The organism is Cellvibrio chitinivorans (assembly GCF_035117775.1).
In the GTDB taxonomy this organism is placed as follows: domain Bacteria; phylum Pseudomonadota; class Gammaproteobacteria; order Pseudomonadales; family Cellvibrionaceae; genus Cellvibrio; species Cellvibrio chitinivorans.
On record NZ_JAYKKN010000004.1, the window covers coordinates 173,015 to 288,357 of the forward strand.

At 47.6% G+C, this 115,343-nt stretch carries 105 protein-coding genes (2 of these 105 running past the window's edge); 30 read left to right on the forward strand and 75 right to left on the reverse strand.

Annotated elements, in window-relative coordinates; translation table 11 throughout:
• Nucleotides 1-821, forward strand: partial view of a carboxypeptidase regulatory-like domain-containing protein gene (locus SPL68_RS12690; RefSeq protein ID WP_323815534.1) — the 3' end only. Its footprint begins 871 nt before the window's first position; 821 of the gene's 1,692 nt are visible here — the last part of the coding sequence; the start codon falls outside the window, past its left edge; it ends in the stop codon at nucleotides 819-821.
• A gap of 16 nt (nucleotides 822-837) precedes the next feature.
• On the opposite strand, the gene SPL68_RS12695 is transcribed toward SPL68_RS12690, so the two are convergent.
• Together SPL68_RS12695 and SPL68_RS12700 are read right to left on the reverse strand one after the other, a co-directional pair.
• Complete coding sequence (locus SPL68_RS12695; protein WP_323815535.1) at nucleotides 838-1,656, reverse strand: SDR family oxidoreductase; 819 nt, start codon at nucleotides 1,654-1,656, stop codon at nucleotides 838-840.
• A gap of 27 nt (nucleotides 1,657-1,683) precedes the next feature.
• Nucleotides 1,684-2,463, reverse strand: a complete 780-nt coding sequence (locus tag SPL68_RS12700) for an enoyl-CoA hydratase (RefSeq protein ID WP_323815536.1) — start codon at nucleotides 2,461-2,463, stop codon at nucleotides 1,684-1,686.
• A 145-nt stretch (nucleotides 2,464-2,608) separates the two neighbouring features.
• Between SPL68_RS12700 and argS the strand changes: the two genes are divergently transcribed.
• The 3 genes from argS (at nucleotide 2,609) to SPL68_RS12715 (ending at nucleotide 7,313) form a co-directional block, all read left to right on the forward strand.
• Nucleotides 2,609-4,354, forward strand: coding sequence for an arginine--tRNA ligase (gene argS / locus SPL68_RS12705; protein WP_323815537.1), 1,746 nt, complete (start codon nucleotides 2,609-2,611; stop codon nucleotides 4,352-4,354).
• 283 nt (nucleotides 4,355-4,637) lie between these two features.
• Nucleotides 4,638-5,534: a hypothetical protein gene (locus tag SPL68_RS12710; protein WP_323815538.1), complete on the forward strand. Its 897-nt coding sequence runs from the start codon at nucleotides 4,638-4,640 to the stop codon at nucleotides 5,532-5,534.
• 144 nt (nucleotides 5,535-5,678) lie between these two features.
• Nucleotides 5,679-7,313 (forward strand): GDSL-type esterase/lipase family protein, encoded by a 1,635-nt coding sequence (locus SPL68_RS12715; protein ID WP_323815539.1) that lies wholly within the window; start codon nucleotides 5,679-5,681, stop codon nucleotides 7,311-7,313.
• Nucleotides 7,314-7,324: 11 nt separating this feature from the next.
• On the opposite strand, the gene SPL68_RS12720 is transcribed toward SPL68_RS12715, so the two are convergent.
• Genes SPL68_RS12720 through SPL68_RS12730 form a run of 3 tightly spaced genes read right to left on the reverse strand, consistent with a single transcriptional unit; the run spans nucleotide 7,325 to nucleotide 10,928 of the window.
• A complete protein-coding gene (locus SPL68_RS12720; protein ID WP_323815540.1) occupies nucleotides 7,325-7,648 on the reverse strand; it encodes a YqcC family protein in 324 nt (107 codons plus the stop codon).
• Nucleotides 7,645-9,783 carry an ATP-dependent DNA helicase DinG gene (gene dinG, locus SPL68_RS12725; RefSeq protein ID WP_323815541.1) on the reverse strand — a complete coding sequence of 713 codons (2,139 nt, stop codon included), beginning with the start codon at nucleotides 9,781-9,783 and terminating at the stop codon, nucleotides 7,645-7,647. Before dinG ends, SPL68_RS12720 begins: the two co-directional genes overlap by 4 nt.
• Entirely contained in the window at nucleotides 9,777-10,928 is a 1,152-nt protein-coding gene (locus SPL68_RS12730) for a 1-acyl-sn-glycerol-3-phosphate acyltransferase (RefSeq protein ID WP_323815542.1), read from the reverse strand. The genes dinG and SPL68_RS12730 overlap by 7 nt, the downstream gene beginning before the upstream one ends.
• Nucleotides 10,929-11,071: 143 nt before the next feature.
• Between SPL68_RS12730 and SPL68_RS12735 the strand changes: the two genes are divergently transcribed.
• Both SPL68_RS12735 and SPL68_RS12740 read left to right on the forward strand, forming a co-directional pair.
• Nucleotides 11,072-11,491 (forward strand): YchJ family protein, encoded by a 420-nt coding sequence (locus tag SPL68_RS12735; protein WP_323815543.1) that lies wholly within the window; start codon nucleotides 11,072-11,074, stop codon nucleotides 11,489-11,491.
• A gap of 225 nt (nucleotides 11,492-11,716) precedes the next feature.
• Nucleotides 11,717-13,000, forward strand: a complete 1,284-nt coding sequence (locus SPL68_RS12740; RefSeq protein ID WP_323815544.1) for a diguanylate cyclase — start codon at nucleotides 11,717-11,719, stop codon at nucleotides 12,998-13,000.
• A gap of 108 nt (nucleotides 13,001-13,108) precedes the next feature.
• Here the strand turns inward: SPL68_RS12740 and SPL68_RS12745 are convergent, their stop codons facing one another.
• The 10 genes from SPL68_RS12745 to SPL68_RS12790 form a co-directional block, all read right to left on the reverse strand.
• A complete protein-coding gene (locus tag SPL68_RS12745; protein ID WP_323815545.1) occupies nucleotides 13,109-14,125 on the reverse strand; it encodes an aspartate carbamoyltransferase in 1,017 nt (338 codons plus the stop codon).
• Between the two features lie 147 nt (nucleotides 14,126-14,272).
• On the reverse strand, nucleotides 14,273-15,442 hold the full coding sequence (locus SPL68_RS12750) for a glycerol-3-phosphate dehydrogenase/oxidase (protein WP_323815546.1): 1,170 nt from the start codon (nucleotides 15,440-15,442) through the stop codon (nucleotides 14,273-14,275).
• Nucleotides 15,443-15,562: 120 nt separating this feature from the next.
• Nucleotides 15,563-18,451, reverse strand: coding sequence for a hypothetical protein (locus SPL68_RS12755; protein ID WP_323815547.1), 2,889 nt, complete (start codon nucleotides 18,449-18,451; stop codon nucleotides 15,563-15,565).
• A gap of 298 nt (nucleotides 18,452-18,749) precedes the next feature.
• Nucleotides 18,750-19,124, reverse strand: coding sequence for a hypothetical protein (locus SPL68_RS12760; RefSeq protein WP_323815548.1), 375 nt, complete (start codon nucleotides 19,122-19,124; stop codon nucleotides 18,750-18,752).
• Nucleotides 19,125-19,323: 199 nt separating this feature from the next.
• The gene (locus SPL68_RS12765; RefSeq protein ID WP_323815549.1) at nucleotides 19,324-19,815 is read right to left on the reverse strand and encodes a GNAT family N-acetyltransferase; all 492 of its coding nucleotides are present in this window, start codon (nucleotides 19,813-19,815) and stop codon (nucleotides 19,324-19,326) included.
• 19 nt (nucleotides 19,816-19,834) lie between these two features.
• The gene (locus SPL68_RS12770) at nucleotides 19,835-21,400 is read right to left on the reverse strand and encodes an FGGY family carbohydrate kinase (RefSeq protein WP_323815550.1); all 1,566 of its coding nucleotides are present in this window, start codon (nucleotides 21,398-21,400) and stop codon (nucleotides 19,835-19,837) included.
• Between the two features lie 71 nt (nucleotides 21,401-21,471).
• Entirely contained in the window at nucleotides 21,472-21,813 is a 342-nt protein-coding gene (locus tag SPL68_RS12775) for a DUF1820 family protein (RefSeq protein ID WP_323815551.1), read from the reverse strand.
• A 164-nt stretch (nucleotides 21,814-21,977) separates the two neighbouring features.
• The gene (locus SPL68_RS12780) at nucleotides 21,978-23,540 is read right to left on the reverse strand and encodes a DHA2 family efflux MFS transporter permease subunit (RefSeq protein ID WP_323815552.1); all 1,563 of its coding nucleotides are present in this window, start codon (nucleotides 23,538-23,540) and stop codon (nucleotides 21,978-21,980) included.
• Nucleotides 23,541-23,567: 27 nt separating this feature from the next.
• Nucleotides 23,568-24,617 (reverse strand): HlyD family secretion protein, encoded by a 1,050-nt coding sequence (locus SPL68_RS12785; protein ID WP_323815553.1) that lies wholly within the window; start codon nucleotides 24,615-24,617, stop codon nucleotides 23,568-23,570.
• Nucleotides 24,610-25,137: a MarR family winged helix-turn-helix transcriptional regulator gene (locus tag SPL68_RS12790; RefSeq protein ID WP_323815554.1), complete on the reverse strand. Its 528-nt coding sequence runs from the start codon at nucleotides 25,135-25,137 to the stop codon at nucleotides 24,610-24,612. The genes SPL68_RS12785 and SPL68_RS12790 overlap by 8 nt, the downstream gene beginning before the upstream one ends.
• Before the next feature lie 215 nt (nucleotides 25,138-25,352).
• Here SPL68_RS12790 and SPL68_RS12795 point away from each other — a divergent pair, with 215 nt between their 5' ends.
• The gene (locus tag SPL68_RS12795) at nucleotides 25,353-26,696 is read left to right on the forward strand and encodes a DEAD/DEAH box helicase (protein WP_323815555.1); all 1,344 of its coding nucleotides are present in this window, start codon (nucleotides 25,353-25,355) and stop codon (nucleotides 26,694-26,696) included.
• 117 nt (nucleotides 26,697-26,813) lie between these two features.
• Here SPL68_RS12795 and SPL68_RS12800 read toward each other — a convergent pair whose 3' ends face one another.
• On the reverse strand, nucleotides 26,814-27,143 hold the full coding sequence (locus SPL68_RS12800; RefSeq protein ID WP_323815556.1) for a DUF6172 family protein: 330 nt from the start codon (nucleotides 27,141-27,143) through the stop codon (nucleotides 26,814-26,816).
• Between the two features lie 224 nt (nucleotides 27,144-27,367).
• On the opposite strand from SPL68_RS12800, the gene miaB reads away from it, so the two are divergent.
• The gene (gene miaB / locus SPL68_RS12805; protein WP_323815557.1) at nucleotides 27,368-28,738 is read left to right on the forward strand and encodes a tRNA (N6-isopentenyl adenosine(37)-C2)-methylthiotransferase MiaB; all 1,371 of its coding nucleotides are present in this window, start codon (nucleotides 27,368-27,370) and stop codon (nucleotides 28,736-28,738) included.
• A 120-nt stretch (nucleotides 28,739-28,858) separates the two neighbouring features.
• Here miaB and SPL68_RS12810 read toward each other — a convergent pair whose 3' ends face one another.
• The 10 genes from SPL68_RS12810 to SPL68_RS12855 all read right to left on the reverse strand — a co-directional run bounded on the left by SPL68_RS12810 (nucleotide 28,859) and on the right by SPL68_RS12855 (nucleotide 36,166).
• Nucleotides 28,859-29,065 (reverse strand): hypothetical protein, encoded by a 207-nt coding sequence (locus SPL68_RS12810; RefSeq protein WP_323815558.1) that lies wholly within the window; start codon nucleotides 29,063-29,065, stop codon nucleotides 28,859-28,861.
• A gap of 175 nt (nucleotides 29,066-29,240) precedes the next feature.
• Nucleotides 29,241-31,169: a response regulator gene (locus SPL68_RS12815; protein ID WP_323815559.1), complete on the reverse strand. Its 1,929-nt coding sequence runs from the start codon at nucleotides 31,167-31,169 to the stop codon at nucleotides 29,241-29,243.
• A gap of 21 nt (nucleotides 31,170-31,190) precedes the next feature.
• Nucleotides 31,191-31,634, reverse strand: a complete 444-nt coding sequence (locus tag SPL68_RS12820; RefSeq protein WP_323815560.1) for a response regulator — start codon at nucleotides 31,632-31,634, stop codon at nucleotides 31,191-31,193.
• A 41-nt stretch (nucleotides 31,635-31,675) separates the two neighbouring features.
• Nucleotides 31,676-33,205 (reverse strand): sensor histidine kinase, encoded by a 1,530-nt coding sequence (locus tag SPL68_RS12825; protein ID WP_323815561.1) that lies wholly within the window; start codon nucleotides 33,203-33,205, stop codon nucleotides 31,676-31,678.
• Nucleotides 33,202-33,438, reverse strand: coding sequence for a histidine kinase dimerization/phospho-acceptor domain-containing protein (locus SPL68_RS12830; protein ID WP_323815562.1), 237 nt, complete (start codon nucleotides 33,436-33,438; stop codon nucleotides 33,202-33,204). Before SPL68_RS12830 ends, SPL68_RS12825 begins: the two co-directional genes overlap by 4 nt.
• A gap of 9 nt (nucleotides 33,439-33,447) precedes the next feature.
• Nucleotides 33,448-34,773, reverse strand: coding sequence for a sigma-54-dependent transcriptional regulator (locus tag SPL68_RS12835; RefSeq protein ID WP_323815563.1), 1,326 nt, complete (start codon nucleotides 34,771-34,773; stop codon nucleotides 33,448-33,450).
• 82 nt (nucleotides 34,774-34,855) lie between these two features.
• The gene (locus SPL68_RS12840) at nucleotides 34,856-35,131 is read right to left on the reverse strand and encodes a hypothetical protein (protein ID WP_323815564.1); all 276 of its coding nucleotides are present in this window, start codon (nucleotides 35,129-35,131) and stop codon (nucleotides 34,856-34,858) included.
• Nucleotides 35,097-35,645: a hypothetical protein gene (locus tag SPL68_RS12845; protein ID WP_323815565.1), complete on the reverse strand. Its 549-nt coding sequence runs from the start codon at nucleotides 35,643-35,645 to the stop codon at nucleotides 35,097-35,099. The genes SPL68_RS12840 and SPL68_RS12845 overlap by 35 nt, the downstream gene beginning before the upstream one ends.
• 10 nt (nucleotides 35,646-35,655) lie before the next feature.
• A complete protein-coding gene (locus tag SPL68_RS12850; RefSeq protein ID WP_323815566.1) occupies nucleotides 35,656-35,949 on the reverse strand; it encodes a DUF883 C-terminal domain-containing protein in 294 nt (97 codons plus the stop codon).
• A gap of 55 nt (nucleotides 35,950-36,004) precedes the next feature.
• Nucleotides 36,005-36,166 carry a DUF1328 domain-containing protein gene (locus tag SPL68_RS12855; RefSeq protein WP_323815567.1) on the reverse strand — a complete coding sequence of 54 codons (162 nt, stop codon included), beginning with the start codon at nucleotides 36,164-36,166 and terminating at the stop codon, nucleotides 36,005-36,007.
• A gap of 541 nt (nucleotides 36,167-36,707) precedes the next feature.
• Here SPL68_RS12855 and SPL68_RS12860 point away from each other — a divergent pair.
• The 4 genes from SPL68_RS12860 (at nucleotide 36,708) to lnt (ending at nucleotide 40,735) form a co-directional block, all read left to right on the forward strand.
• Entirely contained in the window at nucleotides 36,708-37,772 is a 1,065-nt protein-coding gene (locus tag SPL68_RS12860; RefSeq protein WP_323815568.1) for a PhoH family protein, read from the forward strand.
• 2 nt (nucleotides 37,773-37,774) lie between these two features.
• Nucleotides 37,775-38,242 (forward strand): rRNA maturation RNase YbeY, encoded by a 468-nt coding sequence (gene ybeY / locus SPL68_RS12865; protein WP_323815569.1) that lies wholly within the window; start codon nucleotides 37,775-37,777, stop codon nucleotides 38,240-38,242.
• Nucleotides 38,243-38,262: 20 nt separating this feature from the next.
• Complete coding sequence (locus tag SPL68_RS12870; RefSeq protein ID WP_323815570.1) at nucleotides 38,263-39,120, forward strand: HlyC/CorC family transporter; 858 nt, start codon at nucleotides 38,263-38,265, stop codon at nucleotides 39,118-39,120.
• A 76-nt stretch (nucleotides 39,121-39,196) separates the two neighbouring features.
• A complete protein-coding gene (gene lnt / locus SPL68_RS12875) occupies nucleotides 39,197-40,735 on the forward strand; it encodes an apolipoprotein N-acyltransferase (RefSeq protein WP_323815571.1) in 1,539 nt (512 codons plus the stop codon).
• Between the two features lie 82 nt (nucleotides 40,736-40,817).
• On the opposite strand, the gene rpoS is transcribed toward lnt, so the two are convergent.
• From rpoS to SPL68_RS12950, 15 genes are all read right to left on the reverse strand, one after another.
• Nucleotides 40,818-41,819 (reverse strand): RNA polymerase sigma factor RpoS, encoded by a 1,002-nt coding sequence (gene rpoS / locus SPL68_RS12880; protein WP_323815572.1) that lies wholly within the window; start codon nucleotides 41,817-41,819, stop codon nucleotides 40,818-40,820.
• A gap of 155 nt (nucleotides 41,820-41,974) precedes the next feature.
• Nucleotides 41,975-42,802: a peptidoglycan DD-metalloendopeptidase family protein gene (locus SPL68_RS12885; protein WP_323815573.1), complete on the reverse strand. Its 828-nt coding sequence runs from the start codon at nucleotides 42,800-42,802 to the stop codon at nucleotides 41,975-41,977.
• A gap of 245 nt (nucleotides 42,803-43,047) precedes the next feature.
• Nucleotides 43,048-43,722 carry a protein-L-isoaspartate(D-aspartate) O-methyltransferase gene (locus SPL68_RS12890; protein ID WP_323815574.1) on the reverse strand — a complete coding sequence of 225 codons (675 nt, stop codon included), beginning with the start codon at nucleotides 43,720-43,722 and terminating at the stop codon, nucleotides 43,048-43,050.
• A gap of 103 nt (nucleotides 43,723-43,825) precedes the next feature.
• Nucleotides 43,826-44,806 carry a tRNA pseudouridine(13) synthase TruD gene (gene truD, locus SPL68_RS12895; RefSeq protein ID WP_323815575.1) on the reverse strand — a complete coding sequence of 327 codons (981 nt, stop codon included), beginning with the start codon at nucleotides 44,804-44,806 and terminating at the stop codon, nucleotides 43,826-43,828.
• 82 nt (nucleotides 44,807-44,888) lie between these two features.
• Nucleotides 44,889-45,362 (reverse strand): 2-C-methyl-D-erythritol 2,4-cyclodiphosphate synthase, encoded by a 474-nt coding sequence (ispF, locus tag SPL68_RS12900; protein WP_323815751.1) that lies wholly within the window; start codon nucleotides 45,360-45,362, stop codon nucleotides 44,889-44,891.
• Between the two features lie 41 nt (nucleotides 45,363-45,403).
• Nucleotides 45,404-46,117 carry a 2-C-methyl-D-erythritol 4-phosphate cytidylyltransferase gene (gene ispD, locus SPL68_RS12905; protein ID WP_323815576.1) on the reverse strand — a complete coding sequence of 238 codons (714 nt, stop codon included), beginning with the start codon at nucleotides 46,115-46,117 and terminating at the stop codon, nucleotides 45,404-45,406.
• A gap of 48 nt (nucleotides 46,118-46,165) precedes the next feature.
• Nucleotides 46,166-46,444 carry a septum formation initiator family protein gene (locus SPL68_RS12910; protein ID WP_323815577.1) on the reverse strand — a complete coding sequence of 93 codons (279 nt, stop codon included), beginning with the start codon at nucleotides 46,442-46,444 and terminating at the stop codon, nucleotides 46,166-46,168.
• A gap of 88 nt (nucleotides 46,445-46,532) precedes the next feature.
• Nucleotides 46,533-47,822: a phosphopyruvate hydratase gene (gene eno / locus SPL68_RS12915; RefSeq protein WP_323815578.1), complete on the reverse strand. Its 1,290-nt coding sequence runs from the start codon at nucleotides 47,820-47,822 to the stop codon at nucleotides 46,533-46,535.
• A gap of 52 nt (nucleotides 47,823-47,874) precedes the next feature.
• A complete protein-coding gene (gene kdsA / locus SPL68_RS12920; RefSeq protein WP_323815579.1) occupies nucleotides 47,875-48,726 on the reverse strand; it encodes a 3-deoxy-8-phosphooctulonate synthase in 852 nt (283 codons plus the stop codon).
• Between the two features lie 74 nt (nucleotides 48,727-48,800).
• Nucleotides 48,801-50,420, reverse strand: a complete 1,620-nt coding sequence (locus SPL68_RS12925) for a CTP synthase (RefSeq protein ID WP_323815580.1) — start codon at nucleotides 50,418-50,420, stop codon at nucleotides 48,801-48,803.
• Nucleotides 50,421-50,648: 228 nt separating this feature from the next.
• Nucleotides 50,649-51,185 (reverse strand): regulatory protein RecX, encoded by a 537-nt coding sequence (locus tag SPL68_RS12930; protein ID WP_323815581.1) that lies wholly within the window; start codon nucleotides 51,183-51,185, stop codon nucleotides 50,649-50,651.
• 20 nt (nucleotides 51,186-51,205) lie between these two features.
• Nucleotides 51,206-51,781: a DUF4136 domain-containing protein gene (locus SPL68_RS12935; protein WP_323815582.1), complete on the reverse strand. Its 576-nt coding sequence runs from the start codon at nucleotides 51,779-51,781 to the stop codon at nucleotides 51,206-51,208.
• 203 nt (nucleotides 51,782-51,984) lie between these two features.
• The gene (recA, locus tag SPL68_RS12940; protein WP_323815583.1) at nucleotides 51,985-53,028 is read right to left on the reverse strand and encodes a recombinase RecA; all 1,044 of its coding nucleotides are present in this window, start codon (nucleotides 53,026-53,028) and stop codon (nucleotides 51,985-51,987) included.
• 190 nt (nucleotides 53,029-53,218) lie between these two features.
• Entirely contained in the window at nucleotides 53,219-53,572 is a 354-nt protein-coding gene (locus SPL68_RS12945) for a DUF6488 family protein (RefSeq protein ID WP_323815584.1), read from the reverse strand.
• A 124-nt stretch (nucleotides 53,573-53,696) separates the two neighbouring features.
• The gene (locus SPL68_RS12950) at nucleotides 53,697-54,191 is read right to left on the reverse strand and encodes a CinA family protein (RefSeq protein WP_323815585.1); all 495 of its coding nucleotides are present in this window, start codon (nucleotides 54,189-54,191) and stop codon (nucleotides 53,697-53,699) included.
• A 226-nt stretch (nucleotides 54,192-54,417) separates the two neighbouring features.
• Between SPL68_RS12950 and SPL68_RS12955 the strand changes: the two genes are divergently transcribed.
• From SPL68_RS12955 to SPL68_RS12965, 3 genes are all read left to right on the forward strand, one after another.
• Nucleotides 54,418-57,150, forward strand: a complete 2,733-nt coding sequence (locus SPL68_RS12955; RefSeq protein WP_323815586.1) for a TonB-dependent receptor — start codon at nucleotides 54,418-54,420, stop codon at nucleotides 57,148-57,150.
• Nucleotides 57,151-57,239: 89 nt separating this feature from the next.
• Nucleotides 57,240-58,367: a glycoside hydrolase family 53 protein gene (locus tag SPL68_RS12960; RefSeq protein WP_323815587.1), complete on the forward strand. Its 1,128-nt coding sequence runs from the start codon at nucleotides 57,240-57,242 to the stop codon at nucleotides 58,365-58,367.
• A 106-nt stretch (nucleotides 58,368-58,473) separates the two neighbouring features.
• The gene (locus SPL68_RS12965; RefSeq protein ID WP_323815588.1) at nucleotides 58,474-60,822 is read left to right on the forward strand and encodes a glycoside hydrolase family 2 protein; all 2,349 of its coding nucleotides are present in this window, start codon (nucleotides 58,474-58,476) and stop codon (nucleotides 60,820-60,822) included.
• Between the two features lie 84 nt (nucleotides 60,823-60,906).
• Here SPL68_RS12965 and SPL68_RS12970 read toward each other — a convergent pair whose 3' ends face one another.
• Both SPL68_RS12970 and SPL68_RS12975 read right to left on the reverse strand, forming a co-directional pair.
• Nucleotides 60,907-61,914: a glycoside hydrolase family 53 protein gene (locus tag SPL68_RS12970; protein ID WP_323815589.1), complete on the reverse strand. Its 1,008-nt coding sequence runs from the start codon at nucleotides 61,912-61,914 to the stop codon at nucleotides 60,907-60,909.
• Nucleotides 61,915-62,137: 223 nt separating this feature from the next.
• Entirely contained in the window at nucleotides 62,138-62,893 is a 756-nt protein-coding gene (locus tag SPL68_RS12975) for a phytanoyl-CoA dioxygenase family protein (protein ID WP_323815590.1), read from the reverse strand.
• A 340-nt stretch (nucleotides 62,894-63,233) separates the two neighbouring features.
• Here SPL68_RS12975 and rnk point away from each other — a divergent pair, with 340 nt between their 5' ends.
• Nucleotides 63,234-63,620: a nucleoside diphosphate kinase regulator gene (rnk, locus tag SPL68_RS12980; RefSeq protein ID WP_323815591.1), complete on the forward strand. Its 387-nt coding sequence runs from the start codon at nucleotides 63,234-63,236 to the stop codon at nucleotides 63,618-63,620.
• 92 nt (nucleotides 63,621-63,712) lie between these two features.
• Here rnk and SPL68_RS12985 read toward each other — a convergent pair whose 3' ends face one another.
• Genes SPL68_RS12985 through SPL68_RS12995 form a run of 3 tightly spaced genes read right to left on the reverse strand, consistent with a single transcriptional unit; the run spans nucleotide 63,713 to nucleotide 64,705 of the window.
• Complete coding sequence (locus SPL68_RS12985; protein WP_323815592.1) at nucleotides 63,713-63,973, reverse strand: TonB-dependent receptor domain-containing protein; 261 nt, start codon at nucleotides 63,971-63,973, stop codon at nucleotides 63,713-63,715.
• Between the two features lie 22 nt (nucleotides 63,974-63,995).
• On the reverse strand, nucleotides 63,996-64,454 hold the full coding sequence (locus SPL68_RS12990) for a hypothetical protein (RefSeq protein WP_323815593.1): 459 nt from the start codon (nucleotides 64,452-64,454) through the stop codon (nucleotides 63,996-63,998).
• Complete coding sequence (locus SPL68_RS12995; RefSeq protein WP_323815594.1) at nucleotides 64,451-64,705, reverse strand: hypothetical protein; 255 nt, start codon at nucleotides 64,703-64,705, stop codon at nucleotides 64,451-64,453. The genes SPL68_RS12990 and SPL68_RS12995 overlap by 4 nt, the downstream gene beginning before the upstream one ends.
• A gap of 283 nt (nucleotides 64,706-64,988) precedes the next feature.
• Between SPL68_RS12995 and SPL68_RS13000 the strand changes: the two genes are divergently transcribed.
• Together SPL68_RS13000 and SPL68_RS13005 are read left to right on the forward strand one after the other, a co-directional pair.
• The gene (locus SPL68_RS13000) at nucleotides 64,989-67,193 is read left to right on the forward strand and encodes a TonB-dependent siderophore receptor (RefSeq protein ID WP_323815595.1); all 2,205 of its coding nucleotides are present in this window, start codon (nucleotides 64,989-64,991) and stop codon (nucleotides 67,191-67,193) included.
• A 207-nt stretch (nucleotides 67,194-67,400) separates the two neighbouring features.
• Nucleotides 67,401-67,991, forward strand: coding sequence for an outer membrane beta-barrel protein (locus tag SPL68_RS13005; protein ID WP_323815596.1), 591 nt, complete (start codon nucleotides 67,401-67,403; stop codon nucleotides 67,989-67,991).
• 68 nt (nucleotides 67,992-68,059) lie between these two features.
• On the opposite strand, the gene SPL68_RS13010 is transcribed toward SPL68_RS13005, so the two are convergent.
• Entirely contained in the window at nucleotides 68,060-70,159 is a 2,100-nt protein-coding gene (locus tag SPL68_RS13010) for a TonB-dependent siderophore receptor (protein WP_323815597.1), read from the reverse strand.
• Between the two features lie 219 nt (nucleotides 70,160-70,378).
• Between SPL68_RS13010 and SPL68_RS13015 the strand changes: the two genes are divergently transcribed.
• Nucleotides 70,379-70,600: an AbrB/MazE/SpoVT family DNA-binding domain-containing protein gene (locus tag SPL68_RS13015; RefSeq protein ID WP_323815598.1), complete on the forward strand. Its 222-nt coding sequence runs from the start codon at nucleotides 70,379-70,381 to the stop codon at nucleotides 70,598-70,600.
• 9 nt (nucleotides 70,601-70,609) lie between these two features.
• Nucleotides 70,610-71,035, forward strand: a complete 426-nt coding sequence (locus SPL68_RS13020) for a type II toxin-antitoxin system death-on-curing family toxin (RefSeq protein ID WP_323815599.1) — start codon at nucleotides 70,610-70,612, stop codon at nucleotides 71,033-71,035.
• A gap of 127 nt (nucleotides 71,036-71,162) precedes the next feature.
• Here the strand turns inward: SPL68_RS13020 and SPL68_RS13025 are convergent, their stop codons facing one another.
• The 18 genes from SPL68_RS13025 to flgB all read right to left on the reverse strand — a co-directional run bounded on the left by SPL68_RS13025 (nucleotide 71,163) and on the right by flgB (nucleotide 90,497).
• Nucleotides 71,163-71,372: a hypothetical protein gene (locus SPL68_RS13025; protein ID WP_323815600.1), complete on the reverse strand. Its 210-nt coding sequence runs from the start codon at nucleotides 71,370-71,372 to the stop codon at nucleotides 71,163-71,165.
• A 94-nt stretch (nucleotides 71,373-71,466) separates the two neighbouring features.
• The gene (locus SPL68_RS13030) at nucleotides 71,467-74,649 is read right to left on the reverse strand and encodes an efflux RND transporter permease subunit (protein ID WP_323815601.1); all 3,183 of its coding nucleotides are present in this window, start codon (nucleotides 74,647-74,649) and stop codon (nucleotides 71,467-71,469) included.
• Nucleotides 74,650-74,667: 18 nt separating this feature from the next.
• Nucleotides 74,668-75,765 (reverse strand): efflux RND transporter periplasmic adaptor subunit, encoded by a 1,098-nt coding sequence (locus SPL68_RS13035; protein ID WP_323815602.1) that lies wholly within the window; start codon nucleotides 75,763-75,765, stop codon nucleotides 74,668-74,670.
• A gap of 193 nt (nucleotides 75,766-75,958) precedes the next feature.
• Nucleotides 75,959-77,410: a conjugal transfer protein TraF gene (gene traF, locus SPL68_RS13040; protein WP_323815603.1), complete on the reverse strand. Its 1,452-nt coding sequence runs from the start codon at nucleotides 77,408-77,410 to the stop codon at nucleotides 75,959-75,961.
• 52 nt (nucleotides 77,411-77,462) lie between these two features.
• Nucleotides 77,463-78,647: a hypothetical protein gene (locus SPL68_RS13045; RefSeq protein ID WP_323815604.1), complete on the reverse strand. Its 1,185-nt coding sequence runs from the start codon at nucleotides 78,645-78,647 to the stop codon at nucleotides 77,463-77,465.
• Between the two features lie 153 nt (nucleotides 78,648-78,800).
• Nucleotides 78,801-79,307, reverse strand: coding sequence for a hypothetical protein (locus SPL68_RS13050; protein WP_323815605.1), 507 nt, complete (start codon nucleotides 79,305-79,307; stop codon nucleotides 78,801-78,803).
• A gap of 95 nt (nucleotides 79,308-79,402) precedes the next feature.
• A complete protein-coding gene (locus SPL68_RS13055; protein WP_323815606.1) occupies nucleotides 79,403-80,440 on the reverse strand; it encodes a hypothetical protein in 1,038 nt (345 codons plus the stop codon).
• Between the two features lie 45 nt (nucleotides 80,441-80,485).
• Nucleotides 80,486-81,400: a flagellar hook-associated protein FlgL gene (flgL, locus tag SPL68_RS13060; RefSeq protein WP_323815607.1), complete on the reverse strand. Its 915-nt coding sequence runs from the start codon at nucleotides 81,398-81,400 to the stop codon at nucleotides 80,486-80,488.
• A 37-nt stretch (nucleotides 81,401-81,437) separates the two neighbouring features.
• Nucleotides 81,438-82,805 carry a flagellar hook-associated protein FlgK gene (flgK, locus tag SPL68_RS13065; protein WP_323815608.1) on the reverse strand — a complete coding sequence of 456 codons (1,368 nt, stop codon included), beginning with the start codon at nucleotides 82,803-82,805 and terminating at the stop codon, nucleotides 81,438-81,440.
• Nucleotides 82,806-82,875: 70 nt separating this feature from the next.
• Complete coding sequence (locus SPL68_RS13070; protein ID WP_323815609.1) at nucleotides 82,876-83,970, reverse strand: transglycosylase SLT domain-containing protein; 1,095 nt, start codon at nucleotides 83,968-83,970, stop codon at nucleotides 82,876-82,878.
• Between the two features lie 242 nt (nucleotides 83,971-84,212).
• Nucleotides 84,213-85,295, reverse strand: coding sequence for a flagellar basal body P-ring protein FlgI (locus tag SPL68_RS13075; RefSeq protein ID WP_323815610.1), 1,083 nt, complete (start codon nucleotides 85,293-85,295; stop codon nucleotides 84,213-84,215).
• A gap of 57 nt (nucleotides 85,296-85,352) precedes the next feature.
• Nucleotides 85,353-86,030: a flagellar basal body L-ring protein FlgH gene (gene flgH / locus SPL68_RS13080; RefSeq protein ID WP_323815611.1), complete on the reverse strand. Its 678-nt coding sequence runs from the start codon at nucleotides 86,028-86,030 to the stop codon at nucleotides 85,353-85,355.
• A 26-nt stretch (nucleotides 86,031-86,056) separates the two neighbouring features.
• Nucleotides 86,057-86,842, reverse strand: coding sequence for a flagellar basal-body rod protein FlgG (gene flgG, locus SPL68_RS13085; RefSeq protein WP_323815612.1), 786 nt, complete (start codon nucleotides 86,840-86,842; stop codon nucleotides 86,057-86,059).
• A gap of 124 nt (nucleotides 86,843-86,966) precedes the next feature.
• Nucleotides 86,967-87,695 carry a flagellar basal body rod protein FlgF gene (locus SPL68_RS13090; protein ID WP_323815613.1) on the reverse strand — a complete coding sequence of 243 codons (729 nt, stop codon included), beginning with the start codon at nucleotides 87,693-87,695 and terminating at the stop codon, nucleotides 86,967-86,969.
• Nucleotides 87,696-87,713: 18 nt separating this feature from the next.
• Complete coding sequence (flgE, locus tag SPL68_RS13095; protein ID WP_323815614.1) at nucleotides 87,714-88,985, reverse strand: flagellar hook protein FlgE; 1,272 nt, start codon at nucleotides 88,983-88,985, stop codon at nucleotides 87,714-87,716.
• Nucleotides 88,986-89,014: 29 nt separating this feature from the next.
• Nucleotides 89,015-89,689, reverse strand: a complete 675-nt coding sequence (flgD, locus tag SPL68_RS13100) for a flagellar hook assembly protein FlgD (protein ID WP_323815615.1) — start codon at nucleotides 89,687-89,689, stop codon at nucleotides 89,015-89,017.
• Entirely contained in the window at nucleotides 89,689-90,117 is a 429-nt protein-coding gene (flgC, locus tag SPL68_RS13105; RefSeq protein ID WP_323815616.1) for a flagellar basal body rod protein FlgC, read from the reverse strand. The genes flgD and flgC overlap by 1 nt, the downstream gene beginning before the upstream one ends.
• A 2-nt stretch (nucleotides 90,118-90,119) precedes the next feature.
• Nucleotides 90,120-90,497 carry a flagellar basal body rod protein FlgB gene (flgB, locus tag SPL68_RS13110; RefSeq protein ID WP_323815617.1) on the reverse strand — a complete coding sequence of 126 codons (378 nt, stop codon included), beginning with the start codon at nucleotides 90,495-90,497 and terminating at the stop codon, nucleotides 90,120-90,122.
• Between the two features lie 247 nt (nucleotides 90,498-90,744).
• On the opposite strand from flgB, the gene flgA reads away from it, so the two are divergent.
• The 6 genes from flgA (at nucleotide 90,745) to SPL68_RS13140 (ending at nucleotide 96,743) form a co-directional block, all read left to right on the forward strand.
• A complete protein-coding gene (gene flgA / locus SPL68_RS13115; protein WP_323815618.1) occupies nucleotides 90,745-91,404 on the forward strand; it encodes a flagellar basal body P-ring formation chaperone FlgA in 660 nt (219 codons plus the stop codon).
• A gap of 66 nt (nucleotides 91,405-91,470) precedes the next feature.
• Entirely contained in the window at nucleotides 91,471-91,707 is a 237-nt protein-coding gene (locus tag SPL68_RS13120; protein WP_323815619.1) for a helix-hairpin-helix domain-containing protein, read from the forward strand.
• Between the two features lie 255 nt (nucleotides 91,708-91,962).
• Entirely contained in the window at nucleotides 91,963-92,349 is a 387-nt protein-coding gene (locus SPL68_RS13125; protein ID WP_323815620.1) for a GreA/GreB family elongation factor, read from the forward strand.
• Nucleotides 92,350-92,825: 476 nt separating this feature from the next.
• Nucleotides 92,826-94,400, forward strand: coding sequence for an alkaline phosphatase (locus tag SPL68_RS13130; RefSeq protein ID WP_323815621.1), 1,575 nt, complete (start codon nucleotides 92,826-92,828; stop codon nucleotides 94,398-94,400).
• Between the two features lie 26 nt (nucleotides 94,401-94,426).
• Entirely contained in the window at nucleotides 94,427-95,851 is a 1,425-nt protein-coding gene (locus SPL68_RS13135; protein ID WP_323815622.1) for an alkaline phosphatase, read from the forward strand.
• A gap of 199 nt (nucleotides 95,852-96,050) precedes the next feature.
• On the forward strand, nucleotides 96,051-96,743 hold the full coding sequence (locus tag SPL68_RS13140; protein WP_323815623.1) for a hypothetical protein: 693 nt from the start codon (nucleotides 96,051-96,053) through the stop codon (nucleotides 96,741-96,743).
• Between the two features lie 105 nt (nucleotides 96,744-96,848).
• On the opposite strand, the gene SPL68_RS13145 is transcribed toward SPL68_RS13140, so the two are convergent.
• The 5 genes from SPL68_RS13145 to SPL68_RS13165 form a co-directional block, all read right to left on the reverse strand.
• On the reverse strand, nucleotides 96,849-97,460 hold the full coding sequence (locus SPL68_RS13145; RefSeq protein WP_323815624.1) for a rhomboid family intramembrane serine protease: 612 nt from the start codon (nucleotides 97,458-97,460) through the stop codon (nucleotides 96,849-96,851).
• Between the two features lie 176 nt (nucleotides 97,461-97,636).
• Entirely contained in the window at nucleotides 97,637-100,642 is a 3,006-nt protein-coding gene (locus SPL68_RS13150) for a hypothetical protein (protein ID WP_323815625.1), read from the reverse strand.
• A 56-nt stretch (nucleotides 100,643-100,698) separates the two neighbouring features.
• A complete protein-coding gene (locus SPL68_RS13155) occupies nucleotides 100,699-103,686 on the reverse strand; it encodes a hypothetical protein (RefSeq protein ID WP_323815626.1) in 2,988 nt (995 codons plus the stop codon).
• Between the two features lie 57 nt (nucleotides 103,687-103,743).
• Nucleotides 103,744-105,081, reverse strand: coding sequence for a vWA domain-containing protein (locus SPL68_RS13160; protein ID WP_323815627.1), 1,338 nt, complete (start codon nucleotides 105,079-105,081; stop codon nucleotides 103,744-103,746).
• Nucleotides 105,078-106,073: an ATP-binding protein gene (locus SPL68_RS13165; protein WP_323815628.1), complete on the reverse strand. Its 996-nt coding sequence runs from the start codon at nucleotides 106,071-106,073 to the stop codon at nucleotides 105,078-105,080. Before SPL68_RS13165 ends, SPL68_RS13160 begins: the two co-directional genes overlap by 4 nt.
• Nucleotides 106,074-106,677: 604 nt before the next feature.
• On the opposite strand from SPL68_RS13165, the gene lafA (SPL68_RS13170) reads away from it, so the two are divergent.
• From lafA (SPL68_RS13170) to SPL68_RS13185, 4 genes are all read left to right on the forward strand, one after another.
• Nucleotides 106,678-107,517 carry a lateral flagellin LafA gene (lafA, locus tag SPL68_RS13170; RefSeq protein WP_323815629.1) on the forward strand — a complete coding sequence of 280 codons (840 nt, stop codon included), beginning with the start codon at nucleotides 106,678-106,680 and terminating at the stop codon, nucleotides 107,515-107,517.
• Between the two features lie 168 nt (nucleotides 107,518-107,685).
• The gene (gene lafA, locus SPL68_RS13175; RefSeq protein ID WP_323815630.1) at nucleotides 107,686-108,567 is read left to right on the forward strand and encodes a lateral flagellin LafA; all 882 of its coding nucleotides are present in this window, start codon (nucleotides 107,686-107,688) and stop codon (nucleotides 108,565-108,567) included.
• Nucleotides 108,568-108,746: 179 nt separating this feature from the next.
• Nucleotides 108,747-109,658, forward strand: coding sequence for a lateral flagellin LafA (gene lafA, locus SPL68_RS13180; protein WP_323815631.1), 912 nt, complete (start codon nucleotides 108,747-108,749; stop codon nucleotides 109,656-109,658).
• A gap of 315 nt (nucleotides 109,659-109,973) precedes the next feature.
• Nucleotides 109,974-110,873, forward strand: coding sequence for a transcriptional regulator (locus SPL68_RS13185; protein ID WP_323815632.1), 900 nt, complete (start codon nucleotides 109,974-109,976; stop codon nucleotides 110,871-110,873).
• Nucleotides 110,874-110,921: 48 nt separating this feature from the next.
• Here the strand turns inward: SPL68_RS13185 and SPL68_RS13190 are convergent, their stop codons facing one another.
• The 5 genes in view from SPL68_RS13190 to SPL68_RS13210 are tightly spaced (at most 59 nt apart) and all read right to left on the reverse strand, a layout consistent with a single transcriptional unit that may run on beyond the window.
• On the reverse strand, nucleotides 110,922-111,833 hold the full coding sequence (locus tag SPL68_RS13190) for an OmpA family protein (protein WP_323815633.1): 912 nt from the start codon (nucleotides 111,831-111,833) through the stop codon (nucleotides 110,922-110,924).
• Nucleotides 111,834-111,854: 21 nt separating this feature from the next.
• Entirely contained in the window at nucleotides 111,855-112,727 is an 873-nt protein-coding gene (gene motA, locus SPL68_RS13195; protein ID WP_323815634.1) for a flagellar motor stator protein MotA, read from the reverse strand.
• Nucleotides 112,728-112,757: 30 nt separating this feature from the next.
• Entirely contained in the window at nucleotides 112,758-113,510 is a 753-nt protein-coding gene (locus SPL68_RS13200) for a FliA/WhiG family RNA polymerase sigma factor (RefSeq protein ID WP_323815635.1), read from the reverse strand.
• A 12-nt stretch (nucleotides 113,511-113,522) separates the two neighbouring features.
• Nucleotides 113,523-113,999, reverse strand: a complete 477-nt coding sequence (locus SPL68_RS13205) for a flagellar basal body-associated FliL family protein (protein ID WP_323815636.1) — start codon at nucleotides 113,997-113,999, stop codon at nucleotides 113,523-113,525.
• 59 nt (nucleotides 114,000-114,058) lie between these two features.
• A protein-coding gene (locus SPL68_RS13210; protein WP_323815637.1) for a flagellar hook-length control protein FliK crosses the window boundary here: on the reverse strand, nucleotides 114,059-115,343 show its 3' portion. It continues 77 nt past the right edge of the window; the window shows 1,285 of its 1,362 coding nt (coding positions 78-1,362); its start codon lies beyond the right edge, outside the window; its stop codon occupies nucleotides 114,059-114,061.

The following is a 115,343-nucleotide window of genomic DNA, read 5'->3' on the forward strand; positions in this document are numbered from 1 at the left end:
TTACTCACTTCAGCACCTGGAATGCCGACCTTGCCTATGAAACTATTAATGTTACGGGCTGCATTCGTAACGCCAGTAATAACCCCTTATCAAACGTACGCATCATTGCCAGTGGGCGCGACTTTATTGGTCAAAGCACTGCCTACAGTAATTCCAGCGGTAGTTTTGAGATTCCGGTGCGCATCAACTCTTCTATTTTGCTCAACGCTATTGCCACCACCCAAAGCGATACCATTACCACTGATACCGAAACTAGCGATCTAACTGTCTCTACCTGTTTAGAGCTGGCAGAAGGTTCGGCAGCCATCACCCTAACCTGGGGCGAAAACCCGGATGATCTGGACTCCCATTGGTTTATACCTAACGCTGCCGGAACACTAGAGTATGAAGTGGATTACACCAATAAGAGTGAAGAAGTTAATGGTGTTGTCTTTGATCTGGATGTGGACGACACCACCGGTTTTGGTCCGGAAGTTGTCACCATCCCTGACTTCCCGCACGCAGGTACTTACCGTTATGTTATACACCTCTTTAGTGGCGATGGAACTATTGCTGACTCACCAACCCGTGTAGAACTAAACCTGCGCGGAAACATTTATATCTTTTCAGCATCGGATGCCATTGGTGATCAGACTGCCGAATATTGGCATGTTTTCAATATTCAAGTAGATGGCGGTGGCAACACCACAGTAGTCAACGTACAACAATTTAGTGATGGTGACTCTCTGGCAAGAGCCTCTGCGATGGGTGTACGCAGCCTTAAATCAGGAGACTCAGAAACAGCACCAAAGTTAAACAAAGTTAAACATTACGCAGAATAAACTACCTATCCCCGGCTCAGGCCGGGGATTTTTTTAGCATCTCAGCCAAGCCCGCACCAACCAATGCCGCACCACCTTGCGCCCAGCCGCCATCCACTGGAATCACTGCACCACTGATAAAACTTGCAAAATCTGATGCTAAAAATAAACAGGCATTGGCAACATCATCTGTTGTTCCCATGCGCTGCAAAGGAACCGATTTTCTCACTGCTGTGCGCAGCGCATCCGAGGGAGCCAAGCGCTTCATACCTTCAGTATTATCAATCGGGCCGGGAATAATAGAATTGATACGCACGCCTTCTGCGCCCCACTCTAAACAGAGTGAACGGGTAATCATATCCACACCCGCTTTAGCGGCGCACACATGGCTTTGCCCTGCCATTGGAATTTCAGCTTGAGGGGCAGAAATATTGATAATCGACGCACTAGGTTTTTGTAGATGCGGATAAATCGCTTGCATCACGTGAAAGGTGCCGAGCAGATCTATATCGATAACCGAGCGAAAACCATTGGGCGACATTCCCATCGCCAACGCTGGAAAATTCCCCGCCGCGCCCGATACCACCACATCCAACTTTCCCCATACATTAGCGATATCAGCAATACCGTTTTTAATCGACTCAGCTTCACGCACATCAGCGGCAAACCCGCGTGCATCTGCCGCACCAGCAGCTTTTAACGCGGCCACCGTATCATCTACTTTTTCCTGTGAGCGACTGACAACCGCAACGCGCGCACCCGCTTTTGCAAAAGTTTCAGCAACGCCGCGATTAATGCCGCTAGTTCCACCAACAACCAACACATTTTTGTTTTTAAAATCGAATGAGAAATTCATAAGCATTCCAAATAAGTAAATGGATAATTAAAAACGGGAAAAATCCGGTGCGCGTTTTTCAAAAAACGCGGTGATAGATTCTTTGCATTCATCCGATGCCAAGCCCGCCGCAAAACCCGCGTACTCCGTACTTAATGAAGCATCGACCGCCACGCGCGTTGCCGCTCGCAGCAGCGCCTTACTGCGGCGCACAGCACCCGGCGGCTGTAACGCCAAGCGCGCAATTTTGGCTGCGGCATAACTTGTTAGCTCAGACGCAGGCAGCGCTTTAGTTGCCATCCCCATAGCCGCCGCTTCAGCTCCTGAAAAAGGCTCGCCCAATAAAAATAATTCTGCCGCTTTTTGCTGACCAACCAAACGAGGAACTAAATAGCTGCTCGCATATTCCGGGCACAAACCCAAATTCACAAACGGCAATTGCAAACGTGCATCCTCTGCTATGTAAACCAAATCGCAATGGAGCAGCATTGTTGTTCCTATTCCGACAGCATGGCCACGCACCACAGCCACCACAGGTGTGGCGCAATGGCGCAGAGCATCAATAAAACGCACCACTGGATGTTGCTCATGAATTTCTGGCTCATTCATAAAATCCATCAGGTCATTGCCACTGGTGAAAAACTCATCGGTTCCGGTGAGCACAATCACACGTACTTCGGCATCCTGATCAGCAGTATTCAGCAGATCAGCTAATGCGCTGTACATCGCCAAGGTCAGGGCGTTTTTGCGTTCGGGGCGATTAAGGCTCAGGGTTAGCACTCGCGCCTCAAGTCGAGTGACAATCTCGGAAATTGGGCTGGTTATCATGGTCGAATCCTTGTAGCTTCTGCGATTTAAAGGTCGATTGAGTATAGCCAAGACACTCAATTGCGGCATAAAAGATGGCACCACTTCCCCTCGGCTAGTACAATTCGCCTCCTCCAAATACTGCGAAAACGACCGAATTTACTCTATGAATATCCGCGAACTGCTAAACCAAAAAGTCCTCACTGCCATGGCCGCCGTAGGTGTGCCCGATCACCTACCCGCCCTCATTGCCCCCGGCAAGAAAGTCGGTTTTGGCGACTACCAAGCCAACTGCGCCATGGGTGCCGCTAAAGCCATGGGCACCAACCCGCGTGAACTGGCGGGCAAGATTGTCGCGGCACTGGAAACTGAATTAGCAGGCATCGCAGAAAAACTGGAAGTCGCAGGCCCGGGCTTTATCAATATCGACCTCATGCCCGAGTGGTTAGGCGAGCAAATCGCCAAGGCGCAATCCGATGCGCGCCTGCAAGTTGAAGAAGTCAGCAATCCGCAAACCGTAGTAATCGACTACTCAGGCCCCAATCTCGCCAAAGAAATGCACGTCGGCCATTTGCGCTCCACTATCATCGGCGACTCACTTGCGCGCCTGCTGGAATTTCAAGGCCACAAGGTTATCCGCCAAAACCACGTGGGCGACTGGGGTACACAATTCGGTATGTTGATTGCTGAACTGGAGGAGCAGTTGGGTAGCAATGGTGATGGCACCATGGCACTTAAAGACCTGGAAGTGTTTTACCAACAAGCTAAAAAACATTTTGATGATGACGAAGCCTTCGCCAATAAAGCGCGCGACTACGTTGTGCGTTTGCAATCTGGCGATGCACAAATGCTGAAACTTTGGGAGCAATTTAAAACTATCTCCCTGCATCACAGCACTGAAATTTATCAGCAACTTAACGTCACCCTGAATGATGGCGATGTACGCGGCGAAAGCTTTTACAACAATGACCTCGCCCCGGTCGTAAAAGAATTACAGGATCAAGGCCTTGCAGTTGAAAGTGACGGCGCGCAGGTTGTGTTCCTGCAAGAACTCGCCGACAAAGAAGGCAATCCATCGCCGATGATTATTCAAAAACAAGGCGGCGGTTTTTTGTATGCCACTACCGACTTGGCAGCACTGCGCTACCGTGTAAATACCTTGCACGCCAACCGCATTATGTATTTCATTGATGCGCGTCAATCGCTGCACATGCAACAAGTATTTACCCTTTCACGCAAAGCAAAATTTGTCGATGAATCGATAAGCCTTGAGCATTTGGCCTTCGGAACCATGATGGGCAGCGATGGCAAACCCTTCAAAACCCGCACCGGCGGCACAGTAAAATTGGCGGAGTTATTAACCGAAGCCGTTGAACGCGCAACCGCATTGGTAAGCGAAAAAAATTCCGAACTTAATGCCGATGAAGTAAAAGAAATTGGCCGCAAAGTCGGCATTGGCTCTGTTAAATACGCAGATCTGTGTAAAACACGCACCAATGATTATGTTTTTAACTGGGATTCTATGCTCAGTTTTGAAGGCAATACAGCCCCCTACTTGCAATACGCTTACACCCGCGTGCAAAGTATTTTTCGTAAAGCAGGCGTAACCCCCGAGTCGATCACCAGCCCGCTGCTAATTGGTACAGAGCAGGAAAAAACACTGGCAATTAAATTGCTGCAATTTAGCGAAGTGCTGGATCAAGTCGCACGCGAAGCTATGCCGCATTTGCTGTGCACTTACTTGTATGAAATCGCAAGCTTGTACATGAGTTTCTATGAAGCCTGCCCAATATTGAAAGAAGGCGTAGCACCAGAATTGCGCGACAGCCGTTTGCGCTTATGTCATCTAGTCGCAAAAACCATCGCTCAAGGTCTGGATTTGTTAGGCATTGAAGTGATGGAAAAAATGTAAGCCCGGTTTGATGTAAAACTTGAGCCCGATTTAGTCGGGCTCAATCAATATCCCTTCACTACTACCAGCGCAACAAACCCTCCCCAGTTCACACCGCTGCGTACATAACAACAATCACAATCGCAAGAAAATCTCTCAGGGCTTGATGACCTGCGCAAAATGTAATCTAATCCACTCAGCCTATTTTGCACTCTAATAACTATCTGGCACATAAACTCGAACATTGGCAATTCCGGTCAAATTTACCTCAGACAATAATGAATCCGTACTTACGAAGGTAAAGATGAAATTTCTCTGCATACTACTCAGCATCGCCCTGTTGGTTTTAGGTGGGCATTACACAGTGCTGTATTTGAATAACCAAACCCTGAACCAACAAATTATTCAGCAAAAAAACGATTTTGATGCTCGCTTACAACAAGAGAAAGCCAGCTACCAAAAAAAAATTGATAGCCTGCAAGACTTCATTGCGTTTGGCCAAAACACCGCAACGCCTGTGATTACTAACACTCAAGCGCCAATAATTAACACTGCCACAACAGACGATTTCAGTAGGATCCAACAGGAAAATTTAAAGCGTACACTGGAGAAAAAATACAGTTTACTCATGTCGCGCTTAGCCCTATCAGGATTAGCCAAAAGCGAACTACAGGGATTGCTGGAGCAGCGGGAGCAAATTCTCAACATGAGCAGCATTGGCTATTACTCATCGCAAAAAGAAATCGAAGAGGCTATAGACCGACAACAACAAAGCCTTGCAAAAATAGATCGACAAATTGCACAGCTACTCGATTCACCTGAAGATCAAAAAACCTATGATCTACTAAAAGATTCTGCTTACGAGCAGTATCAAATGAATAACTTTTTTGATGAAACCCAAGGCTTATCGCCGATATCTGCAGAAAAACGCGAAGCTTTATTGCTCAGCAAACTGGAGCAAAAACAAGAATTCACCCGTTATATGGAAGCTACAGGCGCAAGCATTCAAAACGCATCGGCTGACGAGAAACCCTATTTAATTGAAAAAGCGCATGAAGCCTTACATGACTACAAAGATAATTTTCTCAACAGCGCACGCGCCAACCTAACACCCGATCAATACGATGCCTTACGTGAGCAAGAACAAAAACAATTCAATGAGATATGGGAAAGTTTAAAAGCGGGATGGGGCGTGGAGTAACCAGCTATGCATCTCTCTAACACCAAAGAAGTATTGCTAGTTTTTTTGCGAGAGATAAAGGAATGTTAAATCAGAAAACCTTTGCTGGAAAAAATGACAACATTCAAATTTAGTAAAATATTACCTATCCCCTGCAGGACATTTATGAAAAAGAATATACTCAAGCTGACACTAGGCTCGGCCGCGCTCACACTAAGCTTGAGCGCTTGCCAATCTTCTAACACCCCATCAACCACCACACAGGCAAGCATCGCGCAATCGACAATCAGTTCCATCACTATTACTGGTCTTGCCTATGAGCAAGCACCACTTGCAAATGCACAAATCAGTTTGCTCGATGCAGCAGGAAAGGAATATAAAACCGCCACCAATGCGCAAGGTGTTTACAGCCTTCAAATAAACGACCTGCTTTTTCCGCTATTAGTATCTGCTGTCGCTCAAGGAAAAGCAGAGGATTGCATAAGCAATTCGCAATTGCGCCCTATTTGCTTGGCCAGCTTGATTAGCAAACCATCAACAGATAAAAATCTGACTGCCAATATCAATCCACTAACTGATCGCATTGTGTCTGACGTTGCAGTTGCAAAAGGTTTTATCGGGCCACAGCAATGGGTGAATAGCAAAAAAATTGGTGCAATAGATTCATCGCAACTGCAAAAAGCCTTGAGTGAGCAGCGTAAAGGTTTTAAGCAGGCACTTTCGCTGGCGAAGATTAAAAGTGTGAACAGCTTTGACCCTGCGACCTACCCTATGCAGGCAAATGATTCATTGGCAGAGCTGTTATCGCTCATTCACCACAATCGCAATTATGATAACAACACGGGTGAAACAGGCCACACCACATTGAGTGATATTAGCTTTCGTCCAATTGTAGGATTAAAAGCAAATGGAGAATATGAAAATTTTGATCTAGCCCGTGCACAACGCGAATGGCAACAAACTCAAAACGCCAAGCGCCGTATTTTTATTGTGGGTGACTCCACCTCAGCTGTATATGAACAATTGCGTTATCCACGCATGGGCTGGGGTCAGGCATTTGCAGAGCAATTTAAACCGGAAAGCAATGTAAACGCTATTGTTGGATCACGCGCGGGGCGCAGTTCGCGCGATTTTTATAACGGCCGCTGGTTTGCGCAAATGGAGCCTATGATTCAAGCAGGTGACTATGTATTTATCAACCACGGTCACAACGACCAAAACTGCGACTCAAGTAAGCCTGTGCGTGGCCTAGCAGATGTTAAAAATCTCTGTACTTACCCGAACAACAGCGAAGGCCAACCACAATTTCCCGATGACAATAAAACTCTTTCGTTTCAACATTCGCTTGAACGTTACATAGAAATTGCCCGCGAACGCGGCGCGATTCCCGTTTTATTTACACCGACAACACGTATTAAAAATGCGCAGGGGCAGCAATCAACACCAGTCGTACACAGCCACCTGACCAAGCAAAATACCAACAAAGGCTTTTTATTTACCGGCGATTACACGCAAACAATTAAAGACACCGCCACCGCTAATGCAGTACCGCTGATTGATCTTGAGGCGGCAAGTATTGAATTTGCAAATCAACTACCTACTAATGGATGGAAAAATTATTGGCTGGTTATTGATCCATCGGTGAATAGTTTTTATGCCAATGGCGTAGCAGGCAGCCCTCAAGCACCCGATGGAACACACTTTCAAAAGAATGGTGCTGAAGTAATGGCGGGATTAGTCGCGCAGGAAATCAAAGCAAATAAAGAATTAGTCGAGCTTCAATCTTTTTTGCGGGAATAACAATTCAGTTATTATTTAGTAAGTAGCACATCTATTTTTTGCAAATGCAAAATAAGTGGCAGCGATGGCAGATTGAGTACTGAGAAGTATTCCTCTGCCATTGGAGATATGCCGCAATTACCGGGCAATGGCATTTTCTGCTCGATCAAAAAATACATACGCGGCAAAAAAACAAATTGCAGCCATTGCGGAAAAGTCATGGTATCCACTGCGAATGGCTGCTCACTGGCTAAGGCTTCAGCAGAAATCATGTCTGCATCCCACAAGCGCAACTCACGCAATTCCTTTTCAATATCCATCAAAATTTCAGCTACGGCGATATGAATATCGGTCATTTGTGAATCACCTGAGTAAACGGCGGCAAGGAATTTAGAATCGCTTTGCCGTAGCGCTTGGTAATAATACGGCGATCCAACAAGCTGATTTTTCCGGTATCGGTTTCAGTACGCAGCAAGCGGCCGCAGGCTTGAATTAATTTGAGTGATGCATCGGGCACAGTAATTTCCATAAATGAATTGCCGCCGCGCGCTTCAATCCACTCCGACAAGGCCGCTTCAATCGGGTCATCCGGTACAGCAAAAGGTAATTTAGCGATAATCACATGGGTGCAATATTTACCGGGTAAATCGACACCTTCTGCAAAACTGGCCAAACCAAACAGTACGCTACCGTCGTCTTCATCAATGCGCTTTTTATGCTGAACCAACATTTCCTGTTTGGAACTATCGCCCTGAATCAGAATTATTTCACGCAAATCTTCCGGCATATCTTCGTATACATCGAGCATTTGTTTACGCGATGAAAACAACACTAAAGTGCCTTCAGTGGGATCAATTAAATTCGGTAAGTCATCGATAATAGCCCGCGTGTGCGCATCGGCATTGGTTGCCTCTACGGTTGCGGCAGGAATTTCCAGCGTTGCCTGCTGGAAATTAAACGGGCTGGGCACTACTTGGTAGTGCGCATCATTCGGCGTGCCTGCGCGCATTTGAAAGCGATGAAAATTACCCAAGGCGGTTAACGTGGCCGAGGTAATCACAGCACCGCAGGCTTTCTCCCACAAACTGAACTCAAGGGTTTTGGCAGCAACGATTGGGCTGGAGCAAACTTCCAAGTCCATATTGCCGCTGCCATCAATCGGCGTTAACCAGCGCGCTTTGGGAACGGACGAATCTTTATCAGGCGTAGCAAAACTCGCCCACAAATCGCGATTAGCATCAGCGCGCGCCTGCCAAGTGCCCAGAATCGGATAATGATTTTCCAAATCAATTTTTGGCACCGGGCAATGGGCATCTTCCATTGCCTGATTGATTTCATCGCACATTTTTCTGAGCAATTCACTCAGGCGATCAAAACCTTTGTATAGCTCAACACAGGGAATTAATAAGTCCTGCGGGACTACACCATTTTCAAAACGGTAGTGAGATTGGCGATCATCAAACGCAATAGATTGTGCAAGTGATTCAAATACGGGATACAACTGATCGAGCCGTTGTTTGCAGTCAATTAACGCTGCAGGAAGTTGCTCTCCATAGCGATCAACATTTCCTGCACCACTGATGACACCGAGCATTGCGCCCAAAGACTTATTGCATTGATCCAACCATTTGCTGGTTGAGAGCATACGACTGTGATGTGCAAAATGATTGAGTGCTTTTTGCGGCAAGTGATGGCCTTCATCGAAGACATAAATCGTATCTTCCGGCGCAGGCAAAATTGCTCCGCCGCCAAGCGCTAAATCGGCCAACACCAAATCGTGATTAGTGACAATGCAATCGACCGAGTGCATGGAATCGCGCGCTTTAAAAAAGCTACAGGCCGATACGTTAGAGCAACGGCGCCCGGTGCATTGGCGATGATCAGTGGTAATGATTTGCCATTCATTTTGCTCTAAAGCTTGCGGCCAGGTATCGCGCTCGCCCGTCCATCTATTTCCAGCCAATGCATCCATCATGGATTGATAAAGCTTTATCCCTTGAGCAGACACACTGGGCATTTCGTCTTCATACAATGCACGAGTGGGATTAGTACCGCTTTCGTATTCTGCAATTACATTGTCGAGTTTGCTCAAACACAAATAGCGGCCGCGACCTTTCGCGAGCGTAAAGGTAAATGACAAACCACTATTGCGATGCAACTCAGGCAAATCTTTATTGACGATCTGCTCTTGCAGTGCGACGGTTGCGGTAGAGACGACGAGTTTTTTGCCCAGCGCTTTGGCCATCACAATCGCGGGCAGTAAATAGGCGATGGTTTTTCCGGTACCTGTGCCCGCTTCTACCACGCAAATATGTTTGCCGGCGATTTCATCTGGGATGCGATGATTTTCATCATCAAGGGAAATTTTGCCGAGGGTTTTTGCAATCTCGGCAATCATCAATTTTTGACCGTAGCGGGACTTAAGCCCCTTACTTTCCAGAAATTGGCTATAAGCGCCTTGAATTTGCTTTTTCAGCGCATCCGTTAGCATTCGGCCAATTTACTCACAACAGGGTTTGCATAAATTCCCAGAGCAATTTCGCGCTGCCCTGCCGGGATTGCGTTCATGCGCACTTCAAACTCGGTGCGTTCAGCAATCAGTTTTTTCGGATCATAAGGTATGTTTTTTGCACCGTAATTTACATTCGGCACTGTGCCGTGCAGCATTTCATAAGCGAAGCAGTTGGTCGCATGCAGCACATAATTACCGAGAATTTGATGATCCAGCGCGGCGACCAATTCATCAGTATCTTGATAATTACCCTCCAACACATCGCCAAACGCCAAATGGATATTGCCTTTATTGCCAGCAATACCCAGCGCAATGCTGCGCACATCTTCGTGCTCTTCTTTTTGATAACTGCCTTCGGTGCGATGCATGTACAACTCGCGCGCCTTAGCGGCATCGCAAGGATCAAGTTCATAGGAAATGGACACCGGCACTATGCGCAGTTTTTTCGCGTAGTCAGCCAGCTCTTCTGTTTTGGGTTTATTGAGCATCAACATACCCAATACCGCTGAATTGGTTTTGTCTTTGCCATCTTTCGCGCGGCCTTCGCGCTGCGCAATCCAGATATTGGCATTTTCATTCACGATGGAATGATGAATGTAAGCCGACAAATGTTTTGCTGCTTTTAATTTTTCACGCGGTGCTTTTGCGGAACGATTAACAATAAAACTTTTGTTCAAACGCATAAGGTCAGATGCAAAAGGCTTGGTCAGCAAGTTATCGCCAATGGCAATTCGCAAGGTGTTGCAACCATTGTGGTAGAGCACCCAGTTAACAAAGGCTGGGTCCATTGCGATATCGCGATGATTACTAATGAACAAATATGCGCTGTGTTTATCCAACTTTTCCAAGCCAGATACGGTTAACTCTTTAACGCAGGTTTCCATCATGCCGGACATGTATTTTTCCACGACCGACTGGAAACCCTGCACATCCTGAATGCCGGAAAATTCTTGCGTCAGCTTGCTGCGCACCAAGGGTTTGATCAACCAGCCCAACCATCCATGCAATTTAGGAAACTTCAGGCGAGTAACCGCATCGGTAAACTCCTGATCGGCCAACAGACGGTTCAGGGTTGGGCGAACTTCATCGTCACGGTAGGGGCGAATATCGTCAAATTCAGTCATATCAGGAGGTCATTGCTCAAAAGTGGAAAAACACGGGTAAGCTTGCCTGCGACAACGCGATAAATAATGCGGTAAAAACAGGCTTGGCATACTGGCATCTGCCAGAGAAAATAGGCGCACAAAATACCGAAAAGAGCCTCAAAATGCCACCAAAAACACCAAGCATCGCCCCTTCATCACCCTGCCTGTGCGGTTCGACTCGTCCACTTGAAAGTTGTTGCCAGCCGTTTATTCAAGGCCATTCCAAGCCGGCAACAGCCGAGCAACTCATGCGCTCGCGTTATGTTGCCCATGCACTTCTGGCGATTGATTACCTGTGGGACACCTGGAGCCCGGAGCAGCGTTTGCGCTCCAGTAAAGACGATATTCGCGCTTGGGCTGAAAGCTGCGATTGGTTAGGGCTACAAATCCTCTCTACCCAGCAGGGGCGCGCGGATGACAACGAAGGTATTGTGGAATTTATCGCCCTGTTCCGCCAACAAGGCCAGCTACAACAGCATCACGAGGTATCACAATTTAAAAAAGTGCTGGGCAAATGGCTTTATGTTGACCATCTGCAATAGAACTTTTTGGTATTAAATCCACGGAAAATGCACAAGGAAATGTGACTTAACTAGCGATCCGAATAAAAACACGCCATCCTGTTCAATAAACATTCGACCCCATTCTCATCTCTGCTTACACTAGCGTCGCCAAAAACAACAAAAGTTATAAAAGCGTCTACACTCATTTCGTTGCCCAATAAGTGTTTTAGATCGAACCTCATTAGATATAGCGCTATTTCTACGATGAAAATTCTCCTGGTTGAAGACAGTGCAACCCTCCGTTTTGCCATGCGCAATTACATTATTGATGCAGGCCATGAACCGCTGATCGCCCGCAGTGGTGAAGAGGCATTGCAGCTGCTGGAAAATACCCCGGTGGATATGATTATCATGGATGTTGAAATGCCGGGTTTAAACGGCTTTGAAACTACCCGCTTGATTCGCGAATGGCTGGCCGGCCACTGGATTCCGATTATTTTTGTTACTGGTTTGAATGAAGATGAAAATTTGCGCGAAGGTATCGAAGCCGGCGGCGATGATTATCTGATCAAACCCGTGAGTTTTATGATCATCAAAGCCAAGATTCGCGCGATGGAACGCATCGCCGAAATGCGCGATCAACTGCATCAATTAAACGCCGAACTGGAAGCGCTAAGCCAGCTAGATAGCCTCACGCAAATTTATAATCGCCGCACGTTTAATGAATTGGCACAGCAGCAATGGTCGCAAGCAAAGCGTCACCAACAGCCGATCAGTGCGCTGATGATTGATGTCGATCACTTCAAATTATTTAACGATCACTATGGCCATCCGGCGGGCGATGCCTGCTTGAAAAAAGTGTCGCAGGCGATCAAAAGTTGCATTCATCGCAGCTCGGATATTTTTGGCCGCTACGGCGGTGAAGAGTTTGTTGTATTGCTGCCGGAAACCGATGCAAAAGGTGCGCAGCGTGTGGCGCAAGCCATTAGTGAAGCACTGGAGCAACTGGCGCTACGGCACGATGTATCGCCGACCGCAAACCATGTCACTGCCAGTATTGGTGGTGCGACCTGTTTGCGCACCACCGGGCATGATCTGGAAGAGCTAATTAAAAATGCTGACCGCGCGCTCTACAAAGCTAAACGCGCGGGGCGCAATCGCCACTGGGTGGAAGAAGTTGCGACACATAAAACAGTATTACTGGCCGAAAGTGACCAACACTTAGCCAGCCATTTCAGCAACTTATTGCAAGCGCACTTCAATTTATTAGTTGCCGATTCCCAGCGCGAGTGTTTGGAACTCGCGGTAGATTTGCACCCGGATTTAATTTTGCTGGGCGCCAGCATTGCAGGCACTCAAGCAGGCAATGAGCTGTGCAAAATTTTGGCACGCACACCAAAAACCGCGAGCATTTCACTCGCATTAACCTGTGAAACCGTGGGCGATGCAGAAATTGAATTAGGCAAAACACTCAATATTCAACAAGTGTTTGATAAAACCATTAGCGGCCCGGCACTACTCAATAAAATCAGCCAAATAATTCACTGATTATTACTCAGCAAACATCTTCAATTTTAAAATCCCGCACATAAAAAATCCGCTGATGCACTGCAACAGCGGATTTTTTTGTAGCCGAATTTTATTGAAAATACAGTATTAATAGGAACGCAGTGAGTTATACCAATTGACTTCGCGTGCGTGTTTTTCCACCTGATCAACCACATCCAATACCAGCGCAAACAATGCCATACGCACTAACACACCATTATCGGTTTGGCGGAAAATCGCCAAGTTCGGGTTCGCATTCAAATCGTTATCCAACTCATTAGCATCGGCGCGCGAATCGCGCGGCAGCGGATGCATAATGACGGTATTAGGCTCGCAGTACTGAGTGTAAATCGATTGATTTAAACGGAAGCGGCCGCGATACAAATCTGCCTCGTCTTTACTTGCAAAACGCTCTTCCTGAATACGCGTGGAGTAAGCGATATCAATATTGCCGATGCTCTTGTGCAAATCATCGGTCACCACCACTGAGTGCCCCGCTTTGCGTAAATCTTCAACAATATATTCCGGCATCGCCAATTCTTTGGGCGATACCAAGGTCAGACTGACGTTGTTAAATACACACAACAATTTACACAGCGAGTGAACAGTGCGGCCGTGTTTTAAATCGCCAATCATGGCGATACGCAAGCCGTCGATAGTGCGATTTTTGGAGCGCAATTCTTTGCGGATGGTGTACAAATCCAGCAGCGCTTGGGTCGGGTGTTCATTGGCACCATCGCCACCGTTGATAACCGGTACGCGGCTGCCTTCAGCAAATTCAGCGACCGATCCCGATTGCGGGTGGCGCATACAAATCACATCGCTATAACCCGACAGTACGCGCGCAGTGTCAAACAGGGATTCACCTTTGGTCAGCGACGAGCTTTCAAAGCCGGTGGTCTCACGCACATTACCGCCGAGCAGATTAAACGCCGAACCGAAGCTCACGCGCGTACGAGTGCTGGGCTCAAAAAACATATTGCCCAAAATCGCGCCTTCCAATACGCGCGTCACTTTGCGGCGCAAGGCATAGGGTTCCATGGCATCGGCCACGTCGAAAATACGCTGAATATCAGCGCGTTCAAATTGGGTGATAGAAAGAATGTGTGCGCCGGTAAAATTCACAAGAATTCCTTAGCGGAAACCGCTGGCCAGGAAAGGCAAAAGCCCGAGGGTAGACGATGGAGATGTAAAACGGCCGCCATTTTAGCGGCAGTCAGGCGCGATACCAACGGCATAGGCAAAAAAATCATCACCTATTTATAACAAGCATTAATCAACCGGAATCAACCTGACCAATTCAGTATCCGCACGTCGCTCTTTAGTCGGGAGCGATGGAGCCAAGCGCGCCAATGCCGCTTCTGCCGTCGCGCGGTAGGTAGTCAACTTGCCGCCCATGATCGATAACGCCCGCGGGTGGGCTTCGTTATCTACCGCAAACATCACTTCGCGCGGGCGTGCAAACGCAGTTTTATCGCTCTTTGGCAGCACGCGCAGGCCGGCAAAGGTCTCAATCCCCTGCTCGGGTATCGCCAGCTGCGGGAAATAATGGCGTAGAGTTGTCAGCAAATATGCCTGCTCCTCCGGCGAGCACCCCGCTTGCTCGGGTACACCATCGTGGATTTTTTCCGTGGTGCCCACCATCAACTTGCCATTCCACGGCAACACAAAAACCGCGCGCTTATCTTTGGGCGCCTCGACGTAAAAATATTGATTCAACAGCGGCGGCAATAACAGATGACTGCCCTGTACCAGCTCCACTGGCTGCGGAGCCATCGCCGGTGTGATACGCGCCAAGACCTCATTTGCCCAAGGCCCGGCGCAATTCACCAGCACTCTACAGCTGATCGAATGGGTTCCGCTGCCTTCCATCACTTCCACTTTACAGCACTGGCCGTTGCGCTCAGCACCGACAAACCGCGCCGGCATCATCACATCTGCCCCCAGTACAATTGCCGATTGCAAAACAGCGCGCGTTAAGGCGGCATCGTCGGTCTGCGCTTCTTGATAGCGAAACACGGCCTTAAGCCCATCCTGACGCAAGCCCCTCAGGCTCGCCCAATCCGCTTTTGGTATCTGCTTAAACAGGGATGCCTTATTCAAACCTGCCAGCATTGAATAGAGGCTTAGCCCGGCGCGAATAGTCAGCGCCGAGCGGGAGGAATCCTCATAGATAGGGATATGTAAGGGGCGCAGCTTCACCAACTCAGGCGCCAACTTCAGCAAGAGCGCACGCTCATGCAGACTCTCACGCACCAAGCCAAACTGGCCAGACTCCAAATAGCGCAGCCCGCCGTGAATCAATTTAGATGACTTGCTCGACGTACCCGCCGCAGGTGCTGTCTGCTCCACCACCAAGACCGAATAACCAGCAGCGGCAGCCGCTTGCGCAACTCCCGCCCCCTGAATGCCTGCCCCAATGACGACTATGTCGTATTTCATTCTTGTTATTCCGTGAAAAACACAGGGGAAGTATAGAACAGGGTTGTAAAGATGTTCGACGGTGGCAGCCTGCAACCGCTAAATACATGTGAACAATAAGCGTTTTTTTAATAACTGGAATCAATCTTCCTCAACACTTATTTCGGATTTCCAATAGGTTAAAACAGAGGAGTTATCGCTACCGGTTGAACTGCTGTAGTAGATACCCACACCGCCCAGATCGGTCATGGCGACATCAGCCTCCAGATGCACTTGGCGTAAATAGTTAAACGCATCGCCTGCGCGTGCATCTTTGGTAGATGAAATGTCAGCAGAGAGTTTTCCATCTATCAGACCCAACTCGACGCTCATCTCGGATGCGAAAGCACTGATCATTGCACCCTGTTTATATTGTTTGGCTGGCGCTTCCGGGTTCCAGATGGTTTGCGCTAGCGTCGAACCAAATGGGCGGCCGCTTGCGTCATAACTCACAGCTGAAGCTTTACCGTTTTTGATTTCCATTAAATAAACTGCAAGCCCCACTACCGCGCCGCCGCTATCAAAACCCAACTGTTGAATTTCAGGAGCAGCCAATCGCTGAAAGCGAAGTGCATAGGCATTGATTGCGCCCGGCTCGCCACGCTGGATTGAATCGCCGCGCACACCGTCGGACTTAATATAAATATCCAAAAAATCCGGCGCAGAGCCAAAGCCTTGCCCTGCGGATTTATTTGGTGCCAGCTTTAATTTAAGTTTTACATCACCAAATTTTTTACCCGCTGGCTGATAGTGCAAACGCGATTGGCGATCAGGTCTGCTGGTTTGCAAACCAGGAAAACCTGCTGCGCCTTGAGTGGTAGAGCCATCAACCCAAATCCAACCGCTGCCGCCTTCACCATCGGTGAGCGTCCAAGTGCCGGGAATAATTTTTGGTTGCGGATCAACGGGCATATTGTTGAAGTTTGTTTCAATGCTGGATATTTTTTTGCCGCTTGCATCTGCTGGTATTTTTACATCGTTATTAGTAATCGCACGCGCAGATTTAACATTGATCGTTTTTTCAGATTGCTCACTCACATTGTATTTAGGTGTAATCCCTGCTTCCAAATACGCACCAAGATCACCTGCACTTATCTTGTATTCCTGCTCAGGCATATCTGAACGGCTAACAATTAACGGGATGCGATTTCCGTTTGCATCTACTCGATACCAGCTAATAACGGAAGTATCGCGCAAACCGGACTTTTCCACGGCGAATTTATATTCAAGCTTCGCTGTGCCATCATCCCCAAGAATAATTTTTGGCTCATCGCCTGTTTTGAAAACGGGAGGGTCGATATATTTTGGTTGGATGTTCACTAATGTCGCCGCTTCGATCCCAAGGGTGTTTTTTGCTACCAGCAAAATGGTCTTTTCTTCATAGCCGGTGAGGATTGATTCAACCTTTACTGAGGCACCATCCACCATCAATTTAACGTAGCTCGCGAGGCGATATTGTTTTGTGCTCGGGTCAATCGCATCTTTATGATTAACTTTGTAATCAAAAGCAGCGAATGTCCACTCGCCCAAGCCCGCACTTTTATTTTCTTCTGTTTGAACGGTAAATGTCGCAACTCCATCTCCAGCACCTGCGCGAACAGGAGTATCGCCACCAACTCTACTCAAATTTGCAGTGCGCGGGATGCTCCGGTAATAACCATCAACCAAGCCCTGCGCAGATTCCGCAGCTGAAATCACAGGCACATTTGCGTAAGGAAGGTATACCGCGTTATTACCGCTAAAATCGTTGAGATCCAAAATATTTTGCAGGTTGTAAACAACTTTGCCTTCATGTTCTATTCGATACGCCTTGAGTAAATCACTGCTCTCAGGAATAACAACCGACGCACCCGGCGTGAAATGGTCTTGAATAATGTAGGGGTTGCCATCCAGCGTGACATTGTATTGATAACTGCGCACAGTAGGATCTTTGGGCGTGCGGGTAGACCATGAAATACCCGCAGGCATATTGGGTTTGAGCGGATGATTGATCAGTGAAGCACCGCGATGTATGCGCGCATCAAACGCGCGACCGGAAGTATTGGCATTATCGCCAAAGCCCTGCTCATAAACATCTACCGCACTGGTGCTAACCGGAAGCGGCTCAAGGTAAATATCCGAATTATAAAATTGCGTACCGCCGCTAAAATTCAAGCCGTACAAATAAATTTTACTATTGATATAAGTGCTGCCGCCGCCTGAATGACCAGTGGTTTCCATATAGCAATTAATATAGAGCGCCTTAAAAGGAGCCAAATTTAACCGGCTGATAAACGCGGTATTAATCGCAATCGCATTGGTAACATTACTCCCACCAAATAACTGCGCCTGCGAAATTGCATCAAACCGTTTTGCACGGCTCAACTTTTTATTTTCTGGGAGCTGTGCATCCAGCGGGAAATTCAAATCCACATTGGTGTAATTACCAAAGGTCACATTCTCTGTCATCAACCCAACTGAGTTAATGCGCAGCAAATTAAAATTCCCATCCGAACCCTGCTGCTGGCCGCGCGCTGCTGCAAACACCACATTAAATTTATTGCTGTTTAACCCAATAATATGCAGCCAATCCGCGCTGATGGTCATGCCATACAAATCTTCTTCCGGGTTATCCACCGGGCGTTCAGGGCGAATAAAGCCATCATCAGGGTCATCAACCCAATACACCCCCGGTGCTACTAACACCTTCATCCGTTCATCAATCGTCCCACCAACAATCGCCCCCGCCGCTTTTGCAGCCTGTAGTGATTTGAATACATAAGGGCTTTGCGCTAACTGTGAATCGCTAAGGCGATAATCGATAAAAATCGTATGCGAACCCAACACCCACTCATGGCCACCCCACTGCACCTTGGTGCCATCAAAACTGATCAGATTGTTTCCATCATCCAGTGATTGATAAGCAGCAGAATCCGATTGTTTGTGTGAGGAGCCATCACAAGCAAGCAACAACAAGCCAAGGATTAAAATCAGGAATATTTTAAATTTCATTGTTATTTTTCTCTTTTGTAGCAGCAGATAAATCATTCACCACCAACCAGCACAAAAAACGTAGGTTGGCGGTGAGCTTGCGAACCCAACATGGGGATTGAATATTTAGAGCAAAATTTCGCTTTGTAGGTACGATTAGCGCAGCGTAATCGTACAAATGTCATTCACAGATAGAATCTGGTACTTGCAACACACAGCAACTAGGGGCTTCCTTACCTCCTGAAATTTACCATTCAATTTCGTGCGTACGATTACGCTGCGCTAATCGTACCTACGGGTTACGCCCAGACCGAGCCGTCTATTTATTTTTTATACATGAAGCCTTAAAGGATTTTAAATTTCCGCCCGGTATAATTTTAGCTAGGTATTGTCTATGAGTTCTCATAAGTTCTATTGTTTGTCGATCTTCTTCCGATAGCGAAAATGAATGACTCTTGATGTATTGAATTTGCTTTTCAATGTCAAAAGTATTCAACACCTCATTGCATAATAGTTTTCTCTCAAAAGTACTATCGCTATTAGGCATGAATGCATATTCCTCATGCAATTCCGAACTGCGGGCCTCGACATTAAAAAGCGAATCTATCAAAGTATCCCCCTTAAAAAAGTCCCTCCATCCGCCCACAGCAACCCCCAAAGAAAATACAACGATAAATATAAAAAAACGCAACATATTGCTTCCTTATTGATTAACTGGATAGTAGGTATCACTTATAGCGTTCATCTTCTGTTTTATATGACTACAACTGGGATTCATGTGCCACTGCAGTTGCTACACCTAAAAACAGCCATCTCGGCATAAAGTGAAAGCATCCTTAACACCATTATTTTCCTTACTTTTCTGAGGTCTAAAATACAGAATATTCGAACCGTCAATCTAAATCTGTTATGAGCTCGTATTTCACTACAGGGAACTCGTTTACAATGGTATTAGCTACAAAAGTAAAACCATAATTCTGATAAAACGAAGTTAATTCGACCCTAGGATCGCAATCCAACCTCACGTACTTCACTCTGTTAGCGCGAGCAAGCTCAAGCGCAGCGTCAAGAATTCTGTGACCGTAACCTTTTCCCATAAACTGGGGTAATACAGCTAGCTTATGAATAAAGTACGATTCATACGGGAAAACTTCTGGCCAAAATAATGGGTCGTCCTTTTGAATAAAAAGCATTCCAATAACTCCATTCTCCGAGCTAAAAAAATGCAATTCATCTAGTTTGTATTGCTTCTGCAAGTGTGCAGGATCAACTTGATCACTACTCCAAAGGGATTTCCCATGATTATCTAATCGCTCAATCACTTTTTTAAGAATTTCGCTCGCAGTCGCCCAATCTTCTTTCGATTTAGCTTGAATTAATTTCATAAAATACAAAACGTTGCAGTTAACCTAGCCACTCTACCATCGCTTGTTGCCACTTTGCGAACCGATGCTCTAGTTCTCGATTTTGCTGAGGAATAAATATCTCTTCGTTTATTAAGGGACTCCACGACTGCGGCAAACCCGCCGCCATACAAGCAGCGCCCTGCACTGTGGCATCAGTATTATCGCTGCGGTGAACTCTGGCTTGAGTAAGGTCAGCGATTTTTTGGCAGACGCTGTCGGATTTACTAAAGCCGCCGCTGATGATGATTTTTTCTGCTGCACCTAATTGATTCATCAATTGCACATTAACCACGATTTGGAAAATAACCGATTCAATCCATGCAAGGATTTTTTCGTTGGGCGATAGGTTGTTGCTAAATTGTGATTCAAGATCAGTTCGCCAGTAAGGTGCGCTTAGGCCGCCGACGGAATTTAGAAAATAGCAATCGCCAGTTGGATTCAAACCCAACGTGCTATCTATTTCTTGCGGGGTTATTTGCAAACCGGTTTGTTGCTGCATAAAACTGATAGCCGATGCAGCACCGTTTACGGTTGCCTCCCATGCGTAAAGTGATTTATGAACTTTTGTGCATTCAAATTCTTCTGCGTAGCAAGTTGGTGATGCGACTTCTATTTGTTCATTTATTGCAGCTGTATTTTCCGGCAGCCACAAAGGGCTAACTAATAAACCATCCGGCGCGTGCAAACTTTCGCTCAAGCGTTGGATAAAAGCACCGGTGCCGATATTGATGTAGACACTGCCCGCTTCTGGCATACCACGCGCAAACAGTGATGCGCCTTGGTCGCGTGCGCTCGTAGTGAATGGAATATTGTGATCGCCCAGAGAAAAACTGCCGAAGTCGCTGTTGTGATATCGGCAGTGCGGCAAAATTTCGCGCGGGATTTGAAATGCATCCAACAGCGATTGATCCCAATCATTGCGCTGCAAATTCCATAAGAGTGTGCGCTGGGCGTGACCGGGATCGACTAACGGCTGTCTATTGTTTGCAGAAAGGTTATCGCACAGATGCCAAAAAATATAACTGACGATTGGGCCAATGCTGAGGCAATTATTTTGCTGTGCTTGCGCGACTTTTTCACTGTATTCCAAACACCAGCGCATTTTGCTTGCGCCATAGTGTGGCGATAGGCGTAAGCCGGTTAGCTTTTGCACCTGCTCATTGGTGAGTGATGTTTGATATAGATAGGGTTCGCCGCGAATATCTTGCCAACTCAAGACCGGTGTTAAGGCTTCACCCGTTTGATTATTCCAGCACAGCAGTGATGAGCCCTGCCCTGCAAAACTTGCGGCTTTTATGCGGTTAATATCATCGCCATGCTGGTGCTGAATTTTTTGCAAACAGGTGCGAATGCCCGCAAGAATTTCTTCGCCATTTTGTTCGATATACGGATAAGGAGAATTTTCAACTTGGTGATGTTGCGTAGCGCAAGCCGCAGAGTAGCTACAGATGTGCTCACCAGAGCCGGTGTAAATTGCAATGCGTGTGCTTTGCCCGCCTTGATCTATGGCGAGAAATAAATCGGGGTTGTGCGTGGAGGATGTAGAGAGAAGATCGTTTGACATAGCACTTGCTCAATAAGGTTATTGAGCAAGTGTAGCGGGAATTTAATTCGCCTGTTTATTCCCTGAACTCTTTATTCACCAGATTGCGGATTAGGAATAAATCCACCGTAGGGGAATTGCGCGATTTTATCGCTGCCGCCTTTCACTTCGGTAATTTTTGCGGCGCCTTCTTTTTCTACTTCGTCGATGCGCACAATTGCGTGCATCGGAATATAGGAACGTTTTACGCCAGCAAATTCGGTTTTCAGTTTTTCTTCGGCGGGGTCGATCAACAAACCGCTGCGCTCGCCAAAGACAAACTCTTCAATTTCGATAAAACCGTACATTTCACTTTGGTAAATCGCCGAGCAAAAGACTTCGTAAACCTGACCCTGGTTGAGAAATATCACTTTATAAACGGGTTTAACTGCCATAAGACTCTCTTGGGGCTATCAATTACTAACAATCGTAGAACTCGTTCTGCGAGCAGGCTGCGCGCCTTCGCAAAGGGCGCGCAGGATACCACAGGTTACTTTCATTCTCGCCCCATCTGGCCAGTTTTCATACAGCCCAGTTAGTCGATTGTGTTATGACAAGGTTAATCGGCTGCGATATTCACTGGTGCCGCATGCTTGGCTGGCGCTTTCAAAAGCAGCAGCAAAGGCAGCGCAGCGATGGTCACCCACATCATCAATTGGAAATCCTGCAAGTAGGCCAGTGTTGCCGCCTGCCGCTGAACTTCGCTGTTGATTGCCATCAGACCTTGGGTGGTGGAGATATCCCAATGACCTGTCTCCCCCACTTTAGCCAACGCATGATTGTAGGGGTTGATGTAATCGGCAAAGGCGGCGTGGTTTTTCTGGATGTTTTGTTGCAACTCCGCCATCACCACCGAGATACCAATACTGCTACCGATATTGCGCGTAAGACTAAACAGCGCCGTACCCTCGTTGCGGTAGCGCCCTTCCAAACTGGCAAAGGCGATAGCGGACAGCGGCACGAAAATAAAGCCAAGACCAACACCCTGTACGACACTGGTACGGACAATATCCCACGCGGTAATGTCGGTATTGAACAGGGTCATCTCCCAGAGCGAGATAATTGTCAGCATCAAGCCAAAAAACACCTGATGACGGGGATCGACCTTACCTGCAAGTTTACCGACGAGCATCATCGAGAACATTACGCCCATACCACGCGGCGCCATCACCAAGCCGACATCTACCACCGGATAGCCCATGAGGTTCTGCAAAAACGGCGGCAAGAGCGCCATAGTCGCAAGCAGAATAATGCCCACCACAAACATAAAAATCAGTCCGATGGAAAAGTTGCGATCTTTAAAAATCGCCGGTTCGATAAACGGCTGCTTGTAGGTGAAGATGTGAGTGACAAACCAGTAAAAGCCCAAGCCCATCAAAATACATTCGGCGATGATTTCCGGGCTGTGAAACCAGTTCTGACTCTCGCCGCGGTCGAGCATCATTTGCAGCGCACCTATGCCCAAACTCAAAAACGCAAAACCGAGCAAATCGAAATGGCGGCTTTTGTTAATCGTCGTTTCTTTTACGCTGGCCATCACACCCAACCACGCCAGCAAACCTAGCGGCACATTGATGTAAAACACCCAGCGCCAGCTGTAATGCTCGGTTAACAAGCCGCCTAAGGTCGGCCCGAGAATCGGGCCAAGTACTACGCCCATCCCCCATACCGCCATTGCCTGACTGTGTTTTTCGCGGGGATAGGTATCCAGCAAAATCGATTGGGAAAGCGGCACCAAGGCCGCGCCGAACACACCTTGCAGCAAACGGAAAATCACTACCTGCGGCAGGTTTTGCGCAGCACCGCAGAGCATAGAGGTGATGGTAAAACCGGCGATTGACCAGAGCATCAAGCGCTTGCGCCCGAAGCGATCCGACAGAAAACCAGTCAGCGGCAAGAAAATCGCCGCCGCCACAATATAAGAGGTCAGTACCCAAGAGATCTGATCTTGCGTCGCCGACATGCTGCCCTGCATATGGGGCAAGGCAACGTTGGCGATGGTGGTATCCAGCGCCTGAATAATGGTCGCCAGCATCACCGAGGCGGTAATCAGAATCCGCTTATCGGCTGAAACGGGCGCCGTATCAATTACCGCTGCTGTATCTGTTGCTGACTGAGCCACTGGCTATCACCTTTATATAGCTACTCGTTAAATAGATAAACCAAGCAAGGAACGTTTGTAGCCGGTGTCGATTTCGATATCGGTACTCAAGCCTGCCTGCAACGCGGGCGCATTAATATTGGGCTTGATGCTGATACGTACTGGCACGCGCTGAGCAATTTTCACCCAGTTGCCTGTCGCATTTTGCGCAGGGATTACTGAAAACTCGGCGCCAGTAGCCGGACTAATACTTTGCACTTCACCCTCCCAAGCCACATCGGGATAGGTATCCACTTTCACTTTTACGGTTTGGCCGACACGCACGTGGGTTAAATCTGTCTCGATAAAATTCGCTTCAACCCACAGATTGGCATTGGCTACCAGTGACATAACCGCACTACCCTGAGCAATCACCTCACCCTCTTCTGGCGGCTTGGTCACTATGCCGTCTTTGGGCGCGGTGATGCTGGTGTAGTCCAGATTAAGCTGCGCTTGCTCAACTTCGGCCTGCGCCGCCTTATAACTGGGGTGCTGCTCCAGCGGCATTTCGGCATCGCCACCCAAGGTTTCGGCGATGCGTTTTAAATCGCGCTCAAGGGTGATCACCTGCTGATCATTGATGCGACGGGTATGGCTAACTTCGTCATAATCCGCCTTGGCCACCAGCTTGCGCGCGGCAAGATTTGCCTGACGCCTCTCTTCATTCGTAGCGTATTCACGGTTGGCGATGGCCAATTGCAGCTCGGATTGTTTCTCGACGTAGCTAGCGTGTAGCGCCGCAAGGTTGGTGCGCACCTCGGCCAGCTTGGCTTCAGCCTTGGCAAGCGCTACTTCATAGGGTTTGCGATCCAACACCAACAGCAATTGCCCGGCTTTGACCTGCTCGTTTTCAGCCACCAAACGCTCGGCTACCGCGCCGCCAACACGCGGGCGAATGCTGATCACATCAGCTTTGGTGTAGGCATTATCGGTAGTCGCGTAACGCCCGCCGGATAGATAAATAAACACGCCGACTAGCGCCACTATTGCCGGAACAACCACTAATAGAACAAAACGGCGTGGCTTAGGCGCAGTAACAGGTGCAGTAACTTCACTCATCTTCTTTTACCTCTGGCTGTGCGTCGCTATTGGAGTAAACGCCGCTCAAATCTTCTTTACTCAAGGATGTCAGGTTGTTGCGCAGGCGATTCAGCCCGGTAAACAGCGCCGTTTTTTCCTCCTCGCTAAAACCGGCCAAGGCGCGCGCCTCAAACGCGTGTGATGCTTCTTTAATCATGCGTACGATGGGCGTGGCCGCTGGGGTGAGATACAACTGAAAAGCGCGCCTGTCTTGTGGGTCAGGGCGACGCTCAACCCAGCCGGATTCCGCCAACTGATCCAATAAACGCGCAAGACTGATCGGCTGAATCTCCAGATAATCAGCCAAATCTACCTGCCGAATTCCCTGCCAGCGATAAACACCCAAGAGTGCACGCGCTTGCGCCAAGGTCAGGTTGTATCGCTCGAAATAACCCGCCGCGATACGGCGCGTCAGGCGCAGGTTATCGGTCAGTAAAAACCCCAAACTTTCCTGCTCGGGAATCGGTGGAGGTAACTCGTCGGTCACAACATGACTCATACATCATCCTCATTAACAGTTAAATATATAATATACACAGCTTACTAATTTACCAAAGACGACCTTGTTCTTTAAATGGCGCAAAAAGTGTTTTTTGGTTATGAAAGCATCAGTCTGGGTTGCGAGGATTAGCCGAGGATCAGCCCTGCATTAGCCGGAACCGGCCATAAACCGCTATACTGCGCGCCTTTTCCGTATTTCCAGTCGATATCCTTATGAACTTTGCCTCCCTCGGCCTAGCGCCAGAATTACTCCGCGCCGTCAAAACCATTGGCTACAAAACTCTGACTCCGGTTCAGGAACAGGCCATTCCCACCGCGCGCCGCGGTATAGATTTGCTCACTACCGCCCAAACCGGCACCGGCAAAACAGCGGCTTACAGCTTGCCGGTTTTGCAACAAATGCTGGAAAAGCCCAGAGGCACAGAGGCAGGTTTTGTGCGCACGCTTATCCTCGCGCCAACGCGCGAACTGGTAGAGCAGATCGCCAAGGCATTGCAGGAATTCGCGCAATTCACACCGTTTAAAATCGCCAGCATTTATGGCGGAGTGAAAGTCACCAGCCAAGGTGCCAAGTTGCGCGCGGGCGTAGACATACTTGTCGCCACTCCCGGCCGCTTGAAAGAACATGTCGAGCTGGAAAATGTGAGCCTAGCCAAAGTCGATTTTGTGGTACTGGATGAAGCCGACCGCATGTTGGATATGGGCTTTGTGGTTGATATACATGCCATCCTCACCAGCATTCCGCGCAAACATCAAACTCTGTTTTTCTCGGCCACTGGCTCACCGCTGGTGACCAACCTGTCCAAACAGGCGATGAATCGCCCTACCCTGATTACCGTCACCAAGCGCAATTCGGTTGCCGAGACTGTTGATCACGTACTTCACCCAGTCGATAGCGACCGCAAGTACGAGCTGTTTATCCATTTATTGCGCGAGCAAAACTGGTATCAAGTAATGGTCTTCAGCAGCACCCGCGAAGAAGCCGAGAATCTGGTCAAAGCATTGAAGTTCGACAAGGTGGATGCAGCGGTAATCCATAGCGAGAAAACCCAAGGTGCTCGCCGTCGTGCTTTGCAGGAATTTAAAGAAGGCAAACTGCAAGTACTGGTCGCAACCGAAGTAGCCGCGCGCGGCTTGGACATCCAAGGGTTGGATTACGTGGTCAATCTCGACCTACCTTTCTATACCGAAGACTATGTGCACCGCGTTGGCCGCACTGGTCGCGCCGGTAAAAAAGGTGTGGCGATTTCACTGGTTACACCAGCAGAGGAACACAAAATATCACTGATTGAGGATGTGATCGGCACCAAGATCAAACGCGAGAAAGTCAAAGGCTTTGAAGTGACCGAGCAGGTCGTCAAGGTAGTCAGCAAGCCCAAAAGCGGCCTATTAAAACTGGCAGAAAAGAAACCGGCGAAAAAATCCAAAGCGGGCGATCCAAAAAAATCGGCCTTTGCCAAGCCCGCAGGCAAAGCAAGCAAACCCAAACGCGCTGACTCTAAAGATGCTCGTCCCGCCAGTACACTTGGCAGATCGACTCGGCCGAAAAAGAAATAGTCCAGTCAACATACCCTCACCCCAGCCCTCTCCTGTTACAGGAGAAGGAGGCAAGAGGGCATAAAAAAGCCGCCCCTGGTTTCCCAAGGGCGGCTTTTTTATAACTAGAACAATGAATTAATCGTTTAGATCTTCATCATCATCCAGGCTGGCATCATCTTCTGCACGCGGCTTGCGAACGCCATGTGCAGCCAGAATCTCAACATAAAAACTATCGCCACCAGCGCTGGCAACTTCATCCATCTTTTTGGTGAGTTCGGCCAAGCGAACCACCTCAGCAGTTGCTTCAGTAGCGCCAAACTTGCAGTCAAATGCCCAGAAATCCACACCTTTTGGCAAGGTTTTGCCGCGCTCACGCTTTACGTATTTGCGCACCTCGTGCTTGATGGCTTCCAGTAAGCGGTCGGGATTCTTACCTTCAATATGCAGTTTGAACGTCTTTTTCATGGTTTACCTATCGAGTAATAAAGTCGGCAGCAGCATTCAGAGGCTGGTGCGCGGGCGCGCATCTTACCACGAGCATCTTGCCGCCGCTGCTGGCAGCCGCCTTTTCTATAGGCTTTACCCCGTAAGATGGCTATAATGCGCGCCTATTTTTCTGCGCGTTTTTTAATCAACTGATTAGCAAGCCGCATATATCCTCAGCGAAAGTTCAAGCAGGTAGTAGTTCGATGTCCACCACTGAAGCGCCGATCAAAAAGCTCTATATCAAAACCCATGGCTGCCAGATGAATGAATACGATTCATCGCGCATGAAGGATTTGCTGGGCGAATCGCACAATATGGTGCCAACCGAAGACCCGGAAGACGCCGATGTCATCCTGATCAACACCTGTTCTATCCGCGAAAAAGCGCAGGAAAAGCTGTTCCATGAATTGGGACGCTGGAAAAACCTGAAAAAGAAAAACCCTGATCTGGTGATCGGCGTAGGTGGCTGCGTAGCCAGTCAGGAAGGCGCGGCTATTGCCGAACGCGCACCCTATGTCGATTTGATTTTTGGCCCGCAGACTCTGCATCGCCTGCCGGAAATGATGGAAACCAAGAAGAACAACGGCGTTGTCGTTGTCGATGTGAGCTTTCCCGAGATCGAAAAATTCGACAATTTGCCGCAGCCAGACGCCGATGGTGTAAGTGCGTTTGTATCCATCATGGAAGGCTGCTCCAAATACTGTACTTTCTGTGTGGTGCCCTACACTCGCGGTGAAGAAGTCAGCCGCCCGGTTGCCGATGTGATGGCCGAAATTCTGCACTTGGCGCAACAAGGTGTGCGCGAAGTAAACCTGCTGGGCCAAAACGTTAACGCCTATCGCGGTGAAGCGACCGACGGCACTGTGGTTGATCTCGCAGAATTGATTACTTACGTCGCCGCAGTAGACGGTATCGACCGCATTCGCTTCACCACATCGCATCCAGTCGAATTTACTGATTCGCTGATCGAGGTTTACAACCAGGTACCTGAATTGGTGAGCCACTTGCATCTGCCAGTACAAAGCGGTTCCGACCGTATTTTGATGGCAATGAAGCGCGGCCATACAGCGCTTGAATACAAATCAAAACTGCGCCGCATTAAAAAGAATCGTCCGAATATTAGTTTCTCATCTGACTTTATCATCGGCTTCCCCGGTGAAACCGATGCGGATTTTGAAGCGACTATGAAACTGATTCACGATATGGATTTTGATACATCCTACAGTTTCATTTACAGCGCTCGCCCAGGAACACCTGCGGCAGACTTCCCCGATGACACACCAGAGGAAGTGAAAAAACAGCGCCTCGCTATTTTGCAAGATCGTATCACCCAGCAAGCTATGGCGATTAGCCGCCGCATGGTCGGCAATACCGAGCGTATTTTGGTGAACGGATATTCCAAAAAAGACCCAGGGCAATTGTGTGGCCGCACCGAAAATAACCGCGTAGTGAATTTCCGCTGCGACAATGCTGACCTGATCGGAAAGTTTGCTGACATTCTTATCGAAGAAGCACTCACCAATTCCTTGCGCGGCACATTGATAAGCTCTGAATTGGACGCAGACTGGATTTAATAATTTTCTAGAAATTGCACTGAAATAAAAAATCCCGGTAGTGGCGCATTTTTAAAACGCATCCACTACCGGGATTTTTTATGGGCAGAACTTTAGTCAAAAAACTCCTTTAGTTAAAAACTAACAGTTCTCATCAGATACTTTTTCACAAGCATCCTCAATTCCATCCTTGATTTCATCGCCCGCATCATCCAATTTGTCGCGAGTTTTATCAAGCGCCTCATCAACATTTTCACCCATCTTTTCCGCAGATCCATCGTTGGAGTCGCAGGCAGCCAAGGGCACAGCTAACAAAGCGATGATAAACATACGTTGTAGTAAATTCATAAAAACTCCTTATCTGTTTTATAACAACATAAGTTATATAGCGTATTCCGTGCCAAAATTGCAAAACGCCGTATTAGCGCGGATGCAGACTTCTAACATTAATATTTAGGAAAAATAACTCACTCTATTTTGTATTTTTTACAAAGTCATACACCAGAAGCTATCATTTGCCAGATTAAGCTAATATCTCCTCAAGTTGTGCGAGTGAAACAGGCTTTAACAAACTTGCAGTCACACCACACTCCGCAGCCCGCAGCGGGTTGACTGCCTCACCGCTTGCAATAATGATTCGTAATTCCGGCTTCATTTTATGGATAAGCTCAGCGCAGTCATAACCGTTCATATCCGGTAAATGTAAATCGATCAATACAGTGTCCGGATTATGTTGCTCGATTGCACTTAAAGCCGCAGTTGCATATTGCGTGCTAAATACTTGCCACCCAATCAAAGTCAACAATCCTTCCATTGCAGCTAAGGCATCAGGGTCATCCTCTACTACTAATATGGATTTGGTTTGCTGGATCACTGGCTGCTCATTTTTAGCGGGTGATAAAAAGCGTGATAGGCAGTTGTAGAGTCTGGTCTGATCTAAAGGTTTGCTCAGATAGGCCGTAAACCCCGCCTCAAAACAACGATCCATATCGCCTTTCATATGCGCTGCAGTCAATGCGATCAGGGGGCGAGTAAACCCCTGATAACGCAATTGCTGTGCTGCTTGATATCCATCCATTACCGGCATATGGATATCCATCAAAATTAAATCGAATACTTTGCCTGAATGATGCTCAGCATTCACGATTCGAATTGCGTCGGCACCGTCGGAGGCATATACAACCTCTACTCCAGTAAGCTGTACAAACTGACCGATCAGCGTGCGTATATCGCGTAGGTCATCGACCACTAAAACACGGCCGGCAAAGCGCGGCACAGTTATATTCAGCTCAGCTGGATTATCAAAATTTAATGCGAGAATTTCTGCTTCCGAACATTCGAGATAATCCAACGGCAAGGTAAAACTGAATTGACTTCCGACACCGACCTCACTGCTGACCTCAATATCACCACCAAGTCGCTCAACCAATTCCTTACTGATCGTTAAGCCCAATCCAGTACCCGCACGTGGATGAATCTGCGCATTTTTTGATTGCACAAACGGCTCAAAAATAACTTTCAACGTTTCAGCGCAAATGCCTATTCCAGAATCTTGAACACAGAACCAAATATGTTTTTTATCCTGCCGTTCTGTTAACTCTATTTTTAGCACCACCACACCTTCGCGCGTGAATTTGATCGCGTTGCCCATCAAATTTAATAAAATTTGTCGCAATCGCATCTGATCACTGTAAATCACAACGGGTAAAGCATATGGAGCCTCAATACGCAGCTGCAAATTTTTATCAGCCGCTGCGCCCTGCATCAGAAAATAAATATCGGTAATAAATGCAGACAGGGAGATAGGTTGCCTTTCAAGTTCCAGCTTGCCTGCTTCTATCTTGGACAAATCCAAAATGTCATTGAGCAAACCGAGAAGATGACGGCCATTGCGATGCACAACGCGCAAGTGTGATGCGTTTTCTGCATCATTGCTTTTATTTAGCAGTAGCTCGGTGAACCCCAAAATAGCAGATAGAGGCGTACGTAACTCATGACTGAGGTGAGCAAGAAATTCACTCTTGGAGCGGTTTTCTGCCTCAGCTTTAAGGCGCTCAACACGCTCACGTTCGACTTCACGCCGAGCCAACGCATAACGAATAGAGCGTGCCAACTGCTCAGCACTTAAATTTGATTTAACCAAATAATCAACAGCACCCGCTCGCAGCGCTTGCCGATCAATTTCTATCTGGTGCATCCCTGTTAGCAGAATAACCGGCCCAGAAAAACCAAGCTGACTGGTAAGTTTCAATAACTCAATACCATCGCGTGCACCCAGCTTATAATCCATCAAACACAGATCGTGTCTGTTTTCAGCCAATAGAATCTGGCCTTGCTCGTAAGTTGAAGCCCAATCCAAAACACAACTGTTACTGATTTCATCCAGCAAATCTTTTACCAGAAAAAAATCATCCTCATCATCCTCAATGATTAATAATTTTACGTTCTGCATATCAGTTTCTGCTGTTTGGTTTTATGGCAACTCTACAAATTCAACCCAGTATTTTCCCAAGGTACGCATCAATTCAACCAACGCATCAAATGTCACTGGCTTGGAGATATAGGAAGCTGCACCCAAATCATATCCCTTAACCATATCTGCCTCAGCTTTTGAGGTTGTTAGAATAACAACAGGGATACGGCGCAAATTCGGATCAGATTTCATTTCTGCCAGTGCTTCACGCCCATCCATTTTTGGCATATTTAAATCCAATAAAACCAAACCTGGCATCGGATATAAATCACGGTTTTCAAAATCACCAATACCGCGCAAATAATTCAGCAACTGCACTCCATCTTCAACAAAGTGCAGCTCATTCAGGACGCGGCTTTCATGCATTGCCTCTTTTGCCAACAAACGATCATCGGCGTCATCATCGGCCATCAATATAGTTAATGTTTTTGTGGAAACATTCATACAGTACTTCCTTAAATTGCTGAAATAGCGACTTCAACCTGCTATGAAGCATCTGCAAGAAGGTCAGCCAAAGGTTCTAATACCACTTGTTCCATAGGCATATAAATTGTGAATACTGCCCCTTCACCCGGTTCACTTTGAGCACTAATAGTACCACCGTGTCGCTCAACAATTTTGCGGCACAGCGCCAACCCAATACCGGTACCAGAATATTCGTCACGTCCATGCAAACGCTGAAATAAGCTGAAGACTCGCTCAGCATATTGCGCCTCGAACCCAATCCCCTGATCAGCAAAACGCAAACAGCACCAAGGTCGATTATCATCCACAATAGGTGAAACAACATTTTTTTCACAGGTAATGGTTACAATAGGTCGCACGCCGGGCCGGTGAAACTTTAAACTATTGGAGACCAAATTCATAAAGACCTGTGCAATTTGGGACTCATCTGCATCGATCACAGGAAGCGGATCAATATGCACTTGGGCACCGGCCTCCTCGATAGCATAATCAAGATCCCCCATGACCCCCTGAATAACTTTATCCAGATCAACACGCACAAAAGGTCGTTGTTTTGTAGTCACGCGAGAAAAACTTAACAAGTCATCAATTAATGCCGACATACGTTGCGATGCAGCTTGCATACGCGTCACATAATCAGCGCCCGTTTCGCCAAGTTCTAAAGCAAATTTTTTCTGTAATCTATCACCAAAGGCACGAATTTTTCGCAAAGGCTCCTGCAAATCATGTGATGCTACAAAAGCAAACTCCTCAAGCTCTCTATTACTTCTCTGCAACTCCTCAGAAAATTGCAATAACGCCTGAGTGCGAACGTCGACCTTTTCTTCCAACTCGGCATTAGCAATAGCCAATGCTGAGTTTAATTCCGCCACCTTTGTCGCATTACGATAAAATGCATAAAAAACACCAAGAGACAAAAGCAAACCAATACCATTTGCGAGCATCAACGCAACCAAAATAAACTGCCTATTTTCAGCGGCTATAGCTTTATTTTTCTCCAGCAATGAAAACTCTTCACTCTCCATTTCCAATAACAATTGTGAAATGGCTCGCATTATTTCGATGCCTTCATCCGTTTTAACCTGACGTATGGCTGCGCGAACCTCGTCTCTATCGGTTAACAAGACAATCCGTTGCATCTCATCAATTTTTTTACGGACATAAAGATACAAAAGGGAAAACCTTTCTTTTTGCTGTGTCAATGAAGCAGTTGAATCACCCAGCTGCATTAACAACTCATCAACCACAACAAGTGTTTGATGATACGGCTGTAAATAATTAGTATCCTCTGTCAGCAAATAACCACGCTGACTTGACTCGGCAGCAGCTAACTCTTTATTCAAATTTTTAATTAAATTGATTGTTTGCAATGTGTTATTAATATCGACATTGTTTTTCGTAATAACATCAATTGAACGATATGTTAATACAGCACTCACTGTAAAAAATGTAATTGCAGCTGAAAGCGCCATTATCCAAACGGAGCTAGGAAGACGATTAATCAGATAGCGATCAAATAAATTGTTACCCTCTCCTACATGACCGCTCACCGATCACCACCCTCAACCTCGTCCTTCTTGACACATGACGCATTAGCGCCTTGTAAAGCCTCAAGTAATTGACTACATTTTTTACATTCAGCCAAAATAATATCGAAAACATTAATTGCTTTACGAATATCCCCTGTCCGTTCAAGCGTTAACTTTCCAAGCTCCGCATTAATTGAAATAGTGTTTAACGGATTTCGCAAATCATGTACCAATTGGTTTTTTTCTAATTCCACTTTTATCTCCTAAAGCTCAACATTTCCGTAACTATTTAGTCGGTTATAAAGTGTTTTTAAGCTGATCCCAAGAATGTCTGCCGCCTGCTTTTTATCCCCCTCAAAATGCTCAAGAGTTGACTCTATTAACTCTCGCTCAACCTCTTCCACTGTTTTGCCAACACGAATTCCAGCTTGCGAGTTCTGCGCAATTTTTGAGAAAGGCGATGAAAGATTTTCCGGCAAAACCAGAATTTTTTTCTGCTGATCCGCCATGATGTAAGATCTGTGTATTGCATGACGTAATTCGCGAACATTGCCCGGCCAGTCATAATCCATGAGACGCTTCATAGTTGCATCATCTACCGCAATATCAGCACCGTACTCTTCGTTAAACGTCTCCAGGAAATAATGAACTAGAAGCGGAATATCAGACTTTCTTGCACGCAAAGGTGGCACATGAATTGGAAATACCGCCAACCTAAAATATAAATCTTCCCGCAAGCAATTTTGGGTTGCTATTTCTTGCTCAGTACGATTAGTTGCTGAGACAACTCTTCCTTCAATATCAACACCTGTTGTTGACCCCAAACGAACAACTTTTTGGGTTTCAAGCACGCGGAGCAAATTCGGCTGAAGATCAATCGGCATTTCGGTGATTTCATCCAAGAATAATGTTCCCTTATTTGCCTGCTCAAAAACTCCGATTTTTCGATGTGTCGCACCAGTGAAGGCTCCTTTTTCGTGACCAAACAATTCACTATTAATTAGCTCGCGTGAAAAAGCACCGCAGTTAGCAGCGACATAATCACCCTCCACATTGCTAGCATAGTGAATCGCCGAAGCGACCATCTCCTTTCCTACGCCACTTTCACCCAACAGCATTACATTGGCTTTAGTTGTAGCAACGCGATCAATCATTTCATACAAATGTTGCATAGGAGCAGACTCACCAACCAAGCAATTGAAATGAACACTAATCGCAGAAGAGGATTTAACGGCAGTTAGTTTTTTCTCGGTAAAAATTGCTTCCAATTGCTGCAAATCAATAGGCTTAATCAAATAGCTAATATTTGAACCATACAAATTTTTAACAATGGTTTTAACCGACGGATGACCGGTGATGAGGGTAATTTTGGTAGTTTCTTTAGCAGGAATAGCTTCTAATAAATGCAGACCACTACCATCAGGAAGAATTAAATCGAGTATTACATGCGTGTAGGTATTATTAGCAATTAATTCACGTGCATGAGAAACTGATTCTGCAGCAGCTACCTTATGTCCTAGTAAACTCAGTAACTGCACTGTTGCATCTAAAAACCGCTTGTCATCATCAACCAGTAGTACATTAGCCACGTTCAATTCCTCATGTTAGCTAGCGAATATCGAACGGATTCTAGCACCAATCAGACGAAAGAAAGCAGCCACAATCAACAACTTAGCGCTGGGATTCTTGTTTTAAGAAAAAGTTTAATAGCGGCATCCAAGTTAAACCCGGAATAATTGAGCGAATCAACTGACGAGAAATTCCAGATCGTCTTTTCCCCACCAAAAGCCTACTTGCTGCACCTAAGATAAAAGGAGCAACAGCAAACGTAATAAAAAAGGATTGTGATTCAGGTGCATTTAGCTGTTCGCATAAAGCGGCTCGCATAGCAACGTTTTTTATTGCAACCTCTTCATTTTTTTGTTTTATCGACAGCATTAAATTCATCTTTAATACTCCGTGTAAATTGCTCCACCTGAGCACGCGTGTAAGGAAAATTCATGCGCGCCTTGAAGCGATAAAAACCCCATATACAGATAAGCAACAATAGTATTTGCAACAGCAAAAATGTTAGAAACCCTAATCCAGCCTGACTGCTGGCTGAGAATACCATCCATGAGAGAAATACAGAGAATGCACACCAAGCAAGCAACATCACTGGCATGATTAACAGACACAACATGATCAACTTAGGCAAAGTGCGCATCGCCAGTAGTGCTTCCATGCGCGCCAAATCAATCACTCCACCCAACACGCCAACAATATGCGCTCCTAGCTGCATTGTTTTTTCTACATCTGCCTCCACGCCCGAAGGCTGTTTCCTTGCCGGCTCTTCTGCTGAAGATGTGTTCGATGCAGACGCACTTTTTTGAGCGGTCGATTCTGCAGCTTCCTGCATATAAATACGCTCCTGAGCATTTATAGACTCGGGAGCGCTATCTTTTGATTTATGATCAATCACAAACTATCTCTTAACTACGACGCTGTAACAGATAAGACACCAACCAACCAGCGGCAAAGGCAACGCCCACAGTCACCAACGGTTTGGCTCGCACAACCTCTTCTGCTTTTGCTTCCAGCTCCATTGCACGCGCACGCCCTTCATTCAGACGAACCTTTGCATTTTCTGCTGTGGCAGAACCAATAGAACCAACTGCATCATAGATACTAGAAGTCGCCTCTTTGAATTGAGCGATGGCATCAGCCATCGAAGCATCATTCATTTTTCCATTTTCCTTTGCTTGTCCGGAAGTTTGAATAGCCATAATTATCACCTCTCAATGAGTAAATTAAATATTTTCAGTCACGAAAGCTTGAAAGTTAAAGTCGACGGCGACCAAAAATAAGCGACAGAACAAACAACACTAAAAAAACAAAAAATAATATTTGCGCTATTCCCGATGCCGCACCAGCTATACCACCAAAACCTAAAAGACCAGCAATAATGGCGACAACAAAAAACACTAATGAATAATAAAGCATGATGTTTCTCCTTTTTTAGCATTCACGATATTCCCTTCAATGAACGTGCCAATTTCTACAGCACTCCTCTCAAATAGCATTCTGCAATTTGAAGCAAAACTTTGAGATACAAACAAGATAACAACTGCGCAAATACTATCCAATCCATGATAGGCCGAGACTTTACTTCTCGAACTATTTACATAAGTGAAGATTAATTTGAAAAAATAGCTAACAAATCACCATGCAACATTGAAAAGATTACAAATACACGAAAACATTACATTTTCATTATTATCTACAGCATGTATTAGCACCACTGGAAACCTTTAAAGTTTTTGCCCGCCCCTAACAACATCTAAATAAGCTTTTAGCCAAATACAAAATCGCAAAGACAACCCCCAGCAATTCCATAAAAAACAATAAGTTATATAAACAACCTAAAAAAAACATAAAGTTGATCTTAAATTCAGCAAATATTCAGCTGTAATTTAGGCTTTATCCCTCGCACTGAATGGTTTAGTCTTGTTTTTCATCGAGTCACAAGAGCTTAACAACCACTTTGAACACCCAAGTTATAACCCCTCCGGAAATCACCAGCCAGCCACTCACGCTGGAACCCAGTAACAGTCGTCGCCTCGCCAATCTCTGCGGTCTTTTGGGCCAACACTTGCGCCAGATCGAAGAACGCCTTGAGATAGAAATCCGCAATCGCGGTAGCGAATTTGAACTCATCGGTTCACCCGCCAAAATTCGTGCAGGCGCCGAACTATTGCGCAATCTTTATTCCGCGACTGAACACAACGAACTTACCCCCGATGAAGTGCATCTTGCACTGCAAACCTCTGGTATCGAACAACTTATGGAACAACTGGATAAGGCTGAAACTGAGGCCCTGACTGGCGATACGCCAACACCATCATCAACAGAAGCATCTGATGAACAGGGCGGCATCACGCTGATTCGCACTAAAAAGTGCACCATCAAACCGCGCGGTCTAAACCAGCAGCGCTACGTGCGTGCCGTGCAGAAGCATGACATCAATTTTGGCATTGGGCCGGCAGGTACGGGTAAAACCTATCTTGCAGTAGCCTGTGCGGTTGAGGCCCTGCTGAAAAACGAAATTGAGCGCATCCTGCTGGTTCGCCCTGCAGTAGAGGCGGGAGAAAAGCTTGGTTTCCTTCCGGGAGACCTCGCCCAGAAAGTTGACCCTTACTTGCGCCCACTCTATGACGCTCTATTTGAAATGCTCGGTTTTGATACCGTCGGGAAGCTCATGGAGCGCGGCGTGATCGAGGTTGCGCCCCTCGCGTTTATGCGTGGCCGCACCCTGAACAACTCTTTTGTGATTCTCGATGAAAGCCAGAACACCACTCGCGAGCAGATGAAAATGTTCCTGACCCGTATTGGTTTTGGCACCACAGCGGTTATCACTGGCGACCCAACGCAAATCGACTTGCCGCGCGGCATGGCCTCTGGTCTGCGCCATGCAATAGACGTATTAGAAAACGTCAATGGCATCAGCTTCACCCATTTCACGTCTAAAGATGTTGTGCGCCACCCAATTGTGCAGCGCATAGTAGAAGCCTATGACGCTTTTGAGCAGCAGCAACCAAAGCAAGAGTGATCATGAGCTACCAAATCGATATCGAAAGCAACAGCCAGAGCGCTCAGATTCCCACATTGGCTGAGCTGGAGCGCTGGATCAGCGCAGCACTGAACAGCCAACAATTTGAGACAGCTGAAGTCAGCGTCTATATCGTCGATGAAGATGAAGGCCAAGAGCTAAACGCACAATACCGCGGCAAAAACTATCCAACCAATGTGCTCTCCTTCCCGGCCGATATTGCTGAGGAAGTGGGAATACCCTTATTGGGCGATTTAGTAGTTTGTGCGCCTGTGGTGGAGCATGAAGCCAAAGAGCAAGGTAAAACCTTGCAAGCACATTGGGCGCACATGCTGATTCACGGTACTTTGCATTTAGTGGGTTTTGACCACATCGAAGATGATGACGCTGAAATCATGGAAGCGCTGGAAACCCAAATCGTAACGGGGTTAGGCTACCCTGCCCCTTATCAAGATATTTCTGAAGAATAAAGACACCAGGAAATTACATCATGTCGGACGAGCACCCGAGTAGCACAACCACTGAAAAACACGAACGATCTTGGCTGGATAAACTCCTGCACGCCTTCAGCGCTGAACCAAAATCCCGTGATGAACTCATGGAGATCATCAAAGACGCTGCAGATAACCAATTATTAGACCAGGAAGCACTAAGCATTATTGAGGGAGCACTAGACGTATCCTCCCTGCAAGCGCGTGAAATTATGGTGCCGCGCTCACATATAGTTGCCATTCGCCTTGAAGACTCACCGCAAGAATATCTACCACAACTGATTGAATCCGGTCACTCGCGCTTTCCTGTCATCGGCGAAAATATCGACGATGTAAAAGGCATACTACTCGCCAAAGATTTGTTACCGCTCGCCTTAAAAGGCACCGACAACTTTAACCTTGAAACCATTCTGCGCCCCGCCAACATCATTCCCGAAAGTAAGCGAGTTAACGTTTTGCTGCGCGAATTCCGCGAAGATCGCTACCACATGGCGCTAGTAATGGATGAATACGGCGGCATCACTGGCCTGCTCACCATTGAAGATATCCTTGAAGAAATTGTCGGCGAAATCGAAGATGAAACCGACGAGCAGGAAGAAGCCACCGATTTCATTAAACGCGTCAGCGAAAATGATTACATCATTAAAGCGCTAACGCCGATTGAAGACTTTAATGAGTTCTTTAAAAAAGAACTGAGCGATGAAGATTTCGATACCATCGGCGGAATACTTATGCAGGAGTTTGGCCACCTGCCCAAGCGTAATGAAGTCGTACAGCTGGATAATATGCAATTCCGCGTTTTGTACGCCGACAACCGCCAAATTCACCTGTTGCGCCTGACCCTATTAAACGATTAAATCTCTAGCTTTCCATCGATACAAATCCCGCCACTCGGCGGGTTTTTTTTAATTGCTCACATAGCAGAAATTACTCATGCAAGACAAAATCCTAAATCTATCTCAACCAGTCGCTTTACTAATTGCACTGATCAGTGGAGCACTCATAACCCTAAGCTTTGCGCCCTTTAACATCTGGCCAATTACAGTTATCAGCCTGACTGCTTTTGCGCTTTTATTAAAAGAACAATCACTTAAAACCACGCTATGGCGCTGTTTTGCATTTGGTGTAGGGCTTTATTGCGCGGGAGTACATTGGCTTTATGTCAGCATCCACAACTTTGGTGGCGCATCGCCGTTGTTTGCCGGATTTTTAGTATTCATTTTCGCCTGTTTTATGGCGATTCTATTTATGCTGCCCTTCGGGATTTTTGCTCGCTGGTTCAGGTATCACTCGTTAGGATTAATCATCGCCTTGCCCGCCTGCTGGATTTTAAGTGAGTGGGTACGCACTTGGCTGCTAACTGGTTTCCCTTGGTTGTTTTTAGGCTATGCACATTTAAATACGCCGCTTGCAGGCTGGGCGCCAATCGCTGGGGTTACCGGGATAAGTTTTATCCTTGCGCTGACCGCTGGTGTTATCGCTGAATGGATTTGGAAACCTAGTGGAGCCGCACTCAAGAAAAAAACACTCATTATTTTTAGCTGCGTCAGTGGTATTTTCTGGATAGCAGGCGCAGGCCTGAAAAATGTCACTTGGGCAGAACCAGATACAACACCGATCAATATCGGCATGGTGCAGCCCAATGTCGATCAAAGCATCAAACTCAGCTTTAACCATGAAAGTACCATTGCAACACTGAATCAGCTACGCGATCTCAGCACCGATTTGTGGACGAATGACTGGGTTATTTGGCCGGAAGCCGCCATCCCTACATCGCTTACCTATCATGACGCCCTGCCTTTTCTGGAAGAAATGAACACCAAAGCAAGTGAGAATGACACGGCTTTATTTACTGGAGTGATTTATGAGGATCGGGATAAACGGAAGTTTTACAACTCCATTGCAGGTCTAGGCCAAGGCTATGGCTTTTATCACAAGCGCCGTTTGGTGCCCTTCGGTGAATACGTCCCACTCGAAGAACAATTGCGTGGCCTTATCGAGTTTTTTGATCTACCGACCTCGTTTATCCACTTGGGGCCACAGGAGCAACATGGGCTCATCGCCAAAGGTGTACGCATCACTCCGGCGATTTGTTATGAAATCGTGTATCCCGATTTAATCGCCCAAGCAGCTAAAGAGACTCAAGTTTTATTGAGCGTTAACAATCTCGGCTGGTTTTTGGATTCCATTCAATCAAAACAATTTATGCAGATGGCACAAATGCGCGCACTCGAAACTGGTCGCTATCTGGTTTACAGCACCAACAATGGCCCCAGCGCAATTATCGATAATCACGGCCAAATCCTCAGCCATAGCGATGCATTCAAAGCACAAACCTTTACCGGACAGATTTATACAGTAAAAGATTGGACTCCCTTCATGATCTACGGCAACGGCCCTTTGGTAATCATCGCAACATTGCTACTGCTAAGCTTGAGTTTACCCTTGCTACTTAAGCGCTCACCTGAATAATCTTTTTGCCATAAAAATAAAACCCCCGAGCAATTCTACTCGGGGGTTTTAGTCATTCAATACGGCTTCAAATAGCTATCTATCAAGCACTGAACAAAGCTGCACTATCTAATCCTTGCTTTTCCATGATGTCACGCAAGCGTTTCAAGGCTTCCACTTGAATTTGACGCACACGTTCGCGAGTCAAGCCAATCTCAAGGCCAACCTCTTCAAGCGTACTCACTTCGTAGCCACGCAAACCAAAACGACGCGCAAGTACTTCTCGTTGCTTCTCGGTCAGCTCATCCAACCAATGATCAAGACTGGTAGTCAAATCAGCATCTTGTAACAAAGCGGCTGGATCAGACACATGAGTATCAGCAATAGTATCTACAATAGCGCGGTCAGAAGAATTCCCTATAGGTGCATCGATCGAAGTAACGCGCTCATTCAAACTCAACATATGCTCAACGTCGGCAACAGGCTTATCAAGCAGGTTAGCAATTTCTTCCGGCGTCGGCTCATGATCCAACTTTTGCGACAACTCACGGGCTGCACGCAAGTAAATGTTGAGCTCTTTAACAACATGAATAGGCAAACGAATTGTGCGCGTCTGGTTCATGATTGCACGCTCAATGGTTTGACGAATCCACCATGTAGCGTAGGTTGAAAAACGGAAGCCGCGCTCAGGGTCAAACTTTTCAACTGCGCGAATCAAGCCCAAGTTGCCTTCTTCGATCAAATCAAGAAGAGCCAAACCACGGTTCACATAACGGCGCGAAATTTTTACAACTAAGCGAAGGTTACTTTCGATCATGCGCTTACGAGAGGCTTCATCACCTTTTAGCGCTTTGCGTGCGAAAAAAACTTCTTCTTCTGCACTTAATAGGGGGGAAAATCCAATTTCGTTGAGATAGATTTGAGTTGCATCGAGTGTTTTGTTGTATTTGTCTTCAACAATCCGCTCATTTGCATTTGATGATGGGGACTTAGCGACTTCCTCATCATCAGCCAGCATTAAATCTGTATCATCCAATTCTACATCTGGACCAATAAATACATCATCGCGATCAAAAGTGGTTGTGTCGCTATTCTGTAAAGTCATTTTTCAGCCCCTTAATATCAATTTTATTTAACCGGCTGGCTTTTTGTACTCACCCAGCTCGCTCAATCTCTGTCCCTATAAATAGATGCCATTACGACTGGAGATATTTTTCACAGGCTTTTGCTTAACCATCATAGACCTATGAATGTGACACTTTAACGTCGCGGTAAAAACTTTAAAGGATCTACCGGAGTGCCATCGCGACGAATCTCAAAATGAAGCTTTACTCTATCGGTGCCACTCGAACCCATATCGGCAATTCGCTGACCAGCTTTAACAAAATCGCCTTCTTTCACTAGCAATCTGTCATTGTGGGCATAGGCACTAAGAAACGTTTCGTTGTGTTTTACGATCAATAATTTACCGTAACCACGCAATCCGCTTCCCGAATAAACGACCTGTCCATCAGCAGCTGCAAGCACAGGCTCCCCCAATTTTCCGCCAAGATCAATACCTTTATTCAGTGCATTACTACCCTGGAAAGATGACAACAGCGAACCACTCACTGGCCAGCGCCAGAGCGGAGCTTTCCATGATTGCGTTTTATTCTTAGTTGCAGGGAGTTTTTTTGTTTTATTTTCTTGACGGGCAACATTTGGTTTCACTGTAGGGGCTGGCCTTGGAGTAACAACCACCTTGGGCGATGATGTACCTGTTACTTTTTTGATTGCTTGTGATTGCTGGGCAGCAGTTCCACCAGCCACATCCAGACGGATAACTTGTGAGGGGCGAATAATATAGGGCGGAAAAATACCATTATGTTTAGCTAAGGCTTCATACTTTAAACCGTATCGCCAAGCAATGGAAAAAAGTGTATCGCCAGGAATCACAATATGGGTTTTAGGACGAGAACCAAGAGCGCTGGATTTATCCAGTACTGGTGCGGATGAGCTGGAGACACAAGAAACTAGCATCATCACAATGATCAATATTCCGAACAACCTTGCCTGCTTGATCCAGCTATTAGATGGGGCTTCCAGCATGAAATCACTCACCGACTATGGTTTGTTTTTAATCACTCTTATGCAATTTAGTGCTTAATAACCAAAATTTATTTTAAAATTATCTAATATTTTTATAAAAACATGTGTGGTTGGGTATTTACGATACTAAAAATGTCAGCTGAGTGAGTAAATCTGCGCACATTGAACTCATTACTTAACTCATAGCTCGCTATCGGCACACCTGACCTAAGTGTGATTAGGCAAAATAGAACCAAGATTAAGTATTAACGCGAAGTCCCTGAAAGAAAAGGAACAAATTTTACTGGTTCTAGTATCTGAGTGATGTAGTTTTCCGTTTCACCGTCACGCAAGATCAGGTGTAACTGTTGCTCACGCCCACCAATAGGGATTACCAACACGCCCCCGGGGGCAAGCTGCTTCAATAACTCATCCGGTACCGCTTGAGGTGCCGCAGTACTCAAGATGGCGTCATATGGACCAGCTTCTGGCCAGCCAAAACCTCCATCTGCATGACGCAATTGAACATTGCGCAACCCCAATTGACGCAAGCGCTCACGGGCCTTATCTTGCAGCGGCTTGATCCGCTCCACGCTGTAAACATTAGGCACTAGCTGCGCGAGCACACTCGTTTGATAGCCCGAGCCAGTTCCCACCTCGAGAACCTTATTGAGTTTATTGCCGGCAGCGCCCAAAAGTATTTCTGTCATGCGGGCAACTATGTAAGGCTGAGAAATTGTCTGCCCGTGGCCGATAGGCAATGCCGTATCTTCATAAGCGCGATGGGAAAGAGCTTCATCGAGGAAAATATGTCGTGGTGTATTTAACAAAACATCTAACACACGCATATTGGTTACACCTTGATCACGCAAGCGCTGAATCAGGCGCTCACGGGTGCGCAATGAGGTCATGCCTACCCCTTGCATTAGTAAGTTTGTCATCCCCGGATTCACTCCTATCTATACGGTAGCTGTGCGCGATTAAAAGCGATTGGCACCGAAACAACCAAAACGGCAACTATATCATGGCTTGTGATAATTCCAGCTAGATAGGATTAGCAGCATCTGTAGATTGATTTTGAAGCACTGCAATTTCGTGCAAAATTGCGGTAGCAAACTCACCAGCATCGAGTGAAAAATGTAAAACAAGATCATCTTCCACCCAACTAAAACTCGAATTTTCAGGAATTAACTGTAACGCGCGACGCTCTTGTGAAAGACCAGCATGCTCAAGGCCATCACACCATTGCGCCCATTCCTTTAAAGCGGCCTGCTCAAGTTCGAGCAAATCCCCCGACACCAATGGCCGCCCCCTACCCCACAAAGGACCTGTAGGAACACCACCTACTTCACCATCTAGCAGTTCAAACCAATTATTTGCCAACACACGCGCAGCTAAGACTTGATTAAAGAGATAGGAGCGCGCGGCTGACAGCATCAAACCGCGCTTTTGTTTATCGCGATAACGTTTTCCGCCAACAAGAATAGCTTCCGCTTCTTGCAAATTATTGCCGTCGCGACCAAAACGCTGCTCACCAAAATAGTTGGGCACGCCCTGCGTAAAAATTGTATTCATTTTTTGTTGCAGGAGATTGCGATCTTCAGTTTCCAGATTTCGCAAGCGAATTACAAAATGGTTTTGTTGATGCTCACCGCGACGCAATTTATGTTGGTGCCTGGATACCGATAACAAATGAATCGATTGCGTATTCAATAAAGACCAATCAGGCTCAGGGACCTTAGGGAGATAAACACTAAACCATTGCGCAGTTACGGCATGACGATCTTTGCGCCCGCAGTAGCCAACATCCATAACATTGACATTCGCCAGCTCTGCAATTTTTTCCGCAACCCAAGCAGTATTTTCTCCTCGCTTACAAATGTGCAAAAAAACGTGCTCGCCACTGCCAGACGGTAAATATCCTAAATCCTCATCGACCTGAAAATCTTCAGGCTGCGCACGAAAAATAGCTGTTGCCGTTAATGCGCCATGAGCGCGAGGGAAATCTAATGAAAACTCTGTCAAAACCTTACCTATCAATACAATAATTTAATGCGGCATAATAATTTCCATAGAGACAAAATCTATCTCTAAGCTGAAACATAAATTATGCTTTTTCGAGCAAAACAACGGCATAACAAGCAACCCCCTCTTCGCGCCCCGTAAAACCAAGACGTTCAGATGTTGTTGCTTTTACATTCACTTGATTCAATTCACACTGCAGGTCAGCTGCAATCGTTTCAACCATTCGCGCAATATAATTTGCCATGCGCGGTGCCTGTGCAACGATAGTCATATCCGCATTAGATATTTTCCATCCTAGCTGCGTAACTTTTGCATAGACCATACGCAACAGCGCGCGACTGTCGGCATTGCGATATTGCATATCCGTATCAGGAAAATGTTTGCCTATATCGCCCAATGCTGTTGCGCCTAACAATGCATCACAAAGTGCATGCAAGAGAACATCGCCGTCCGAATGAGCAATCAATCCATGATGATGCGGAATAACAACACCACCAATAACTATTTTATCGCCGGGACCAAATGCATGAACGTCATAACCATGACCAATGCGCATAGACATATTTCAATTCCATCAATATAAAAGGTTGTGATTAGCTATGATTGCTGCTGCAGAATAAATTCAGCAATTACCAAGTCTTCCGGGCGAGTGATTTTTATATTATCGCTACGCCCTTGCACCATCAGCGGCTGATAGCCATAGAGCTCAACTGCTGATGACTCGTCAGTAATTAATTGCTCTTCCGCTAGCGCACGCTGCAAACACTCACGCAACAACCCCAGACGAAACATCTGCGGGGTTTGCGCTTGCCACAAAAAACGGCGATCTACAGTTGTGCAAATAGTTAAATCTTCAGCTCGCTTTAAAGTATCACTTACAGGGACACCTAAAATTCCCCCGACAGAATGATCACCTACTTGATCAATCAACTGCTGAATAGTTTCAGGAAGAATGCACGGACGAGCAGCATCGTGAACCAATACCCAGTCATCAGGTGATGCGCAATTGTGCAGAGAATCAAGCGCATTCAATACTGAGTGACAACGCTCTGCGCCCCCCGCAACGCAACGAATACGTGTATTTTTTGCAAGAGGCAGTTCACCCCAATACCCATCATTCTCACCCAAAACAAGATAGATTCCAGCAACATCGGGAAACGCTAACAAACGCTCCAAGGTAATCTCAATTACTGTTTTTTCTGCAAGCGCTAAATATTGCTTGGGACAATTAGCTCCCATACGAGCACCAATTCCTGCAGCGGGTACGACAATCCAATATGCGGGATTTTGAGAAGAAACTGATTGATTCATTAGAAAATGGGGAGGGATAGTTAATAAATTAAGTAGCAGGCGATGAGATTATTGATCTTCATCCAGAATCATAAAAAACGTTTCATCTTTTTTAATCAGGCCAATGTCATTGCGCGCCCGTTCTTCGATGGTATCCAAGCCTGTTTTTAATTCTTCTACTTCAACATCCAAAATACGGTTTCGCTCGCGCATGCGATCATTTTCTGCTTGCTGCAATTTGATCTCGGACTCCAAGCGATGTGCCTGAGCCAAACTGCCATCACCGACCCACAAACGATATTGCAGGCCGAAGAGCAATACTATCAATACACCGAGCAACCATTTCATAGCATTGAATGATCTTTTGAAACATTAGTACTCATTAGACACATTAAAAAAACAAAGGCCGAATATTCGGCCTTTGTTTTTAGTTCACTTAAGATTTGAATTCTGCGCGACCTTTGTAAGGGGCGGCAGCGCCCAATTCTGCCTCAATACGCAACAGACGGTTGTACTTGGATACGCGGTCAGAACGACACAGGGAACCAGTTTTAATTTGGCCAGCAGCAGTAGCTACCGCCAAATCAGCGATGGTGGTATCTTCAGTTTCGCCTGAACGGTGAGAAATTACCGCAGTGTAACCAGCGTCTTGCGCCATCTTGATGGCATCAAGAGTTTCGGACAGAGAGCCGATTTGGTTGAACTTGATCAGGATAGAGTTAGCGATTTTCTTCTCGATACCTTCTTTCAAAATCTTGGTGTTCGTTACGAACAAGTCATCACCCACCAATTGGATTTTGTGACCAATTTTTTGCGTCAAATCAGCCCAACCAGCCCAATCGCTTTCGTCTTTGCCGTCTTCGATAGAGATGATTGGGTATTTAGCAGCCAAGTCAGCCAGATAATCAGAGAATTCGTTGGTGGTGAATACGCGGCCTTCGCCAGCCAGATCGTATTTACCATCTTTGTAGAATTCAGTCGAAGCGCAGTCCAGAGCTAGAGTTACGTTCTCGCCCAGTTTGTAACCTGCTCTCTCAACCGCTTCAGCGATAACTTTCAGCGCATCTTCGTTAGATGGCAGATTTGGAGCAAAGCCACCTTCGTCACCTACTGCAGTGTTCAGACCTTTATCGTGCAGGATTTTTTTCAAGCTGTGGAAAATCTCAGCACCAACACGCAGAGCTTCAGCAAAGGTTTTTGCGCCCACTGGCTGAACCATAAACTCTTGAATGTCTACGTTGTTGTCAGCGTGCTCACCACCATTGATAATGTTCATCATTGGTACCGGCATAGAGTATTTGCCTGGAGTGCCGTTGATGTCAGCAATGTGGGCATACAGAGGAACTTTTTTGGAGATAGCAGCGGCTTTAGCATTAGCCAAAGAAACCGCGAGAATGGCGTTAGCGCCCAGTACAGTTTTGAAGTCTGTACCGTCAGCCTTGATCATAACGTTATCAACGGCGCGTTGATCCAAAGCATCCAAACCTACGACCAAGTTTTTGATCGTGGTATTGATGTTGTTAACTGCCTTCAATACACCTTTACCTAAGTAACGTGACTTGTCGCCATCGCGCAATTCCAGAGCTTCGCGAGAACCGGTAGATGCACCAGAAGGAGCAGCTGCGGAGCCTACTGAGCCGTCCTCCAGAATAACTTCAGCCAAAACAGTTGGATTGCCACGGCTATCCAAAATTTCAAAAGCTTTGATGTCAACAATCTTACTCATTCGTTTTTTCTCCAGAGTGTGTTTCTACAAAAATTAATTGGCGCCGATGAATTTATTGGATATCCAAGGGCGGGAAATTTTTCACTAATTCATCAATCGATTTCATTTGATGTAAAAAAGGCTCAAGCTTATCCAATGGCAAAGCGCTGGGTCCATCACATTTGGCGTTGCTTGGATCTGGATGCGCTTCCAAAAATAATCCCGCAAGACCAACTGCCATACCTGCTCGTGCCAGTTCAGCGACTTGATGGCGGCGACCACTCGACGCAGCCCCCATTGGGTCACGACACTGCAGCGAATGAGTCACATCAAAAATCACCGGAGCATCGCCACTTACTTCACGCATGGTGCGAAAGCCAAGCATATCGACCACCAAGTTGTCATAACCGAAATTAGTGCCACGGTCGCATAGAATAATTTTTTCGTTACCGCACTCAGCAAATTTCTCGACAATATTTTTCATTTGCCCAGGGCTGAGGAATTGCGGTTTTTTAATATTGATTACGGCATTGGTTTTAGCCATGGCGACAACAAGATCGGTTTGTCTGGCGAGGAATGCAGGCAGCTGGATAACATCACACACATCAGCAACTGGCTGACATTGATCTATTTCATGCACATCTGTTATCACTGGAATGCCAAAAGTTTGTTTGATTTCCTGAAATATCTTTAACCCTTCCTCCATACCCGGGCCGCGATAAGAATGTATAGAGGAGCGATTGGCCTTATCGAAAGAGGCTTTAAAAACGTAGGGGATATTCAATTTTTGAGTGGCCATGACGTAGGCTTCCGCTACCTGCATTGCCATATCGCGAGATTCAAGCACATTCATGCCGCCAAACAATACAAATGGCAATGAATTACCAACACTCAAATTGCCAATATTTACAATTTTTTGAGACACATTTATTCCCTACACAGAAGTATCAAATTGGGACGCAAAACTCGAAGCAGGCCGCAGCTTGTGCGGCCACTATTTTACTTTTTGTTGTCCAGTGCCGCTTTAACAAATGAAGTAAACAATGGATGTCCATCGCGCGGAGTAGAAGTAAACTCAGGGTGGAATTGGCATGCAACAAACCAAGGGTGGTCAGGAATCTCAACCATTTCAACCAATGTATCATCGGCGGACCAACCACCAATTTTCAAACCGGCCTTTTGTAGCTGATCAACATAATTATTGTTTACTTCATAACGATGACGATGACGCTCAACAATAACATCAGCACCGTACACTTGACGCGCTTTTGAACCTGCAACCAAACGGCACTCCTGAGCACCTAAACGCATGGTGCCGCCAAGATCAGAAGATTCGTCGCGTTTTTCCACTTCGCCATCGGAAGTAATCCATTCTGTAATCAAACCAATAACAGGATGAGAAGAATTGCGATCAAACTCAGTTGAGTTGGCACCTTTCAAACCAAGAACATTGCGTGCGAACTCAATCACAACCGATTGCATACCCAAGCAAATCCCTAGATAAGGAACTTTATTTTCACGTGCGTATTGAACTGCCATTAATTTGCCTTCAACACCGCGCTCACCGAATCCACCTGGAACCAAAATGGCATCGGCATCACTCAATATACCTACACCTTCCTGCTCAACACGCTCAGCATCGATATAGTTGATATTGACCTTGGTACTGGTATGAATACCCGCGTGAGTTAAGGCCTCAATCAGAGATTTATATGCATCCAACAACTCCATGTACTTGCCGACCATGGAAATAGTGATTGAATTTACTGGATTGAGTTTGCCATCTACGACTTTATCCCACTCAGTCAAATCAGCTTCACGGCATTGCAATCCCAACAGCTCAACAACGATTTGATCAAGACCAAAGCTTTGCAGCAGACGAGGAATAGAATAAATAGTATCTGCATCGGGTAGAGGAACAACTGCACGCTCGGCCACGTTGGTAAAGAGTGCGATTTTGCGACGAGAATCTTCATCGACCATTTTTTCTGAGCGGCACAACAAAATATCGGGTTGCAGGCCAATTGAACGCAATTCTTTAACCGAGTGCTGGGTTGGTTTGGTTTTGGTTTCGCCCGCTGTCGCAATATAAGGAACCAGTGTTAAATGCATTAGCAATGCACGAGAACCCATCTCTACTTTTAATTGACGCACAGCCTCAAGGAAGGGTTGTGATTCAATATCACCGACTGTACCGCCGATTTCAACCAGTGCCACATCAACATCGCGCCCGCCTTCAAGAATACGACGCTTGATTTCATCGGTGATGTGCGGAATAACTTGTACCGTACCGCCCAAGTAATCACCACGGCGCTCTTTACGTAGCACCGTCTCATATACGCGACCAGTAGTGAAGTTATTGCGACGTGTCATTTTGGTACGAATGAAACGCTCGTAATGCCCTAAATCCAGGTCAGTTTCAGCACCATCTTCGGTGACAAATACCTCTCCGTGCTGGAAAGGACTCATAGTACCTGGATCTACGTTGATGTAGGGGTCAAGCTTCATGATGGTCACTTTCAGACCACGAGCCTCAAGGATTGCAGCCAATGAAGCTGAGGCAATACCTTTACCCAATGAAGAAACAACACCACCAGTTACAAATATATAGCGAGTCATGTAAAACCTGATTAACTGTGAAAAATGCGGAGCGGATGGAGATAAATACCTATAAATGCACTCTTTGCGAGGCAAGGAGATTTATCGTTCAGGACGGGGCGCCAGAGTAACAGAAAGGCCTTTTCTGCTCAACGAAAAGCTAGTCCGCACTCAAAAGGAGGGCGAGAACGGGGCCATTTTGATCAATTGAACACCAATTCTTATAACTTATTATGCCGATTAAAATGCCTATTGGTCGTCGACCTCAGCCTCAAACACAGATTTGATTTGCTTGGAAGTAAAGCCACGCGAGTGTAAAAAGCGCACCTGCTTGGCTCGCTCACGAGCATCGTTTGGAAACACACCACGATACTTTTTATACCAAACCTCCCGCACCAACTCAGACCAAACAACATCGTCATCATCAATACAGTTTGAAATCAGCTCAGCCGCCACCCCTTTTTCACGCAACTCCAACCTTATAATCATTACCCCTTTTCCTTGTCGCTGACGCATAGCAACAAAAGCTTGAGCAAACCGCTCGTCCGACTGCAATCCTTGCTCAACCAATGAATTAATGGCCGCATCAATCGATTCACTGCATGTAAATTTGCGCTCAAGTTTTACTCTCAACTCCTTAGCGGAGTGCTCTCGCATAGCAAGCAAATTCATCGCATTAAAACGAATAGCACTAATAGCATTAAGAACCTGCTCCATAATATAAGTCCTGACACCTGCTAAAGACGCAAATTTAACCCCAACAAAAATGGCCGCAAAAGCGGCCATTTGAACAACAATTTATTCAATCAGTTAACGGGTGGAAATTGAGCCACTACTTCTGCAACCGCACCTGTTAATACTTCTCTTTGCTGCTGAGGAGCCATACTACGACTCAAACGCTTCTCTGACACACCGCGCCAAATCGGTTTGTCTGTTTTAGCATCCACCACATCAATAATTAGACTGCCTTGATTGTAAACACGTACCCCAGATCCTGGCCCATAAAAATAAGGATAGGCGTAGGGGTAGCGATAACCACGGCCATAGTAGCCAAACCCATAGAGGTCGTTATAGCTACGAGGATCAATTTTTTCTTCGATTACGACATGGTAACTAACAATGAAATCTGGTTTTGCTCCAGCTGCAGCACTTTGATAGCGCTTACCAAGCTCAGCCTCAAGTGCAGAGTGAATATGGCTCAAGGTAAACGGAGATACCAAAATACTCTCTTTACTGTCTTGTTTTGTCTCTGCCACATCAAACGTTTTTAATGATGAAAAATCGTAATCTGCTTGATGATCCGTTTCCACCTGCGATTGCGTTGTACAGCCAGCAACAACCAACCCTACTAAGACTATTAACAGCACACCTAATTGCTTCATAACCAACCTCACATTAAACCCTCTTATGGGATCGACTTTCATATGAAGATGCGGCTAGTTTTCCATTACAGGCACAATTAGCAGCAACTTTCTTTCCCAACAGCATAAAGAGCGACAAGAGCGGAAGCAAGCAGATCTCTTCAGGGCAAAATCTTCGCAAACCACCCAATAGATAGTACGCGAAGATTTTTTAATGCAAGTTTTTAAGCTTCTGCATCATCCGTCATTTCACTATCATTTGGACTAAGTGAGAGTGCTGGCGTGGCCAAAAGTTCTGATCTAACTTTTTGCTCCAATTCTTTGGATATTTCAGGATTCTCTTGTAAAAACTTCATTACGTTGTTTTTACCTTGACCAATTTTGTTACCTTGATAACTGTACCAAGCACCCGCTTTATCGATTAGCCCTAACTTAACACCGTAATCGACAATTTCACCCATACGATTAATGCCAGAGCCGTACAGAATCTGAAATTCGGCCTGTTTAAAAGGTGGGGCAACCTTGTTTTTTACTACTTTTACACGAGTTTCTGAACCTATAACCTCTTCACCTTCTTTCACCGCACCAGTGCGACGAATATCCAAGCGCACAGAAGCATAGAATTTAAGCGCATTACCACCTGTGGTTGTTTCAGGATTACCAAACATCACGCCAATTTTCATACGGATTTGGTTAATAAAAATCACCAAACAATTAGCATTCTTAATATTTCCCGTGATTTTACGCAGCGCTTGCGACATTAAGCGTGCCTGCAAGCCTACGTGGTGATCACCCATTTCACCTTCGATTTCCGCTCTCGGCGTCAAGGCGGCTACAGAGTCGACAACCAGTACATCGACCGCACCGGAACGCACCAACATATCGGTTACTTCGAGTGCCTGCTCACCTGTATCAGGTTGTGAAACGATCAGGTCTTCAACATTAACGCCCAACTTGGTGGCATAAATAGGATCGAGGGCATGTTCCGCATCGATAAACGCACAGGTGCCGCCTGCACGTTGAGCCTCAGCAATGACTTGCAGTGTCAGAGTGGTTTTACCAGAAGATTCAGGGCCATAAATTTCAATAATCCGACCTTTAGGTAGACCACCAATCCCTAATGCCACATCCAACCCTAAAGACCCGGTAGAAATAGCCGGAATAGCGACCTGTTCTTTGTCGCCCATCCGCATAACAGTACCTTTACCAAATTGACGCTCAATTTGACTCAGCGCAGCCTGTAACGCCTTCTCTTTGTTTGCATCCATCTGACACCTCAACATAAAAAATTAGAAAACACATTGTTATAAATTGCTATGCGATCAAGAACGCTTTTATTCAATATCCAGCAATCTGGACACCAGCAGCAACAGATCAATATCGCATCAGTATTGATAGCATACACCAAATAACTGTATACGCAAACAGTACTAGCAATTTATACAGTATCACTTGAAGTTATCGCTTTAGAATGGCGAATTCGCCTGTAAAATTTGCACCATAGACATCACCATTAGATGTCATCAGCACGTAGAGTGTTTTTTGTTCTTTTGCGTTTTCCACAGCAACTATGTAATAGCCATCACCATTTTCATGCAGCTTGGCATTCTTGGTTGACACCTCGCGCCAACTTTCAGGAAGGCTATCGACCTCAAATTCACCCTTTGTACTAGTCAATTGAATTGAGTAATTCTTGGCAACATCAACGGCAGAAGTTTCGGTGATATAGCTGTGATCGTGCCCCTCATGGGCAATCACCGATGTAACACCAGACAAAAGACCGAACAGCAAAGCGAAAATTGGATTTTTCATTATTTTTCCTGGAGAGAGCAAGCTTAAAGGAGATATTTTTAGCGGGCACACTATACCAACAAGCCATAAGTTGCAGGCGAGAATTAGGCTCAATTTTTGGCTACTGAATTCCACATTCAGTCGATTAATTTTTTGCCGCAACCATATTCAAACAACCCTCCAGCGCCCAGAGCACTGCTTGCAGCTGCACACTTTGCCTATCCCCAGGAAAGTGCTTTAACTCAGTTTTTATATCTCCTCCTGCCCTGCCCCACGCAAACCAGACACTACCTACCGGTTTTTCAGGCGAACCACCGCTTGGCCCAGCGATACCACTGACGGCAATCGCGATATCTGCCCCCGAAAGCAAAAGCGCACCACTTACCATTTCGATCACTACTCGCTCGCTCACCGCTCCTTCGTTCGCAAGTGATTCACCCGAAACACCTAATAGCTTTTGCTTGGCTGCATTTGCATAGCTCACCACGCCATACTCGAACCAAGCTGAACTGCCAGCAATTGCAGTGATAGCCGCTGCAACCCCACCACCAGTACAGGATTCTGCTGTGGCGATACGCCAATTACACGCCAGCAGCCGTTCCCCTAATTGCCGGCTTAGTTGATACAAATGATCATCCATATACTCATCCTCGCTTTTTCACATCAGCCACCCAATCCTGCGAGTGTAAAGGAGCCCTGTCGCCACACATAGAATTGATGGATACATCGCTATAAATCGATCTATGTAATCAATAATCATATAGTTAGACATTATGACTTGCTGCTTGACACTTTTTTACGGATGCGCAAAAATTAAACCTATAAATATGATTTATATAACAATCAATAAAGAGAGAGGAACGCACATGAGATACCACGCATCAGCAAAATTTGCTCACACCACCCTGTTTCTGGCCGTCAGCTTATTTACTTCTTTAGCTAACGCCCAAGATGCAGCTTCAGACGATACTGTCGAAGAAGTTGTAGTAACTGGCAAATTCTTGAAAAGTCTACAATCTGCCGCCGAGATCAAACGTAATGCAGCGAGCGTAGTAGAAGCTATTTCGGCGGAAGACATCGGCCAATTGCCCGATGTATCTATCAGCGATTCATTAAAACGCTTACCCGGCTTGGCGCAAGACCGCGACCGCGGTAACGGCAGCCAGATTTCCATCCGCGGCATGGGCGGCATGTTGGGTTTCACTACCTTGAATGGCCGTGAAGTGGCGATTCTGGAAGAGACTCGCAATATCCGTTACGACCAGTTCCCATCGGAATTGATTAACGCTGCACAAGTATACAAAACACCGCAAGCGTGGATCCCCGAAGGCGGCGTATCCGGCACCATCAACTTGGATACCATCAAACCGCTCGACTACGACTCAACCCAAGTCGTTGTTGACCTGCGCGCAACCGCGTCTGAGTTGGGTCAGGATATAGATGATGCATCCAACAGCGGCATCGGCCAACGCATCAGCATTTCTTATATCGACCAATTTCTCGATGACACGCTAGGCGTAGCCATTGGTTATTCAGGCCGTTCAGAAGCTATCGCAACACAGCGCGCCGAACTCTGGAACTATGGCGACACTTGGCACAACTCCCAATGGAACGATGAACTCGGCGCTAACGTAATCGCCCCTTGGGGTGGTTCTGCCTTGGTTCGCGGCGGTGAAGATGAGCGTCACGGTGTGATGGGCGCTATCCAATGGCAAGTCAATGACAATCTGGAAATCAGCTATGACGGTTTCTGGTCTTCCTTTGATATCTCCGAACAACAACGCGGCTTCGATTTCGGCATTTCCAATGCTTATGCAGACCAATGGGACTTGGGTGAAACCATCCCAACTGGCTATACCAACGATGACCTCGGTGCAGGTGCGGTAGATTTACTCTCAGGCACAGTTAATCTCAGCTCACTGCGCAACCTGAACGAAGAGTACGTACAAGATGACGAGCTCATGAGCCACGGCATCAACGTAAAATGGACGCAGGATTTGTGGACTATCGCCGCAGATGCGGCCATCTCTGAAACCAGCCGCGACAAACGTTGGGCATCAATACGTACCGAAAGCACCGCGCCCGGTCGCGCTACTTTTGGCGCGACCAAAGATGGCCGCATGACATTTGAATTGCTGGATGCATCCTTGACCGACACCAGCACCAACATCGTCAACCAAATCCAGGTACAACCTCAGGCTGAAGGCGGCGATGAGGTTAACTCCTTCAGATTAGACTTCACTCGCGATTTCGATAACGGCTTCGTCCAAGCAGTGAAATTCGGCGCTGCATTTTCCAGCCGCGACAAATACGAACATGGTCAAATCTGGACTCAAAGTGTTACGCAAAACGCAGGCACTGCAATTCCTGCAGACATGATTCTCGATGCAAAAAGCGATAGCTATTGGAGCGACTTGCCCGATTACATGAGCCTCGACCGCAATGCGATTATCAATAGCTATTTCGGTGGATTGGAAAATCCTACTCCGGGCGATGCGGATGATTTGGTATCCAGCTGGGATGTAAGCGAAGACATCAGCGCGCAATACATTCAACTGGATATGGGAACCGAAGTATTTGGTTTGCCATTGACTGGTAATTTGGGTGTACGCAACGTTAGAACGGAAACAACATCCAGCGGTTATCAGCAAGGTGTTACCCAAGAAGTTTGGGAAGAAATTCCCGCTGGCTCGGGTAACTGGGTGATGACAGGCTCAGTTGACGTTGTTGAACCAGTTTCTATTGATCACAACTACAACGATGTTCTGCCAAGCACCAACTGGACTCTTGGTTTAACCGAGGATCAGTTGCTGCGTTTTGCCGCTGCGAAAACCATGGCACGCGCACCAGTAAATATGATGAGCCCAAGCCTCAATTTGAATCAGGATTTGTGGGGTTCAAACCCAGGCGAATCTACATCCGGCAACCCGAAACTTGATCCATTCCGCGCCGATCAATTTGACGTGTCTTACGAGTGGTACTACTCGGAAGGCTCACAGATTTCTGCTGCTGTGTTCTACAAAGACTTGGAAAGCTTTATCGCTCGCGCTGCCGATGCAGAAACGGTTGTTAGTAACGGTGTTGAGTATCAAGTGTCACGTCCAATCAACGGTACTGGCGGCTACATTCGCGGCTACGAATTATTATGGCAGCAATCATTTGATTTCTTGCCTGCGCCGTTTAATGGTTTAGGTATTTACACCAACTACTCGCACAACGAATCCAACGTTGAGCAGTTTGTACCGCTGTACAGCAACTACAAAGCAGGCTTGACTGGTTTGTCGGAAGACGTTGCCAACTTCACCCTCTGGTATGCGCTGAACGGTTTTGAAGCGCGCACTTCTTACAGCTATCGCAGCGAATTCCAACGCGATATCAACTTGGTGATGGGCGAAGAAGGTATGAACGATTCTGAAGGTTACTGGGATCTGAGCCTTTCCTATAACTTTGACGATCATTACAAAGTGTACTTCCAGGTGCAAAACCTGACCAACGAGCCTTACAAGACTTACGGTTTGGAATCCAACAATCCAAATCACATCAACAAGTATGAAGAGTTCGGCACTCGTTACTCTGTTGGTTTGAACTGGAAACTGTAATTTTTTACATGATTAGCCCGCTGTTTTGTTCATGAAGTAATCCCCTTGGACGGCTGCCTCGGCAGCCGTGTTTTTTTGGAAAAAATATAATGAAAAAAATACTGCTATTGATTCTTTGTTGTGGTAGCTGGAACACTTGGGCTACCGCAGCAACAGCAGAAAAACCTTTTTACGTCGGCGCCGATTTATCTTATGTCAATGAAATGGAGGATTGCGGAGCAACCTATTACGACCAAGGTAAAAAACAAGATCCTTTTACACTCTTCGCCGACAAAGGCTCCGATTTAGTACGCGTGCGTTTATGGCATGACGCCGACTGGACAAAATACTCCGACTTTGATGACGTTAGCAAAACCCTGCAACGCGCCAAAGACAACAACATGAAAACCTTACTGGATTTTCATTATTCCGATACATGGACAGACCCGGAAAAACAATTTATACCAAAAGCTTGGGCACACATTACCGATACCGATGAACTCGCTCAGGCACTCTACGATTACACCACCGACACACTTGCCAAGCTCGATGCCAAAAACTTGCTGCCCGACATGGTACAAGTTGGCAATGAAACCAATATTGAAATCTTGCAGCAAGAAAAAACGATTGTTCACGGCATTCCCAACTGGAAGCGCAATGCACAATTGTTAAATAGCGGAATTAAAGCGGTACGCGATTACAGTAAAAAAACCAATAAACCGATTCAAATTGTGCTGCACATTGCACAGCCGGAAAACGCACTGATCTGGTTTAAACAAGCGAAAGAAAATGGCGTAACCGATTTTGATATTATCGGGCTTTCCTATTATCCCCAGTGGTCAACCTATCAATTAGCTTATGTTCCTGACGCAATTAAAGAATTGAAAAGCTCGTATCAAAAAGACGTAATGATTGTAGAAACCGCTTATCCTTGGACGCTCAAAAATTTTGATAAAGCAGGTAATGTGCTAGGCAAAAAAGCCGTGCAACCCGACTATCCTGCAACAGCGAAAGGGCAATTACTTTATTTACTAACCTTGACGCAACTAGTTAAAGCCGCTGGTGGCTTGGGCGTTATCTACTGGGAACCCGCATGGGTAAGCACCCGCTGCAAAACTCTTTGGGGGCGTGGATCACACTGGGAAAACGCCAGCTTTTTTGATGCTACACGCCGCAACAATGCCCTGCCCGCGTTTTTATTTTTTTCAGCGGACTATACAGGACAAGCTACGGAATAATTCACGGAGCAATTTACGGAATAATTTACGGAACAGCCCACCCAATAAACGAATGCAAACCATCCAATAAGATCGACGAGTGATAAAATATATAGTGAGAAAAATTATGAAGAACAAAAAATTCCAACTCTGCACCTTAGCACTGTGCGGCTTTATCGCCGCTTGCTCGCCCAAACAGCAAGAGAGCATCACCCTAATTAATGATTCGCTGTACGATAAAGACTGGCAGTTTTTCCGCAGTGCGGACGTACTGGACATCACCAGCGCGCAACAGCACAGCGAGTGGGAAGCTATTCAGATTCCCCACACTCCCAAAATCGAACCACTGGTTGTGAATGATCAGTTCCAAGGCGATGCTTGGTACAAAAAAACCATCACTACCGATGCAAGCTGGAAAGGCAAACAGATCGCACTGAAATTTGAAGCGGCAATGAATGTGGCCGAGGTTTGGCTCAATGGTGAAAAGCTCACTACCCATGTCGGCGGCTATTTACCCTTCACAGTCAACCTGACCGAGAAATTACACTGGGATAAAGCCAATGAATTGATGGTGCGTTTGGATAACCGCGACAACCCCATCACCGGCCCAAAACCATTAAAAGATTTGGACTTTAATACCTACGGCGGCATTTATCGCCATGTGCATTTGCAAATTAATAATGATCTGCACATCACCGACGCTGTTGCCGCAGGAAAAACTGCGAGCGGCGGCATTTTTGTTACCTACCCTGCGGTAAGCAAAGAGCAAGCAAACATTAAAATTAATACTCATGTGTTTAATGCAAGCGCTGATTCCAAAAATTTCCGCGTTGAACAAAAACTTATCGATGGCGATAAGGTTATTGCTGAAAAAACCAGTGATGCGCAAGCTATCGCCGGAAAATCTGATGCAGAAAACAGCATCGAATTAGCGGTAAACCAACCACGCTTATGGTCACCCAAAGCACCTAATTTGTATCAACTAAGCACTCGTGTTTATGACGGCGAAGCATTAGTCGATGAGCAAACGACGCGCATCGGCATTCGCGAATTCAAATGGGTAGACAATCAATTGTTTATCAATGGTGAAAAAACCTTTTTGCGCGGTGTAAATCGCCATCAGGAATATCCTTATGTTGGCTACGCAACATCTGATGCAGCAGATTATCGCGATGCAGTGAAAATCAAATCCGCTGGTTTTGATTATGTGCGCCTCTCGCACTACCCACACTCACCTGCGTTTATGGCTGCTGCCGATGAATTAGGCTTGGTGTTGTTGGATTCTATTTTAGGCTGGCAATATTTTTCTGAAGATCCTGCATTCCAAGCGCAAATCCAACAAACCTGTCGCGATTTAATTCGTCGCGACCGCAACCACGCATCGGTTATGGCATGGGAATGTTCGCTGAATGAATCCTGGATGAGCGAGCCGTTTATCGACTCACTCACCAAAATTATCGATGAAGAATATCCGGGTGCAATGTCTGCTGGCTGGCAGGAATATGGTTACGATATTTACTTGCAAGCGCGTCAGCATCGCTTGGAGCATTACAATGAACCGAGCAAACCCTACAACGTGAGTGAGTACGGCGATTGGGAATACTATGCAATGAACGCCGGTTTAAACCAAACCGCGTGGGCTGATTTAATGCAAGCGGATCGCTCCAGCCGCCAATTATTAAGCGATGGCGAAACTCGCTTATTGCAACAAGCCGCCAACCTGCAAGAAGCACATAACGATAACCTCAATACACCTGCATTTGCCGATGGTTATTGGGTAATGTTTGATTACAACCGCGGCTACGCACCAGATTTGGAAAGCTCGGGCATTATGAGTATCGAGCGTTTGCCTAAATACAGCTATTACTTCTACCAAAGTCAGCGTGACGCCAGTGAAGTTTCCGACAAGTTTGCATCTGGCCCTATGGTATTTATCGCCAGTGAATGGAATGAAAAATCCGCATTAAACGTACGCGTATTCAGCAACGCCGATGAAGTTGAGTTAATGCTTAATGGAAAAGTTATCGCCAAACAAACTCCCGATACAGATGCCAATAGCAAAAACCTGAAGCATCCTCCATTTACTTTTACAGTGGAAAAGTTTGAAGTTGGCGAATTAAAAGCTGTTGCTTATATAGATGGCAAAACAGTTGCTGAACACAAAGTTGTAACCGCTGGTGCAGCAGCCAGCCTGCAATTGTCATTAGATACCAGCGGCAAAGCACCACAAGCGGGTGTTAAAGATGCCGTTTTTGTCTATGCCCAATTGCTCGATGCAAACGGCAATAAAGTGAACGCAAATAATGTTTCAGTTACTTTTAGCCTTAACGGCTCAGCAAAACTCATCAGCCCTGCCGAGGTTAATACCAGTGGCGGAATTGCAACTGCACTGATTGAAGTTGGCGATTCACTGGAAAATCTCAGCATCAGCGCTGCCAGCAGTGAATTGCAAGGTACAAGCTTGAACATCAAATAATCATCAAATTAACTGCACAAATAAAAATGGCGCTGCTTCTCGGGCAGCGCCATTTTTTCATCACTAACAACATCAAAAAATTATTTATTTAAACGCATCCCACACAGCAGTGGCCTTGCCGTTATTATCCATCGCCCCCAAGGTATAACCTTTCCAACCCGGGCGCGCCTCCGGCTCCCAATAAAAAATTGCAAGTCCTTTGCTACCACTTACTTGTCCGAGTTTGGTAATCATATCTTTCACAATGGTTTGCGCTTGTGAATGATCCCAAGGTACACCGATTTCAGAAATCATTACCGGCACAGCGTAACGCGACACCATATCGTTCAAATTATTTAAACAGGCGGTGTTGGCATTTTGCCAAGTGTAACCTGTCGCGTTGGTTGGATAAGACGATGCGGCAATCACATCAAATTTTCCGCCATTCGCACGCAGGCCATCAAAAATCCAACGGAAGCTGGCGTTGTCATGGCAGTTAGCCAAATGCACAACGACTTTACTGTTCGGGTAAATAGATTTAGCCGCGTTATAGCCGGTGTTGGTAAGCCATGCGTAATTTTTCATATTGGTAGATGCTTGGCCATCGCCCCACAACATACCGTTATTGGTTTCGTTACCGACTTGAACCCAATCCACAGTAACGCCAGCGTCTTTCACTGCTTGCAAGGTATAAATCGTTGAGTTCCACACCGCATCCATCAATTGCTGAAAGCTATAGTTTTTCCAAGCGGCAGGTTTGGTTTGTTGACCAGGGTCTGCCCAGCTATCGCTGTAGTGGAAGTCGATCATCACTTTCATTCCAGCGGCTTTAGCGCGCTTGGCTTTGGCGACCACATCTTGCGTGCTGTTGTACCAACCATCTGCAGGATTCACCCACACACGCAAACGCACGGCAGTCATGCCCTGCTCTTTCATAATCGCCAAAATGTCTTTCTTTATGCCGCTTCGGTTGTAAAAGCTAATACCGTTGGCTTCGATTTCCGACATCCAACTGACGTCTGCACCTTTAAGCGGAGCAGCAAAACTGGATACGGCAGGGAAAGTTAGAGCTGTAGCCATACAGGCGGATAACGCCAGTTTCGTTAGTTTCATGATATTCACCATTATTGTTATTTAGGGGATCTCTCACTATTTCTGTGGCGATAGAGGAATCGCACGGACGAGAAATAGCAGTTTTGTGAGTAAACTGCACATCACGTATTATTTATACGATAAATAATAATTTATAACAAGAAGGCAACAGTGAACCGGATGCCAATTTTGTTGGCGTCCTAGCGGTTAATAAGGAGTAGAGGATTTACGAGAAACAGAGGATTTATGCGAGCAAAAGTTCTGGTATTGATGCAGAGCGAGAGCCTGCTTTGGGAAGGTTATCGGCAGATCTATAGGTAAACACCATTGAAAACTTGGTCTTTTCAGTGGTGTTGCGGCCAGCAGCATGGAACAGGTTACTGTGAAATAACAGCAAATCGCCTTGCATTAGGGGCACGGCCTTGGTCTGCGCAAGCAAGGGCTGATTTTTATCCAGATCAGTACGCAAAAATAGACGCTCATCTAACTGATCGGCTGCTATCGTCCAGCGATGGGAACCGGGCAATACCAGCAAGCAGCCGTTTTCGATTTGTTCATCCCCCAATGCCAGCCAGGCAGAAACCAAATCCGCCCGCGCAAAATGCCAGTAGCGGCTGTCGCGGTGCCAGCCAGTCACACTCGAATAAGCAGGCTGTTTGGTCATGATGCAGTTGTGATGCGCTTGCGATAGCAAAACCTCAGCGCCCAATAACTGATGCAAAACTCGGTTGAGTTCGCCGGTAGTCGCCCAATCCAGCAACATAGGATGACGGGCAGATGCCATCAGCAACCGGCGTGCAGTCGCGCCGCCTTCTGCTGTGCGTGATCTAGGCGCGCCGGGGTATTGGGTATCCGCCTCAAATTCAATCGGCATCACCTGCTGCGCAAGCTCCTGTTTCGCGAATGCGACAACATCATCGCAGAATTGCGTAGACGAAAAGCCCGGCAAGACGATATATCCAAAAGTTTGGAAGTCGGCGATTTGTTCAGGAGTCAGCATTTGTGGAAACCAGTAGATGGGAGACCAGATAAGCAACGAGTGCAAAGGCAGGCAGCGGCGCATTATAAAGCGGCTTGCAAGTTAATCAATCGGAGTGCTATGGTTTGGCCATGATTACCTTCTCAAACATCAGCCACCCGACTGCTTCGCAAACCTTTGCGAATATGTCTCCGCGCGCGCAGGAAAGTGTTTCCATTCGCGCCTTCGGCATTTTTGGCGATTAAGTTTTTATCGCTTAATCGCCCACCCCCAGCTCTTTTTCTACTAAACACAATTCAATTTAATTCATTTGGAATAAGCATTTTTGTTTATTCCTTCACGTCATTTTTTGGAGAAAACCATGCGCGCAAAAAAAGCTAACTCATTACTGATTTCAACTGCCGACTATCAACAACTGATCAAACTGATTGAACGTTATGATACGCCTGCCGCTGATGCGCTAGATGAAGAATTGGGTCGTCCTGATTTGGTAAAAACACAAGAGACTCCAATAGATGCAGTCTCTATGGGTTCAACAGTGACGTTTATTGATTTAGATTCAAACGAAGAAAATACCGTGAGCCTGGTGTACCCGGAAGAAGCCAATGTGGCGGAGATGAAAATCTCTGTGTTATCGCCAGTAGGTAGCGCATTAATTGGTTTGCGCGTGGGCGGCGAGATTGATTGGCCGGTACCGCAAGGAAAAGTTCGTCGACTAAAAGTGACAGGCGTACAACCGCCGCAATAATTTCTGCACGCAAATATTTTTACAAACAAATAAAAAAACCGATCAGCGCAAAACTGATCGGTTTTTTGCATTCAAAAAATAAAAATCAATTGTTAGAACTTGTATTTCACACCTACTGTCGCGCTGCGCGGCTCGCCGAAATCCGAGTATCCCCACATGGAGCGGTTGTAGAACTCGTCGAACAGGTTATCGACGTTCAGGGTTACGGCAAGCGCATCGCTGAATTCGTAACGCGCCATTACATCCACCAACCAATACGCTGGTTGTTTTTGTTGCACCTTAATAGTGTCGCCCGTAGAGCTAATTGAGGCATTGATGCTTACATCGTAGTAGGTATCATTTTGCCAACGCACACTGCCGCCTAACGTCAAACCATCAAATGCTTGAGTAAGGTATCGCCCAAGGATCAACAAAGTTACCCGTCGCTTTATCAACATAAGAACCCAAACTTGGGTTGCTGACATCCTGAGTCGCCTCGGAGTAGCGATACGCACTGCGGAGCGTCCAACCACTATCGAAAGTGTGTTTTATCTCTGGCATAACACTCCATTGTTTGATGTCGCGGTACGACCAGTCCTGACCGGTTGAGTAGGAAATATCGTGATCGATCAGCGAACCATCGGTATAAAACGCAGGGTTGGAGTTCCAGTTGTATACGCCGTTGGAGTGAATCTCGGCGTTATCCACCGCCAAGGTAAATAGCGTGCGTTCAGTCAGATCGACATCAACAATGCCGTACACCAAAGACTTTTCGCGTGAGTAGCGGTCGATGTAGGAATCGCCATTGAGATAGGTGCCAATAAAGCGGCCACGCACACTGCCTTCTTCATTCAATGCGCCGTCATGATGGTCACGGTTTGCGGCGTTTCGCGCAGGCTCATATCGATACCGGTCGCACCGTTCATGGAGCGCGTGGTGTAGGTGCCTTTTACGATGACTTCTTCAACCGATGAGCTATTGACCTTGGTGGTTTTCTTACTGGTTTTAGCAGCGGTTTGGGTTGAGTCCGCAGCAACAGCAGCCACAGAAAAAGCAAAGCCGCAAAGCGCGCCGATCACCAACGCAAGAGGTTTTGGAGTAAACATAGGTGTGTGTCCTAACTGATTTATAAGAGATGTGCGATAGCGGTAAAAATCCCTGCCTTGGAGCTCCTTTCATGAGGGAATAGACGTCACGGACGAATGGCGCGCACCCTACTACTAATAAGAATCAACATCAATTAAAACAATAATAACTATTATTAACAAACGCAAATATATCTCCTTGACGCCAAAACCCTCTTATCCATACAATTCACATGAGAATAATTATCATTTAATGGTGGCAATTATTTTTGATAGGAAAATACACTCAAGAGAAAAACCCATTATGAAATCCAGTCTGTTTCTTACCCCCACCTCCGCTTACTCATACCTACAGCAATTACGTCGCAATAAACTCGCTATAGCAGTGCTCTCCTTGAGCCTTGGTATTCCCGCAAGTGCATTGGCTGAAGAGGCCAAAAAGCCGAATACAAAACGCACTAAAACCAATAGCACCCTTGAGGAAGTTCAGGTTAATGGTCGCGCCCTCGAACAAGCCGACACCACGCGTCTTCCATTCACAGTGCGCGAGCTGCCGCAGTCAGTTAGCGAAATATCGCAAGAGATGATCGAGTTGACCTCGATGACTGACATGAATGATTTGATGATGAATGTGACCGGTATAAACGTCACTCTCTATGATTCCCAGCGCCCGCTGTACTTCTCGCGCGGTTTTCAGATCACTGACTTCCAAGTCGATGGCATTCCTACCTACAGCGGCTCAACCAATCAGGAATACGACACTGCACTTTACGAGCGCATTGAAGTCATCCGCGGCGCCAATGGTTTGCTTTCCGGTGTTGGTACACCGTCGGCCACAGTGAATTTGATTCGCAAACGACCAACAGAAACGCTGGATGCGTCTGTCTCAGCAAGTCTCGGCTCTTGGGATCGCCAGCGCGCAGTGGCAGATGTATCTGTGCCTTTGGCCGCTGAAGGGAAAATCCGCAGCCGCTTTGTGGTCGTCAAGCAGGATTCCGACAGTTTCCGCGATCGCTACACAGAGGATAAAACTGCGGTGTTGGGTATCATCGAAGGTGACATTGGCGAAGACACTACCCTCGCCGTGGGTTATCAAAATCAAGACAACGACCCCAAAGGCACGATTTGGGGAACCATCCCACTGTTTGCAGCTGATGGCACTAAAGCGAATATGCCGGTATCCACCAGCTTTGCGCCTGAGTGGACGCAATGGCAGCGCGAATCCAGCACACTCTTTACTGACCTTGAACACAACTTTAATGAGAATTGGAAACTGCGCCTTGCCGCCAGCCGCACTGAAGGCGATGTATTCAGCCTGCGCGTATATGCAAACGGATTTCCGGACCGCGAGACTGGCGCCGGCGTTAGACTCTTGGCCGGTGTAGGCGCTGGTGAAGATACCCGCGACAGCATCGATTTCACCCTCACTGGCGATTACCAATGGCTAGGGCGCGAACATACGCTAATCGTTGGCGCCAATAGTTATGAATTGGAAACCTTTACCCCCGGCTACACCTCGGTCGCGTCTTGGTCGTATCAAGTACCTGACGCGTGGAACTACGATGGCAAAGCGCCCATGCCCACCTATTCCCGCACTGGCGCTTATCGCATCGCCACTACCGAACAACTGGGTGTTTATGTCGCCAACCGTTTTAGTCTGACCGACTCACTCTCTACGATTGTCGGTGCGCGCGTAACGTCGTGGGAAACAGGCACAGACAACTACAACACCTCTGGTGCCTATGTGAACAATACTGGCGCGTTTGAAGCGAATGATGAACTGACGCCCTACGTTGGTCTGGTCTATGACATCAACCAAAACTACTCGCTCTATGCTAGCTACACGGATATTTTTAATCCGCAAAACTACAAAGACAAAGACGAAAACCTGCTGGAACCGGTGCTGGGGAGCAACGCTGAAATCGGTGTGAAAAGTGAGTTTTTTGAAGGGCGCCTCACTGCATCGGCAGCTGTTTTCAAAACCAAACAAGACCACTACGCCGTGCGCGATATGACCCAACCGGATAACTCCTTATCCGATGGCAGCTCGGCCTATATCGGCGTGAACGGTACAGAAAGCGAAGGGATTGAGATAAGCGCCAGCGGCAATATCACCGACCAATGGATCATCAACGCGGGTTACACCTACGTCGATACCACCCGTCACACCAACGACCGCATCTGGACGAACCTGCCAGAGCATTCGGTGCAGTTGTCCACTCACTATAACTTCTCCGGTGCGCTTGACCCGTTGATATTAGGCGGCGGCTTTAACTGGCAGAGTGAAACCATCGGCTACGGCGTAACCCACCCTACCCTGACCGATGCCACCTTCACGCAGGATGCTTATTTCCTCGCGAATCTCTACGCGACCTGGAATTTCAGCGATAACTGGAGCGCCTCATTCAGCGCCACGAACCTGTTCGATGAAACCTATTGGGCCAATATCGATTACGCCAACTACGGCGAACCAAGAAGCGTTTCTTTGACGCTGAAATGGAAACTGTAAAAGTGAGACACTGTAAAAATCGATAAGGTTTGTAGCAAAAGAAAAAGGCCCATTGCGAGCCTTTTTCTTTGCAAAACTATCCGTCAATAGATGCTATTTAAATACGCGAACTCGTTGATTTCACCCATTGGTTTCACAATTTCAGTTTGATAGAGTGCCGCACCGCTTCTTGGGAGGTGGCCTAATAATTTTATTCATGGAGATTGTATGAAAAAGCAAGTTATTGCTGCAGCGGTGTTTATGGGTGCTTCGATTCCCTCATTCGCATCAAACTTCTATGTGTTGGCAGATGCCGGCCAAAGCAAGATGGAGGCTGATGTCGAGGGCTTTACGTTTAACAAAACAGACAATGCAATAAGCATCGGTGGAGGATACAAATTTAACGATAACTTTGCTCTTGAACTGGCCTATCGTGATTTAGGTGAGATTAAAGGGGAAGAGTCCGGCTATGTTGGAGGCGGAGATTATATCGAGGCGAAAATTTCTAATGGCATAACAGCCTTTCAAATCTCTCTTGTAGGCTCAATCGCGCTTGGTGAAGCAGCAAGCCTTTATGGCCGTGTTGGTATGGCCAATTTGGAGGCGGATTTGAAGTCTAGTTATGAGGCATCGATTAACGGCAGCGATTTTTCTGGATCTGAATCTGAATCTGTCTCCAAAAACAAAGCCGTATTTGGCGCAGGCTTAAGCTATTCCTTTACACCTACTTTTGCGTTGCGCGCTGAATATAGCCAATACGCGGAGTGGGAAAATTTAACCGTAAGCAGTACCACTATTGGTTTAACTTACCAGTTTTAATATGCGTTAATTTTTACCTTAGCCCTACCATCTGGTAGGGCTTTTTGGTTTTTAGCAGCTACCAACAATCAATAACGCCAAGTCACCGATCCCATCACATTAAATGGTGCGCCGTAGTTGGCTTGTCCCCATTGTGGACTTAACAAATACTTTTCATCGCCGATGTTATTCAGGTTCAACGCCAAGGTCAGATTTTGTGTAAGAGCGTACTGGGCAAACAGATCAACCAGTGCGAGGTCACCCTGTACTTTGGCATCGCCGTAATAGAGTTCGCTTTGCCAATTTACACCGGCACCAACACGCAAACCCGGAACTGCTGAAACAGTATAGGCAGTCGCCAGTTTGAACTGATCTTTGGGGATAAAACGGCGCGTGTCATTGCCATTGTCATCTTCAACACTCACGTGGGTATAACCGGCACTGATGTTTAAGCCAGTCGCAACTTCACCGGCCAGTTCGACCTCAAAACCTTCGCTTTCAAAGCCAACGCCGCGATACATATTCAAACCAGTCGCTTCATTACGGCCAATCCATTCGCCGAAGTTTTCTTGAGCCGATTCAAACATCGCCACCGTCAGCACCGCGCTGCCAAACAACTCCTGCTTAACTCCGAATTCAGTGCTTTCACCGCGCACTGCACCCAGCGGCAATAAGTTGGTGTCTACCCAAGCTTGCGGGTTAAATACTTCGCTGTAACTGCCATAGAGCACTGTGCCTTGGATAACTTCATAAGTAACGCCAACATAAGGAACAGTTTCATCGTCCGATGTAGCTTGCGGTGCGCCGTAAGCCAGACCTTCTTGTTCGATATCCACCGTGCGCGCCCCCAAGAGAACCGCTAACTCGTCGGTGAGTTTCAAACGCGTGGAGATGTAATAAGAGTCCTGCTGTTGACTAACATCGGTGGATTGGTTGGCGGGATCGTAAACATCGAAATCCGGTCTTGGGGTATTGCCCTCTGCCCAGTCACCGCCAACAGGGGCATAAACCCACTCATCGGTATAAACGGAGCGACCTTTCAAAGTGACATCCGCCAAATTCACACCCGCGACTAATTCATGCTCTTGGCCCCATAGCGTGAAAGTACCACTTACAAACAAATCGACAATCTCTGCCGTGTCGTCCGTTTCGTAGAAACTGGCGTGCCCTAACAGCCCCACCTCAGTAATAGGATCTGGTGCGCCAGCTAGATAAAACGATTCCCACTCCTCCTTCTGATTGTTGCGCGTGAATACCGCTTTGGCCATCCAGCGCTCACCCAAATCCTGCTCCAGTTCGGCAAAGCTGCGGGTTTGTTTTACATCCTGATACGACCAATCGGGCGCGGTATTGGTAGAAACATCGTAATCCGTTTGAGTGCCATCGCTATAAAACAACGGCAAAGCGCCAGAGGTATTACCGTCGGTTTTGCTGTCGTTGATGCTGTGACCAAGAGTGAAACGCGTGCTGTCGGTGATGTCGCCACTCAAAACGCCGTAGAAAATACTCAGGTCTTTGCCATAGCGATCCAGATAGGAATCGCCTTCTTGCTTGGCCACGACCAAACGGCCTTTTAGTGCATCACCCGCGATAGGACCGGAAATGTCGCCATCTATACGGTATAGATCCCAGCTCCCCGCCGAACCAGATACCGAAGCTTGAAGTTCGTCTGTCGGGCGTTTGCGTAAATAGTTGATGGTGGCCGATGGGTTGGCGAGGCCAGTGATCAAACCCGTCGCGCCTTTTACCACTTCGACCTGCTCGTAGAGCGCGGTGTCATCGTGGCCGCTGGTGAGACCATAGGCAAAGGGAACACCCATGCCATCGACTTGGAAATTCACTATGTCGAACCCGCGCGCAGTGTAATAGGTACGACCAGTTTCTACTTGCTCAACAGTGACACCGGGGGCATAGGCCAACAGGGAATTGATCTCGCGTAGAGAGAAATCTTCGATCTGGTCGCGGGAAATTACCGATACCATCTGCGGTGTTTCCAATACTGTCAGGTTCAGCTTGGTTGCCGTTTTGGTTTTTTCCGGCTCGCCGTAAACGTAAGTGGTTTCCACCTCGCCTTTGCTGGCGTCATTCGCTTGTTGATTGGCTTGAGAATTGGTTTGTGCGTAGGCACCAGAACCCCAAATAACGCCCGCGACAGACAGCGCCAAAACGCTGCGCGATAGATTACGCATAAGAATTTCCTGAAGGTGTGTGTGGTCGAATTGGCTTTAACATCAGCCTGATTATGAGAAGCAGCGTATTTTAAATGCCACGCAAATGCGAATCAATATCAAATAATAATTAACTTCCAAACCGCCTTCCATTCTCTTAAGCAAGGGCTTTTTCATTGGCTTATCTGCTGTTATTATTTAACCGTTATACCATTTGTTATAACAACATCAGGAGCTGCTATGAAACTTAAAATCACCGCTATCGGAAATTCTGCTGGCGTTATCCTGCCGAAAGAAATCCTTGCCCGCCTGCGCTTGGGCAAGGGCGATGATATCTACCTGCTGGAAACGCCGGACGGCATCAAACTCACCACCTTCGACCCTACCCTTGCGGAGCAGATGGAGGTTGCTGAACAAATCATGCGTGAAGATCGCCAAGTCCTGCATAAATTGGCGCAATAAGGAGGAATTATGATTGTCTGGATGACAAAAACATTGGCGCTGGCAATTCATGATCGCCAGCTTGCAGAGCATGGCGGCGGTAGCGGCGTGCGCGATGAAGGTTTGCTGGATTCGGCCTTAGCACGCCCACAGCAACTTTACACCTATGGTGAGCCACCACCGGATTTAGCCGATTTGGTAGCCAGCTTGGCTTATGGCCTTGCGCGCAATCATCCATTTGTTGATGGCAATAAACGCACTGCGCATGTTTGTTATCGTGTGTTTTTACGCCTCAATCACGCCGATTTAATCGCAAGCGATGAAGAGAAATATGCCGCTATGATCGGCCTTGCCGAAGGTTCATTATCAGAAAAAGACTTTGCCGATTGGCTGCGTGCGCGTATCGAAATTGATCCGCCGGGACAGGTGCAGGAACCCAAAGGGCATTACGGTTAAGCGGGTGCAAAACCCGCTCGCCCTGCCCTTTGATTTTTTATCAGGATACTTTTTTATCGGGATATTTTTCTTCGCCAGCAGCGGATACGCAAATATCAGTGTCCAGCCACTCAAACCCAACCAGCCCTTAGCGTTTAACGCCAAAGAAGCACAACGGAATTACCGCTAACAACAACATCGCTACGGTTAACGCCGCAAAAAATCCGGCTTTGCTGTCCAACTGATACATCCACAAAGCTTGCGCAATTACCAACAAACCCCAAGCCGCCGGTCGGGCAACCTTTGGGTACAAAGGCGATGCTAAAAACACTTGATTCGGTGAGCTTAAATAAAACAAAACGCAACCTAGAATTGAGATCAAAAAACACAGCAACATAATCAATCCCTCTTCAAAAAAATGTTGATACATGAATTTCTGCAAGATTAAAAAATCAGGTATTTCCATTCAGATTTTTTCTACGGCTAAACACAGATTTCCAACGCTCAACGCGACCCCGCCAGCGTGCAGCTGGGTCAAACACTTCCACTAATAAACAGGGTAAAAAACTCAGGGTCAGTAGCATGGATGCCAGCAGACCAAATAACACCACTATGCCCACGCCGCGATACAGTTCTGTACCTGCTCCGGGGATCAACACCAGCGGCGCGAGGCCGAAAATTGTAGTCGCGGTGGACATCAAAATCGGGCGCAAACGCGAGGCAACTGCTTCCTGCACCGCTTGTAGGATAGGCAGGTGCAGCTCCTGCAGATTGCGGCGCGTTTGCTCCACAATCAGGATCGGGTTGTTGACGACTGTGCCCAGCAAAATGATAAAACCGAGCATGGTGATCATATCCAGCGCCTGATGCCCGCCGCCCAAGCCCAGTGAAGCCAGAAGCGCACTAATGGAGTTGCCCCCAATCAGCCCGACCAATCCACCCGCCAAGCCCAGTGGCACGGTAGCCAGAATCAGCAATGGATAACCCCAGTGGGAGAAGATCGCCACCAGCAGTAAGTAAATCAGCACCAGTGCGACGGCAAAATTTTTGAGCAAGGCTGCACGTGTGGAGGCCAAATCATCCGCTGCGCCGCTGATGCTGGATGAAACCCGACTGGGCATTTCGCCTGCGACTTTCATTGCCGGAATCAGCTCGTTGCGCACTTTATCTACTGCGGTTTCCAGCGCGACATCGTCCGCGGGGATGATGTACACAGATACGGTGCGTTGGCCGTTAACGCGGCGCAGCTCTTCGCTATCCACGGTTTCACGCAGTTCCGCCAGCGCCGAGAGCGGCAGCACTTGTCCAGTCGGTGTATAAATAGGTACTTGCGCCAAGTCGCTCAATTGCTGGCGATTGCCGGCGGTGCTGAACAAGAACATGTCGATCTTGTCATCGCCGTCGATAAATTCCCCCACAAAGGCGCCATCGCTGTAAGCCGCAACGATAAAGCCAAACTCATCGGGGCTAAAACCCAGCTCGGCCAAGCGCTCCCAGCGCGGACGAATCTCAATCAGCGGTTGATCGAGCGACAGCGAAGATGGCGATGAATCGATTCGCGGCTCTTTAAATAGCTCCTCTGCGCGGCGCATCACATGGCGTGCAGCGCTGTAGAGTTCAGCCAAATCCGGGCCGGTGAGATTGAGTTCTACCGCGCGCGTACCGCCCTGGTTGCTGGAGATAATCGAACCGCGTGCGGAAAAAGCGCGCATCCCCGGGTAGCTTTCAAAACGGTTGACCAGCGCATTCATCATGTCATCAATTCTGGCCGCATCGCGTGGCTCACTCATCAGCCAAATCTGGCCGGCGCTGATACGCAGAAAATAGTATTTGAGCGGCGGTATTTCGCTGCTGCGAGCAGCATCGCTATCGGGATCAACCTGTGTAGCCTCATCCAACAGTGTCTGGATTTCAGCGCCGATAGTTTTCATTTGCTCGATGTTATAACCCGGTGGCGCGAACATCATGCTGAAGGCTTTTGGCTCCTCTCCTTCCGGCAGGTATTCCGCAGGCGGCATAAATATTATCGCCAAGCCCAAGCTGGCAAATACGCTGATCGCCATCGTCAGATAGCGACGTTTATTGCTGCCGCACAGCCAGTAGGTGATGCCCAAAATACGCTGTTCGCGCGCAGATCCCTCGCCCGTATCCATACGCCCGCCAATCGCCGCACTGGCAGCAGGCACGATAAACAACGCGAACAACATGGAGGCGATAATGGAGGCCGAAATAGCCAGCGCGATATCGGAGTAAAGCTGCCCCGCTTCCTGCTCGATAAACAGCACAGGCGCAAACACCAACACCGTAGTAGCGCTGGAGGCGATAACCGCGCTCCAGACTTCGCGCACGCCAGTAACCGCAGCTTCGATACGATCCAGCCCGCGCTTTCGCGCTTGCTCAATGCTTTCCAGCACCACAATGCTGTTATCGACCGTCATACCAATGGCGAAGGCGATACCGGCAAGGGAAATCACGTTGATAGTGCGATCAAAACTCGCCAGCCCAATAAAGGAAGCGATGGTACAAACCGGAATTCCCAGCAGGCAGATAAGCGTGGCGCGGCCGGAGCGCAAAAACAGATACATCACCAAGGTTGCCAAAAACGCACCCAAACACAGGTTGGTAAACACGTTGCTGACGGAGCTTTCTACGTAGCGCACGTCGTCGCCAATCATCAAAATACGCAGACCGTTTGGCTCCAGCAGATCCTTCTTGGCTTGTTCTATCTCAGCCAACATGGCGCGTTTAATGTCGATAACGTTGGAACCCTGCTGGCGTTTTACTGACAGGGTTTGGGCTTCCTCGCCATTGACCACGGCATAACCGCGCTTTTCGTAGTGATCGAGTTTGATGTCCGCCACATCGCCCAAACGGATATTGCTGCCGTTGTTGTGACTCAGAATCAGATTTTGCAGATCGCCCACTTCATCAAAACGGCCAGTGGTGCGCAGCAAATAGCGGCGTTTGCCTTCGTTGATATCGCCCGCCGAGGTATCGCGGTTGCGCGCACGAATGGCGCTGCTGACATCTTCCAAACTCAGATTACGCTGGGCCAAACGCGCCGGATCAACCTGAATTTGAATCTGGCGCAGAGTGTTGTTCATCTCCACTTGGGAGACACCGGGAATCCGCTCCATGCGCGGGCGCAGGTTGTCGTCGATAAAATCGCTGATCATGTCCATATCCAACCCGTGTGGATTGCCCTCTTGCGGCAACACGGCGAAATACATGAACGCATTTTCTGAAAAGGATTCGCTGAACAGGCGCGGCTGATCAACGTTTTCCGGATAGTTAGGCACTTGGCTCAAAGCGTTGGAGACGCGGATCAGCAGCTCATTGACTTCAACACCAGCGGTGAACTCCAGCTGGATTACCGCCCCACCCATTTCCGCGAAGGATTCCATGCGGCTAAGATTCGGCAGCGAACGCAGATAGCGCTCTTGCTCCAGCAAAATTTCTTTTTCAATATCCTGCGGTGTTGCGCCCGGCCAGCCGGTTTCAACGGTGATGATGTTGGTATCGAGGTTGGGGATCATCTGCACCGGCATACGCAGCGCAGCAGCCAATCCCATTACACAGACAATCAAAACGATAACGGTGAGCAAGCGCCCTTGGGTAACAACTTTTTCAATCATCCTAGTTGCTCCTTCGCGCTATTGGTTGCTTGACTGGTTAACTGCCGGAAGAGAACTCAACTCTTTCACTATCGTTACCGCTTGGCCGTCATCCAGAATTTCATTGCCGCGAATAACAACTTGCTCCCCAGCCGTCAGACCATCCTCAATCAAATAACCATCCTGGCCCAAAGTCCCTAAACGAATCTGGCGACGCAGCGCTTTGCCATCGGCCACCACAAACACGCTGTAGTTGCCGTCGGCATTGCGCAGCAGTGCATCGCGCGGCAATAACACCGCTTGCTGCGCGTGTTCAAAGCGCAAATGCGCACGGGCAGAGGCGCCGGGAATTAACGCCGGTGAAGTTTCATCGGCCGCGAGGCGCAGCAAGAAACTGCGCGAGGCATCGCCCACTGGCACCAGAGTATCGACGTGCGCAGGAAGCATCAACTGCGGTTGGGCGTCGGGGCGAATTTGTACACTTTTGATTTGTTCGATATTGGCCAAATGCTCCTGCGGCAATTTCACATCCAAACGCAACAAATCCAGCGATACCAGCGTAAACACCTGATCGCCACGACTTAACCATTGCCCAAGGTCAGTCCAGCGGGCGCTGATCACACCATCAAAAGGTGCATAGAGACGATGTTTAGCCAACTGTTCTGCCGCGATGCTCGCCTCGGCGCGCGCTTGCGCAAGGCTGGCTTTGGCCAAACCCAATTCATTTTCACGAGCGCTAACTTCGGTTTGGGCGATATGACTTTGGTCTTTCAAGCGCAGCGCCTGATCGACCAAGCGTTGCGCCTCTTTTACGCTCAGCTCCGCCGATGACACCAGCGCCAACGCGCGTGCATGTTCCTGCTTGGCGACGCTCGCATCCAATTCCAATAACAAATCGCCGCGTTTAACTCGCTTGCCTACATCGGCGTGTAACTTGGTCACCAACGCATCGGCCGCGACCGACAGTTCTGCATCGCGCAGCGGCTGCAAAGTTCCGCTCAATTCCAATTCCGTGGTGAGCGCAGTGTTATTCAATTGATGAATGACCACTCGCGTTTCCGGCGGCTGGGCGTTCACCAGAGGCGAGAGAACAAGAGACGATAAAAACAAACCGGTAAGTAACTGCAAACGCTGCATAAATCCTCAATGACACGACTGATTCAATTTAGGGCGCTATAGTTATTGAAACACAATTAAGAATCAATCTCATTATGGATTTTTAATCGATTTTGTTCTGACTTTACAAATATTTATAACAGGAGTGGCATCTCATGCCGCTCCTGTTATTGAGGATAGTTGGAGGTATTGAGGGGAGTTGGAAGGACGCTGATCAGAATGCGAAGTTCAGCCCCAGCGACAAACTCACTCCGCGCGGTAATTCATCGCCTTCAATTTCAGTGGAATCCAATGTACTGGCGATATCCAAACTGAGCACTTTCAAAAAATCTGCGCCCAGCGATACATAAGTCAACTCCGAACCCGCCAGATTGCTGTGTACAGCAAGGTTGAGATTGGAAAACGCCCAGCTATTCCAAAACGCATCCGCCCGCAGCGATGCCCATTGAAACTCTTGCCGAAATGGATCTTGTGTTGCGCGTGTATCTACCGCAGCGCTCAACGCCCAGCGGCCGCCCTCGCTAAATACGCTTCCCTCCAATGTCAGTTGGGTTTCGGTTTCGTAATCGCTGTGGCGTTCAAGCTCAGCGCGAATTTCAGGGTTTAACGCGCTGTTATTGTCGAGCACAGGAAAGTAATAGGTGGTGGGTAGCAGATCATAAAAACTGGCGCCCAAGCTGTAGTGTTTGCTCAGCCAAAATAATCCGGCATCCAATGCAAAAGCATCGTCTTTGGCAAATTCGGCATCATCAATTTTTTCAAAAAGCTCTTCGGAATCGACCAAATCACCAAAGCGGATTCCTATATTACTCAACCCAATTTGGCGATAAATCGGCGTGATTCCCCAGTAGAGCGCGCCTGCGTCATTTTCAAACCACAGCGAGCTGTAACTGATGGCGACATCGGTTTTTTTCGCCGCCTTGGTTAATAGCAGACTGTCATTGGCGAATTCAAAATTGATTGCATCACGGGTCGGGTCAACGGTGAGTGACAACCCGCCGGACAAATCAAAGGTCGTCACCGGATCTGTTGGCAGCAAGTTATAGGCCGCTTGCAGCTCCTGCCGTGCGGTGTCGGCGTCAAACTGAAACTCATCGCCAATACCTATAGCCGAGGTCAAACGGTCACGGGACACGCTAAGTTTTAACGTGCCATTTAACACATCCTTATTGATAAGCAGCGAAACTTCCTCACGCAATTCCGCGCGCGCATAACCTTCCACGGCAACCAGCGCGGTAAACGCAGCCAAGCGCGATGCCTGATCGGAAATCTCATCGATAATTGCATCCAGATCGGGGTTGGCGCTGTTGAAATCGATGTTGAGCGATTCGCCGCCGGACGAGCCGCCCTGCCCGCCTCCGCCACCATCGTCAGAGGTACTATAAGCGGCTGAAAGTTCATCAAGCCGGTCAAACAAGTTATCGACATTGCCGTATTCGATTGCAGCAGAGACAGGAATGCGCAGTTGCACTGTGTCGTCGCTGTCCAAACTGCCGCGCGCAAACGCGCCATTGGCGGGGTTATCCAAATTGCCAACCCCCGTAATGGCCGCCTGACTTTTGCCTTTGGTTAAATCCAGCTTTACTGGATAGACGCTGGTAGCCCATGCCGAAGCAGCCATACAGCCACTAGCGACCAACAGAATTTTGCTCAACCGTGAATTCATCGCATTACTCCTTTTCAGTTTTTTTGCAACTCGTGTTGCAGTCGAGATGAAACTAAACCAGCGCCGACAATAACTTTTTCAAAATATCTGAGAGCGACATCAGCTTCGTTGCCGCAATTAATAAAGGCAGTGCACTGGCTAATAAAATTTGAATGACAGTGGCCTTATCGATTGGAAAAGCTTTCATTTGATTGAGGGTATCAACCGCACTGTTCAAATTGGCGAGAACGACCGAATCGCTTGAATCAAGCAAGTCGGCATTATTAGCATCCCCTTGTTGCATCCATTTGAAATGAAACGCCTGATGATGACGGCTGCATAACCGCCCAAAATCCAACATCGCCTGCTCACGTCGCATCGACAATATGCGCACGAACACCAACATCGGCCCGACAAACAAAATCAAAATCAAACTCACCCAACAACCCATCCAGACCCACACCAAGTCGCCACTCACTTTTGACAGGGTTAGCTCCTTGGCAATACTGGCTGCCACAACGGAGCTGAGCGCAAAAATAAAGCCCGTAAACACCGTTGGATAAATGGATAAAAAACCCAAACCCGCGCAGCGGTCAGGGTGCAAAGGCGATAGATTGAGCGGCATTTTGCTGATGCGATAGAGCATCACCGTCCAGACTAAAAATCGCCATATCCACCGAAACATCAAAAACTGAAACAGCGGAGTACTGAAATAACAGGCCGCCATGCCCGCCCAAGACAGCACCTCCTCACCATCGTTGGTATGCCCCTCCCAAGAGGAGCCGGCTAACCCAAGGGTATAACTCACCACCAGACTGGGTAGGATGAACGCCAATAACAGCAGCAGATATTCAGGGATTGACGCCCCCGACCAGCGATCTGAATCCTCAATGATGCGGGAGAACTTTTTCTCACCTTCAACTGAAACAAGCTGACTGTGTTTGAATTGATCCAATAGCACCGTAAAACGCTTATCCGCGTAGCGCTCTGTTAACAGCATGACGGAAATAGCGATAAGAAAACGGGTGTGAACAGTCCAATCAGAGAGAATTGCTGCGCCGTTATAGGAAGGGTTTAACTCAGTTTGCACCAGCGCCAGAGTAATCGGCAGCAACCAAGCAAATACCGCTAGGGTGATGATAAACCTTCGGGTGGGCAAACCATCAGCGGCCATCAGACCACACCAATCCAACAACTGATGCAATGGCCCGCCTCTGACTATAGATGGAGGGAGTAGATCTTCACGACTTGCTGGCATATCAAACGCTTCCTTGGAAAAATTTACTTCCCAAAGCGTAGTTTTTTTCCGCCAAAGCGCCAGCATCCGCCCCAACCAAAATCAGATCCGCAAAAAACAAAGGCGCAGCTTGCTGAACAAGCTGCGCCTTTGTTTTTTAACCATTAACTGAAATCAGCGCAGGTTGTGTTTGTCTTCGCGCAAAATAGTTTGTAAACCTTCCAAATCGGCGCGGGCGACGGCGCGTTGATCGAGTTTTTCGCGTGCGGCTTCAGGCAAGTCGGTGTATTGGATGATGTTGCGCTCAACCAGCACGATAATTACATCTTCCAGAACGCGCACCAATTCCAAATCTGATGAGTTGAGACGGTCGAGGCGCGCTTTAACTTCCTCTTTCATCTTTAGCCAACTGTGCAGCTCTTCGCTTTCTACGGCCATGTGTTCGGCGCCGTCAAACGGTTGCTGTTCTACCCGCAGCAAACGCCCTTGTGCATCGCGCTCTACATATACCATCGACTTTCTCCATCGCTTTGTTATTAACTTCGGAAGCGATGTTACAAGGTTTACCCATGCCTGAATACTGGCAACATTGGCGTCATTATCAACACAATGCACATTTTCCGTCTCCGGATGGCAGTTAATAGTCAGCGTTTTTGCGGAGCGCGATTCCAGGCCGCTCATGCTTACAACCTCTTTTTCAGGGTGATATTGACCGCATCCGGCCTTGGCCGAATGTTCACATTAGCTTTTGCTACAGGTAAAACAGATACGAAAAATCAGGACAGCAGACTAACCACCGCAAAGCGGGATAATTGCGCTTGTGCGATCACGGTTTGTGTCACCGTTGAGTAGCTGGATGCCTTGCGCCCGTTGATGTTAAACACCGCACTGGCGAAATTGAGTGCCCACTGTTTTTCATCCTGGCTTTCCTGGCGGGCGAGAAATTCCCTTACGTCCTGTTGGCGCTGGCTGAGTTGCTGGCGCAGATTGCCGATACGATCCAAGGCGGCGACTACCGAATCCAATAACAGGCGCAATTCGCGCGCTGTTTCTTGTGTCAAAGCCGGGTCTAATGCCAATAAACCCTCTTCGGTTGGCTTGATTTGGCTGCCATCGGCGGCGAACAACTTGCCTTCACCTTTGATGCGCAGCTGGTTTTTAATCGCCTGCCAATCGTTCTCTGGCATAGAGAATTTGAGCGCGCCCTGCCCATCCAATTCAGCGCGAATACCCGCGCTCCCCAAACCGGCATTGAGGTTGCGCAGCACTTGTTCATCACTCATACCTTCATCGAGCACCACCGCCAGCGGTTCCGCTAGCGCGCGGCCTGCGGTAAAAACCAGTGTCTCTTTACCCGAGCGCTGAATCTCGGTGAGCGATTCCAACCCTGGCAGACTAAAACGGCTGCGCAAGGGTTCATTCAAACGCAGATTAAAACCCGCATCCAAGCTTTGGCCAGTGCGTTTACCGCGCTCTTCCAAGAGGGTATTGACCTGCTGCACACCTTTGTTAATAGTTTCGCGCTCATTGCTGATGGGCGATGTTAACTGGCGGCTAATACTAAGTTTTAGGGTCGATAACTGCTCTGCCAGATCAGCCAAATAGCGGTCAGCCGACTGCATGGATGACAACTGCTGGTTGAGCTGCAGACTAAACCCGCTGTTAGCGCTGCTGGTGCGTACCGTCGATTTAGCTTCGGCACTGCTATTAGATGTGGCAGATTCCGAGCGTTTTCCGCTCATACCGGGCTGCAAGCGAGAGCGAGTTTGAGTATCCAGCGTGCTGGAAATACCTGTTTGTTTATCGATTTTCATCCATTACGCCCTCAGGCTCATACAAGTCTTTTCACGCCAGCCAGCTTAAAGCAGGTTAAAGAGCGACAGCTCATTGATTTTCAAATAGGTCTTTTGCGTCGCCTGCAAGGCCAACTGATAGTTGTTCAGGTCGATAGTGGCGCCAGCGTAATCCAGCTGCGACAACTCACCTTCGATCTTTTGGTTTACCAGCGATACCTCATCGTTACTGTTACTCAGCAGCGTCAAGGTATTTTGGCGGCCACCCAACTCGGTGATGTTGCCCAAGAGCTTATTGTGAGTCGCATCCAACTGATTCATGGTAGTCGTGATTTGCGCACCCACCGCTGGATTAGAAGCATCGAGCGCGGGGTCTTGCAGCATGGTAACCAGCGAATGCAGCTCATTGAGCATATCCATATTGGCACCGAACACATCCATCGCGGTGACGTTTTCTTCTACCAATACACCGTTGGCTACCGCCGCTTGGCGATACTTGTCATTGCCGGTGACTGAATAGGTTTGGGTTGCCGCATCAAAACTCACCGCGGCGGTATCGCTCAGGGTGCCAGAAAACAAATAGCGCCCTTCTTCATCGCGCACATTGGCACCAGAAAATAGCGTCTTTTCCAGATTCTCCAACTCGCCGGCAATCGCCGCCAAGTCTTCGCTGGTATTGGAGCCGTTCGCCGCCCACACCAAGCGGTCGCGCACATTGAGTAAGGCGTCGGAAATAGATTTAAGGTTCGCTTCCTGCGTCGATAAGCTGCTGGAAACGTTATCGATATTCTTGCGATATTGCTCAAGGCTCGCCTCTTCGCGCTCTACGCGCATCACGCGCATGCTGGCGATAGGATCATCCGATGGCAGCAAAATACGTTTATTGCTCGACATTTGCTGCATCAGCTTGCCCAATTGCGCCGAGTTGCCATTCATAGAGTTATGCATGGTGGCAGTGATTTGAGAGTTGGTAATACGCATCTGAACCTCTGGGATTCCTGTCTTAAATCAGCTCGCCCTAGAAGGCGGCGAGCATGTCGTCGAATAATTGGTTGGCAGTGGAGATGACTTTCATATTGGCCTGATAAGCCTGCTGGTAAGTCATCAAGTTAACTGCCTCTTCATCCAAACTCACCGCACTCACGCTATCGCGCTGGGCTTGCGCCTGCTGGGTCACAGTGGTGGTGGATTTCAAATCCGCCTGATTCTGGCGGCTGTTACTGGCGATCTCCCCGAGCAAACCTGTGTAAGCATCGTTAAGCGATACCGAGCTGCCATCGAGCGTGATGTTCTGGTTTTTGATGCTGAGCAAATTGAGCAGCACCTCGTTGTTACCTGTCTCGCCCGCTGCCGATGAGAACGCCAGTTCTTCCGGCGCCAGATCATTCACCTGCAGAAGTTGGGTTTTACTGGTTGGGTCGTAGCTGAGCAATGCTGTACCCGCGTTGCCATTCAAGTCAAAACCGGTGGCCAAGGTATCGTTAATCGCCTGCGCAAACTGGTCGGCCATTTCATGCAGCGCCGCCATAGCCGGGCGCAGCTCGCCGTACTCCACTGCGTACAATCCGCCAAACGCACCGCCAAAACTGTCTTGTTTGAGCGGGAAACTGGTGCCTAAAAATGAGAGGGATACATCCTGCTCGCCACTCATGGTGAGCGTGGTTTGCAGCTGGCCAGCGGAGATTCCCGACACCAGCGGCTGACCGTTAGCGAGGGAGACATCGAGTGCGCCATCGCTGGTTTCTTTTACACGAATAGACGCGTACTGGCTGAGATCTTTAAGCAGGCTGTCGCGATAATCGCGCAACGCGGTGGTATCGCCCTTGACCGCTTCGGTTTCGACAATCTTTTTGTTGAGCTTGGCGATGTTGTCGGTCAGGCCATTAATTTCCGCCGCCATAGTGGTGCGCTGCTCCTGCAGTGCCAGCACCTGCGCATTCATATTGCTGCTCAGGCCGTTAAAGCGCTGCGCCAGGTTGCCCGCTTCCGCCAGCACCTGTTGGCGCAGAGCGATGGAGTTGGGCGTCGCACTGGTTTCACTGAGTGCGGCAAAAAACTGATCCAGCCCTACGCTGATGCTGGAGCCTTCTCCCGCCATCAAACCTTCCAATGAAGTCAGATATTCCTGACGGGCACTGTAGTAATGCTGCTCGGTAGTCGCGCGCCACAGCTGTTGATTCTGGAATTCGCTCGCCATACGGCGAATGCTGCTCACCTCAACCCCACCGCCCACATTCAAACCACCCGCCCCCGACAGCGACTGGGTAACCGTGCTCAAGCGACTAAAACCGGGGGTATTCACGTTGGCGATGTTCTGGCCAGTAGTGGCAATGGATACTTGCGCGGCACGTAAACCACTGAGGGCGATATTGTTGAGTGAACTCATGTCTGTTTAATCCTGTTCTCGTTCGCGGCTACTGACTGCTGATTAGGAGTTACTGCCTATAGATGACTGCTTATGGATTGTTGGGCGTCGGAAAACGCCATAATCGAGCGTCGTGCACGGGTTGGGTTTTTAACGCGGGCGATTGATTTGGCGTCGCCTTAAAAACCTCTGCTATGTCATTTAAGGCGACCGGAGTGACGCCGGAATTAAATGGTTTTTCTGCAACAACCGGGGTTTTTATGCCATTTGCAGCGGGATTCTGCGCCAGCTCCGCCAGAATGCGGCTGGTGTATTCGCGCGTTTCCTTAAAGGGGATTTGACGCACCCAAGCGGACATACTCAAATCGCCGATGCGCGGATCGCCATTGCGCTCCAGCCACTCATCGACCCGCGCTGGGCCAGCGTTGTAAGCCGCCAGCGCCAGTGCCTGTTCACCGTCGTAGCGGTCGAGCATCTTGCTTAAAAAAGCACTGCCGAGTTGTTTGTTGTAATCGGCGTCGCGCGTAAGGCGATGCAAATTAAATTGCACCCCCATTTCTTTTGCCATTTGGCGGGCGGTGTCAGGCATCAGCTGCATTACACCGAGCGCGCCCTTGTGCGATACCGCATCCACACGGCCGCCGGATTCCTGCTGAATCACTGAATCCACTAACGCTTTAAAGCTGGCGGAACCCTTGTCCCAGATATTTTCCAAACTATCCACGCCGCGCTGCCAGGTATTGCGCAGGCTGCTCAAACCAAAGCTACCGCCTGCGATATCCATCGCCGCGGAACGGTGTTCGGTTTTGGCTTGGGGAAAGCTGCTTTTAACTGGAAGTTCGGCTGATCTGGCTTGCTCACCCGCTGTTTCAATGGATTCCGCCTCACCCGCATTGCCCGATAACTGTTTTACCAACATATCGGCGATGCCGGTCTGGCGCTTACCCGACAGGTTTTCGGCCAGCACGCCGTCGTAAAAATCGCGCATGGTGTCCAGCTCGCGGCTGCGCATAGGGTTATCGGCCGCTAAAGCATCGCCCGCTTTGCGCATTTGCTTGAGCACCTGCTGCAAAAACATGGCTTCAAACTGTTCAGCCGCCATATCCAACGCCGACTTTTGCCCGGCAACTTGGTCACTCGCAACGGCCGAGGGATTGGTGGAGTTGTTGAGGGAGACAATACTCATCAAACCTGTTCCTGTTCATTTTGAATCCCTCCCCCGCCTCCCTTTTTCAAAGGGAGGAGCCTTGACTCCCCTCTTGAAAAAGAGAGAGGCCAACGCATCCACTTTGATGGTGGGAAGAACTAGTCCCCCTCTTTGAAAAAGAGGGGTTAGGGGAGATTTTGTCTTAATCCCTCCCAACCTCCCTTTTGCAAAGGGAGGAGCTAAGCCCCCCTCTTTGGAAAAGAGGGGCTGGGGGAGATTCGTTAAATCACAATCAATTCAGCATTGAGCGCACCGGCTTTTTCTAGCGCTTGCAGAATGCTCATTACATCGTCCGGGGTCGCGCCCAGACTGTTTACGGTGTTGATAATGCTGTCCAAACTCGCGCCTTCCGGCCACTTGAACATGCCATTAGCCTCTTGATCGACCGCGATATCCGACTGCGGCGTCACTGCCGTTTGGCCGCGCGAGAAAGCGCCCGGCTGGCTGACTTGCGAGGATTCATTGATGGTCACCGTCAAGCTGCCGTGGGCGACAGCCGCCGCTTTCACACGCACACCTTCACCAACAACTACAGTGCCGGTGCGGCTGTTGAATACGACTTTCGGACGAATCCGGCCAGTATCCACTTCCATCATTTCCAACATGGCCACAAAACTGGTGCGCTGATTGGCACCGCTAGGCGCGACAAGCGAAATACGAGTGCCGTTTTCAGCGGTGGCGATATTGCTGCCAAAGCGCGCATTAATCGCATTGACTACCTTGGTCGCCGTTTGAAAACTGGGTTCGCGGATATTGAGGGTGATGTCTTTACGCTCGCCAAAATCGCTGGGAATGGAACGTTCAACAGTGGCGCCATTGGGGATCAAACCGGTGTTGGCGGTGTTGATCGCCACACTCGAACCACTGGCACCCGAGGCATTCAGGCCGCCCACAATCAGCGCGCCCTGCGCCAAGGCATAAGTTTCACCATCAACGCCCACCAGCGGCGTCATCAACAATTGGCCGCCGCGCAGGCTTTTGGCATCACCGAGTGAAGATACAGTCACATCCACGGTTTGACCGGGGCCGTAAGACGGCGGAATAGTCGCGGTAATCATCACCGCAGCCGCGTTTTTGAGTTTTGGGTCAACGCCTGGCGGCAGATTGATGCCAAATTGCTTAACCATGTTGACGGTGGATTGGCTGGTAAATTTCACCTGGCTTTTATCGCCGGTGCCATCCAAGCCCACCACCAAACCGTAGCCGACCAACTGGTTCTGGCGGATACCTTCGATATCCACCAAATCCATCAGCGGTACTGCGCTCGCAGGCACAGAGGACAGAATAAAAAGGGCTGCCAGCACGTGGCTGACAACCTTACGGAGACAAATTTGCTGGAAGCGGATCATGCGTGGCTCCGGTTAAATCGGGAACAACGGATTGGTGAAGAAACGGGTCAACCAACCGGCTTTGTTGCTGTCGTTAAGCGCGCCGCGCCCCGAGTAGGAAATTCGGGCATTAGCGACATGGCGCGAGCTAATCTGATTGCTGTTGTTGATGTCTTCAACGCGCACCAAACCACTCAGGCGGATGAACTCATCGCCTTGATTCAGCTTTAGCGCCTTCTCGCCTTTCACCAGCAGAGTGCCGTTGGGCATCACCTGATGCACAGTCACCGCGATAGCGCCGCGCAGCGCATTTTGCTGGGAGCTTTCGGACGAGCCTTTAAAATCGCGCGAACCGGAGATGCTGGTTTCGGCGTCGGGATAGTCTTTGCCGAACACGCGCGGCACACCGACACCCACCTCGGTGGACTTGCCAAAACTGGTGCCTGCGCTTTTGCTTGATTGGGTAGATTCATCCAAAACGATAGTCAGGATGTCCCCCACCCGCAGCGCGCGCTTGTCTTGCAAGAGTGAACCGGATGAGTAGCCGGAGCGGAACAAGCCGCCACGGGTAGTGGGCGGCTGGCTGTAATCCAGTACCGGCGGCTGGTAGTCGTCGGTATCCTCGCTGGCCAGACTGGCCGGGTTGCTCTGGCAGCCGGTCAGGCTGATCAAAGCGGCTAAACAGGCACACAAGACAAAAGTTTTCATCATCAACTTCACGTTTTGGTTAAAGACGGTTATACGTTTTGATTGAGGAATTGCTGCATGCTGGATGAAGCATCCAACACCTTGGCGTTGGCTTCATAGGCGCGCTGGATGGCGATCATCGACACCATCGCCTCAACCACTTGCACGTTGGAACCTTCCAGTACGCCCTGCTTGATCAGACCCAAGCCGTCTTCACCCGGAATGCCTTCTACCGGCTCACCGCTCGCCACAGTCTCTTTGTAGAGATTGCCGCCCAGCGCTTCCAAACCGGCCGGATTCACAAAATTCACCAGCGTGATCTGGCCGAGTTCGACTGGTGTTACATCGCCCGGCAATACGGCGGTAACAATGCCGTCGCTACCCACGGTAAAGCGGCTGGCACCGGCTGGCACTTCAATCGCCGGAGTTAAAGGCAAGCCTTGGGCGTTGACCATCACCCCTTCGGTATTCAATTGCAGCTGGCCGCTTTCGGTGTAAAAGATTTCACCGGAAGGTGATTCCACCTGAAAAAAACCGCTGCCGATAATCGCTAAGTCCATCGGCTGACCGGTGGTTTGCACATTGCCTTCGGTAAACACTTTTTGCGTGCCCGCTACACGCACACCGCTGCCCAACTGGATGCCAGACGGCACAGTATTGACCTGATCGGCCTGAGCGCCCGGTTGCAATTCAATGGCATAAAACAAATCTTCAAACACCGCGCGGTCGCTTTTAAAACCGGTGGTGTTGACGTTGGCGAGGTTGTTGGCGACGGTCGCCATGGCTTTATCCTGCGCCGCCAAACCGGTTTTACTGACCCATAATGCTGAACTCATATTCTTCTCCTCTTGGTCTTAGCGGATTAGCTGCCGCTAAGGTTTTGAATCTCCCCCTGCCCCTCTTTTTCAAAGAGGGGAGTCAGTTCCTCCCTTTAACAAAGGGAGGTTAGGAGGGATTTAATTAGCTGCCGCGGATCATGCGGTTGCCGGAATTGGATAGGTCTTCCGCCGCTTTCATCATCTTTACTTGTGTTTCAAACAGGCGGTTGAGGCTCATGGAGGCGACCAGCTCTTCAATCGCCGATACGTTGCTGGACTCCAAGTGACCCGAGGCCAGCACTACTGCATCGCTCTGTTCGGCGGGCGCGCCGTTTTTAGTGACCAACATGCCGCGTTCGTCTTTGATGAGTTCAGCGGCCGCTACATCAACACGTTTGATGCGATCCACTTCGGTCATCAGGGTTTCACCGCGCGGTTTGATCGAGACCACACCGTCGGAGCCGATATGCACGCTGTCGTATTCCGGCAGCACTATCGGCCCGCCATCGCCCAGTACCGCACGGCCATTGATGGTCAGGCGCGATTCCGCATCGATCATCATGTTGCCGTTGCGGGTGTAGACCTCGCCATCGCCGCTTTCGAGTGCGATCAGGCCCTGCCCTTTGATCGCGACATCCAGGTCGCGACCAGTGGCGATCATCGCACCGGGGGTTAAATCCACCCCGTTGTTTTGCGCCAGCGTCATATGGCGGCTGTCGTAGCCGTAGCCATCCACACTGGCGGCACGCGCCTGCTCAAGGTCGGCGCGAAAGCCGTTGGTACTCACGTTGGCGAGGTTGTTAGCGCGCACCTGCAGTGATAGCTGGGTGCGGCTGGCGGCGGTCATAGCGGTGTAGCCCAGACGATCCATGAGTGTTTACCTCGTAAATTAGATAGCGCCGAACAACACTTGGGTCAGCTCTTTATCGGTCGAGAGCACTTTGGTGTTGGCTTGGTAGTTGCGTTGGCTTTCCATCAGCGCGACCAGTTGTTGGGTCAGATCGACGTTGGAGTTTTCCAGCGCGCCTGAAGTCAGGTCGCCAAAAGCACCAATGCCCGGAACACCCACCAGCGGCTGGCCGGAATCCACGGTTTCCACCCATGAAGTGCCGTTAACGTTTTGCAAACCGTCGAGATTGGTGAAGGTCGCCAGAGCTACCTGACCTTGCAGCTGGCGCTGGCCATTGCTGTAGGTGGCGTAGACCATGCCGTCTTTTTCAATAGCGATACCAATCTGCTCGCCCGAGGTATAACCGGTTGGGGTATTGCTGTTGACGATGAAGTTGGAGCCGTATTGGGTTGCACCGCCAATGCCAGTGCCGCCGTAGTTCATCTCGATATTCAGGTCAGCCACACCGCCGCCCAATTGCGCCGCCGTAGCAGTCAGGGTCATAGGCGTGTGTACTGGTGGCGCAGCCGGATCATTCGCCAGCTCACCGGCGTAGTCATAAGGTGAAGTCATATGACCGTTGGCGTTAAAGGTCAGCGCTTGGGTGCCCATGCTGTTAGCGGCGGCATTGCCATCGATGAAGTAGTGCGCATCCCAGCTATTGGCGCCGGTTTTCACAAAGTATTGGGTCAGGGTGTGCTCTTTACCTTGCGAATCAAACACCTTGGTGGTGTAGGTGGAGTTGTAGGTATCGATGTTGTTTGGATCAAATGGAACGATAGTCGGAGTGGATTCGTTAGCATCCAGATTCATTACAAAGTCGAGTTTGTCTGTTGCTTTGGCGGCGATATTGGCATTTTTCAGCTGCATATCACTCAATGAACCGGTTTGCAGGCGATTGCTGCCATCCACCGGATAGCCTTGCAAACGCTGGCCGCTGGCGTTGACGATGTAGTTGTTTTTGTCAGTGCCAAATACACCGGCACGGGTGTAGTTGGTTTCACCGGTTGAGGCTTTGGTCATAAAGAAACCGCCGCCAGAGATGGCCAAATCCGTCTCGCGGCCGGTAGTCACCAATGAACCACCTTTGCTGATGCTTTGGGTTTCGCGCAGCACTTCCACACCCATCGCCATGCTGTCGGAATAGATGCTGCCGAACTCAGTGCGCGAGGATTTAAAGCCCGTAGTGCCTACGTTGGAAATGTTGTTGCTGATGCTATCGAGTTGGTCGTTGACGGCGCTCAGGCCGGTCAGGGCGATATTGAAGCTCATGGGGTTCTCCCGTTAATGATGAAATTGAACTAAAGCAACCCGGCAATCGGCGCCTGACCGAATTCCGTGATCTTGTAAAACGGCACTGAACCGGCACCCGCCACTTCCAATACCGGCCCTTCCGCGCTCACGCGCACATTGCTGACGAGGCCAGACACTTCCAGCGTCGGGTATTCACCGCTATCGCTAATGACTTCTACCGAGTAGCTACCCGGAGCCAGTCCCAGCTCTTCTGGATCAATCGCAACCGATACCAAGCCAGCGGTCCTGCTACCCAGCTGAATCGATTGGCTTACACCATTGCTATCGGTGAGCTTGAGTTCCACTGCGCTCGCGGAATGCTCCAGATTGAATTTGCCATTGATGGTGTCGGTGCCAACTTGAACGCTATCCACCGCAACCTTTACTTCCTGCCCTACCAATCCAGCGGCGGTCAGGGTCTGTAAGTTGTCCATCAACACCAGATTGCTTTTGCTCAGGCTGGTCATGTTTTCCATGCTCTTAACCTGACTCATGGCCGAAAACTGGTTGAGGAACTCGGTGCTATCGACGGGTTTGGTCGGGTCCTGATTCTGGATTTGCGCCACCATCAGGCTGATGAAATTGTTTTCCATCTGGGTCGCATCGCTCACATTCACCGTTTGGCTGGTGACTTGATCAATGCTGTAAGGATTTGAAACTGTGTTGTTAGTAACCGTCGTCATCAGGCTTCTCCCAACTTCAGCAGACCCTGCTGCATGCCCTTAACGCGATTGAGCACTTCCACGTTGGTTTCGTAATTGCGAGTGGCCGCCATCATGTCGGTCATTTCTTCAATCTGATTAATATCGGCGTAGAACACATAACCATCGCGATCGGCGAGTGGATTATTTGGCTCATAGCGACGCTGCGGCTCATTGCCAGCGCTGATCACATCCAGCACCTGTACATGAGCGCCGCCCATACCTTGGCCGCGGGTCATTTGATCGTTCTCGTAAATCGCCGCAAACACCGGCTTGCGCGCTTGATACACATCTTCCGCACGGGTGGCGGCGGAATCGGCGTTGGCCAAATTACTGGCGATGGTATTGAGGCGAACGGTTTGCGCGCCCATCGCCGAACCGGCGATTTTGTAAATCGAATCAAAAGCCATGCTTAGCGCCCCTCTATGGCTGACTTCAGCCCTTGGAATTTCATGTTTAAAAAGGTCAGGCTGGTTTGGAAATCCATCGAGTTTTTGGAGAAGTTGGCCTGCTCCATACTCAGATCGACGGTGTTGCCATCGAGCGATGCCTGCATCGGTGTGCGGTACATCAGCTGCGGAGCTGAATCGCCATCACCGGCGATAGAAATCTGGCCGATATCAAAAGGGGAATCGGCGTAATTCAGCTCGCGCGCAAAATCGATATCGCGCGCTTGGAAACCGGGCGTATCTTCATTGGCGAGGTTGGCGGCGAGAATCTCGCTGCGCTGCACCCGCAAGTCGAGCGCCTGCGCGTGAATGCCCAAGGCTTTATCAATACCTATACTCATAATCCAAATGCCTACTCTTGATTCAAACAACACATTGGGTCGATATGGCACAGCTTTAGCAGGAACTATGCCCACACCCATAACGAGGCGTATCAAATTGATTTTATTGAACTTTTTAAATACAAAACGCAGCAAAATCACAGCCGGATTTCCGCATTTGGACCAAAGGGGAAAGACAAGGGGAAAAGGTTTTTCCGCATCCAAGTGGCTGTTGGTGATCTGGGCAGGATTAATTGCAGAAAGCGCAATGGCTCAAACCGCCGCGCAGCAAATCGATGAGGCTGCACGCAATTACTTGCAGCAAATGATGGACACTCAAGCCCAAGCCAATGGCTGGCAAGGCCTGCGTGTAGTAATAGAAAACACCCCGATCGGCAGCACCAACACCATCGCGCCCTGCCCCAACTCGATCAAGGTGAGTGGTGGCAGCAGCGGCCGCTTATCGCGCCAGCAACTTACGCTTGAATGCACCGGCCAAACGCTCAAAGGCTGGCCGGTAAAAGTCAGCAGCGATATGCAGGTGTTTTTGCCGGTAGTTGTCACCAGCGCGGTCATCAATCGCGGCGACACTATTACTCGCGCGCAATTGCAATTACAGGAGCAAGAAATCACCCGCGCCAATCGCGGTTTCTATCACCGCCTCGATCAAGTCGCCGGCATGGGCGCCAAGCGCCGCATCCGCGCCAACCAAATGCTCAGCCCGGATTTCATCGACCAACCGCAATTAGTCAAACGCGGCGACAAACTAAAAATCACCGCCAATCGCGACGGCATCACCGCCGCCATGCCCGGCGAAGCGCTGGAGAACGGCAATAAAGATGAAGTCATCCGCGTAAAAAATTTATCCAGCGGAAAAACGATTGAGGCGAAGGTGTTGGAGAATGGCGTTGTGACGAGTACGTTTTAAAAATCACAAAAATTAAAGTGCAGCTTTATGGCAAGATGCGTCTTAATTTTTAATTAGGAATACAAAATGGCATTTAATGAACATGAAAAAGCTGCTCTATTGGAACTTAAAGGCGTAGGCCCCACAGTAATCAAACGCTTTGAAGAAATAGGTATAAATTCATTTTCAGAACTAGCAACTTACGATGCAACGGAAATAGCCGAAATGGTCGCTTCAATGCTTAGAAGTAGCTGCTGGAAAAACAGCCCTCAGGCACGTTCAGCAGTAACTTCCGCAATCAACAGAGCAAAACAAGGTTTATAAAAGTTGTACGCTGTGAATGAAGTTTATATTCGGTTGACTTAAATTTTATTGTAGCTATGATTGCTCCGCCCCTAAGCAACATCACGATTTTATTTTTATGCACGCTTTACTTCGTTTTATCTTAAAAAGAGTTTCTCTCGCCTTCCCCCGTTAATCGAGCGAATTTTCGCTCGCGCCTATTTTTATCTCCATTTTATTCATTCATTTAAATAGCACCCATATTTGGGCGGTATTTCTTTGCACCGGAGAAATAAATTGCTCTCTCACTATATCAATCGTTTGCAAAAACGAATGGGCGATTGCGCTCGCCAAAAAACTTATCACATGCCCTGGAGCATAGTACTCAATCCAACTGAGCTAGCAGCGTCACTTGCCCTGTTAGAAAACCAGACAAAAACAACGAAGACACAGACACGCCGCATTGCTATTGGCGACAAGGTGACTTTGTTTGATGTAAAAGAAAAAGAAGTCATCATCCTGACGCTAACCAATTCACGCGATAGCGCACCAGAAAAAGGTTTTATTTCTTGCCTATCACCACTTGGGCGAGAGCTTTTAGGGCGAATTGCAGGCGATGTAATAGAAATAAAAATTTTCTTTCGCACTGAAATGTTTCGCGTGGTGCGAATAGAGGAAAACTGACCACACAAATTATCAGGAGGGATTAACTCATGCATGCATTAATTTGCCGCTCGCCAAAGATAAAACTCAGGTGAAACAAACACCAATGCACTTCCGCGAATACACAGCGGCATATTCAAAGAAGCTCACTTAATGCGTGATTGGGAGCAGATGAAATGTCTAAAGAAAAGACCAAAAAAGAACCGCAAAAATCGTTAAAAGACAAACGCAGGGATAAAAAAGAAAAGCGTAAAGAAAAGACCGTAATAAACCTTTAATCCCCGTCTTCCACTATAAAAATAATAACCGTTGCAGCCATCACTAGCAGCAAGGACGCTGCTTTTTTATCTTAAATCTCACCCTCGTTTTAATTCACCACCCACACAACTGTTACAACATAACTAAATATTCTCGTAATAATCGATCCTGATACTGGCGCCTGTATCCATCTTCCCCCTGAAGTTTGGAGCAGTAACCCAAGAAAACAGGATTACCCCATGAAGCGATTAACAGTGACAGGACTGACGCTGGCCGCGGTATTGACCGGCTGTGGCGGCAGCGATGACAACAAGAACAACAATAGCTCCAGCAGTATTTCAAGCGCGAGCAGCGCCCCAGCATCAAGCTCAAGCAGCGCGCCTGCATCATCCAGTGCCAGCAGCGAACCTGTAGCCAGCAGCGAACCTGTAGCCAGCAGCTCTAGCGAAAGCAGTTCAAGCGCGGCACCAGTGGCTAAGAAAAACGTATTGTTCTTCCTCGGCGATGGCATGGGAATCACCACCCTCACCGCGATGCGTATTTATGAAGCCGGTGAAGCGGGCAGCATCACTATCGATACGCTTCCCGAAACGGCGTTTGTTCGCACCTACTCTGCCGATGGTCAGGTAACCGATAGCGCCCCATCGATGGCAGCTTACATGACCGGTGTGAAGATGAAGAACGAAGTTATCTCCATGAGCACCAGCACCAATGCTTATCGCACCGACGGTACTCAGTATGTAGATGCAAGTGGCAACAGCACCTGTGAAGCAGGCAACGGCGAATCTGTTCCTACTCTGCTTGAGCAGATGAAAGCCCAAGGCTTTGCAACGGGTGTAGTGAGCACCACACGTATCACTCACGCAACACCAGCAACCACCTACGCACACGTGTGTAATCGCAACGGCGAAAACACTATTGCTGCGCAAATGGTTCCCAACGGTGCAGGCTTTAACACTGCATTGGGCGATGGCATCGACGTAGTTTTGGGTGGTGGTAAACGCCACTTCTTACCCAGCACCGAATCAGGTGGTCGCCGCACTGATAGCCGCAATCTGGTAAACGAAATGAAAACTGCGGGCTACAGCTATGTAACGACTTCTGCTGAATTGTCGGCAGCAGCGAACAGCACTGGAAAACTGCTCGGTCTGTTTACCAGCAGCGATATGAACTATGAATTGGATCGCCCTGCTTCTGAGCCAAGCCTGTCGGAAATGACCGGTAAAGCGATCGACATTCTGAGCCAGCGCGATAAAGGCTTCTTCCTGATGGTGGAAGGCGGTCGTATCGACCACGCACTGCATGCTAGCAACGCCAAACGCGCACTGACCGACGGTATCGCATTCGATAACGCCATCAAACTCGCGCTGGAAAAAATGGAAGCGGTTGACCCAGGTTTGGAAAACACTTTGATCGTCGTAACTGCTGACCACGACCATACTCTGGTCATCAATGGATACGCCGAGCGCACCGATAAAACCACTGACACTCACGCCGGTATTTTGGGCTTGGTAAAAAGCTACGCCAATGGCCCAAGCAAAGGCCAGCCAACGACAGACATCAATGGCAATCCTTACACCATTCTCGCCTTCGGTAACGGCCCTAACCGCCCAACCACGCGTGTTGCTTTGGATGAAACCACCACTAGCGGTAACGACTATCTGCAAGAAGCGGTTATCCAGTTAGACAGCGAAACCCACGGCGGTGGCGATGTATTTCTGGGTGCAAAAGGTATGGGCGCAGAAAACTTCCACGGCGTTATCGATAACACCGACGTTTTCGGTCTGATCAAACAAGCCATCAATCTGGAATAACCCGCCCCTTAAAGTAGGAGAATGCAATGAAACGATCTTTTTTAAGTGGCGCCATTTTAAGTTGTGCTGCCGCTATGAGCGCTAACTCTGTTGTTGCCGCTGAAGCCAAAAACATTATTTTCTTTTTGGGCGATGGTATGGGCCCGGTCACTCAAACTGCTGCGCGTATTTACGCAGGTGAAAAAGCCGGTTTGGAAGTGCCTGAAACCCATAAATTGGCGATGGAACAGTTGGCTTACGCTGCGCGCATCAAAACCTATTCAGAAGATGCGCAAACCACCGACAGTGCTCCGGGTATGGCCAGTTACATGACCGGTTCGAAATCGAAAAATGAAGTGATTTCGATGACGCCGGACACAAACCCTAACGATGCCAATGGCACCGCTTACCAAGTCAATGGCGATAGCACCTGCCCTGAAACTGGCAACGGTCAAGCTGTTGAAACCCTGCTGGAAACACTGAAAGCGCAAAACTACGGCACAGGTATCGTGAGCACCACTCGCATCACTCACGCTACCCCAGCAACTACCTATGCGCACATCTGTAACCGCAACGCTGAAAACACCATCGCAACTCAAATGGTGCCCAACGGTGCAGGCTACAACAGCAAGCTGGGTACCGATGGTATGGACGTAATCCTCGGCGGTGGCCGTCGTCACTTCCTGCCAAGCACTGAAAGCGGCGGCCGTCGTACCGATGCGCGCAATCTGGTTACTGAAATGCAAACCGCTGGTTACACCTACGTGAATACTGGCACTGCGTTGAGTGCAGTTAATCTGGCGACTACCAACAAATTGCTCGGCCTGTTTAATGCGAGCGATCTGAACTATGAGTTGGATCGTGTGAAAAACAGCATCGACGAGCCAAGTCTGGCTGAAATGACCAGCGCTGCGATTGAAGTTTTGTCGCGCAACGAAAACGGTTATTTCCTGATGGTTGAAGGCGGCCGTATCGACCACGCACTGCACGGCACCAATGCCAAGCGCGCGCTGGAAGACACTCTCGCATTTGACGCCGCGATCAAAGCCGCCGTTGACACTGTTGATCTGAGCAACACATTGATCATCGTCACCGCCGACCACGATCACGTAATGGCGTTTAACGGTTACTCCAAAATCGGCAACCCGATTCTTGGTTTGATGCGCGACTACGTCAGCGGCAACACCACCAAAGATAAATCAGGCAAACCATTTACCACACTGGTGTTTGGTAATGGTGGCGGCGCACGCGATGCTGACCGCACAGAACTGACCGAAGAACAAGTAATGGCCGACGACTACTTGCAAGAAGTGGGTGTGAAACTGGGCAGCCCAGGCTCAGAAACTCACGGCGGCGGCGATGTGCGCTTAACTGCTGGTGGTGCTGGCAGCAACTTGTTCAAAGGCACACTGGAAAACACCGATGTCTATGGCTTGATCAAACAAGCAATGGGCTTGGAAACTCCACAGTAATTTCTTACTTCTCAAATAAATCTCCCCCCAACCCCCTCTTTTCCAAAGAGGGGGAGCATGCCCACCTTTAAAGAGAGGAGTAAGCCCACTCCTTTTTTAAAGAGTGCAGCATGGCTCCTCCCTTTGAAAAAGGGAGGCTGGGAGGGATTAAAAAAGAAGCCGGAAAAGTTTTATCGCAATGATTTACGCAGGTACCAAAATGACCAAAGCACGTTTTTCTCGATTGCTACGCAGCACCCTTTTATTTCCACTTATCAGCATTGCCACACAAGTATGGGCAGCACCCGCCGACGCATTGCGCGTGGAATATCATCAATGGAAATTAGGTAAAGATGGCGTGCGCCAAGAAATGTCTTACGCAGAATTAGTTTATCGCCAGCCAGATTCACTTTGGATTGAACGCGAAATTCCCGAAGCCGCAGAACATTTACACGATGATCACAAACACGCAGGCATGGGCCACAAACACGACGACGTTACTGGCGCCCCACTCTGGATTGCGCGCGACACCCAAGGCAAGCTCGACGTGAAATTAGTTGATCGCCACGAGAAACGTTTAATCGATATCGCAGAAGCCTATTACGGCAACGTCGGCTTCGATGGCCACTGGACCGAAAGCTGGCACCTCGCCAATCCAGACACTTTAAAAAATCTCAAACCCGTCAATGTAAGCGCCGATGGTTTGGAAACTTACGAAATCAAACGCGGCCATCAAAACATCACACTGGTGTGGAATAGCAAAGGCCAATACGCACAATCCATCTCCGCCAAAGATGAACACGGCCTATCCGGCCGCACCATCAAAGCCGCTGAAATCACCGTACCAAAAACACTACCCTGGACGCAATTAAACGCGTACCTATCGCGCGACTATTCTGATTTGTTGGATTAATTTTTTAGCACCCTAAAAATTAAAAAGCCACCGCAACTTAATATTGCGGTGGCTTTTTAATTAATGCGAATCAGTGATTAAAAAATCAATCTCACACCCGCTGTCTTAGGCGTAACTTTTACAATTTCCGCCATCACCTTTTCGGTAATAAACAATACCGGCAACTGCACCGATCAAAGCACCAACCACATGCCCCGGTTTGGGATAACCAGCGTAGATAAAATCGAGAGCAAATGCGGGAATGAGTGTGAAGCACAAAACTCCCAGCATCCATTTTGATGAGTTAATGCCTTTTAAATATAAAACCAAACCAAATGCAGCAAATCCCAGAACTGCTTGAGATGCACCTGTGCCTACATTCCACGGTGGTGTTATAAAAAGAGTACTGACCAGCGTTCCCGCAGAACCTGCAATAAACCAAAGCAAAAGAAATTTAACTGCATGAAGGTAAGGCTCCAACAAAAACCCTAGCAAAGCAAGTGACAGCACGTTATACAGCATATGGATTTGATAGGCATGTATAAGTTGCGATGCAATTAAGCGCCAGATTTCAAATTTAGCCAAATGTGAAAATGTGACCCCACCATAGGGCTCAAGCAGAGTAATTTTAACTCCCCCCAATAAATTCCCGGTCACAGCAAAAGCAACATACATGGAATAAAAAAGCGTTGCCACGCAGATAAAGATAGTGCCGTATGGAATATTCGTTATTTTCATTTTTTACTAACTCTAACGCCTGAATTTTTATGCTTTTTTGAAAACTTACTTTTTGGGTTTTGACATAAACACAAATGGCAATGCAAAAGGCCCAAACACAGCCCCCATCACAACCCAAAATGGAACAGCCGCATTACGCTTTGTCGCAACCGAATAACAGATTACTGTTTTATTTCCTATTGTAAAAAGCTTTCTATGCCTCTACTTTCCAATTTCTTTTTTGCAGAATCGCGGATATATGAATTTCGATCTTTAAGCAAAAAAATCAACATCTCATTGGTTATATTAGAGTTGTTAACCGCATTCCGGCGCACATCATAGCTTTTGTTTTTTTGTATCAAGCCTGCCAGAACATCGCTATCGCAATGTATGTTGTCAGCGAGCGCAGATAAAACGTTTGCTGATGGGTCATTTAAAATATGCCGCTGAACTTTTATATCCACAGTTAACTCTGCCAAAGTACATCTAACATCTTCGTTTTCATCAGCAACCAATTGAGCAGCACTAGAGGCATGATATTGGGCAATATTTCTACGCACCTTGTGCTCAGAATCGACTATAAGTAAGTTGATAATAGCGGAAGAAATATGTGGATTTTTCGCTAGCGCCTTTTTCTCATCAAGGCTACCTTTAGCCAACGCAGTAATAGTCGCATCTGTCATCACACTACAAACACTAATTGCCCATAAACGGTTACCGAGTGATGAAGATGTATTTGAAAGTACACGCAAAATAATTTTTTGTGCATCTTCATGCTCTAAAAACTTGCCCATAATTGATTGTGCATTAAATCCGATGTCCTCTATGCGCTTACCCTTCTCCGCGAGAAATTGCACTAACCGTAATTGATACTGGTTTTTTTCCTCTTGGCTTGAGTCAGGATAAAGCACACAGATGCCTGCTATCGGATCATTATGGTGATGCTCAATAATATGAAAGAGTAAATCTGCCACTTTAATCGAAAAGCCAGGTTGATTTTCTATATTTTCTGCAATCTTCAACAACTGCTCAATAGTTCCATTGTGTAAATAGTAATCCAGTACTATTGGCGCAAGAAAATCATTATGAACCATCCTATCCGCGTAATCTTTTACCGCTTCTCGCTGAATATCTTCGTTTCGAGTACGCCGCGCAACATTCTTTGCGACTTCACCGCCCTCCTGAAATAAAGACTTTTCAATAGACAGCGTCTGTTCCAACGGAAACTCAAGAAGAAAATCAGGTAGGTTACGCCGAATATCGACCTCAGTATCTTTAGCTAAAATTTCAATAACTGACCAGGGCAACGAATCTTGATACAGTAGTTGTGCGCGTACTTCTTTAAGCTTGTCCGTTGCAAGTGCCCGCAGTACCGCCTCCTCATTTGAGGTTTTTGCGAGTTCCATTCGATCTTTTTTTACGCCACTAACAACAACCTTACTATCCTCACCTGTAGGACTCTTTTTCATTTTAATATTAATTCTAGGTGCACCTTCTTTATTGGCAAAACTAACACCGCGTGACAAGGCTTCCTTATTGGATTTTAAAACTACTCTTACTGGATCACCGCCATGCAACCACAATATTTCATAAAAAAATCGCGGCAGATCCTCTCGCTGAGCCAATTTTTTTAGAATTAACGTATCTTGGGTATGCCACAGGGGAAATAATAATTTCTTATCGCATCCTATGTGCGCGCAAGCCATACGTAAAATTGTAATATCACTTGATAGCAACAAATGATTAGCAACGTAACCAGGAAACCTGAGAATCGCTGGGCCATTAAATTTCCAACCCGGAACAGGTTCAGGTTCTGGCAAAGACAGCCCCTCTAATACGCGCAACTGGATAATTTTATTCTTTTCAAGCTGCGGCCAATTATAGTAACGATAACGGCCGATAAGCTTGTCAGGAAAATTGGCATGAGCGGCGATTGCATTGCTAATACTGGTCGATAGTGCTTCACCATTTGAGCGGGAAATATGTGTAGGAGTTTGCAGTGCTCCTAGCTTAGCGGCGGACGTTTTTGGACTTATGGCAAGAGCGAGTAATTGTTCAATTCCTGTGTGCGTCCCCTCCGGAGTTGGGTGAGCTGCTACGGCAGCTAGCACAGCAAATGAGTTAGTACGATCTGCCAAGTGCAGGCGAATAATGCGATTAGGATGATTGGCAAAGGCTAATTGCAAATCATCAGGTAGGTTAGGATTACTTACTAGCGCAAACGCAATATCAAAATCATCAATCAGTGCCAATTCACGTAAGACTGATTCCGGTGCGTTTGGATTCAGCGCTACCGCTGCCTTCATCCAAACCTCTTCTTGTTCCAATATTTTGGTACGGAGGATCTCACTGGCATTGGGGTGCATAGCACACGCAAAACGAACAGCTGCATCTTCTTGTTCAAATAGAATTTCCAACCCCTCCGCTGGAAAATCCGGATGCAATAGAAAATCACCTATTTCTTTCCAGGCAAGACCCGCAAGATTATCCAGCTTGGATGACAGTTTCTGTTCTTCCTGTTGCACAATAAGTCCCATCGCTTCTTGTGGAAAACGTGGATTTTCTAGCGCGGCTTTAGCAACTTTTTCATCTGAATCGCTACAGAGCTCAACCAACACATCTTTTCTAGTCAAGTCATGCCGCGCGACGGCTAAGCGAACATTCGCAGATTTACTTTTGGAAAAGCAGGTTAATAGCTCTGCTTTGACGAGAGGAAAAAATCCTTTAAATCTAATTAGCCGCAAATTGATTGAGTGATTGTCCAACGCCAATAGCTGGCTAGACCAACGCTCGCAGAACCTTTTATCAACATAATCCGAGTCTAAAATTCGGATTATGGATTTTACATCTTGTTGCGCAAATAATTGCCCAACGTAAAATGCTGGTAGGCGCCCCCAGCGGTTACTATTGACCGAAAGCAGGTCTCGTTGTGCTTGTTGCGCGAATTTCGGCCAGTCGCCATTGCTACTTAATGTTGGCCAGAGTGGATGACTTTCAACAAACGCCGGGGCAAACCGCCAGATTTCCGCTATACGCTCAAGGCTTGCCAAAGGATGCTCAATATATAAACTGACAATATTCCAGTTGTACCACTCACTCTGATATATACGCTCCAGTTCATTTTCCAGAGTCAATTCAGCATTATATTTCACACTATATTGGTAGCTTCTCTCTACTTTTTCTACAAATTGCTCAGGTGTCATTGTTGTTCCTTTCTAATGAAAACTTAATGCACGGCCATTAATAACTCAACCAAGTACTACTTTGAGCTTGCAGATAATCTTTCCTGCAATACCCGATTAGCTTGATTGCATATCCACGCCGTCCGATCATTTACTAGCAATTCAAGAACAGCTGTAGATGTTTCAGGCCGCTCCACAAGGTACCGCTTCGCATAAAAATCTATATTTTTTCTAAGTAGTGGCTCAAGCACCGAATAATCGCAGTAATTATTCATGGCGAGCCGACTTAACACATCTTTCTCGGCATCCAAAAATAGTAATTTTTGTACATTAATATTTTTTGTGTTTTCTGCCAGTTGTTTACGAACCTCGACTGAAATATCGCTGGAAAAATACTCACCCAAGTGAGGGTGAGCAAGAGCAAGCTCGATGCGAACAGATTCATCCTCATCAACTTTTAAGGCATCGATCGCCTCTTGGGAAAGGTGGATATTTTTAGCTAACCTCGATCTTACTTCAGGCGATTGTTTTAATAACATCTGTAACACTGAATTGTTAATTTCCTTGCAGCACCCAGCGACACCGGCAAGCACGTCCTCACTCAAAAGACCGGAACCAAGAAATTCACCAGCAAACTTTTGAATCTCAGTATTTTCCGAATACCTTTCAATCATTGCTTGTATTTCATAAGGAATATATTGAAAGTTTCTATTTTTTTTGGAGAATGCAGAGTATCGAACTTGGTATTCGTTCCTTTCCGCGTTCGGATATAAGGTTTGAAAATAATTAAAACCAGGGAGATCACCTTTTTTATCTTCGTATAGACTAAAAAGAAATTTGGCTAGCTTTAATGAAAGTTCAGGTTTTTCATCTAGATGGCCAAGCAATTCAATTAGATCGTTTAACGGACCATATCTGAAAAAGGCTTCAGCAACGTTTGTGGTAATCTTGTTATTTTTGCTCAATGTCTCTGGGTGGGTAGCCAGCATTTGTAATTGCAGTTGTTCATGACAAGTGTAATAGGCCAATTCCCTCGCCATTTCTCCACCTTCATCATATAACTGCTTTTCTAAATTTAAGGTGCTATCGGAAGTACATGCCGCTAATAATTTAGGCGCTTTTAAGCGTATATCTTTATCCGTACCAGATATAAGTACTTCAATAACTGACAATGGTAGCCCAGGTCGTTCCGCAACTGCGGTTATTACATCTACAAGCTTATCGGCCGCCAAAACACACAAAACCTGTTCATTGTCAGTCGACCGCGCCAAATTGATACGATCTTTTTTATTTCCTTTGATAACTACTTTCCCATCGCTACCCACTGTCCTCGCTTTTTGAGCAACGGGTATTTCATTGATAACCCGTTTATCTCCATGAGAGGGTGCTCGGCTTATGAACGCTTTATTTGCACTTAATAACGCACGGATTGAATCATCCGTTTTTCGCCAAAGGATTTCATAAAAAAATCCTGGCATATCGGTTCGCTGGACGAGTCTTTTAAGCAGCGGCTTATCTGAGGAAAACCATAACGGAAATAATAGTCGCCTATTACAACCAGTGTGCCTAACCGTTAAACGTTTCAATGCCAGATCAGTTCCACTCAGCAAACTGTTTATTAAATACCCGGGGCTTTTAGTCAGCCAGCTCTCGCTATCATAAAATTCTGCATAATGACTGGAGTTTGGAAGAGGTTTTCCTTCTAGCAATCTTAACTGCACGGCTTGATTGTGTTGAATGAGCCATGGCATATAGTGGAGAAACCTACCTAGCATATCTTCAGAAATTTTTGGATGAAGTGCCAATGCATTGCCAATACTGGTGGCCATTACGCCACCATCGCTGCGAGTATAGTTTACATCTCTGTAAATATTGACGATCTGATCTTTCTTTGCCTTTGGGTCAATTACTAATGCGAGAAACTGTTCAAGCGGTGTATGTAAGTACTCAGGTGCAGGATGACTAGCAACCGCAGCCCACACTCTCTTAGATAGCGTTTGGTCTGCCACATGCAACCGAATAGTGCGATCTGGATGATTCGCTAAGGCGAGCTGCATATCTTCTGGCAATGAAGGATTACTGGCGAGCGCGAAGGCAATATCGAAACTCTCTATTTGCGCAAGTTCGCGTAGCACCGCTTCAGGTGCATTCGGATTCAGTGCAACAGCAGATTTCTGCCACTTTTCCGGTGATTCCAACGCACGTCGCCACAATGATTCGCTTGCATTCGGGTGCATCACACAAGCAAAAAGGATTGCGTCGTCGTCACGCGCGGAGAGAATATCCAAACCTTCAGCGGGAAAATCAGGATGCGTTAAAAAATCCTCTAATTCATTCCAGCACAAGGTATCGAGTTGATCCAGCCTTTGCTCCTGCTTTTTGCTTTCGTGCTCTGCAATAATCGCCAATGCGTCTTTTGGAAAATTTGAATGCTCAAGTGCAGCCTTAGCCACTTTGGGATCTGCATCTACACACAACACTCGTAGAATATCGGCTGGTGCACAACGTTTTTTTGCGACTGCCAGCCTCACACCAGCATGACGGCTGCGAGAAAAGTGCGGTAACCATTCTTGAATAGGCTCCACCGCACCCCAGTAGTTTTCTACTAATCGTGCATCAATTGAGCGATTATCGAATGCAGCAAGTGGTTTCACCCATTGAACAAAAAACTCCTGTTCAATACGGCTACTTAATATTTTGGAAATGAACTTGATGTCTTTTTTATTTACAAGATATTGGAAATAAAAAGCTGGAACCTCTTTCCATGAAGGCCAATAGTTAAACTGAAGGGAACGCTTAGGTGAACTGATTGCAGTAGACCAATCAGGATGATTTTCCCAGCTAGCCCAACTGGGTTGCTGCTCAGCAAATTTCGGTAGGTAATAAAATATTTCAGCGATTAATTCTAATTTTGCATCCGGGTGATTTATATAGGTTGCCACAACATCCCAGTCATACCAATATTTTTGATAGTAGTAAGTCAATCTATCCGCTAAAGACGAAAAATCACTCGCTTTGGGGTCAGCATTCTCAGTAACAATGTTGATAAAATCTTCCGGTGACATTCAGCATCGCCTCACTCTATATTAGTTGTTAAGAAAGGATTTTTTAACGCTCCACAATCACACCAATCGAATTACTTGACCGAATGGAAATGCATCTGAATCAATTGCCCCTGGTACCGCAACCCATAGAACCGGATAAGAAGGTTGCTCAGCAGGAAAATCGCCTTTTCCGTCGGTAAAATAAATAACAGCTCCAATTTCTCTTTCATTTCGGGCCTTATTTAACAACTCAAAAAATGGACAAAAATCGGTTCCACCGCCACCTTCCGCTTGCGGCAATTTAATTGAGGCATTAACAGGATATGGGCCGTACACATCAGTGTCGCAATAATAAAGCTGGCAGTTTATGCAAGGGTACATACTTAATATGCCACGCAACTCTGTTATAAAAAGATTCAACTCTGAGGGTTGGATTGATCCCGATGTATCAATTGCCACATCAAGCTGAACGGTTTCTTGCTCCAACATTTCTAAATACAAACCTGCGTGGATAAAGCGCCGATCCAATCCACAAAAATCTGTCGGTGTACGAATTACAAAGCGCGACAATACATTGCGCCAATCCACTTGTGGATTACATGCTGCCTCTAGCTCCTTTAACCATGCGCTTTTGTTTTTACCCTGACTACGCAGCGCCTCCTGTTCATGTGCTTTAAGCAATGCGGTCTCCCAATGATGCCTGACAGCCTCCTCACCCGTTTGATGATTGATTGGGCGAATATCGCGCAATAATTTTCCTGCTACAGTAACCGATTTAGTCGCATCAGCATCTTTTGTAGGAGCCTCGCGTTGCTTGCTTACTTCGGTGGCTTTACCAAAACGATTAGCCATCGCGGCGGCTAAACTGCTTTTTCGCACCTGATCGGATTGCATCCGAGAGCTTTCACTTGATGGCATTGCTACGTTGTTACCCGCCCCAGAACCACCCTGCTCCCGCTGATTCATAGCAGCGATGAGATCAGTAGGATCTTTACGATGCTGTAACAAATATTCGTAAACTTGCTCAGACGTGAGCGGCGTAAAATCAATTAATATATCTTTCGCTGTGACAGTTCCGGGCGGAGCTGAAAAGGAGGTTTGCGTAGTGATGATGTGATTCACCATTACGTCGCAGGCAATATTCCACAATTCAGGATTGCGCGAAGATTGTCGCAGGGGGTGAAGCAAAGCGGCGTGCAAAGTAATGTGCAAAAGTAATGCGCTACACACCGCATCAGAATGTGCCAAAAAAGTTGATGGGTTTAAACGAACGATTAAACCATCGGTATCCGCCAGTTCTATTGATTCATCGAATTGATAGTTGGCAAATAGTGTTAGCACTGCAAAGTAAGGATTTTTTTTGCGCAAACTAATTTTGCAGCGCGATAGCTTTTCGAGCACTAGCGCTTCTGTCATGATGCCAAAACACTGAATGCGCCGAGAAACCTCATTAATTCTTCATCCGCCTGAACCTCCCGACGAAACGCTTCGTAAAGTTTATTGTTACGCAATTTGGGAAACAGATCCGCTGCCACCATTTGCACCCACTCTGGTGGTGCTTTATCGCTTAGCCAACGAAATGCATTGATTGCCTGAGCAACAGTGTTAATGCGAATCACTAATGCACTACTTAATGCATATTGAATAGATGGTTCAGCAGGAAAAGTTTCTTTGGATTTGCCATTAAGGATCGCTTCAACCAATGGAATCTGCGCGGCAGATTGGCGAAACACATTGAACTCAGCGGCTACACCGATACCAATTGCGGGAGCCAGATCAAGGTCGAGCTTAAGTAGCGCATCAGCCATTTCCCAACTGCGCGGCGATGGCCAAGCTTCGCTATTTGCATCGGGTTTATGCAATAGTGAGGGTCGGAAATTTAGGAAGCCAATTATTTGTTCATGCATTTTTCGCGCAATTGCATATTGGCGAAAGCTTTCTAAATGCGGCTCAACACGTAGGTGAAGAAATCTATTAGCCAGCGGAGTAGGCATATCGAAAATCGCAGCGCGGTCTTCTTTGCGATTACCCGCTGCCCACACAAACCAACCGTTAGGAACTTCATAACTCCCTACACGCCGATCCAACACCAACTGTTGAGCAACGCCTTGAAGTGCCGGTGGTGCCAGATTGATTTCGTCGAGAAAAAGTATTCCTGTACCTGTGTGCGGCAAAAATTCCGGCGGATACCAATGGGTTATTCCATCAACAGGAACAGGTACGCCCCGTAAATCAGTTGGAGCAAGCTGGCTCAGACGCAGATCAATAAAACCCATTTTGCGTGAGTTTGCTAACTGCGCAACAACACTGGATTTACCAATACCCGGTGGTCCCCAAATCATTACGCTGTGATGTATGGAGTGATCAATTAAAGTGGAGAGATAATGAGACAATTGATAGGGATGCATACTAATCCTTAATGGAGCCCGATTTATAAAGTACAACAGACGCTAACGCTCAATCTGTCACTCCCTTTATTGGGCGTTTTTTTATATTCATCTATTAACAATCGGCAAAAAGCGGAAGTTGGCAATAAAAATATCCAGGTCCTTAGATGAATGGGCTTATACGATATCCCGTCTACCAATCTTTTGCACAAGAAGTTCATATAAAGAACTTTCATAATTTGGGAAGAGAAGCAGCACTTTACTAATATCCATAATTCCATAGCAGCCAAGTCGCGAGTTACATCCAAATTTCCGTAGTGCAATTCCCTGCCCTGCTGATACTGCCGTGGTCATTCCTATGACTGAAGCGGTAAATGTTATGCGGTTTATTGTGCCAACCAATATTACAGTTTATTACCAAGCCCGCAACACCGATGGCGTAATTAATTAAGCTGTGCCGGATCAATCGCCAAAGGTTACCCAGCGGCAATCTTTATTAGCCTGATCACGGCTTAATAAACTTTCACTTCCGATTTAAGTTCTGAGCCAATGCCGTCGCCTTAGAGTTTTAAGCAGGCCAATTGGGGCTTGCAGACCCTGAACCTCACAACACAGGATTAGCATCATGGCTCTGTCGATTCATACTAACTACTCATCTTTGGTTACCCAAACCAATCTGAACAAAACCAACAATGCGCTGGGCAACAACCAACAGCGTTTGGGCACTGGTTTGCGTATTAACTCTGCAGCTGACGATGCGGCTGGTTTGCAAATCGCGACTCGCTTGAACGCACAATCACGCGGGATGGAAGTGGCGATTCGCAACACTGGTGACTCTATTTCCCTGCTGCAAACCGCCGAAGGTGCGTTTAACGAGATGACCGACATCATGCAACGCATGAAAGACTTGGCGACTCAGGCAGCGAACGATACCAACAGCGATGATGACCGCACTGCCCTGCAAGCAGAATATGACGAGCTGGGTAAAGAATTAACCAACATTATCGATAACACCAAGTACGCAGGTGAGGCTCTATTTGCTGCGGGCGGCAAATTCACCGCATCCATGACTTTCCAAATTGGTGCAAGCAGTTCAGAAACCTTAGCTCTTGATGCTAGTGGCGGACTGACTGACGTAACCGATGCCATCACCACAATTAAGGCCGAAACTTTGGATGACGCAGCCAACTCCGGTAGTGCCATTGACGAATTGGAAACAGCATTGGATGCGGTAGGCACAATGCGCGCAACTCTGGGTGCAAACATCAACCGTTTGAACCACACCGCTAATAACTTGGCAAACATGAAAGACAATACTGACATGTCTAAAGGCCGCATCATGGATGCCGACTTCGCCAAAGAAAGCGCCAACATGAGCAAAAACTCTATGTTGATGCAATCGGGTATTTCTATGCTGAAACAAGCTGGCCAAATGCCAGGTATGGTGATGTCTCTGCTGGGTTAATTTATGCCCTGCAAGCTTCCCGAAAAACCGCTGTTCGCAGCGGTTTTTTTATGGCCGCGATTTAATTTTTAATTCGATTTTGTCGCTTTGTATTTTTAGCAGGCAAATGCCGCTGACCTTAACTGGCGTTTCACAGACTCATCACCTTACTGACACAGGAATACTTTCATGGCTCTGTCAATTCATACCAACTATTCATCGCTGGTTACTCAAACCAACTTGAATAAAACCAACAATGCGTTGGGCAATAACCAACAACGTTTGGGCACTGGCTTGCGCATTAACTCTGCAGCAGATGATGCCGCAGGCTTGCAAATCGCCACTCGTTTGAACGCACAATCACGCGGCATGGAAGTCGCCATGCGCAACACTGGCGATGCAATCTCTCTGCTGCAAACCGCTGAAGGTGCATTTAATGAGATGACTGATATCGTGCAGCGCATGAAAGATCTTGCTACTCAGGCATCGAACGATACCAACAGTGCAGACGACCGTACCGCCCTCTCAGCTGAATACGACGAATTAGGCAAAGAGCTGGCGAACATTATGACCAACACCAAATACGCTGGTGAAACCTTATTCGGCGTCACTGCTGCTGCGGGCAAATTTGGTGCAGCTGGTGGTATGAAATTTCAGATTGGCTCAAGCTCCACTGAAACTCTTACATTAAATGTCACCGCCAAAATGGGGACTCTGGTTGGTGCTCTTACTGCACTCAATACACAATTCGCCGCTGCACCAGCTGCAGATACGAAACTGACCACACAAGCTGGCGCTAGCGGTGCAATTACTTTGGCCGAGACGGCACTGGATGAGATTGGCGCACTGCGTGCGGACTTTGGTGCAAATATCAACCGTTTGAACCACACCGCTAATAACTTGGCAAACATGAAAGACAATACTGACATGTCTAAAGGCCGCATCATGGATGCTGACTTCGCTAAAGAAAGCGCCAACATGAGCAAAAACTCTATGTTGATGCAATCCGGCATTTCTATGCTGAAACAAGCTGGTCAAATGCCAGGCATGGTGATGTCTCTGCTCGGTTAATTTACTTCCTGCAAGGCTCACGAAAAACCGCTGTTCGCAGCGGTTTTTTTATGGGCGCGATTTAATTTCTCGCCCGGTTTTGTCGCTTTATTTCTATAGCAGGCAAATGCCGCTGACCGTAACAGGCGCTGACTCAAAACTCACAGCACAATTTTTAATTACAGAACAGGAATCTTTCCATGGCACTGTCAATTCACACTAACTATTCATCACTGGTTACTCAAACCAACTTGAATAAAACCAACAATGCGTTGGGCAATAACCAACAACGTTTGGGCACCGGCTTGCGCATTAACTCTGCAGCAGATGATGCCGCAGGCTTGCAAATCGCTACTCGCTTGAACGCACAATCACGCGGTATGGATGTTGCCATTCGCAACACCGGCGACTCTATTTCTCTGCTGCAAACTGCGGAAGGTGCATTCACTGAAATGACCGATATTCTGCAGCGCATGAAAGACTTGGCAACCCAAGCATCGAACGACACTAACAGCGGTGCTGATTTAATCGCACTGCAAGGTGAATACGATGAGCTAGGTAAAGAGATGGCCAACATCATCAAGAATACCAAGTTTGCAGGCTCCAACCTGTTTAGTGATGGCACCACTGTAAACGGTAGCGGAGGTAAGTTTTCGGCAGCGATGAACTTCCAAATCGGTGCAAGCTCCAGTGAAACGCTCAGCCTGAACGTAAGCACCAAACTGACTGCGCTGGGTACAGCATTAGCAGCCGTATCTGACACCTACACCACTCCAGGAACAGCAGGTATTGAATTGGCGTCCACTCAAGATCCCACTACTGCTACCAACGCCACCGCCAACGCGAATATCGCCTTGCTTGAAACCGCCCTAAATTCAGTAGGCTCTCTGCGCGCAGACTTCGGTGCCAACATCAACCGTTTGAACCACACTGCAAACAACCTGGCCAACATGAAGGACAATACCGACATGTCCAAGGGCCGCATCATGGATGCTGACTTTGCCAAAGAAAGCGCCAACATGAGCAAAAACTCTATGTTGATGCAGTCTGGTATTTCCATGCTGAAACAAGCTGGTCAAATGCCAGGAATGGTGATGTCGCTGCTCGGTTAATAAATCCGCAGCAAGGCAACCAACAAAAACGCCCCACCAAAAGTGGGGCGTTTTTGTTTGGCACCAAAATCAACCTAAATTACTTTTTGCTGTATAAAATATATTTTTTATTTCGATATTTGCAAAAATTTACAATCTTACTGAGTAGAAACCCTCTAATTTGAAGGCTTAAAGCCGAAACACAGCTATCATTGCCAACAGCGATTTGTTGACGCCATCACATTGGCGCAAAGACTGATCAACCACATTAGTGGTGAAAAAAAACGCTCGACAATTACCAGCCAAACAATAACCGCATCGACGACAGCTATGGGCATGATCCAGACCAACAATTCAATGAGCACACCTCTGGCAACAGAAGCTGTCAGCTCACCTGAAAATCGGACTTGTCTGGTTATTCGTACGGGTAATCCCAACTGCCTTGCGCATTTTTACCCGGAGCTTTATCAGCTCACGCTAGTGAAAAACGGCATTGAAGAAAAAGTCGATCTGGGTTTTTCCGGTAGCCGTTTGTTGGAGCGTTTGGCGCGCAGTCCGGGCGATGTGGTCGATAGAGATGAGTTGATGAGACATGCTTGGGCAGGACGAGTGGTCGGCCAAGGCAGTTTAAATCAGCAGATTTATACTTTGCGTCAGATTCTGGCTGATGAAAACGCGCGCGAGATTATCCAAACCCTGCCCCGCCGCGGTTATTTTTTGAATCCGAATTTTGTTGATCTGGTGGTTAACAATCATTCGGCAAACGAATCACATGCAGCAGCTACACCTAACCCTGCCACGGTTATTGAAGCAGTGGCACCAGCCAAACAGGCTGCACCGACGGCATCGATAAAACCTGCTGCAACAACCTCGCCTTTGCGCAAATGGTTTATACCTGTATTAGCCAGTTGTTCTGCAGTATTAGCGCTCGGCGCCATTGCTTACACCCAACCGGCAAAAACAATTCCGACTGCGGCAGTTGGCAAATTGCTGACTATCACTTATGCACCTCGCGATCCCAATGAATTAAATCAATTGATTTCGCATGGCAAAAAAATTGAGCACAAGCTGATGGAAAAAGTGCAAGCGCCCTTGCATGTGATTGTGTCCGGGCTGCATGAAAATGCGTTGGATATGGTGTGTTTATTTGCCGATGGCAGCGCGCGTACACTGCATATTGCTGAAGATCGTCTCGATCAGTTGAGCGATAGCGATTGGGCTCCGTGCCTCAAATAAATTCCTGCTCACATTTTTATCTCAAACCTTCTTTTTAAAAAGTACCGATTAAATTGCTGGTGTTACCAGCTCTGCTTTATCACCGGAGTAATCCACACGCGCCTGTTGCTCGCCAAAAATTTCGCGATACAAGGCTTCTGCTTTTGCGGTCAGCAATAAAATTTCAATGCGGCGATTAGCACCATCTTCCGGTGCATCCGGGCGCAAGGGCATTACATCCGCCTGCGCCGCAACCTGCAATACTGCTGCAGGTGCAAGCCCCGATTCCACCATCACATTGCGCGCACGCAACGCGCGGTCACCTGACAAGTTCCAATTGTTGTAACCATTTACTGTTTTATAGGGCACTGAATCCGTATGACCACTGATAATAATTTTGTTGCCTACTTTTGCCAGCACTCCTGCAAGGCGCTCCAGCAATGTTGCAAAATGCGGATTTAATTGCACGCTGCCACGCGCAAACATAAATCGCTGTTGGTCGTCTTTAACCAAAATACGCAACCCCTGTGGCACCACCTGCACTTCCACATTCGCTTGTGCATCCAACTCCAACGCAACCGCCTGCATTAAATTCGCAAGCTCTTTTAATTGTTCGGGGTTGTTATAAGTTGGACTTTTAAGTGTTTCCGGTTTAACCGTGTGTTGTTGCTCGCCTTTGTTGGTCATGGATTCAGCGCGATTCAACGGCACTGGCACACCGGATAATTCCAGCGGTGTTTTACTACTGCCATCAAAAATACCGGCACCACCATCGACCAGCGGGTTATTCATATATTCCGCATTGGATGGTTCAGGCGGATTCTGCGGAGTGATCACCCAGAGCACCATAAATAACGCCATCATCGCCATAGTGAAATCAGCAAAGGCGACTTTCCATGCGCCGCCGTGCATTTCGTCGTGGCCGGATTTTTTGCGGCGCTTAACGATAATTTCGGTGTCTTTGTCGTTACGTCTTCTCATGGCTCAAATACTTTTATTCGCTTAGGCAGCGTTGCGTTGATCTTCGTATTGATTTACCCAGGTTTCCAATTGGCGGAACGCGGGTTTTACATCCTGCTCAATCAATTTGCGGCCAGCATCCACCGCGAGCAAAGTAGGTTTACCGGCAACGTGTGCAACCAAGGTGGTACGCACACATTCGAGCGCAGACAATTCGGTTTTAACGCGCTGCCCCATCGCATTACTGAGCGGCTCCATCACGCAGTAGCACACAAAAATTCCGAGAAAAGTTCCAACCAAGGCGGCAGCTACGTGCGCACCGATTTCAGCAACTGAACCATCAATATTCCCCATGGTGATTACGATACCCATGATCGCCGCGAGAATACCGAAACCGGGCATAGACTCGCCGATTTTGTGCAACGAACGAGCTGGTTGCATCAGTGCATGATCCATCGCTTCCAACTCTTGCTCCAAAAAACCTTCCAGTTCATGCGCGCTAATTTTTCCCATCGCCATCAAACGGAAGTTGTCGGCGATAAACGCCATCAAATTTGGCTCCTGCAAAATTAATGGATAGCGCGTAAACAAATCACTTTGCTCCGGCTCTTCAATATGTGCATCCAGCGCTTTAAGGCCGCCCTCATCCACCATTTCCAACAACTCATACATCAACATCAATAATTGACGCTGGAATTCTTCACCTCTGCGGGTATAGACAAACACGCCTTTAATTTGATGGCACATTTCCATCAAAACTTCTTTAGGATTGCCCACAACCAGACTGCCCAAGCCTGCGCCCAAAATGATGATAATTTCCGCTGGCTGCCACAGCATAGCCAGCTCGCCGTGTGCCATTGAGTAACCACCCAATACACAACCTACGATAATGATTGCACCTAATAATTTTTGCATGATCAGCTCTCTTTAGTATTCCTCAAACGCTCACTTGTGAGCATCACGCATAAAGCGACTGGCTTTTTGAATCGCCTGTTTACTTAACTGGCACACGCGTGCATCGGTTAAATCCAACACCAATGCAATTTCTTTCAAACTTAATTCTTGTTGGTAATACAACATCAAAACCAAACGCTCGCGTTCATTTAGCGTCGACAAAGCTTGTGCCAATAGTCGCTCGGTAATTTCGCGCTCTTCCAAACCTGAACCAGAGTCAGCAAAAATTTCCGGACCGTTTAATAACAACTCATCCAGACTTTCAATTGCCTCACAGGCATCTGCCTGCAAAAACGCCTGATAATCTTTTTCACTCAAGCCAGTAAATTTCATCACCTCCGCATCTTGCGGTACGCGCCCAAGGCGACGACTCAACTCACGGATTGCATCGCGAATTTTATGGGTTTGCTGGCGAACCTGACGCGGGCGCCAATCCTGTCTGCGCAGCTCATCGAGAATCGCGCCGCGAATTCGCAGCTTGGCGAAAGCCGCAAAACTTTCATCCGGTTGACCGTAGCGACGCAGACTTTCGAGCAACCCCATTAATCCGATTTGCTCCATGTCGTCGCGATCCATCACTTGATTCGCTTGCAGAGACAACTGACGAACAATGCGTTTTACCAATGGCAAATACTGAATTAATAATTGCTGTTCTTGCACAGGCGCAAATGCCGGTGTCTGCGCAGAAGCGGCGGACGAGTATTCGTAAATTCCATCGCTCGTATTGAGTGCGTGAGCATTCATGGCAGCCGCCTTTTATTGCACAACCAGTTTACTTACCAGCACATGCGCAAATGGCTGGACTATATTGCGGCTGGCAAAATCAGCCTGCACCACTGTTTCCAAGCTGGTTTGCAGCTCTGCAATTGGCATAGCGCGCAATGTGGCAAAGTTCATCGATGACAAATGAGCGACGACTGAATTGCGTACCATAGGATCGATTTGTTTTAGCTTTTTGCTGTCGGTTTCTATATCGCTCTGCAACACCAAATCCAACACAAAATAATGTTCACGCTCTTCGCCTTGTAAGCTGACGATGACTTTTTCAATAGGAAAAAACATATATTCTGCTGCTTCGCCTGCATTGGCTGCGACAGATGAATTTTCATCACCAGCAACTATTGGTGCCGCCACTGCTTGCGGCTGTGTTAGTACGCGAAAGCTGATATATGCCGATCCGGCTGCAACCAACGTATTCACTACCAACAATGCCAAAATAATTCGCTGCATCATGATTGAACTTTCCTCTTACTCTATTTTCCCGCCGAAACACCGTGTTCCGACATTAAAAGTTATACGCTAACCAACACATCACTTGTGCGCGTTGTTTGCGTTTCGTTGCCAACAAAAGCCTGCTCATTGGCGAGAATCATTTCGTCACTCGCATACCGCTGACGCGACTGCTGCTGACCAGACTGACCTTCAGCTGAAGTTTGAATATTCACTTGGGTAAACTGTGGGCCGGATAATTCCTGACGCAAACGATCACTCGTTTGCTGAATCAAACGCGCTACGTCTGCCTGGCTTGCGGTAATTTGCACATGTAAGCGCCCGCCTTCATGGCTGAGATAAATTTCCAAACTGCCCAATTCAGGTGGATCCAAACGGATAGTGGCATTTTGAATTTTCTGCTGAATTTGCAGCTGCACGTTATCGCGCAATGTATGCAGCAACTGCTCGCCTAGCTTTGCATCCTGACTAAAAATACCGGATGAGTTTTGCGCAGCAGATACCAGTTGCGTACTGCGCTGCGCTGTATCTGTGGCTGCCAATAAACTTGATACTGTGCTGCTGGAAATTTCATTAACGCTTGTTTCACCAACACTCAGCTTTGCAACAGTTGCCAAAGCTGTATGAGACACATTTATCGATTCATTAGCCCGCGCATCAACAGCGGATACAGATGCGTTAATCATCGCGCCATTAACCATCGCATTATTAATACTCGTTTGATTAATGACCGACTTATTACTGATCGATTGACCAATACTTGATTCTGTTGCTATCTGGCGCTGGACTTTTTCATTTGTATTCGCACTTGCCTCATCAAAAACTGCAGTCATCTCAGGTCCAGTCATCTCCGTGCTTAACGCAGAACCAAGCGGGATATTTATTGAAGAGGCACCTGAATTTTTTTGTGCAGCTTGCACATCAGGATTAATAGCTACAGGTGTAACTGTCTCGTTGGCAATAGCAGAAGGTGCAGTTGCATCACGAGTTTGTAATTGCAGTTGTTGCTGCCCGAGCATCGCTTGCAGCCATTGTTCTGCATCTACATTTTGCTCTGCTGGCTGCTGCCCGTATTGCACACTGCCTGGTAGCGCCCCCAAATTTTGCATTTCCTGTTGCTGAGTAGCTTGATCAGCATCTGATTTTTCCAAGATTCCAGACAGATTCGATTCTGCTGTTTCTGTAGAAAAATCTGCGTCAGCACGCTTCAGAACTTCATCTAATTGCCCAACAAATAATTCAGCCTGCTGCTCTTGCGTATTGGCCACAATAGTTTCTGCTGTTGCTATTCCTGCCGCAGCGGAATCACCAGCACTATTTCGCTCTAATGATTGCGCATTCGTCGCC

Coding starts and splice junctions, on each gene's coding strand:
- SPL68_RS12870 (WP_323815570.1), top strand. CDS start 38,263: ATGTCGGACGAGCACCCGAGTAGCACAACCACTGAAAAACACGAACGA.
- SPL68_RS12730 (WP_323815542.1), bottom strand. CDS start 10,928: ATGACTGAATTTGACGATATTCGCCCCTACCGTGACGATGAAGTTCGC.
- SPL68_RS12840 (WP_323815564.1), bottom strand. CDS start 35,131: ATGAATTTAATGCTGTCGATAAAACAAAAAAATGAAGAGGTTGCAATA.
- SPL68_RS12890 (WP_323815574.1), bottom strand. CDS start 43,722: ATGACAAACTTACTAATGCAAGGGGTAGGCATGACCTCATTGCGCACC.
- SPL68_RS13000 (WP_323815595.1), top strand. CDS start 64,989: ATGAAATCCAGTCTGTTTCTTACCCCCACCTCCGCTTACTCATACCTA.
- SPL68_RS12720 (WP_323815540.1), bottom strand. CDS start 7,648: ATGACCGATATTCATATCGCCGTAGCTGAAATTTTGATGGATATTGAA.
- SPL68_RS12775 (WP_323815551.1), bottom strand. CDS start 21,813: ATGGCAGTTAAACCCGTTTATAAAGTGATATTTCTCAACCAGGGTCAG.
- SPL68_RS13205 (WP_323815636.1), bottom strand. CDS start 113,999: ATGATGCAGCGAATTATTTTGGCATTGTTGGTAGTGAATACGTTGGTT.
- SPL68_RS12945 (WP_323815584.1), bottom strand. CDS start 53,572: ATGAAAAATCCAATTTTCGCTTTGCTGTTCGGTCTTTTGTCTGGTGTT.
- SPL68_RS12820 (WP_323815560.1), bottom strand. CDS start 31,634: ATGAATGTTTCCACAAAAACATTAACTATATTGATGGCCGATGATGAC.
- SPL68_RS12935 (WP_323815582.1), bottom strand. CDS start 51,781: ATGAAGCAATTAGGTGTGCTGTTAATAGTCTTAGTAGGGTTGGTTGTT.
- SPL68_RS12960 (WP_323815587.1), top strand. CDS start 57,240: ATGAAAAAAATACTGCTATTGATTCTTTGTTGTGGTAGCTGGAACACT.
- flgD (WP_323815615.1), bottom strand. CDS start 89,689: ATGACGACGGTTACTAACAACACAGTTTCAAATCCTTACAGCATTGAT.
- SPL68_RS12950 (WP_323815585.1), bottom strand. CDS start 54,191: ATGGATGATCATTTGTATCAACTAAGCCGGCAATTAGGGGAACGGCTG.
- traF (WP_323815603.1), bottom strand. CDS start 77,410: ATGAATTCACGGTTGAGCAAAATTCTGTTGGTCGCTAGTGGCTGTATG.
- SPL68_RS13010 (WP_323815597.1), bottom strand. CDS start 70,159: ATGCGTAATCTATCGCGCAGCGTTTTGGCGCTGTCTGTCGCGGGCGTT.
- ispD (WP_323815576.1), bottom strand. CDS start 46,117: ATGAATCAATCAGTTTCTTCTCAAAATCCCGCATATTGGATTGTCGTA.
- lafA (WP_323815631.1), top strand. CDS start 108,747: ATGGCACTGTCAATTCACACTAACTATTCATCACTGGTTACTCAAACC.
- flgA (WP_323815618.1), top strand. CDS start 90,745: ATGGCTCAAACCGCCGCGCAGCAAATCGATGAGGCTGCACGCAATTAC.
- SPL68_RS13020 (WP_323815599.1), top strand. CDS start 70,610: ATGATTGTCTGGATGACAAAAACATTGGCGCTGGCAATTCATGATCGC.
- SPL68_RS12800 (WP_323815556.1), bottom strand. CDS start 27,143: ATGAAAAAGACGTTCAAACTGCATATTGAAGGTAAGAATCCCGACCGC.
- lafA (WP_323815630.1), top strand. CDS start 107,686: ATGGCTCTGTCAATTCATACCAACTATTCATCGCTGGTTACTCAAACC.
- SPL68_RS12995 (WP_323815594.1), bottom strand. CDS start 64,705: ATGTTTACTCCAAAACCTCTTGCGTTGGTGATCGGCGCGCTTTGCGGC.
- SPL68_RS12930 (WP_323815581.1), bottom strand. CDS start 51,185: ATGGCCGCTTTTGCGGCCATTTTTGTTGGGGTTAAATTTGCGTCTTTA.
- SPL68_RS12735 (WP_323815543.1), top strand. CDS start 11,072: ATGCCACCAAAAACACCAAGCATCGCCCCTTCATCACCCTGCCTGTGC.
- dinG (WP_323815541.1), bottom strand. CDS start 9,783: ATGCTAACGGATGCGCTGAAAAAGCAAATTCAAGGCGCTTATAGCCAA.
- argS (WP_323815537.1), top strand. CDS start 2,609: ATGAATATCCGCGAACTGCTAAACCAAAAAGTCCTCACTGCCATGGCC.
- flgK (WP_323815608.1), bottom strand. CDS start 82,805: ATGAGTTCACTCAACAATATCGCCCTCAGTGGTTTACGTGCCGCGCAA.
- SPL68_RS13050 (WP_323815605.1), bottom strand. CDS start 79,307: ATGAGCGGCCTGGAATCGCGCTCCGCAAAAACGCTGACTATTAACTGC.
- SPL68_RS13165 (WP_323815628.1), bottom strand. CDS start 106,073: ATGCATCCCTATCAATTGTCTCATTATCTCTCCACTTTAATTGATCAC.
- SPL68_RS12815 (WP_323815559.1), bottom strand. CDS start 31,169: ATGCAGAACGTAAAATTATTAATCATTGAGGATGATGAGGATGATTTT.
- SPL68_RS13155 (WP_323815626.1), bottom strand. CDS start 103,686: ATGTCACCGGAAGATTTTATCAACATTGTTACTGAGAATGCTGACCCC.
- SPL68_RS12965 (WP_323815588.1), top strand. CDS start 58,474: ATGAAGAACAAAAAATTCCAACTCTGCACCTTAGCACTGTGCGGCTTT.
- SPL68_RS12755 (WP_323815547.1), bottom strand. CDS start 18,451: ATGAAATTTAAAATATTCCTGATTTTAATCCTTGGCTTGTTGTTGCTT.
- SPL68_RS13090 (WP_323815613.1), bottom strand. CDS start 87,695: ATGGATCGTCTGGGCTACACCGCTATGACCGCCGCCAGCCGCACCCAG.
- SPL68_RS13035 (WP_323815602.1), bottom strand. CDS start 75,765: ATGCAGCGTTTGCAGTTACTTACCGGTTTGTTTTTATCGTCTCTTGTT.
- lnt (WP_323815571.1), top strand. CDS start 39,197: ATGCAAGACAAAATCCTAAATCTATCTCAACCAGTCGCTTTACTAATT.
- SPL68_RS13200 (WP_323815635.1), bottom strand. CDS start 113,510: ATGAATGCTCACGCACTCAATACGAGCGATGGAATTTACGAATACTCG.
- SPL68_RS12750 (WP_323815546.1), bottom strand. CDS start 15,442: ATGAAATACGACATAGTCGTCATTGGGGCAGGCATTCAGGGGGCGGGA.
- SPL68_RS12970 (WP_323815589.1), bottom strand. CDS start 61,914: ATGAAACTAACGAAACTGGCGTTATCCGCCTGTATGGCTACAGCTCTA.
- recA (WP_323815583.1), bottom strand. CDS start 53,028: ATGGATGCAAACAAAGAGAAGGCGTTACAGGCTGCGCTGAGTCAAATT.
- SPL68_RS12795 (WP_323815555.1), top strand. CDS start 25,353: ATGAACTTTGCCTCCCTCGGCCTAGCGCCAGAATTACTCCGCGCCGTC.
- SPL68_RS12715 (WP_323815539.1), top strand. CDS start 5,679: ATGAAAAAGAATATACTCAAGCTGACACTAGGCTCGGCCGCGCTCACA.
- SPL68_RS12850 (WP_323815566.1), bottom strand. CDS start 35,949: ATGGCTATTCAAACTTCCGGACAAGCAAAGGAAAATGGAAAAATGAAT.
- rpoS (WP_323815572.1), bottom strand. CDS start 41,819: ATGACTTTACAGAATAGCGACACAACCACTTTTGATCGCGATGATGTA.
- SPL68_RS12955 (WP_323815586.1), top strand. CDS start 54,418: ATGAGATACCACGCATCAGCAAAATTTGCTCACACCACCCTGTTTCTG.
- SPL68_RS13120 (WP_323815619.1), top strand. CDS start 91,471: ATGGCATTTAATGAACATGAAAAAGCTGCTCTATTGGAACTTAAAGGC.
- SPL68_RS12785 (WP_323815553.1), bottom strand. CDS start 24,617: ATGAGTGAAGTTACTGCACCTGTTACTGCGCCTAAGCCACGCCGTTTT.
- SPL68_RS12760 (WP_323815548.1), bottom strand. CDS start 19,124: ATGTTGCGTTTTTTTATATTTATCGTTGTATTTTCTTTGGGGGTTGCT.
- SPL68_RS13135 (WP_323815622.1), top strand. CDS start 94,427: ATGAAACGATCTTTTTTAAGTGGCGCCATTTTAAGTTGTGCTGCCGCT.
- miaB (WP_323815557.1), top strand. CDS start 27,368: ATGTCCACCACTGAAGCGCCGATCAAAAAGCTCTATATCAAAACCCAT.
- SPL68_RS13005 (WP_323815596.1), top strand. CDS start 67,401: ATGAAAAAGCAAGTTATTGCTGCAGCGGTGTTTATGGGTGCTTCGATT.
- flgB (WP_323815617.1), bottom strand. CDS start 90,497: ATGAGTATAGGTATTGATAAAGCCTTGGGCATTCACGCGCAGGCGCTC.
- SPL68_RS13015 (WP_323815598.1), top strand. CDS start 70,379: ATGAAACTTAAAATCACCGCTATCGGAAATTCTGCTGGCGTTATCCTG.
- SPL68_RS13150 (WP_323815625.1), bottom strand. CDS start 100,642: ATGACACCTGAGCAATTTGTAGAAAAAGTAGAGAGAAGCTACCAATAT.
- SPL68_RS12695 (WP_323815535.1), bottom strand. CDS start 1,656: ATGAATTTCTCATTCGATTTTAAAAACAAAAATGTGTTGGTTGTTGGT.
- flgC (WP_323815616.1), bottom strand. CDS start 90,117: ATGGCTTTTGATTCGATTTACAAAATCGCCGGTTCGGCGATGGGCGCG.
- SPL68_RS13130 (WP_323815621.1), top strand. CDS start 92,826: ATGAAGCGATTAACAGTGACAGGACTGACGCTGGCCGCGGTATTGACC.
- SPL68_RS13030 (WP_323815601.1), bottom strand. CDS start 74,649: ATGATTGAAAAAGTTGTTACCCAAGGGCGCTTGCTCACCGTTATCGTT.
- rnk (WP_323815591.1), top strand. CDS start 63,234: ATGCGCGCAAAAAAAGCTAACTCATTACTGATTTCAACTGCCGACTAT.
- flgG (WP_323815612.1), bottom strand. CDS start 86,842: ATGAGTTCAGCATTATGGGTCAGTAAAACCGGTTTGGCGGCGCAGGAT.
- SPL68_RS12885 (WP_323815573.1), bottom strand. CDS start 42,802: ATGCTGGAAGCCCCATCTAATAGCTGGATCAAGCAGGCAAGGTTGTTC.
- flgH (WP_323815611.1), bottom strand. CDS start 86,030: ATGATGAAAACTTTTGTCTTGTGTGCCTGTTTAGCCGCTTTGATCAGC.
- flgL (WP_323815607.1), bottom strand. CDS start 81,400: ATGCGTATTACCAACTCTCAAATCACTGCCACCATGCATAACTCTATG.
- SPL68_RS12790 (WP_323815554.1), bottom strand. CDS start 25,137: ATGAGTCATGTTGTGACCGACGAGTTACCTCCACCGATTCCCGAGCAG.
- SPL68_RS12910 (WP_323815577.1), bottom strand. CDS start 46,444: ATGAAATGGTTGCTCGGTGTATTGATAGTATTGCTCTTCGGCCTGCAA.
- eno (WP_323815578.1), bottom strand. CDS start 47,822: ATGAGTAAGATTGTTGACATCAAAGCTTTTGAAATTTTGGATAGCCGT.
- flgE (WP_323815614.1), bottom strand. CDS start 88,985: ATGAGCTTCAATATCGCCCTGACCGGCCTGAGCGCCGTCAACGACCAA.
- SPL68_RS13160 (WP_323815627.1), bottom strand. CDS start 105,081: ATGACAGAAGCGCTAGTGCTCGAAAAGCTATCGCGCTGCAAAATTAGT.
- motA (WP_323815634.1), bottom strand. CDS start 112,727: ATGCAAAAATTATTAGGTGCAATCATTATCGTAGGTTGTGTATTGGGT.
- SPL68_RS12810 (WP_323815558.1), bottom strand. CDS start 29,065: ATGAATTTACTACAACGTATGTTTATCATCGCTTTGTTAGCTGTGCCC.
- SPL68_RS13145 (WP_323815624.1), bottom strand. CDS start 97,460: ATGAAAATAACGAATATTCCATACGGCACTATCTTTATCTGCGTGGCA.
- lafA (WP_323815629.1), top strand. CDS start 106,678: ATGGCTCTGTCGATTCATACTAACTACTCATCTTTGGTTACCCAAACC.
- SPL68_RS12975 (WP_323815590.1), bottom strand. CDS start 62,893: ATGCTGACTCCTGAACAAATCGCCGACTTCCAAACTTTTGGATATATC.
- SPL68_RS13185 (WP_323815632.1), top strand. CDS start 109,974: ATGATCCAGACCAACAATTCAATGAGCACACCTCTGGCAACAGAAGCT.
- SPL68_RS12710 (WP_323815538.1), top strand. CDS start 4,638: ATGAAATTTCTCTGCATACTACTCAGCATCGCCCTGTTGGTTTTAGGT.
- ispF (WP_323815751.1), bottom strand. CDS start 45,362: ATGCGCATTGGTCATGGTTATGACGTTCATGCATTTGGTCCCGGCGAT.
- SPL68_RS12765 (WP_323815549.1), bottom strand. CDS start 19,815: ATGAAATTAATTCAAGCTAAATCGAAAGAAGATTGGGCGACTGCGAGC.
- SPL68_RS12770 (WP_323815550.1), bottom strand. CDS start 21,400: ATGTCAAACGATCTTCTCTCTACATCCTCCACGCACAACCCCGATTTA.
- ybeY (WP_323815569.1), top strand. CDS start 37,775: ATGAGCTACCAAATCGATATCGAAAGCAACAGCCAGAGCGCTCAGATT.
- SPL68_RS12925 (WP_323815580.1), bottom strand. CDS start 50,420: ATGACTCGCTATATATTTGTAACTGGTGGTGTTGTTTCTTCATTGGGT.
- SPL68_RS12700 (WP_323815536.1), bottom strand. CDS start 2,463: ATGATAACCAGCCCAATTTCCGAGATTGTCACTCGACTTGAGGCGCGA.
- SPL68_RS13055 (WP_323815606.1), bottom strand. CDS start 80,440: ATGAAAATCGATAAACAAACAGGTATTTCCAGCACGCTGGATACTCAA.
- SPL68_RS13070 (WP_323815609.1), bottom strand. CDS start 83,970: ATGAGTATTGTCTCCCTCAACAACTCCACCAATCCCTCGGCCGTTGCG.
- SPL68_RS12855 (WP_323815567.1), bottom strand. CDS start 36,166: ATGCTTTATTATTCATTAGTGTTTTTTGTTGTCGCCATTATTGCTGGT.
- SPL68_RS13045 (WP_323815604.1), bottom strand. CDS start 78,647: ATGCCAGCAAGTCGTGAAGATCTACTCCCTCCATCTATAGTCAGAGGC.
- SPL68_RS13140 (WP_323815623.1), top strand. CDS start 96,051: ATGACCAAAGCACGTTTTTCTCGATTGCTACGCAGCACCCTTTTATTT.
- SPL68_RS13190 (WP_323815633.1), bottom strand. CDS start 111,833: ATGAGAAGACGTAACGACAAAGACACCGAAATTATCGTTAAGCGCCGC.
- SPL68_RS12740 (WP_323815544.1), top strand. CDS start 11,717: ATGAAAATTCTCCTGGTTGAAGACAGTGCAACCCTCCGTTTTGCCATG.